At 68.0% G+C, this 92,175-nt stretch carries 100 protein-coding genes and 1 tRNA gene; 72 read left to right on the top strand and 29 right to left on the bottom strand.

Going from position 1 to position 92,175, the window contains the following annotated elements; translation table 11 throughout:
* The 3 genes from AX709_RS03665 to AX709_RS03675 form a co-directional block, all read right to left on the bottom strand.
* A partial coding sequence (locus AX709_RS03665; protein WP_269453972.1) for a thiamine pyrophosphate-binding protein occupies positions 1 to 704 on the bottom strand: 704 nt, incomplete at its 3' end.
* Between the two features lie 10 nt (positions 705 to 714).
* Entirely contained in the window at positions 715 to 1,131 is a 417-nt protein-coding gene (locus AX709_RS03670) for a hypothetical protein (RefSeq protein WP_066482059.1), read from the bottom strand.
* Between the two features lie 47 nt (positions 1,132 to 1,178).
* The gene (locus AX709_RS03675; protein ID WP_066546934.1) at positions 1,179 to 2,618 is read right to left on the bottom strand and encodes an NAD-dependent succinate-semialdehyde dehydrogenase; all 1,440 of its coding nucleotides are present in this window, start codon (positions 2,616 to 2,618) and stop codon (positions 1,179 to 1,181) included.
* Positions 2,619 to 2,869: 251 nt separating this feature from the next.
* On the opposite strand from AX709_RS03675, the gene AX709_RS03680 reads away from it, so the two are divergent.
* The 25 genes from AX709_RS03680 to AX709_RS03795 all read left to right on the top strand — a co-directional run bounded on the left by AX709_RS03680 (position 2,870) and on the right by AX709_RS03795 (position 23,356).
* Positions 2,870 to 3,577 carry a CoA transferase subunit A gene (locus AX709_RS03680; RefSeq protein ID WP_066546936.1) on the top strand — a complete coding sequence of 236 codons (708 nt, stop codon included), beginning with the start codon at positions 2,870 to 2,872 and terminating at the stop codon, positions 3,575 to 3,577.
* Between the two features lie 39 nt (positions 3,578 to 3,616).
* On the top strand, positions 3,617 to 3,877 hold the full coding sequence (locus AX709_RS03685) for a type II toxin-antitoxin system Phd/YefM family antitoxin (protein ID WP_066546938.1): 261 nt from the start codon (positions 3,617 to 3,619) through the stop codon (positions 3,875 to 3,877).
* The gene (locus tag AX709_RS03690; protein ID WP_066546940.1) at positions 3,874 to 4,266 is read left to right on the top strand and encodes a type II toxin-antitoxin system VapC family toxin; all 393 of its coding nucleotides are present in this window, start codon (positions 3,874 to 3,876) and stop codon (positions 4,264 to 4,266) included. The genes AX709_RS03685 and AX709_RS03690 overlap by 4 nt, the downstream gene beginning before the upstream one ends.
* Positions 4,267 to 4,278: 12 nt before the next feature.
* Positions 4,279 to 4,947 carry a 3-oxoacid CoA-transferase subunit B gene (locus tag AX709_RS03695; protein ID WP_066546942.1) on the top strand — a complete coding sequence of 223 codons (669 nt, stop codon included), beginning with the start codon at positions 4,279 to 4,281 and terminating at the stop codon, positions 4,945 to 4,947.
* A gap of 87 nt (positions 4,948 to 5,034) precedes the next feature.
* Positions 5,035 to 6,375 (top strand): LysM peptidoglycan-binding domain-containing protein, encoded by a 1,341-nt coding sequence (locus tag AX709_RS03700; RefSeq protein WP_066546944.1) that lies wholly within the window; start codon positions 5,035 to 5,037, stop codon positions 6,373 to 6,375.
* Positions 6,376 to 6,430: 55 nt separating this feature from the next.
* Positions 6,431 to 6,856, top strand: a complete 426-nt coding sequence (locus AX709_RS03705) for a hypothetical protein (RefSeq protein ID WP_156454142.1) — start codon at positions 6,431 to 6,433, stop codon at positions 6,854 to 6,856.
* A gap of 75 nt (positions 6,857 to 6,931) precedes the next feature.
* Positions 6,932 to 7,900, top strand: a complete 969-nt coding sequence (locus AX709_RS03710; protein ID WP_066546951.1) for an NAD-dependent epimerase/dehydratase family protein — start codon at positions 6,932 to 6,934, stop codon at positions 7,898 to 7,900.
* 46 nt (positions 7,901 to 7,946) lie between these two features.
* The gene (leuC, locus tag AX709_RS03715) at positions 7,947 to 9,395 is read left to right on the top strand and encodes a 3-isopropylmalate dehydratase large subunit (RefSeq protein WP_066546953.1); all 1,449 of its coding nucleotides are present in this window, start codon (positions 7,947 to 7,949) and stop codon (positions 9,393 to 9,395) included.
* Positions 9,396 to 9,399: 4 nt separating this feature from the next.
* Entirely contained in the window at positions 9,400 to 9,540 is a 141-nt protein-coding gene (locus AX709_RS18500) for a hypothetical protein (protein ID WP_156454143.1), read from the top strand.
* Positions 9,541 to 9,865: 325 nt separating this feature from the next.
* On the top strand, positions 9,866 to 10,726 hold the full coding sequence (locus tag AX709_RS03720; RefSeq protein WP_443026163.1) for an N-acyl homoserine lactonase family protein: 861 nt from the start codon (positions 9,866 to 9,868) through the stop codon (positions 10,724 to 10,726).
* Positions 10,726 to 11,355 (top strand): 3-isopropylmalate dehydratase small subunit, encoded by a 630-nt coding sequence (leuD, locus tag AX709_RS03725; RefSeq protein ID WP_066546955.1) that lies wholly within the window; start codon positions 10,726 to 10,728, stop codon positions 11,353 to 11,355. The genes AX709_RS03720 and leuD overlap by 1 nt, the downstream gene beginning before the upstream one ends.
* On the top strand, positions 11,318 to 12,319 hold the full coding sequence (locus AX709_RS03730; RefSeq protein WP_197418957.1) for an NADPH:quinone oxidoreductase family protein: 1,002 nt from the start codon (positions 11,318 to 11,320) through the stop codon (positions 12,317 to 12,319). The genes leuD and AX709_RS03730 overlap by 38 nt, the downstream gene beginning before the upstream one ends.
* A gap of 222 nt (positions 12,320 to 12,541) precedes the next feature.
* A complete protein-coding gene (locus AX709_RS03735; RefSeq protein WP_066482085.1) occupies positions 12,542 to 12,865 on the top strand; it encodes a DUF1476 domain-containing protein in 324 nt (107 codons plus the stop codon).
* Between the two features lie 2 nt (positions 12,866 to 12,867).
* Positions 12,868 to 13,107 carry a BolA/IbaG family iron-sulfur metabolism protein gene (locus tag AX709_RS03740; protein WP_066482089.1) on the top strand — a complete coding sequence of 80 codons (240 nt, stop codon included), beginning with the start codon at positions 12,868 to 12,870 and terminating at the stop codon, positions 13,105 to 13,107.
* A 6-nt stretch (positions 13,108 to 13,113) separates the two neighbouring features.
* A complete protein-coding gene (gene grxD / locus AX709_RS03745; protein WP_066482097.1) occupies positions 13,114 to 13,437 on the top strand; it encodes a Grx4 family monothiol glutaredoxin in 324 nt (107 codons plus the stop codon).
* Positions 13,438 to 13,838: 401 nt separating this feature from the next.
* The gene (locus tag AX709_RS03750) at positions 13,839 to 14,210 is read left to right on the top strand and encodes a BlaI/MecI/CopY family transcriptional regulator (RefSeq protein ID WP_066482100.1); all 372 of its coding nucleotides are present in this window, start codon (positions 13,839 to 13,841) and stop codon (positions 14,208 to 14,210) included.
* Positions 14,207 to 15,886: a M56 family metallopeptidase gene (locus AX709_RS03755; protein ID WP_066546958.1), complete on the top strand. Its 1,680-nt coding sequence runs from the start codon at positions 14,207 to 14,209 to the stop codon at positions 15,884 to 15,886. The genes AX709_RS03750 and AX709_RS03755 overlap by 4 nt, the downstream gene beginning before the upstream one ends.
* A gap of 187 nt (positions 15,887 to 16,073) precedes the next feature.
* Positions 16,074 to 16,940: an MBL fold metallo-hydrolase gene (locus AX709_RS03760; RefSeq protein WP_066546961.1), complete on the top strand. Its 867-nt coding sequence runs from the start codon at positions 16,074 to 16,076 to the stop codon at positions 16,938 to 16,940.
* Entirely contained in the window at positions 16,922 to 17,629 is a 708-nt protein-coding gene (locus AX709_RS03765; RefSeq protein WP_066482108.1) for a DUF4230 domain-containing protein, read from the top strand. Before AX709_RS03760 ends, AX709_RS03765 begins: the two co-directional genes overlap by 19 nt.
* Positions 17,630 to 17,703: 74 nt before the next feature.
* Positions 17,704 to 18,483 (top strand): hypothetical protein, encoded by a 780-nt coding sequence (locus tag AX709_RS03770; protein ID WP_066546962.1) that lies wholly within the window; start codon positions 17,704 to 17,706, stop codon positions 18,481 to 18,483.
* A gap of 54 nt (positions 18,484 to 18,537) precedes the next feature.
* Complete coding sequence (gene nadA / locus AX709_RS03775) at positions 18,538 to 19,548, top strand: quinolinate synthase NadA (RefSeq protein WP_066546965.1); 1,011 nt, start codon at positions 18,538 to 18,540, stop codon at positions 19,546 to 19,548.
* Between the two features lie 112 nt (positions 19,549 to 19,660).
* Positions 19,661 to 21,325 (top strand): response regulator, encoded by a 1,665-nt coding sequence (locus AX709_RS03780; protein ID WP_066546967.1) that lies wholly within the window; start codon positions 19,661 to 19,663, stop codon positions 21,323 to 21,325.
* On the top strand, positions 21,294 to 22,139 hold the full coding sequence (gene nadC / locus AX709_RS03785) for a carboxylating nicotinate-nucleotide diphosphorylase (RefSeq protein WP_066546968.1): 846 nt from the start codon (positions 21,294 to 21,296) through the stop codon (positions 22,137 to 22,139). The genes AX709_RS03780 and nadC overlap by 32 nt, the downstream gene beginning before the upstream one ends.
* Positions 22,140 to 22,208: 69 nt before the next feature.
* Complete coding sequence (locus AX709_RS03790) at positions 22,209 to 22,643, top strand: hypothetical protein (protein ID WP_156437817.1); 435 nt, start codon at positions 22,209 to 22,211, stop codon at positions 22,641 to 22,643.
* The gene (locus AX709_RS03795) at positions 22,640 to 23,356 is read left to right on the top strand and encodes a ribonuclease T2 (RefSeq protein WP_066546976.1); all 717 of its coding nucleotides are present in this window, start codon (positions 22,640 to 22,642) and stop codon (positions 23,354 to 23,356) included. The genes AX709_RS03790 and AX709_RS03795 overlap by 4 nt, the downstream gene beginning before the upstream one ends.
* 27 nt (positions 23,357 to 23,383) lie before the next feature.
* On the opposite strand, the gene AX709_RS03800 is transcribed toward AX709_RS03795, so the two are convergent.
* On the bottom strand, positions 23,384 to 23,815 hold the full coding sequence (locus AX709_RS03800; protein ID WP_066546980.1) for a DUF4112 domain-containing protein: 432 nt from the start codon (positions 23,813 to 23,815) through the stop codon (positions 23,384 to 23,386).
* A gap of 5 nt (positions 23,816 to 23,820) precedes the next feature.
* On the bottom strand, positions 23,821 to 25,269 hold the full coding sequence (locus AX709_RS03805; protein ID WP_066546983.1) for an ABC transporter substrate-binding protein: 1,449 nt from the start codon (positions 25,267 to 25,269) through the stop codon (positions 23,821 to 23,823).
* A gap of 131 nt (positions 25,270 to 25,400) precedes the next feature.
* Here AX709_RS03805 and fumC point away from each other — a divergent pair, with 131 nt between their 5' ends.
* From fumC to gmk, 4 genes are all read left to right on the top strand, one after another.
* Entirely contained in the window at positions 25,401 to 26,792 is a 1,392-nt protein-coding gene (gene fumC, locus AX709_RS03810; protein ID WP_066546986.1) for a class II fumarate hydratase, read from the top strand.
* Between the two features lie 55 nt (positions 26,793 to 26,847).
* Positions 26,848 to 27,060, top strand: a complete 213-nt coding sequence (locus AX709_RS03815) for a hypothetical protein (RefSeq protein ID WP_066482128.1) — start codon at positions 26,848 to 26,850, stop codon at positions 27,058 to 27,060.
* On the top strand, positions 27,057 to 27,254 hold the full coding sequence (locus AX709_RS03820) for a hypothetical protein (protein ID WP_066482130.1): 198 nt from the start codon (positions 27,057 to 27,059) through the stop codon (positions 27,252 to 27,254). The genes AX709_RS03815 and AX709_RS03820 overlap by 4 nt, the downstream gene beginning before the upstream one ends.
* Positions 27,255 to 27,435: 181 nt before the next feature.
* Positions 27,436 to 28,086 (top strand): guanylate kinase, encoded by a 651-nt coding sequence (gene gmk, locus AX709_RS03825; protein WP_066482132.1) that lies wholly within the window; start codon positions 27,436 to 27,438, stop codon positions 28,084 to 28,086.
* A gap of 114 nt (positions 28,087 to 28,200) precedes the next feature.
* Here the strand turns inward: gmk and AX709_RS03830 are convergent, their stop codons facing one another.
* From AX709_RS03830 to AX709_RS03860, 7 genes are all read right to left on the bottom strand, one after another.
* Positions 28,201 to 28,902: an ATP12 family chaperone protein gene (locus AX709_RS03830; protein WP_066547106.1), complete on the bottom strand. Its 702-nt coding sequence runs from the start codon at positions 28,900 to 28,902 to the stop codon at positions 28,201 to 28,203.
* A complete protein-coding gene (locus tag AX709_RS03835) occupies positions 28,899 to 29,123 on the bottom strand; it encodes a hypothetical protein (RefSeq protein ID WP_066482136.1) in 225 nt (74 codons plus the stop codon). The genes AX709_RS03830 and AX709_RS03835 overlap by 4 nt, the downstream gene beginning before the upstream one ends.
* On the bottom strand, positions 29,120 to 29,779 hold the full coding sequence (locus tag AX709_RS03840) for an HAD-IA family hydrolase (protein ID WP_066546989.1): 660 nt from the start codon (positions 29,777 to 29,779) through the stop codon (positions 29,120 to 29,122). Before AX709_RS03840 ends, AX709_RS03835 begins: the two co-directional genes overlap by 4 nt.
* A complete protein-coding gene (locus tag AX709_RS03845) occupies positions 29,776 to 30,390 on the bottom strand; it encodes an FMN-binding negative transcriptional regulator (RefSeq protein ID WP_066546991.1) in 615 nt (204 codons plus the stop codon). The genes AX709_RS03840 and AX709_RS03845 overlap by 4 nt, the downstream gene beginning before the upstream one ends.
* Positions 30,390 to 31,496, bottom strand: a complete 1,107-nt coding sequence (locus AX709_RS03850) for an RluA family pseudouridine synthase (protein ID WP_066546994.1) — start codon at positions 31,494 to 31,496, stop codon at positions 30,390 to 30,392. Before AX709_RS03850 ends, AX709_RS03845 begins: the two co-directional genes overlap by 1 nt.
* Entirely contained in the window at positions 31,493 to 31,873 is a 381-nt protein-coding gene (crcB, locus tag AX709_RS03855) for a fluoride efflux transporter CrcB (RefSeq protein ID WP_082731220.1), read from the bottom strand. Before crcB ends, AX709_RS03850 begins: the two co-directional genes overlap by 4 nt.
* Before the next feature lie 69 nt (positions 31,874 to 31,942).
* Positions 31,943 to 32,545 (bottom strand): hypothetical protein, encoded by a 603-nt coding sequence (locus AX709_RS03860; protein WP_066546996.1) that lies wholly within the window; start codon positions 32,543 to 32,545, stop codon positions 31,943 to 31,945.
* A gap of 136 nt (positions 32,546 to 32,681) precedes the next feature.
* Here AX709_RS03860 and AX709_RS03865 point away from each other — a divergent pair, with 136 nt between their 5' ends.
* Positions 32,682 to 32,903 carry a hypothetical protein gene (locus AX709_RS03865; protein ID WP_066482145.1) on the top strand — a complete coding sequence of 74 codons (222 nt, stop codon included), beginning with the start codon at positions 32,682 to 32,684 and terminating at the stop codon, positions 32,901 to 32,903.
* A gap of 77 nt (positions 32,904 to 32,980) precedes the next feature.
* On the opposite strand, the gene AX709_RS03870 is transcribed toward AX709_RS03865, so the two are convergent.
* Positions 32,981 to 33,054 (bottom strand) — tRNA-Gln (locus tag AX709_RS03870).
* Positions 33,055 to 33,211: 157 nt separating this feature from the next.
* Between AX709_RS03870 and AX709_RS03875 the strand changes: the two genes are divergently transcribed.
* Both AX709_RS03875 and AX709_RS03880 read left to right on the top strand, forming a co-directional pair.
* The gene (locus AX709_RS03875) at positions 33,212 to 34,303 is read left to right on the top strand and encodes a Ppx/GppA phosphatase family protein (RefSeq protein ID WP_066546998.1); all 1,092 of its coding nucleotides are present in this window, start codon (positions 33,212 to 33,214) and stop codon (positions 34,301 to 34,303) included.
* Positions 34,300 to 34,983: an RlmE family RNA methyltransferase gene (locus tag AX709_RS03880; RefSeq protein ID WP_066482149.1), complete on the top strand. Its 684-nt coding sequence runs from the start codon at positions 34,300 to 34,302 to the stop codon at positions 34,981 to 34,983. The genes AX709_RS03875 and AX709_RS03880 overlap by 4 nt, the downstream gene beginning before the upstream one ends.
* Before the next feature lie 265 nt (positions 34,984 to 35,248).
* Here the strand turns inward: AX709_RS03880 and rpoZ are convergent, their stop codons facing one another.
* Positions 35,249 to 35,593 (bottom strand): DNA-directed RNA polymerase subunit omega, encoded by a 345-nt coding sequence (rpoZ, locus tag AX709_RS03885; RefSeq protein WP_066482264.1) that lies wholly within the window; start codon positions 35,591 to 35,593, stop codon positions 35,249 to 35,251.
* A 147-nt stretch (positions 35,594 to 35,740) separates the two neighbouring features.
* Here rpoZ and AX709_RS03890 point away from each other — a divergent pair, with 147 nt between their 5' ends.
* Positions 35,741 to 36,910: a phospholipase D-like domain-containing protein gene (locus AX709_RS03890; RefSeq protein WP_066547001.1), complete on the top strand. Its 1,170-nt coding sequence runs from the start codon at positions 35,741 to 35,743 to the stop codon at positions 36,908 to 36,910.
* A 381-nt stretch (positions 36,911 to 37,291) separates the two neighbouring features.
* Here the strand turns inward: AX709_RS03890 and ctrA are convergent, their stop codons facing one another.
* Positions 37,292 to 37,999 (bottom strand): response regulator transcription factor CtrA, encoded by a 708-nt coding sequence (gene ctrA, locus AX709_RS03895; RefSeq protein WP_066482152.1) that lies wholly within the window; start codon positions 37,997 to 37,999, stop codon positions 37,292 to 37,294.
* A 136-nt stretch (positions 38,000 to 38,135) separates the two neighbouring features.
* The gene (locus tag AX709_RS03900) at positions 38,136 to 39,071 is read right to left on the bottom strand and encodes a LysR family transcriptional regulator (RefSeq protein WP_066547108.1); all 936 of its coding nucleotides are present in this window, start codon (positions 39,069 to 39,071) and stop codon (positions 38,136 to 38,138) included.
* 90 nt (positions 39,072 to 39,161) lie between these two features.
* Between AX709_RS03900 and AX709_RS03905 the strand changes: the two genes are divergently transcribed.
* The 4 genes from AX709_RS03905 to arfB all read left to right on the top strand — a co-directional run bounded on the left by AX709_RS03905 (position 39,162) and on the right by arfB (position 41,688).
* Positions 39,162 to 39,860 carry a pirin family protein gene (locus AX709_RS03905; protein ID WP_066482154.1) on the top strand — a complete coding sequence of 233 codons (699 nt, stop codon included), beginning with the start codon at positions 39,162 to 39,164 and terminating at the stop codon, positions 39,858 to 39,860.
* A gap of 46 nt (positions 39,861 to 39,906) precedes the next feature.
* On the top strand, positions 39,907 to 40,509 hold the full coding sequence (gene wrbA / locus AX709_RS03910) for an NAD(P)H:quinone oxidoreductase (protein WP_066547004.1): 603 nt from the start codon (positions 39,907 to 39,909) through the stop codon (positions 40,507 to 40,509).
* A gap of 101 nt (positions 40,510 to 40,610) precedes the next feature.
* Entirely contained in the window at positions 40,611 to 41,288 is a 678-nt protein-coding gene (locus AX709_RS03915; RefSeq protein ID WP_066547007.1) for an RluA family pseudouridine synthase, read from the top strand.
* The gene (gene arfB / locus AX709_RS03920) at positions 41,284 to 41,688 is read left to right on the top strand and encodes an alternative ribosome rescue aminoacyl-tRNA hydrolase ArfB (RefSeq protein ID WP_197418959.1); all 405 of its coding nucleotides are present in this window, start codon (positions 41,284 to 41,286) and stop codon (positions 41,686 to 41,688) included. Before AX709_RS03915 ends, arfB begins: the two co-directional genes overlap by 5 nt.
* A gap of 6 nt (positions 41,689 to 41,694) precedes the next feature.
* On the opposite strand, the gene AX709_RS03925 is transcribed toward arfB, so the two are convergent.
* Positions 41,695 to 42,312, bottom strand: a complete 618-nt coding sequence (locus AX709_RS03925; RefSeq protein ID WP_231727408.1) for an NADPH-dependent FMN reductase — start codon at positions 42,310 to 42,312, stop codon at positions 41,695 to 41,697.
* A gap of 304 nt (positions 42,313 to 42,616) precedes the next feature.
* On the opposite strand from AX709_RS03925, the gene AX709_RS03930 reads away from it, so the two are divergent.
* Positions 42,617 to 43,579: a helix-turn-helix domain-containing protein gene (locus tag AX709_RS03930; protein ID WP_156454144.1), complete on the top strand. Its 963-nt coding sequence runs from the start codon at positions 42,617 to 42,619 to the stop codon at positions 43,577 to 43,579.
* On the opposite strand, the gene AX709_RS03935 is transcribed toward AX709_RS03930, so the two are convergent.
* The 3 genes from AX709_RS03935 to AX709_RS03945 all read right to left on the bottom strand — a co-directional run bounded on the left by AX709_RS03935 (position 43,567) and on the right by AX709_RS03945 (position 46,036).
* Positions 43,567 to 44,382 carry a hypothetical protein gene (locus AX709_RS03935; protein WP_066547010.1) on the bottom strand — a complete coding sequence of 272 codons (816 nt, stop codon included), beginning with the start codon at positions 44,380 to 44,382 and terminating at the stop codon, positions 43,567 to 43,569. The genes AX709_RS03930 and AX709_RS03935 overlap by 13 nt on opposite strands.
* A gap of 110 nt (positions 44,383 to 44,492) precedes the next feature.
* Entirely contained in the window at positions 44,493 to 45,416 is a 924-nt protein-coding gene (locus AX709_RS03940) for an AraC family transcriptional regulator (RefSeq protein ID WP_197418956.1), read from the bottom strand.
* Positions 45,417 to 45,571: 155 nt separating this feature from the next.
* Complete coding sequence (locus AX709_RS03945) at positions 45,572 to 46,036, bottom strand: hypothetical protein (protein ID WP_156454145.1); 465 nt, start codon at positions 46,034 to 46,036, stop codon at positions 45,572 to 45,574.
* A gap of 323 nt (positions 46,037 to 46,359) precedes the next feature.
* Between AX709_RS03945 and AX709_RS03950 the strand changes: the two genes are divergently transcribed.
* The 8 genes from AX709_RS03950 (at position 46,360) to AX709_RS03985 (ending at position 54,744) form a co-directional block, all read left to right on the top strand.
* Complete coding sequence (locus AX709_RS03950) at positions 46,360 to 47,379, top strand: hypothetical protein (RefSeq protein WP_066547026.1); 1,020 nt, start codon at positions 46,360 to 46,362, stop codon at positions 47,377 to 47,379.
* 75 nt (positions 47,380 to 47,454) lie between these two features.
* Positions 47,455 to 49,635: a TonB-dependent receptor gene (locus AX709_RS03955; RefSeq protein ID WP_066547029.1), complete on the top strand. Its 2,181-nt coding sequence runs from the start codon at positions 47,455 to 47,457 to the stop codon at positions 49,633 to 49,635.
* A gap of 22 nt (positions 49,636 to 49,657) precedes the next feature.
* Entirely contained in the window at positions 49,658 to 50,218 is a 561-nt protein-coding gene (locus AX709_RS03960) for a chlorite dismutase family protein (RefSeq protein ID WP_197418954.1), read from the top strand.
* Between the two features lie 100 nt (positions 50,219 to 50,318).
* Complete coding sequence (locus AX709_RS03965; protein ID WP_082731613.1) at positions 50,319 to 51,707, top strand: NAD(P)/FAD-dependent oxidoreductase; 1,389 nt, start codon at positions 50,319 to 50,321, stop codon at positions 51,705 to 51,707.
* A 51-nt stretch (positions 51,708 to 51,758) separates the two neighbouring features.
* Complete coding sequence (locus tag AX709_RS03970) at positions 51,759 to 52,643, top strand: GNAT family N-acetyltransferase (protein ID WP_231726154.1); 885 nt, start codon at positions 51,759 to 51,761, stop codon at positions 52,641 to 52,643.
* 138 nt (positions 52,644 to 52,781) lie between these two features.
* Entirely contained in the window at positions 52,782 to 53,249 is a 468-nt protein-coding gene (locus AX709_RS03975; protein ID WP_066482179.1) for a YHS domain-containing (seleno)protein, read from the top strand.
* 41 nt (positions 53,250 to 53,290) lie between these two features.
* Positions 53,291 to 53,779 (top strand): hypothetical protein, encoded by a 489-nt coding sequence (locus tag AX709_RS03980; RefSeq protein WP_066482180.1) that lies wholly within the window; start codon positions 53,291 to 53,293, stop codon positions 53,777 to 53,779.
* Entirely contained in the window at positions 53,776 to 54,744 is a 969-nt protein-coding gene (locus AX709_RS03985; protein ID WP_066482183.1) for a YeeE/YedE thiosulfate transporter family protein, read from the top strand. The genes AX709_RS03980 and AX709_RS03985 overlap by 4 nt, the downstream gene beginning before the upstream one ends.
* Here AX709_RS03985 and AX709_RS03990 read toward each other — a convergent pair.
* Positions 54,741 to 55,535: a lysophospholipid acyltransferase family protein gene (locus tag AX709_RS03990; RefSeq protein ID WP_197419003.1), complete on the bottom strand. Its 795-nt coding sequence runs from the start codon at positions 55,533 to 55,535 to the stop codon at positions 54,741 to 54,743. The genes AX709_RS03985 and AX709_RS03990 overlap by 4 nt on opposite strands.
* Before the next feature lie 134 nt (positions 55,536 to 55,669).
* Between AX709_RS03990 and AX709_RS03995 the strand changes: the two genes are divergently transcribed.
* A complete protein-coding gene (locus AX709_RS03995; protein ID WP_066482195.1) occupies positions 55,670 to 56,545 on the top strand; it encodes a LysR family transcriptional regulator in 876 nt (291 codons plus the stop codon).
* A 13-nt stretch (positions 56,546 to 56,558) separates the two neighbouring features.
* Here AX709_RS03995 and AX709_RS04000 read toward each other — a convergent pair whose 3' ends face one another.
* Positions 56,559 to 57,200: a peroxiredoxin-like family protein gene (locus tag AX709_RS04000; protein ID WP_066482197.1), complete on the bottom strand. Its 642-nt coding sequence runs from the start codon at positions 57,198 to 57,200 to the stop codon at positions 56,559 to 56,561.
* Positions 57,201 to 57,387: 187 nt separating this feature from the next.
* On the opposite strand from AX709_RS04000, the gene AX709_RS04005 reads away from it, so the two are divergent.
* The 9 genes from AX709_RS04005 (at position 57,388) to gyrB (ending at position 67,619) form a co-directional block, all read left to right on the top strand.
* Positions 57,388 to 57,993 carry a DedA family protein gene (locus AX709_RS04005; RefSeq protein ID WP_197419002.1) on the top strand — a complete coding sequence of 202 codons (606 nt, stop codon included), beginning with the start codon at positions 57,388 to 57,390 and terminating at the stop codon, positions 57,991 to 57,993.
* Entirely contained in the window at positions 57,990 to 58,826 is an 837-nt protein-coding gene (locus tag AX709_RS04010) for a helix-turn-helix transcriptional regulator (RefSeq protein ID WP_066547038.1), read from the top strand. Before AX709_RS04005 ends, AX709_RS04010 begins: the two co-directional genes overlap by 4 nt.
* Positions 58,827 to 58,843: 17 nt before the next feature.
* The gene (locus AX709_RS04015; protein ID WP_066547044.1) at positions 58,844 to 60,151 is read left to right on the top strand and encodes a hypothetical protein; all 1,308 of its coding nucleotides are present in this window, start codon (positions 58,844 to 58,846) and stop codon (positions 60,149 to 60,151) included.
* A complete protein-coding gene (locus tag AX709_RS04020) occupies positions 60,148 to 60,957 on the top strand; it encodes an alpha/beta fold hydrolase (RefSeq protein WP_066547047.1) in 810 nt (269 codons plus the stop codon). The genes AX709_RS04015 and AX709_RS04020 overlap by 4 nt, the downstream gene beginning before the upstream one ends.
* Positions 60,954 to 62,048, top strand: coding sequence for a hypothetical protein (locus AX709_RS04025; RefSeq protein WP_066547050.1), 1,095 nt, complete (start codon positions 60,954 to 60,956; stop codon positions 62,046 to 62,048). The genes AX709_RS04020 and AX709_RS04025 overlap by 4 nt, the downstream gene beginning before the upstream one ends.
* Positions 62,045 to 63,139: a serine hydrolase domain-containing protein gene (locus AX709_RS04030; protein WP_066547052.1), complete on the top strand. Its 1,095-nt coding sequence runs from the start codon at positions 62,045 to 62,047 to the stop codon at positions 63,137 to 63,139. Before AX709_RS04025 ends, AX709_RS04030 begins: the two co-directional genes overlap by 4 nt.
* Positions 63,140 to 63,192: 53 nt before the next feature.
* Positions 63,193 to 64,425, top strand: a complete 1,233-nt coding sequence (locus AX709_RS04035; RefSeq protein ID WP_066547055.1) for an NAD(P)/FAD-dependent oxidoreductase — start codon at positions 63,193 to 63,195, stop codon at positions 64,423 to 64,425.
* Positions 64,422 to 64,994: a uracil-DNA glycosylase family protein gene (locus tag AX709_RS04040; protein ID WP_066547057.1), complete on the top strand. Its 573-nt coding sequence runs from the start codon at positions 64,422 to 64,424 to the stop codon at positions 64,992 to 64,994. Before AX709_RS04035 ends, AX709_RS04040 begins: the two co-directional genes overlap by 4 nt.
* Positions 64,995 to 65,108: 114 nt before the next feature.
* A complete protein-coding gene (gyrB, locus tag AX709_RS04045; protein ID WP_066547059.1) occupies positions 65,109 to 67,619 on the top strand; it encodes a DNA topoisomerase (ATP-hydrolyzing) subunit B in 2,511 nt (836 codons plus the stop codon).
* A 42-nt stretch (positions 67,620 to 67,661) separates the two neighbouring features.
* Here the strand turns inward: gyrB and AX709_RS04050 are convergent, their stop codons facing one another.
* The gene (locus AX709_RS04050) at positions 67,662 to 68,666 is read right to left on the bottom strand and encodes a fumarylacetoacetate hydrolase family protein (RefSeq protein ID WP_066482224.1); all 1,005 of its coding nucleotides are present in this window, start codon (positions 68,664 to 68,666) and stop codon (positions 67,662 to 67,664) included.
* A 104-nt stretch (positions 68,667 to 68,770) separates the two neighbouring features.
* On the opposite strand from AX709_RS04050, the gene AX709_RS04055 reads away from it, so the two are divergent.
* From AX709_RS04055 to AX709_RS04105, 12 genes are all read left to right on the top strand, one after another.
* Positions 68,771 to 72,205, top strand: coding sequence for a PAS domain-containing protein (locus AX709_RS04055; protein ID WP_231727409.1), 3,435 nt, complete (start codon positions 68,771 to 68,773; stop codon positions 72,203 to 72,205).
* A gap of 49 nt (positions 72,206 to 72,254) precedes the next feature.
* A complete protein-coding gene (locus AX709_RS04060; protein ID WP_066547120.1) occupies positions 72,255 to 73,544 on the top strand; it encodes an adenylosuccinate synthase in 1,290 nt (429 codons plus the stop codon).
* A gap of 186 nt (positions 73,545 to 73,730) precedes the next feature.
* Positions 73,731 to 74,639 carry a heme o synthase gene (locus AX709_RS04065; protein ID WP_082731209.1) on the top strand — a complete coding sequence of 303 codons (909 nt, stop codon included), beginning with the start codon at positions 73,731 to 73,733 and terminating at the stop codon, positions 74,637 to 74,639.
* Positions 74,627 to 74,776: a hypothetical protein gene (locus AX709_RS18840; protein ID WP_197417189.1), complete on the top strand. Its 150-nt coding sequence runs from the start codon at positions 74,627 to 74,629 to the stop codon at positions 74,774 to 74,776. Before AX709_RS04065 ends, AX709_RS18840 begins: the two co-directional genes overlap by 13 nt.
* A complete protein-coding gene (locus AX709_RS04070; RefSeq protein WP_066482226.1) occupies positions 74,773 to 75,306 on the top strand; it encodes a cytochrome c oxidase assembly protein in 534 nt (177 codons plus the stop codon). Before AX709_RS18840 ends, AX709_RS04070 begins: the two co-directional genes overlap by 4 nt.
* Before the next feature lie 41 nt (positions 75,307 to 75,347).
* Positions 75,348 to 76,256, top strand: a complete 909-nt coding sequence (locus AX709_RS04075) for a cytochrome c oxidase subunit 3 (protein ID WP_066482229.1) — start codon at positions 75,348 to 75,350, stop codon at positions 76,254 to 76,256.
* Between the two features lies 1 nt (position 76,257).
* Positions 76,258 to 76,767 carry a DUF3291 domain-containing protein gene (locus AX709_RS04080; RefSeq protein WP_066547065.1) on the top strand — a complete coding sequence of 170 codons (510 nt, stop codon included), beginning with the start codon at positions 76,258 to 76,260 and terminating at the stop codon, positions 76,765 to 76,767.
* Positions 76,718 to 77,137, top strand: a complete 420-nt coding sequence (locus AX709_RS04085) for a DUF983 domain-containing protein (protein ID WP_082731616.1) — start codon at positions 76,718 to 76,720, stop codon at positions 77,135 to 77,137. Before AX709_RS04080 ends, AX709_RS04085 begins: the two co-directional genes overlap by 50 nt.
* Positions 77,134 to 77,781 carry an SURF1 family protein gene (locus AX709_RS04090; protein ID WP_066547071.1) on the top strand — a complete coding sequence of 216 codons (648 nt, stop codon included), beginning with the start codon at positions 77,134 to 77,136 and terminating at the stop codon, positions 77,779 to 77,781. The genes AX709_RS04085 and AX709_RS04090 overlap by 4 nt, the downstream gene beginning before the upstream one ends.
* A gap of 29 nt (positions 77,782 to 77,810) precedes the next feature.
* Positions 77,811 to 78,281: a DUF1203 domain-containing protein gene (locus AX709_RS04095; protein WP_066480247.1), complete on the top strand. Its 471-nt coding sequence runs from the start codon at positions 77,811 to 77,813 to the stop codon at positions 78,279 to 78,281.
* Positions 78,282 to 78,326: 45 nt separating this feature from the next.
* The gene (gene thrC / locus AX709_RS04100; protein WP_066547073.1) at positions 78,327 to 79,727 is read left to right on the top strand and encodes a threonine synthase; all 1,401 of its coding nucleotides are present in this window, start codon (positions 78,327 to 78,329) and stop codon (positions 79,725 to 79,727) included.
* A 7-nt stretch (positions 79,728 to 79,734) separates the two neighbouring features.
* Complete coding sequence (locus AX709_RS04105; protein WP_066547074.1) at positions 79,735 to 80,706, top strand: class I SAM-dependent methyltransferase; 972 nt, start codon at positions 79,735 to 79,737, stop codon at positions 80,704 to 80,706.
* A 138-nt stretch (positions 80,707 to 80,844) separates the two neighbouring features.
* Here the strand turns inward: AX709_RS04105 and AX709_RS04110 are convergent, their stop codons facing one another.
* Genes AX709_RS04110 through AX709_RS04120 form a run of 3 tightly spaced genes read right to left on the bottom strand, consistent with a single transcriptional unit; the run spans position 80,845 to position 82,480 of the window.
* Positions 80,845 to 81,489 (bottom strand): heme exporter protein CcmB, encoded by a 645-nt coding sequence (locus AX709_RS04110; protein ID WP_066547077.1) that lies wholly within the window; start codon positions 81,487 to 81,489, stop codon positions 80,845 to 80,847.
* Entirely contained in the window at positions 81,486 to 82,073 is a 588-nt protein-coding gene (gene ccmA / locus AX709_RS04115; protein WP_066547084.1) for a heme ABC exporter ATP-binding protein CcmA, read from the bottom strand. The genes AX709_RS04110 and ccmA overlap by 4 nt, the downstream gene beginning before the upstream one ends.
* Complete coding sequence (locus tag AX709_RS04120; protein WP_066480281.1) at positions 82,070 to 82,480, bottom strand: metallopeptidase family protein; 411 nt, start codon at positions 82,478 to 82,480, stop codon at positions 82,070 to 82,072. Before AX709_RS04120 ends, ccmA begins: the two co-directional genes overlap by 4 nt.
* 57 nt (positions 82,481 to 82,537) lie before the next feature.
* Between AX709_RS04120 and AX709_RS04125 the strand changes: the two genes are divergently transcribed.
* Together AX709_RS04125 and AX709_RS04130 are read left to right on the top strand one after the other, a co-directional pair.
* Entirely contained in the window at positions 82,538 to 82,828 is a 291-nt protein-coding gene (locus tag AX709_RS04125; RefSeq protein WP_066480282.1) for a 4a-hydroxytetrahydrobiopterin dehydratase, read from the top strand.
* Between the two features lie 63 nt (positions 82,829 to 82,891).
* Positions 82,892 to 83,536: a queuosine precursor transporter gene (locus AX709_RS04130; RefSeq protein WP_066547087.1), complete on the top strand. Its 645-nt coding sequence runs from the start codon at positions 82,892 to 82,894 to the stop codon at positions 83,534 to 83,536.
* 214 nt (positions 83,537 to 83,750) lie between these two features.
* Here the strand turns inward: AX709_RS04130 and AX709_RS04135 are convergent, their stop codons facing one another.
* Positions 83,751 to 84,068: a 2Fe-2S iron-sulfur cluster-binding protein gene (locus AX709_RS04135; protein WP_066480256.1), complete on the bottom strand. Its 318-nt coding sequence runs from the start codon at positions 84,066 to 84,068 to the stop codon at positions 83,751 to 83,753.
* 66 nt (positions 84,069 to 84,134) lie between these two features.
* Between AX709_RS04135 and AX709_RS04140 the strand changes: the two genes are divergently transcribed.
* Positions 84,135 to 84,779 (top strand): DNA-3-methyladenine glycosylase family protein, encoded by a 645-nt coding sequence (locus AX709_RS04140; RefSeq protein WP_066547088.1) that lies wholly within the window; start codon positions 84,135 to 84,137, stop codon positions 84,777 to 84,779.
* Between the two features lie 147 nt (positions 84,780 to 84,926).
* Here AX709_RS04140 and AX709_RS04145 read toward each other — a convergent pair whose 3' ends face one another.
* Both AX709_RS04145 and AX709_RS04150 read right to left on the bottom strand, forming a co-directional pair.
* A complete protein-coding gene (locus AX709_RS04145; RefSeq protein ID WP_066547094.1) occupies positions 84,927 to 87,143 on the bottom strand; it encodes a TonB-dependent receptor in 2,217 nt (738 codons plus the stop codon).
* 120 nt (positions 87,144 to 87,263) lie between these two features.
* Positions 87,264 to 89,393 carry an acylase gene (locus tag AX709_RS04150; RefSeq protein WP_066547097.1) on the bottom strand — a complete coding sequence of 710 codons (2,130 nt, stop codon included), beginning with the start codon at positions 89,391 to 89,393 and terminating at the stop codon, positions 87,264 to 87,266.
* A gap of 148 nt (positions 89,394 to 89,541) precedes the next feature.
* Here AX709_RS04150 and clpB point away from each other — a divergent pair, with 148 nt between their 5' ends.
* A complete protein-coding gene (clpB, locus tag AX709_RS04155; RefSeq protein WP_066547099.1) occupies positions 89,542 to 92,121 on the top strand; it encodes an ATP-dependent chaperone ClpB in 2,580 nt (859 codons plus the stop codon).
* Positions 92,122 to 92,175: the final 54 nt, after the last annotated feature.

Consider the following 92,175-nt stretch of genomic DNA (forward strand, 5'->3'; position numbering starts at 1 on the left):
GCCGCCGCCACCGGGATGCCCCAGCTGCGCGCGAAGCAGTCGAAGGCCGCGCCGGTCGCCGTGTCCCAGCCTGCCCCGCCGACGATCGCCACCGGACGCTCGGCCTTGCGCAACAGATCGAGCATTTCGGCGAAATTATCGGGGTCGGGGGCGATCGGATGCCGTTCGACTCGCGGCCGATCCACCGCCTCGACCACATCCTTCAGCATGTCTTCCGGCAGCGCGATCACCACCGGGCCGGGCCGGCCGCTGATCGCCACGCTGAACGCGCGCGCGACATATTCGGGGATGCGGCGCGCATCGTCGATCCTCAGCGCCAGCTTGGCCAGCGGGGCGAACATCGCAACGAAATCGACTTCCTGGAAGCCTTCGCGGTCGCGCATCCCGCGATCGACATCGCCGATGAACAGGATCATCGGCTGCGAATCCTGCATCGCGACATGGACGCCGATCGAGGCATTGGTCGCCCCCGGCCCGCGGGTGACGAAACACACGCCGGGCCGCCCGGTCAGCGCGCCGTCGGCGCACGCCATGAAGGCCGCCCCGCCCTCCTGCCGGCACGTCACGACATCGATCGCGGGCGCATCGACCAGTGCGTCGAGGACGGCCAGAAAGCTCTCGCCCGGCACCTGAAAGATGCGATCGCAGCCCTGCGCGACCAGATTGTCGACCAGGATGCGGCCGCCGCTGCGTGGTTCAGTCATGCCCGGCTTGTTAGCGGGCAGCGGCTTCCCTGCAAAGCGGCGCCGCATCCTCCGGATCGTCGTCGGCCATCAGCCACGCTTCGGCCTCTGCGATACTGGTGAAATAACGCGCATCGCGCCGCTCGGCCGCGCGCAGCAGCTGCATCCGTGCGAGCGAGGAGGAAAAGACGAAGGCCAGCTTGCGCGACTGCTGGCTGCGATCGGCGAGCACCGATCCGAACGCCTGCACCATTTCCTGCGGCTGGATCTTCATCTCGCGCACATCGGCCAGCGTGACATGCTGGTTGGGACCACAGGTCAGCCGGCGATGCGCGGCGTTACGGGCGGCGACGAACCGCGCAATATCGTCCGGGCCGAAAAAGCCGGCCAGCTTCTGACGGACAAGGTTGCGCGACGGGTCGACGTCGATTTCGAATCTTGCGTCCATCGCGACTTGATAGCAGCAATATTTTGCCAAATCGTAACCGACATGGCTCAGGCCTGATGGATCGCCTTGGTCACCTGATAGCTCGCCAGCCCCTCCGGCCCGCCTTCGCTGCCGAAGCCCGAATGCTTGATGCCCCCGAACGGCGCATCGGCGCTGCTGATCGCGAAATTGTTGATGCCCACCATGCCGGCCTCCAGCGCGTCGCCGAGCAGGTTGGCGCGCCGGCCATTTTCGGTGAAGGCGAAGGCGGCCAGGCCATAGGGCAGGCGGTTGGCCTGTTCGATCACCTCATCGAACGTTTCGAACGACCGGCTGACCGCGACCGGGCCGAACGGTTCGTTCGACATGATGTCGGCCTCGACCGGCACGTCGGCGAGCAGGGTCGGGCGGAAGAAGAAGCCGCCGTCACCGAACCGCTCCCCCCCGGCCAGAGTCCGCGCGCCCTTCGCCTGCGCATCCGCCACAAGCTTTTCCACGGCTTCCGGGCGGCGGATATTGGCGAGCGGCCCCATGCGATTGGCGGGGTCCGACCCGTCACCGACCGGCAGCCGCGCGGTGCGCTCCGCAAACCCCGCGAGGAACGCCTCGTAGATCGACGCCTCGACATAGAAGCGCGTCGGGCTGACGCACACCTGTCCGGCGTTCCTGAACTTTTGCGGGACGACCATGTCGAGCGTCTTTTCCAGGTCGCAATCGGCAAAGATTAGCACGGGCGCATGGCCGCCAAGCTCCATCGTCGTGCGCTTGACGCCGTCGGCGGCGAGCTTGAGCAGGTGCTGGCCGACCGGCACCGATCCGGTGAAGCTGACCTTGCGCACCACCGGCGAGGCGATCAGGTGGCGGCTGACCGTATCGGGCACCCCGAACACCAATTGCGCGGTGCCTTTGGGTAACCCCGCATCGTCGAGGCAGCGCAGGATCGCGCTGGTGCACGCCGGCGTTTCCTCCGGCGGCTTGGCAATCACCGAGCAACCGGCGGCGAGTGCCGGCGCGAGCTTTTTCGCCATCAGATAGACCGGGAAGTTCCATGGGCTGAGCGCCAAAGTCACGCCGACCGGCTGGGGAATGACGATCGACCGCTGGCCGGTCGGGCGCACCAGCACGCGGCCATAGGCGCGCTTGGCCTCCTCGGCATAGAAATCGAACATCTGCGCCGCGCCCATCACCTCGCCCTTCGCCTCGGCGATCGGCTTGCCCTGTTCGCGCGTCAGCAGTGCGGCGATTTGGTCGGCGCGCTCGCGCATCAGCGCCGCGGCCTTGTGCAAAATCGCGCCCCGCGCCTCGACATCGGTTGCCCGCCAGGGCGCGAACGCCCGGTCGGCGGCGTCGAGCGCCGCATCGAGGTCGCTGGACGAGGCGAGCGGCACCTCGGCGATCGCATCGCCAGTCGCCGGGTTCACGACTGGGCGCGTGTCGCGCCCCTCGCCCGCCTGCCATGCCCCCGCGACGAACAGCTTGAGGTCGGCGTCATAGGCTTGGTCGGGCATGGTGCGTCCTTCGGCAGGCGGTGGGCTAGGCACCCCAGATAGGTCACCCGCAATCGCGATGCGAGGGGGCGGATGGACAGCGCCGGTGCGTCGGCCGCACCCCACGCTGAAACGAGCGCATTCGGCCGATCGCCGGCCGCTCGCGCTCGCTTCGGCGCACCACCGCAAGGTTGCGGTAAAGCCGGACAGGCATCGCTTGACCGCGCGCGCCGGCCGCGCCTATCCGGCGGGCGCAATTGAGGGAGTCCGCGATGAACAAGCTCTATCCCGATGCCGAGGCCGCGCTCGCGGGGCTGTTGCGCGACGACATGCTGATCTGCGCCGGCGGCTTCGGACTTTGCGGCATTCCCGAACGGCTGATCGACGCGATCCAGGCGTCGGGGGTGAAGGGGCTGACCTTCGTCTCCAACAATGCCGGGATCGATGGCGAGGGGCTGGGCAAGCTGCTGCGCACGCGCCAGATCAAAAAGATGATCTCCAGCTATGTCGGCGAGAACAAGGAGTTCGAGCGGCAATATCTGTCGGGCGAGCTCGAGGTCGAATTCTGCCCCCAGGGCACGCTCGCCGAACGCTGCCGCGCGGGCGGCGCGGGCATCCCCGGCTTTTACACCCGCACCGGCGTCGGCACGAAAGTGGCCGAGGGCAAGGAAGTGAAGGTCTTCGACGGGCAGGAATATATCCTGGAGCGCGGCATCGTCGCCGACCTGTCGATCATCAAGGGGTGGAAGGCGGACGAAGCCGGCAACCTCGTCTTCCGCAAGACCGCGCGCAACTTCAACCAGCCGATGGCGACCGCCAGCCACATCTGCGTCGCCGAAGTCGAGGAAGTCGTGCCGGTCGGCGCGCTTGATCCCGACGCGATCCACCTGCCCGGCATCTATGTGAAGCGCATGATCGTCGGCGCCCCCTATGACAAGAAGATCGAGTTCCGCACCGTGCGCCAGCGCGAGGCGGCGTGAGCTTGTGAAACCTCGGGAGGTGGACTAAGTAACTTAGTCATGGCAACCGTCACTGTCCACGAAGCGAAAACGCACATGTCGCGCCTGCTCGCCCGCGTCGAAGCGGGCGAGGAGATCATCATTGCGCGCGGCCGGGTGGAGATCGCGAAGCTGGTGCCGCTCAACCCGCCGCCGCCCGCGCGGCGCACGCCCGGGCGCTTCGCCGACCCGGCCGTTAAGGGCATCCTCGATCACGGCTTTTGGGATCCGCTGCCCGAGGATCATCTCGGCATGGCGATGCGTGATCGCCACACACCATGAGCCGCGGCTTCCTGCTCGATACCCATGCGTTGATCTGGTGGCTTGGCGAAGCGGAGCTTCTGACCATGACGTCGTTCGACGTGATCGCCGACCGGACGATCGACGTCTATGTCTCGCCGGTGTCCGCGATGGAGATCGCGACCAAGTTCCGCATCGGCAAGCTGCCATCGGCGGCGCCCTATGCCGGTCGTGTGGCGGAGATCGCGGTCGAAGAAGGCTTCGCGCTGTTGCCCCTCACGGCGGACCACGCCGATCTGGCGGGCAGCTTCATCTCCTCGAACAACGACCCGTGGGACCGGCTCCTGGCGGCGCAGGCCCGGCTCGAAAACCTCGCATTGATCAGCAACGATTCGAAAATGGCCGAATTCGGTATTTCCCAATACTGGTAGGAGCGCGAGCAGATGAGCGAAGTGGCGACAAAGGGCTGGACCCGTGACGACATGGCGGCGCGCGCCGCGCGTGAGCTGGAGGACGGTTATTACGTCAATTTGGGCATCGGCATCCCGACGCTGGTCGCCAACCATATTCCCGAGGGCCTCGAAGTCACGCTTCAGTCGGAGAACGGGATGCTGGGCATCGGCCCCTTTCCCTATGAGGACGAGGTCGATCCCGACCTGATCAATGCGGGCAAGCAGACGATCAGCGAGCTCGATTCCTCCTCCTATTTCTCGAGCAGCGACAGCTTCGCGATGATCCGCGGCGGGCATATCGACCTGACCGTGCTCGGCGCGATGGAGGTGAGCCAGGGCGGCGACATCGCCAACTGGATGATCCCGGGCAAGATGATCAAGGGCATGGGCGGCGCGATGGACCTGGTCGCCGGCGTCAAGCGCATCATCGTGGTCATGGAGCACAATGCCAAGGACGGCGGCGCGAAGTTCATTCCCGAATGCACGCTGCCCCTGACCGGCCGGAACGTCGTCGATATGATCATCACCGACCTGGCGGTGTTCGAGCGCCCCGACCATCAATCGCCCTTCCGCCTGATCGAGCTGGCCCCGGGCGTCACCGCCGACGAAGTCGCGGCCAGGACCACCGCGCAGTACGAGGTCGCCCTCACCCCGGCATGACCGCGCCCGCGCCTAGTCGGTCCGACTAGAGACGGACACGAGACGATATGGGATGCCTGCCCCCCTCGCGTATCGAGGAGTGGGTCCATGGTCGGTGCGATCGCAGCGCGTGAAGGTCAGTCCCTGTCGGCGTCGGCACCGCCGCCACCGCCGGCCATCCACCGCATCGCCCCCGGCGAGACCCTGTCGGCCATCGCCGCGCGCCATGGCACCGATGTCGCGACGCTGGCGGCGATCAACGGCATCCGCGATCCCGACCGCATCCGCGCCGGCGACGATCTGGTCCTGCCGGACGGGGCGGGTCGCAACCATGTCGTGCAACAGGGGGACACGCTGGGCGCGATCGCGCGACGCGCGGGCGTCGGCATCGACGGCCTGCTTGCCGCCAACCCCCAGATCGCCAATCCCGACCGCATCTATCCGGGCGACGTGCTGCGCATCCCGGTTGCCGAGCGTCCTGCCACCGCCGGCCCCGCGCCCGCCAACCCCACGCCAACTGGCCCGGTCGCGCCGGTCGCCGGCACGACGCGCGTCGAAAACGGCACGCTGACGCTCAGCGCCGCCGATATCGTCGACCTCAAGAAGACGCTGCAGACCGAATGGGTGCAATCGGCGGGCGACGCGCAGGCGCACGGCATCATCGACACGATCCTCAATCGCACGGTGTCGGGGCGATGGGGCGACAGCGTCGCCGACGTCGTCAACGCCTATAACCAGTTTTCCGACATCAACGGGCCGGTGTCGCGCCGCGACGGTCGCAATTCGGTGGACGACATCCCGGCCAGCCGGATCAGCGCACGCGTCGACCAGCTGGTCGACAGCTATCTCGCCGAGCGCGCGGCGGGCCGCGCATCGTCGATCGGATCGCACCTCAACCACGCCAATCCCAATTATTCCAGCGCCAACAATTTGGGCTGGATCATGGCGCTGGACGGCCCGGTGCTGGGTCGTGGCGACGCGATCCACCGCCACGGCACGGTGCCCGAATTGCAGCGATACCGGCCTGGCGACTATGTGGTCGCCCTGCCCGGTGCCGCCGAACCCTCACCCCTTCGCGAGCCGCCCGGCGCGTTCGACGGCCGCCGCCTCGCCGCGGAGGCGGGTGTGGCGATCAAGGGACCGGGTGTCCGCATCGACCGGCTGGCATCCGAAATGGCACCGGCGATCCGTGCCGTGGCACAGGCCGCCGAACGGCTCGGCCTGCCGACGCCGGTCATCACCTCGGGCAATGACAGCCGCCACGGCACCGCATCGCTGCACTATTCAAACGAGGCGCTCGATTTCCGGGGCAACAATATCAGCGTGGCGCAGGGCAATGCCCTGCGTGACGAGGTGCAGCGGATCCTGGGCGACCGCTACGACGTTCTGTTTGAAACCTTTGCCAATGCGAGCAACAACCATCTGCATGTCGAATTCGACCCGGACTAGCCGCGTGATGGCACCTGGCCCCGTGCGGCCGATCGGATGGGTTGCGGCGCTGTGCATGGCAGCCACCGCCTGCTCGGCCAGCGACGACGCCGGCGCGGCCCAGGCGCGCAAGCCCGCGGGCGCGCCTCACACGACGCCCGCCGCGGCCAAGCCTCCGGCCCCGGCGGGAACGTCACGCATCCTCGGCAAGCGCGACTTCGTGCTGCGCGGCGCACCGGCGTGCGACATCCGCTATGTCTATGCCGGTCACGCGCCCGAAACCCTGTTCTGGGAAGAACCCTGCGCCTCGGTCACGGCGATGATGGTGACCCGGCCCGAGCTGGAAAAGCTCGGCCGATGGTCGCGGCTCGACAGTTTCGCACAGAAATTCGTGACAGCGCTGCCGGGTGGCCAGGTACTCTATGTCGAAGGCGGCTTCAGCGCGTCGGTCTATCCGATCGGCACCACCGGCCAAGCCTATGAGGTGTCGGTCGCCGACTGACCCGATACCAACGGCCACGCAATCGCGACATGTTCCCGCTTTTCGGCGCGGCGTCGCGCGGGTAGGGACGCGGCCATGAACATCCTGCTGACCGGATCGTCGGGCTGGCTCGGCCGTTTTCTTGCCCCCCTGCTGCGCGCCGCAGGGCATCATGTCGTCGGGCTCGACGTCGCCCCCGGGGCGGATACGCAGGTGATCGGATCGGTCGCCGACCGCGCCGTCATCGACCGCGCCTTTGCCGACCATGCGATCGAGGCGGTGATTCATGCCGGCGGGCTGCACAAGCCCGATATCCCCCGCTATCCGGCGCAGGCGTTCATCGACGTGAACGTGACCGGCACGCTCAACCTGCTGGAGGCCGCCCGGGCCGCCGGGCACGACCGCTTCGTCTTCACCTCGACCACGTCGCTGATGATCTCCCGCGCCATCCGCGACGAAGCGGGCGATGCGGCGGTGTGGCTCGACGAAAGCTCGGGGCCCATCGAACCGCGCAACATCTATGGCGTGACCAAATACGCCGCGGAGCAATTGTGCCGCCTTGCCCATCTCGAATATGGCCTCAACGTCGTCGTGCTGCGCACCGGGCGCTTCTTTCCGGAGGAAGACGACACGCATGGCGACCCGCCCGGCGAGAATTTGAAAGCCAACGAGTTCCTCAACCGCCGCCTGACCGTGGAGGATGCGGCACGCGCGCATGTCGCCGCGCTGGACGCCGCGCCGCGTGTCGGCTTTGGCACCTACATCGTCTCCGCGCCCACGCCTTTCGCGCGTGCCGATGCGACCGAATTGAAGCGCGACGCCGCCGCGGTCATCGCGCGGCATTTCCCTGACGCACCCGCGCTCTATGCCGCGCGCGGCTGGCGGCTGCCCGACACGATCGGCCGCGTCTATGATTCGGGTGCGATCCAGCGCGATCTCGGCTTTGGCTTCGACACCGATTTCGCCGCGGTGCTGGCGGCGCTGCGTAACGGGGCGCGACTGCCCTTCGCGCACGACCCGCGCTATGTCAGCCCCAAGGAGCGCCCGCTCGCCCCGCAAGAATGATGCGCCCACGCTTGCGCGCGCGCAGCAAATGGTTAAGGCGCGGCGCATGGCCAGCCGTCCGCTCACCCTTTACGAGAAAATCTGGGCCGATCATGTCGTCGAACGGCGCGATGACGGCACCTGCCTGATCTATATCGACCGGCATCTGGTGCACGAAGTCACCAGCCCCCAGGCGTTCGAGGGGTTGCGCAGCGCCGGACGGCCGGTCCGCCGCCCCGACCTGACGCTGGCGGTACCCGACCATAATCTGCCGACTACCGCGCGCGTCGATGCCGCGGGCCAGCCGATCCCGATCGCCGACGCGGCCAGCCGCGAGCAGCTCGCCGCGCTGCGCCGCAACGCGCCCGAATTCGGCATCCGCTATATTGACGCGACCGCGCGCGAGCAGGGCATCGTCCATGTCGTCGGCCCCGAACAGGGCTTCACGCTGCCCGGCACCACGCTTGTCTGCGGCGACAGCCACACCGCGGCACACGGGGCGCTGGGCGCGCTCGCCTTCGGCATCGGGACCAGCGAGGTCGAGCATGTGCTCGCCACCCAGACGCTGCTGCTCACCCCGTCGCGGACGATGGAAGTTCGCGTCGACGGCACGCTCGGCTTCGGCGTCACCGCCAAGGACGTCATCCTGACGATCATCGGCCGCATCGGGGCGGCGGGCGGCACCGGCCATGTCATCGAATATACCGGCGAGGTGATCCGCGACCTGTCGATCGAGGGGCGGCTGACCATCGCCAACATGTCGATCGAGGGGGGCGCGCGCGCCGGGCTGATCGCGCCCGATGACAAGACCTTCGCCTATCTGAAGGGCCGCCCGCTGGCGCCGACCGGCGATGACTGGGACCGCGCGGTCGCCTATTGGCGCACGCTGCCGACCGATGCGGGTGCGCGGTATGACCGCACGGTGCACATCGACGCGAGCGACATCGCGCCGGCGCTGACCTGGGGCACCAGTCCGGAGGATGTCGTGCCGATCACCGGCGCGGTGCCCGATCCCGACAGCTTCGCCGATCCCGCCAAGCGCGAGGCGGCGCGCAAGTCGCTCGCCTATATGGGGCTGACGCCGGGCACGCGGATGCAGGACATCGCGGTCGAGCACATCTTCATCGGCAGCTGCACCAACAGCCGGATCGAGGATCTGCGCGCCGCCGCCGCGGTGTTGCGCGGTCGCCGCATCGCCGACGGCATCCGCCAGGCGCTGGTCGTGCCGGGATCCGGGCTGGTCAAGCATCAGGCCGAGGCCGAGGGGCTCGATCGCATCTTTACCGATGCGGGCTTTGAATGGCGCGAGCCGGGATGTTCGATGTGCCTGGGCATGAACCCGGACAAGGTGCCGCCAGGCGAAAGATGCGCTTCCACCTCGAATCGCAATTTCGTAGGACGGCAGGGGCCGGGCGCGCGAACCCATCTGGTTTCGCCCGTGATGGCCGCGGCGGCGGCGGTGACAGGCCGGCTGACCGATGTGCGCGACCTGGTTCGCGCGGGTGAAGGGGAGTGAAGGCATGAAACGGGTCATGGTGCTGCTGTTCGCGGGCACGATCATCAGCGGGCTGGCGGCGGCCTATGCCGGCTATGCCGGGACGGTGAAGCGTGGCGAGGTGCGCCAAGCGGAGCGGGCGGAGGGTCAGCGCGCGGAGCTGTGAAGCGCTTTCCGCCCGCTTTCGGAAAGGCTGCATGTAGTCGCTGGTTTACGCAATTTCCCTACCCCCGCTCATCCTGAGAGACTGATTTGGAAAGTGCGTTTGATCGAGGAACGAGCTGCAATTTTCTCGTCACCCCGGCCTTGAGCCGGGGTCCCGCTGCCTGATCCGGCGCGAGAAGAAGCGGGACCCCGGGTCAAGCCCGGGGTGACGAAAAGTAAAGGGCTAGGTTTTGCAACGACGCCTATTCCCGGTCAGCCTCTGAGTAGGGGATGAGTGGGTGGGTTTGATTGAAACAAGGCCTGGCTTCCACCGGCACCCAAGGAGAATGACCATGCGGCATTTCGCGACTTCCACGCTCGGCGCCATTGCTGCACTCGCGCTTGCCGCGCCGCTGGTCGGCCAGTCGACGGCACCCGCCGCCGCCGCCCCGGTCAAATTGTGGCGGCTCGATTGCGGCAGCGTCGTCGCCAACAATCTCAACGTCTTTTCCGATACCCAGGCCTATACCGGCCAGTCGAAGCGGCTGACGTCGAGCTGCTATCTGATCCAGCATGGCGCCGACTATCTGCTGTGGGACACCGGCCTGCCCGCGGCGCTCAAGGGCGCGGCGATCGACCCCAAGGCACCGATCGCCGCCACCGTGACCAAAACGGTGGTCGAGCAGCTCGCCGAGCTTGGCGTGCAGCCGGACGCGGTGAAGATGGTCGGCATCAGCCATTATCACTATGACCATATCGGCCAGGCGGGCAGCTTCCCCGCCGCGACGCTGCTGATCGGCAAGGGCGATTTCGATGCGCTGAAGGCCGGTGCGCCCGGCACCAACCCCGCCCCCGTCGCCAACTGGATCACCGGCACCGGCAAGGCCGAGCCGATCAGCGGCGACAAGGACGTATTCGGCGACGGCAGCGTCGTCATGCTCAACCTACCGGGCCACACGCCGGGCCATCACGGATTGCTGGTGCGCCTCGCCGGCGGCAAGCGGTTCCTGCTGACCGGCGACCTCAGCCATTTCCAGGAAAATTACGACAGCGACGGCGTGCCCACCTTCAACACCGACCGCGCCGATACGCTCGCCTCGATCCACCGGTTCAAGGCGATGGCGAAGAACCTGAAGGCCACCGTCATCATCCAGCACGAGCCCGCCGACATCGCCAAGCTGCCCGCCTTCCCCCGGGCGGCCGAGTGATGGAGCCGGTCCGCACCGTCGCCGGGCGCGCCTATCCCTGGGGCGCGAGCAATGTCGACACCGACGTCATCATCCCCGCCGAATGGCTGAAGACGATTACCCGGTCGGGCCTGGCCAGGGGCGCGTTCCAGACCGTGCGCGCCGAGCCCGGCAACGTGTTCGACGATCCCGAATATGCCGGCGCGCCGATCCTGATCGCGGGCGACAATTTCGGCTGCGGCTCCAGCCGCGAGCACGCCGCCTGGGCATTGAACGACATGGGCGTGCGCGCGGTGATCGCGCCCAGCTTTTCCGACATCTTTGCCGGCAACGCCTTCAAGAACGGCATCGTCACCGTCGCCTTGCCTCAGGAAGCGATCGACCGGCTGATCGAGGTCGCCCGTACTCAGCCGATCACTGTCGATCTGGAGACGATGACCGTCACCACGCCCTTTCAGGACCGCTTCGCCTTCACCCTCGACCCGTTTCGCCGCCAATGCCTGATGGAAGGGCTGGACGAAATCGCGCTGACCCTGTCAAAGGATACCGCGATTTCGAAATATGAATCCGCGGTCGCCGATGCACGCCCGTGGATCGGCAGGAGAGGCGGACATGCGGGCATTGTTGTCGAAGGAACCGGGCGGACCTGAAACCCTGGAACTGGCCGAGCTGCCCGATCCGGTCGCGGGCGCGGGGCAAGTGGTGGTCGATGTCCGCGCCTGTGCGATCAACTATCCCGACGTCCTGATCATCGAGGACAAATATCAGTTCAAGCCGCCCCGCCCCTTTGCACCGGGCAGCGAGATTGCGGGCGTCGTCTCGGCGGTGGGCGAGGGCGTCACCGGCTGGGCGGTCGGCGACCGGGTGATCTCAACCGTCGGCCATGGCGGGCTGGTCGAACGCATGGCGATCGACGCAAGCCGCCTCTATCGCTTGCCCGATAATCGCAGTTTCGAGGACGGGGCGGCGCTGCTCCTCACCTATGCGACCACCATCCACGCGCTGCTCGACCGCGGGCATCTGAAAACCGGCGACACGTTGCTGGTGCTCGGCGCGGCGGGGGGCGTCGGGCTGGCGGCGGTGGAGCTTGGCAAGGCGTTCGGCGCACGCGTCGTCGCGGCGGTGTCGAGCGAGGCCAAGGCCGAGGCCGCGCGCGCGGCCGGCGCGGACGGGGTCATCGTCTATGCCCGCGCGCCGTTCGACAAGGACCAGTCCAAGGCGCTTGCCGATCAGTTCAAGGCCGCGACCGGCCCCGGCGGCGCGAACGTCATCTATGACCCGGTCGGCGGCGACTATGCCGAACCCGCGCTGCGTTCGATCGCGTGGGAGGGACGCTATCTGGTCATCGGCTTCCCCGCCGGCATCCCGCGACTGCCGCTCAACCTGACGCTGCTCAAGAGCTGCGATGTCTGCGGCGTGTTCTGGGGCGCGTTCGCTGCGCGCGATCCCGCCGGCAACCAGGCGCATGTCGATCATCTGTTCCGGCTTTGGGCGGAAGGGCGGATCAGTCCGCGCGTGACCGAGGTGTTCGACTTCGCCGAGGGCGGCCGGGCGATCGCGAAGATGGCGTCGCGCGACGCGATCGGCAAGCTGGTGGTCCGCGTCGGCGGCTGAGGCGTGGTCTAAAGTCCTCGCCATTTCAATGATTTTACCGTCACCCCGGCCTTGCGCCGGGGTCCCGCTGCCTGATCCGGCGCGAGAAACAGCGGGACCCCGGCTCAGGCCCGGGGTGACGAAAAGCGCGGGTCACCCTCTAACCACCCACGCGCCGTTGCGCTTCTCCGGCACGGTGCCTATTTCCGGGGCGGAACATCCATCATGGGGCGCTGCTGACCGATGACCACTTTTGACGACCGCGAACGGGCTTTCGAGGCGAAATTCGCCCGCGACGAGGAGATGCTGTTCCGCGTGCACGCGCGGCGCAACCGCCTGGTCGGGCAATGGGCCGCGCAGCAGATGAAGCTGACGCGCGAGGAAGCCGAAGCCTATGCGACCGCGGTCGTCCAGGCCGATTTCGAGGAAGCAGGCGACGAGGATGTGGTGCGCAAGCTGATCGCCGACCTGACCGCCGCCGGCGTCGCGATCGACGATGCGACGGTGCGCGCGGCGCTGGCCGACATGGAGGTCGAAGCCCGCCGCCAGCTGATGGAAGCCAAATAGCCATGCCGATGGCGGCCGCAGAGATCGAGGCGCTGATCGTCGCGGGCATTCCCGATGCTCGGGTCGAGATCACCGACCTTGCCGGCGACGGCGATCATTATGCCGCGCGCGTCGTCAGCGAAACCTTTCGGGGGCTGCCCCGGATCAAGCAGCACCAGGCCGTCTATGCGGCGCTGGGCGGGCGGATGGGCGGCGTGCTGCACGCGCTGCAACTGACCACCGCCGCGCCGGTACAGGAGTGAAGTGACATGACCGACGACGCACAGGCCCGGATCGACGGGATCGTGAAGACCAATGACGTAGTGCTGTTCATGAAGGGCAGCCCGCTATTTCCCCAGTGCGGCTTTTCCAGCCGCGCGGTCGCCATCCTCCAGCATCTCGACACGCCCTTCGAAAGCGTCGACGTGCTCCAGGATCAGGGCATCCGCCAGGGGATCAAGGAATATTCCGACTGGCCGACCATCCCCCAGCTCTATGTGAAGGGCGAGTTCGTCGGCGGCTCCGACATCATGATGGAAATGTACGAATCGGGCGAGCTCGCCGAGCTGCTCGGCGCGAAGGCGCAGGGCTGAACGTACCCGCCTGCTCCGGCGGGCGCTTGATCGTCGAATGAAGCGGGATGGCGGGCCGATACGGAGATCGGGGGGGCATCGGCCCGCCGGATTGAAGCCGTCCTTGCGCTCGGCTGTCCTCCTGTCCCGCACCATCCGTGCCAACTGGCACGAATGACGGCCAGATGCGGCTTGCGATCGTTAACGCCCCGCCCGGCCGTGCCCCGGCTGTAAAACCCACCGACAGCGCCTCCCGAACCGCCGCGACTGACCCCCGGCCCTGCCGTTCGTCGCCATCCGGTCATTTCCCGACCGTTTCGTTCATTCGCGGTTCAGCCGGTTGACTACAGATGTAATCAAGACGATTACGGCTGTGGTCGACAGGCCGCGAGTCGATTGGCCGGATGGGGTAAAACGAACAGATGACGCAGGAACGGATCAGCGACGCCGAACATAGCGTGATGGAGGTGTTGTGGGACGAAAGTCCGCTCACCGCCCAGGATGTCGTCGACCGCGTCGCGCCGGCGCGCGACTGGACCGCCAACACGGTGAAGACGCTGCTCGGCCGGCTGTTGTCCAAGGGCGTGATCGCGCATGAGGCCGACGGTCGCCGCTACCTCTATCGCCCGCTGGTTGCGCGGGAGGATTATGTCGAGGGCGAATCGCGCCGCTTCATTGACCGGCTGTTCGGCGGCCGGCTGACCCCGCTGGTCGCGCACCTCGCCGAGCGCGACGCGCTGACCGACCAGGACATTGCCGAGATCGAGGCCCTGCTGAAGGAGCTGAAACAATGATCGCGTGGATCGTCGAGGCGCTGATCGCCTCCAGCCTGCTGATGCTGCTCGTCCTCGTGCTGCGCGATCCGGTGCGCCGCGCCTTCGGCCCTTCGGTCGCCTATGCGCTGTGGGCGCTGCCGGTGCTGCGGCTGTTCCTGCCGCCCCTGCCCGGCGACTGGCGGCTCAGCCAGCTGATCGCGCCGGCGGTCAGCGGCATGAGCGACAGCGGCGTCGCGGTCGGCGTGCTCAATCCCGCGCATCTGTCGCTGGAGCTCGCCCGCCAGTCGATCCTGGACGCGAAGATCGCGATGGCCCACGGCCCAGTCGAGATCGCGGTGCTGCCCCCCGTCGCCACGCCGCACGGGCCGAGCATCGCAGTCCTGGTCGGTGCGCTCTGGCTGGTCGGCGCAGTCGCGTTTCTCGCCTATCATCTCGTCTCGCACAGCCGCTTCTGCGCGCGGGTCCATGCCCAGGCACGGCGCAAGCGCCTGGTCGCCGACGGACGGGTGACGGTGATCGAGACCGCGGCGACCAGCGGCCCGCTCGCCTTCGGCATCTGGCGCAAATATGTCGCCTTTCCGCGCGACTTCGCCGAGCGTTACGATCCGGTCGAGCGCAACCTGGCGCTGGCGCACGAGCTGACCCACCACCAGCGCGGCGACCTCGTCGCCAACTGGGTGGCGCTGGCGATGCTCGCGCTCCACTGGTTCAACCCGCTGGCCTGGCGCGCGTTCAAGGCGTTCCGCGCCGATCAGGAAATGGCCTGCGACGCCTATGTCCTGGCCGGCCGCGCGCCCGACCTGCGCCACGCCTATGGCCGCGCGATCGTCAAATCAGCGCATGGCGGCGCGGTGTCGGCTGCCTGCCACCTCCATACCATAAACGACATCAAAGGGAGACTGAAGATGCTGACAAAGCACAGGAAGATGACTCGCGGCCAGCTGGTGGGCGGCACGCTCAGCCTGACGACACTGGCGATGGCCGGACTGTTCGTCACCGCGTCCGGCACCGCCGCGGCCGAGCGGGTCCGCGAGCGGGTGAGCGCCACGATCGGCGCCGATCTGACGCGGCTGTCGGCGGTCGCGCTGCAGTCCGCCCCGCCGGCTCCGCCCGCCCCGGCGGCCGCGCCCGAAGCGACTGAGGCACCCGAAGCGCCCGAGGCCCCGGAAGCCCCGGAGAAGATCAAGAAGATCGAGCGCCGCTTCGTCGTGGTCCGCACGCCCGAGGGCGAGGAGCATACGACGTTCATGACCATGGACGGGAAGGACATCGCCGAACTGCGCAAGCTGGCGGACTCGGCGGCGCTGAAGGCCGTCGATGCCGAACGGCTCGCCCGGGAAGTGGAACGGAACCTGCCCGAGATCGTCGAACGCGATTGCGGCAAGGGCAAGGCCCCGGTCATCCACCTGCAAACCGGCGAGGGCGGCGCCAAGAAGCCCGCGACGATCATCTGCAAGGATCGGATCGAGTGGATGGCGAAGGATGCCGCCGGCAAGGCCGAGCGCACCCGCGTCTTCGCGCTTAATTCGGCGCGCATGGGCATCCAGAGCGCGATGTGGGGCCTGAAGCATGCGCGCAACACCATCGAACATCAGTCCGAGCTCAGCGAGGAACAGCGGCGCGAGGCGCTGGCCGGCATCGATCAGGCACTGAAGGAGCTTCAGGCCGAGAAGATCGACGGCGACGAGAACTGATCGACACGCTTTCCGCCTCCCCTGGGGAGGGGACAGCGCGGCGGCGGGGCACCCCATGGCCCGCCGTCGTCGCAACCGGGGCCGGCTCCATCTTCCTTCGTGCGCGGAGCCGGCCCCGTCCTTTTTCGCGCGCGCGGCGCGCGGCGCGCCCTTGCCAGCCGCCGGCCGAACGGCCATCTCCATTGATATGAGCGAGCCCCCCTTTGGCATCGCGGTGCAGGTCGAGCCGCTGGTCGCGCGCGTGCTGGCGCCCAATCCGTCGCCCTACACCTATTGGGGTACCCAGACCTATGTCGTCGGCGCCACCGGTGCCGCCGACGTCGCGGTGATCGATCCGGGTCCTGACGACGCCGCGCACGTCGACGCGATCGTGGCGGCGGCGGGTTCGCGCCGGATCGCGGCCATCCTGTGCACCCACACCCACCGCGACCACAGCCCCGCCGCCGCCCCGCTGCGCGCGCGGACCGGGGCCGCCATCGTCGGCTGCGCACCGCTGTCGCTCGACGATGCCGGGCCGCGCGCCGACGCCGCGTTCGACCCGGCCTATGCGCCGGATCGCGTGCTGGCGGATGGCGAGGAGGTGGCGGGCGACGGCTGGACGCTGCGCGCGGTCGCGACGCCGGGGCACACATCCAACCATCTCTGCTACGCGCTGATCGAAAGCGGCGCGCTGTTCACCGGCGATCACGTCATGGCGTGGTCGACCAGCGTCGTCTCGCCGCCGGACGGCGACATGGCGGCCTACATGGCCAGCCTGGAGCGGCTGATGACGCGCGACGACCGCATCTATTACCCCGCGCATGGCGACGCGATCGACCGGCCGCAGCGGCTGGTGCGCGGCATGATCGGACACCGCAAGCAGCGCGAGGGCCAGATCCTGCGCCTGTTGCGCGACGCGCCCCGCGCCATCCCGGACATGGTGGCGCAGATGTATGCCGGACTCGATCCCCGGTTGCACGGCGCGGCGGGGCGATCGGTGCTCGCCCACCTGATCGACCTGGAAAATCGCGGGTTGGTGGTCGGACAGGAGGATCGATGGCGGGGGGTCGCGTAAGCCGCGCGCTGGTCGGCGCCGCCGGCCTGCTGGTCCTGATCGCGCTGGCCGGCGCAGCTGCGGTCTGGCTGGTCGGGCGAAGCGTCGAGCAGCGGCTCGATCCCGATCCGGTGACGATCGCCAGCGCCAGCCTGCAGGGGCTGCGCGAACAGAACCGGCTGTCGGCCTTTGCCGCGCGCTATGTCGCGGTGGTGACGTCGCGTCAGACCCGGCTGGGCCTGTCCGCCGAACGCACGCTGATCCTGCCGGGGCTGGTCCGGTACGAGATCGACATGGCCGAGCTCGGCCCGGACGATATCGCCTGGGACGCGCCCACGCGGACGATGCGCGTGCGCCTGCCCCCTGTCGCCATCGTCGGCCCGCAGATCGACCTGACCCAGATCCGCGAATATGACGGCGGCGGCATCCTGCTGGCGATCACCGATGCGGAGGCGCGGCTCGATGCCGCCAATCGCCGCGCCGGCCAGGCGGAACTGGTCCGCCAGGCGGGCGAGCCGGTGCCGATGAAGCTGGCGCGCGATGCCACCCGCCGCGCGGTCGAGCGCAGCTTTGCCCTGCCGCTGCGCGCCGCCGGCGTCGATGCGCGCGTCGAGGCGTTCTTTCCCGACGAACCTGTGCCCGGCGACGACGAACGCTGGGACGTGACGCGATCGATCCAGCAGGTGCTGGCCGACCGCCAGGCGCGCTAAGCGCGCACGCGGACGACTGTCGCCCGGCCCGCGATTGCGCTATAGGCGCGCGCAGTCATTCGGGGGGATGCAAAATGGTCACAGCCTTCTCCGCGTCACCGGTCGCCGTACCGCGCGACGCGCGCTTCTTCGTCACGATGGCGCTGCTGATGGCGCTGGTGCTGGTGGCGGGGTTCGCCACGCAATATCTCGCCGGGCGATCGAGCTTCGACGCGCCCGTGCTCACCCACGCACATGGCATGATCTTCTTCGGCTGGGTCGCGCTGCTCGTCACCCAGACGCTGCTCGCGTCGCGCGGATCGATCGCGCTGCATCGCGCGCTCGGCTGGATCGGCGCGGGATGGGTGATCGCGATGCTGATCGCGGGGGTCGGCGTCATCATCGTGAAGACGCAGGCGGGTCTCACGCCCTTCTTCTTCCAGCCGCAATATTTCCTGATCGTCAATCCGATGACGATCTTCGCCTTTGCCGGGCTCACCGCAGCCGCGATCGTCAACCGCCACCGTACCGACTGGCACGCGCGGCTGCACCTGGGGGCGATGACGATGATCCTGGGGCCGGGCTTCGGGCGCTTGCTGCCGATGCCGCTGATGATCCCCTGGGCATTCCAGATCGCGGCGCTGGTCGCGCTCGTCTTCCCGATCGCGGGCATGATCCGCGACCGGCGGGTCGAGGGACGGGTGCACCCGGCATGGTGGTGGAGCGTGGCGGTGCTGCTCGGCACGCTGGGGGTCGGCGAGCTGATCGTGCGCAGCCCGGTCGGCGACGCGATCTTCGCAGCCGTCACCGCCGGGCATCCCGGCGCGTCGGCCGCCCCGCTCGCCTTTGCCCCGCCTCCGCCCGCGCGCCCTTGATTAGCGCGCGCCGGGCGGCCATGTGGGCCGTTCTGGCAATGCGGGGTACGGGACATGGACGCACGCAACGGCATGGGCGGATCGCTGGGCGGGCTCGACCTGCTGGCGGAGATCGACCGACTGCGCCATGCGCGCAACGCCGTCATCCTGGCGCATTACTACCAGCGTCCCGAATTGCAGGACATCGCCGATTTCGTCGGCGACAGCCTGGAACTGTCGCGCCGCGCGGCGGAGACCGACGCCGACGTCATTGCATTTTGCGGCGTGCGCTTCATGGCGGAAACCGCCAAGATTCTGAGCCCGCAGAAGATCGTGGTGCTGCCCGACATGGACGCCGGCTGCAGCCTTGAGGACAGTTGCCCGCCCGAACAGTTCGCCGCGTTCCGCGCCCAGCATCCTGATCACATCGCGCTCACCTACATCAACTGCTCGGCTGCGGTGAAGGCGCTGTCGGACGTGATCGTCACCAGTTCATCGGCGGAAAAGATCCTGAGCCAGATCCCGCCGGAGCAGAAGATCATCTTCGGCCCCGACAAGCATCTCGGCGGCTACCTGAAGCGCAAGACCGGGCGCGACATGCTGTTGTGGCCGGGGGTGTGCATCGTCCACGAAGCGTTCAGCGAAACCGAGCTGCTGAAGCTGAAGGCGCAGCACCCCGGCGCGCCCGTTGCCGCGCACCCGGAATGCCCGGCCCACATCCTGGATCACGCCGATTATGTCGGATCGACCAGCGGCATTCTGGAGTACGCCAAGACGATGCCCGGCGACACGCTGATCGTCGCCACCGAACCGCACATCATCCACCAGATGGAAAAGGCGGTGCCGGAAAAGACCTTCATCGGCGCGCCGGGTGCCGACGGCAACTGCAACTGCAACATCTGTCCGTACATGGCGCTCAACACGATCGAGAAGCTCTATGTCGCGCTGCGCGACCTCGAGCCGCGGATCGAGATCGAGGAAGAGCTGCGCCTCAAGGCCAAGACCTCGCTCGACCGGATGCTGGCCATGGCCAGCGGCACGGTCGGGCTCGGTGACCTGGGGCCGGTCAGGATCAGCGGCGACTGACGGCTTCGACTACGTTAAGCTCATGTTTTGAATTAGCTTCTAGCTTGTTGTCCCGACCCATGTGATGCTGGCGCCGGGGGCCGCTTTGGCCTGATGGGGCTGGGGACAAGCCATGCAGAATTATGTCGACCGACTGTTAGCCGGCGAATTCGCGCCGCACGGCTACTGCCTGTTGTGGCAGCCGGAACTGGTCTGGACCCATGTCATCTCCGACGGTCTGATCGCGGCGTCCTATTTCTCGATCCCCGTCGCCCTGGTCAGCTTCGTCCGGCGCCGCCGCGACCTTCAGTTCGGCGCGATCTTCTGGCTGTTCGCGATGTTCATTCTCGCCTGCGGGACATCGCATCTGATCGCGATCTGGAACCTGTGGCACGGCGATTACGGGCTGGAAGCGCTGATCAAGCTGGTGACCGCGGCGGCATCGGTGCCGACCGCCATCCTGTTGTGGATGCTCATCCCCCGGCTGCTCGCCATCCCGTCGTCCCAGCAGCTGCAGTTGGCCAACCAGGAGCTGGCCAGCATGGTCGAGCAGCGCGACACGGCGCTTGCCGAGCTCAAGGCACAGATCGGCGAGCGCGAACGTGCCGAAGAGGCTCTGGTCCAGGCGCAGAAGATCGACGCGATCGGCCAGCTGACTGGCGGAATCGCGCATGACTTCAACAATCTGCTTCAGGCAGTCGCCGGAAATCTGGATCTCATCCGCCAGCAGCCGGACCGGCTCGACGCGGTCAAGCGCTGGACGCAGAGCGCGATCGGTGCGGTCGAGCGGGGCGCCCGTCTGACTCACCAGCTGCTCGCCTTTTCGCGCGTCCAGCGGATGGAGCTGCGCCCGGTCGAAGTGAACGCGCTGATCGGCGGCATGCATGATCTGATCCAGCGCAGCCTGACGCCGACGATCCGGCTGGAAACCCGGCTGGAGGGTCAGGAAAGCACGGTGCTGGCGGATCGTACCCAGCTCGAGCTCGCGATCCTCAATCTCGCGATCAATTCGCGCGACGCGATGCCCGACGGCGGCACGCTGGCCATTTCGACCCAACGTACCCGGATCCGGTTCGGCGAGGCACCCGGGGTCGAGCCGGGCGAATATGTGGCGATCCGCGTCACCGATCAGGGCTCGGGCATGGTTCCCGAAGTCGCACGGCGCGCGCTCGACCCGTTCTTCACGACCAAAGGGGTCGGCAAGGGCACGGGCCTAGGCCTCAGCATGGTCTATGGCGTCGCCAAGCAGTCGGGCGGTGCGCTTCACATCGACACCCGGCCTGGACAGGGCACGACCGTCACCATCCTGCTGCGACGCGACCAGGAGACCGAACTGCTTGACGTCCCGAGCCTCAACCTCGCCAGCGAGACACCCGCGCCGCGCGCGCCGCACGATGATGTGCGGGTGATGGTGATCGACGACGATGATGGCGTGCGCCAGGTGATCGCAGACACGCTGGACCAGCTTGGCTATCGGGTCGAGGCCTTTGACGGCGGCGCACCGGGGCTGGCCGCGCTGCGCGACAGCGACCCGGCGCTGATGGTCGTCGACTTCGCGATGCCCGAGATGAACGGGGCCGAGGTGGTGCGCCGGGTGCGCCAGACCGCACCGAACCTGCCGATCATCCTGGTCAGCGGGTTTTCGGACAGCGCCGCGCTGGACGCGGTGATGGATGCCGACACCCATTTGCTGCGCAAGCCGTTTCAGGCTGGCGATCTGGCGCAACTTGCCTATCAGGGCGCGGTTCGCGGACTGGGGACGCAGCATGAAAGCATCGATGACTCTGGCGGGGTTTGACCGCGACGCGTTCGTCGCCGCGACGCTGGCCGAGGATCTGGGCGCGATCGGCGACATCACGTCGGCCGCGGTCATTCCCGCCGACGCGCGCTTCGACGGCGTGATGTCCAGCCGCGACGCGATCGTCGTCGCGGGACTTGAACTCGCTGAGGCGTTCTTCCGCGCGATCCAGCCCGACATGGCGATCACGCGCCTGGTCGCCGACGGCGATGCGGTTCCGGCCGGCACGCACCTGATGCGCCTGTCGGGCAATGCGCGCGCGATGCTGACCGCCGAACGCAGCGCGCTCAACACCGTCCAGCATCTGTCGGGCGTCGCGACGCTGGCGCGCGCCTATGTCGATGCGATCGCGGGCACGGGCGCGACCCTGCTCGACACGCGCAAGACGCTGCCGGGGCTGCGCGTGCTGGAGAAATATGCGACCCGCATGGGCGGCGCGACCAATCATCGCATGGGCCTGTGGGACGCCGCGATGATCAAGGACAATCATGTCGCCGTCGCCGGATCGGTGGGCGAGGCGGTGCGCCGCGCCGTCACGGCGGGGATCACACGCATCATCGTCGAGGTCGACCGGACCGAACAGATCGCGCCCGCGATCGATGCAGGCGCAACCCACCTGCTGCTCGACAATATGGACCTGGCGACGCTGCGCCGCGCCGTCGACCTGGTCGCGGGCCGCGTGCCGACCGAGGCATCGGGCGGGGTACGACTGGACACGATCCGCGCGATCGCCGAAACGGGCGTCACCTATGTCAGCGTCGGGCGGCTGACTCAGTCCGCGCCGGCCGCCGATGTCGGACTCGACTTCAATTAGGTTTGCGGCTTGCCGCGCAACGCGGTGAAGTTAGTATTCATGTTACCGTCACGCTATGGGGAGTCGCGCGTGTCCCGTCCCAAGTCGATCATCCTGTTCGAACGCCTGTTCTGGATCAGCGTCCTGCTCGGCATCGTGGCGACGCTGCTGGCCTGGGGTCCCGTGCGCGAACAGCTCAGCGCCGATCCCAACATCGCCGCGCTGGCGACGCCGTTGCTGATCATCGGCATCGTCATCAATCTCGGCCTGTCGTTCCTGCTGTGGCTGCTGATCGCGCGGCGCGGCAACAACACCGCGCGCTGGGTGATGGCGGTGCTGTATTTCATCAGCGCCGGCCTGTTCCTGAATACCGCGCTGTCCGACATGTTCGTGTTCGGGCCGTCGACCGTGGTCAACATCATCTCATGGGTATTCGCGGTCGCGTCGCTGCTGTGCCTGTTCCGCCGCGACACTGTCACCTGGTTCGCGTCCGACGCGCAGCCGGATGTCGAGCCGCGGACGTGATCCGGCGCGCCGCGATCGCGGCGATGGCCGCATGCGTGCTCCTTGCGCCGGGGAGCGCACTGGCCCAGGCCTATCGCTGCGCGATCCCTGCCGATCTGCCGCGTCCGCGCCCCGACGGGCCCGATGCGCAGACGCCGCGCCGGGTCGTCCCGATCGGCGGCTACACGCTCGCGCTCAGCTGGGCGCCGCAATATTGCCGCGAGAATGCACGCGACAGGAACGACCGGTTCCAGTGCGGCGCGGGCAACCGCTTCGGCTTCACGCTCCACGGGCTGTGGCCCGACGGTCGCGACCGGGTATGGCCGCAATATTGCCGGGCCGTGCCGCTGCTGAGCGAGCCGGTCGTGCGCGCCAATCTGTGCGCGACCCCTTCGGTCCAGCTGCTCCAGCACGAATGGGCCAAACATGGGAGCTGCATGGACGGTGGCGCGGCGGCCTATTTCGGGCGGGCGACGCGGCTCTACGCACGGCTGCGCTATCCCGACATGGACGCGCTGTCGCGGCGTCGAGACCTGACCGTCGCGCAATTCGCCACCGCGGTCGCGCGCGCCAATCCGGGGCTGCGGGCCGACATGATGCGGGTGACGACCGCGAAAGGCGGGTGGCTCGACGAGCTGTGGGTATGCCTCGACACGCGCTTTCGCTATCGCGCCTGTCCCGCGCACCAACGCCAGCCGACGGGCGGACGGCTGCGCATCTGGCGCAGCCGCTGATCCGTTCCGCGCGTCAGTGAACGCGCGCTAGCCCTGGATCGTGACCGTCGCCGGATGATGCTTGTCCAGATGACGGCGGATGATCTTCAGGTTGCGGCTGTTGGATCGAAAGAACAGGTCGGGCACCGCGCCGACGACCGGGATCAGGCCCAGCAACCAGTCGAAACCGACATTGCCCGCCATCCGCGCCATCTGAAGCCGGCTGAGCCCCAGATTGCGCGCTTCCCAAAGGATATAGCTGCCCATCGCGGCGGCGATGAAGCTGCCGCCGACGGGCAACAGGCTGAGCAGCGCGTCGAGCCCGAACTGCTGCTGCGTGCCCGGGATGGTGAAGGCGCGTTCGAGCACGCGCTCGATCGCCTCGACCCGGCGCCGGACCGATGCGGGGTCGGTGCCGACCTGCAATGCGGCGGCGATGCGGTCCAGGGTAGCGGGGTCGACGGAGTTGGGTTTGGCCATAGCCTCTAATTGGGGTCGGCGCGCAATCGATTCAACGGATGCCACCCGCGCGCATTGCCCTGCCACTGGCGCAGCCGCGGCGCGACCAGCGACCAACGCAGCGGTCGCGCGATCGGGATGAAGGCGGCATCCGCAGTCAGCGCCGCGTCCGCTTCCGCCAGGCGCTGGCGCTTGGCGTCGGTCGTCGTCGCGTCGCGTGCCGCATCGATCAGCGTCGCCGCGTCGTCGGCACAGCGCACGCACGCCGACGTCAGATACCAGCGCGCGGTGTCGGTCGGCGCAACCACGTCGATCAGGATCAGGTCGGCGGCGGCACGCATCCCGACGCGCTGGGGTCGCATCCCCGCCGCGCGTAGGTCCGCGGCAACCGCACCCCAGACCAGGTTGGCACCCGGCCCGTCGGGCAGCGCGATGCGGATCGCCGGCGCGCCTTGATCGGCCGCCCAGTTGTTTACCCGAGTGCGCGCCAGTGCCAGCCGGATATCGTAATTGAGCGACCGCCAGCTCGGCTCGGCGGGCGGCGCGGCGGAATCGAGCGGCTCGGGCAGGATCGTCTCCGCCGGGGCCCAGTCCTGGCGGAACTGGGCGAGCAGCCGCGGCCGGTCGATCGCCATCGCCACCGCCTCGCGCGCGGTGCTGGACGCCAGGAAACCCTGGCGACCGATGACGGCAAAGCCGAACAGCCCGGCGGCGGGATCGGTGCGCACGCTGCGCGGCGGCAGCTCGGCCAGGCCGAGCAGCGGCCAGTCGAGATAGCTGCCGCCCAGCACGAGGTCGGAGGCGAGCGCGGCGAAGCGGGCGATCGCCAGCGCCGCGCGCTCGCCACGCAGGCGCACCAGGTCCTCGGGCTGCGGCTCGGCCGCATCGGGATTGGCGACCGGGTCGAACACCGGGCTGAGCACCAGGCTGCCGCCCTCGCGCTCGGCCACGCGGAACGGCCCGCTGCCGGTCAGCCCGCGCGCGCGGATGATCGCCAGCTCGGGCTGGGCGAGCAGCTGCAACAAATTGGGCACCGGCCGCCTCAGGCGCAGCTCGACGATCTGCGGCGTCATTTCGACCGCTTCGTTGATGTTGGCGAGGAAGGGCTGGAGCCGGTTGGCCGATCCTTCGGCGATCGCGCGGTTGAGCACCGCGACCACGTCGCCCGCCGTCACGCGGCTGCCGTCGGCCCATTCAGCCTCGCCCAGCCGGAAGATGTAGCTGGTGCCGTCGTCGATCATGATCCAGCGTTCGGCCAGCCCCGGCTCGACCTGGCCATTGGCGTCGAAGCGGACCAGCCCCTGCGCGGTCGCGCCGACCAGGACGCGCTGCGGCTCGGTCATGTCGCGCTGCGACGGTTCGACCAGGCCGGCGCGCCCGCCGACGACGCTGACCACCACCGGCACATTGTCGGGGCGGCGCTCGCAGCCGACCGTGATCAGCAGGACCAGCAGGGTGAGCATCGCGCGCGCCATGACCGCCGTCCTATGCCGCGTGCCGCGCGCGGGCAACACGCGATCGGCGCGGCAAACAATCGCAAGCCCGCGCCTTGGCGAAGCCGGCGCGCGACCCCAGCTTGGGCGCGGGCCAGCCACGGGAGAATGCCATGAGCGCGACGCGTACCGAGAGCGACTCGATCGGATCGATCGAGGTTCCGGCCGACGCCTATTGGGGCGCGCAGACGCAGCGGTCGATCGGCAATTTTCCCTTCCCTGCTCACGAACGCATGCCGATCGGCATCATCCACGCGCTCGCCCGCATCAAGCAGGCGGCGGCACGCGTGAACCGTGCGCACGGGCTCGACCCCGCCGTCGCCGACGCGATCGAGGCGGCAGCCGTCGAAGTCGCGGACGGGGTGCTCGACGACCAGTTTCCGCTGGTCATCTGGCAGACGGGCAGCGGGACCCAGAGCAACATGAACGTCAACGAGGTGATCGCCGGCCGCGCGAACGAGGCGCTGACCGGCAGGCGCGGGGGCAAGTCACCCGTGCACCCCAACGACCATGTCAACATGAGCCAGTCGTCGAACGACAGCTTTCCCACCGCCCTCCACATCGCCGCCGCGATCGCCGCGACGCGCGACCTGATGCCCGCACTCGACCGGCTGCACGACGCACTCGCTGTGAAGGCGAAGGCGTGGGCGGGCCTCATCAAGATCGGCCGCACGCATCTTCAGGATGCGACCCCGGTCACGCTGGGGCAGGAATTTTCAGGCTATGTCCACCAGCTCTATCGCTGTCGCGCGCGGATCGAACCGGCGGTGATGCACGGCATGACCGCGCTGGCGCAGGGCGGCACCGCGGTCGGCACGGGGCTCAACGCGCCGCCGGGCTTCGACACCGCCGTCGCGGCGGAAATCGCCGCGCTGACCGGGCTGCCCTTCCGCACCGCCGACAACAAGTTCGAGGCACTCGCCTCCAACGACCCGCTCGTCCATCTGTCATCGACGCTCGCGACCCTTGCGGTCGCGCTGACGAAGATCGCCAACGACATCCGGCTGCTCGGCTCGGGCCCGCGATCGGGGCTGGGCGAGATCGACCTGCCCGCCAACGAACCCGGCAGCTCGATCATGCCGGGCAAGGTCAATCCAACCCAGTGCGAAATGCTGACGATGGTCGCAGCGCAAGTGATCGGCAATCATCAGGCGGTGACGGTCGGCGGTCTGCAGGGCCATCTGGAGCTCAATGTGTTCAAGCCGATGATCGGCGCGGCGGTGCTGCGCTCGATCGAGCTGCTGGCGATCGGGATGCGCAGCTTCGCCGATCACTGCGTCGACGGCCTCGTCGCCAATGAAGCGCGCATCGCCGAGCTGCGCGACCGGTCGCTGATGCTGGTCACCGCGCTCGCGCCCGAGATCGGCTATGACAATGCGGCCAAGATCGCCAAGCATGCCCATGCGCATGGCCTGACGCTCAAGGAGGCGGGGCTGGCGCTCGGCCTGGTCGACGCGGCGACCTTCGACCGCGTGGTGCGCCCCGAGACGATGGTCGGCGATTGAACCCGCCGACGGCTGGCGCGTTGACGGCGGGACCAGCAATTCAAGGAGACCGGTTTTGGGTGCAACCACCATTGGCGCGCTGATCGGCGGCGCGATCGACGGGATGAGCGGCGAGGACGGCGTCGCCGACGGCGCGATCATCGGCGCCGTCACTGCCAACGTCCTCAAGGTGGCGATTCCGGTCGCGGTCACCTATTTTGTCGGCTGGGCGGTGCTGCGTGGCATCGGACAGGCCGGCGACCGGCTGTTTGGCGGAGGTGAAGGATGATCAGGCATGTGATCGGCGCGCTTGTCGGACGCGAGATCGATCGACGCGACGGCAGCGGCGGCGTCAAGGGCGCGGCGCTGGGCTGGGCGGCGGCGGGGTTGCTGCGCCGCATGGGGCCGCTGGGCATGGTGATCGGCGGCGGCTATGTCGCGAAAAAGGCCTATGACCGCCACAAGGCGCGCCGACGCCGCTGATCCGCGCGGTCGCCCCGGCGCAACCCACACGTCGCCCCGGCTAAACCCTTACGTCGCCCCGGCGTAGGTCGGGGCCTCTGGCAAATGTTGCGCGACAGTGGATGGAGGCCCCGGCCTGCGCCGGGGCGACGCATCGTGCTGGCAGCTTGACGAGCGGCCCCTGCACACGGCAAGGGCGCGCATGGCCTTCGTCCCCGAACCCGATCCGCACGGCTTTCATCGCCGCGGCGTGCTGTTCGTCCTGTCCTCGCCATCGGGCGCGGGCAAGTCGACGATCGCGCGCAAGCTCCTCGACGCCGAACCGGGACTCGGCATGTCGGTGTCCGCGACGACCCGCCCGATACGGCCGGGCGAAGTCGACGGCCAGGATTATCATTTCATCGAGACCGACCGCTTCAAGCAGATGGTGGCGGAACACGCCTTTCTCGAATGGGCGCATGTCTTCGGCCACCGTTACGGCACGCCGCGCGCGCAGGTCGAAGCGATGCTCACGCTCGGGCAGGACGTGCTGTTCGACATTGACTGGCAGGGGGCGCAGCAGCTGTTCCAGCTGAAGGGCGGCGACGTCGTGCGCGTCTTCATCCTGCCGCCGTCGATGGCGGAGCTGCGCCGCCGGTTGACCGCGCGCGCCACCGACAGCGCGGAGGTCATCGACGCGCGCATGGCACGTGCCGCGGCCGAGGTCAGCCATTGGGACGGCTATGACTATGTGCTCGTCAACGACGATGTCGATCGCTGCTTTGAAAAGGTCCGCCAGATCCTGGTCACCGAACGCATGAAGCGGTCGCGCCAGCCCGGCCTGATCGGCTTCATCCGCGAATTGATGAAGTAACCGGCCCAAGTCGTGAGACATGGGTCTCCGGCCGCGGTGCAATCATCCTTGCTTTGGCACTGACCCAGATCGCCCTCACCCCGGCCTCGTGTCGGGGTGACGGGCGAATGCGCCTCATCCCCGATCGTCGAGCAGCGCCAGGAACCGCACCGCCGCATCAAAATCCATCCGCCGCCCCGCCCGCGCCTCGGCGGCCAGGCTGTCTTCGCCCCATTGCTCGGTCTGCCAGTCCTCGTCGACCTGCGCCGCGGCCCAGCCGGTCGCCGCATCCACCGCGCCCTCGGCGAGCGCCAGCCCGATCACCAGCGATCCGCTCAGCCGCACCAGCGAAGACAGCGGCGCCAGCACGAATGCCGGCCGTGCCGCAACCGCATCGCTCAACCGCACCAGGGTCGCGGCCGGCTGATCGACATGCATCACGCCGGTGGTGACGACGAAATGCACGTCGTAACGCCGGCGCGCCCAGTCGAGCAGCGGGTCCCACACCGCCTGCTGGCGCGCGACCAGCGGCGGCGGCGCATCGGCGCGATAGCAGAGCAGGTCGCTCGCCGCATAGGCCGCGATGCCCGCCGCGAACCCGGCGGGATCAGGCGCGATCCGGTCGATCGCCGCGTTGGCGAGGCCGGTAAGCCGCATGGCGGCGGGATCGATCCGATCGCCGACCGCGTCCCATTCGCGCGCGACGGCATCGGCCAGTCGTTCGGTCGGCAGCGCCAGCGGCACGCGCCCCGGCGTGTTGACCGTGCGGTCGTCGAGCCGCACCTGCCAGCCCGCCCCGGCATCCGCGACCGTGACCGATCGCCAGAAGCGCTTCATGCGCCCGGCGGCGTGCGCCACCGCCGCGCCAGGCTGCGCGGGACGACCGCCATGACATAGACCGCCGCGAGCAGGATCGCCGCGCCCAGCAACCGCGTCTCGAACGCGGCGGCACGGCCGACGATGACCAGCCCGAACACCGCGCCCGCAGTCGCCGCCAGGTGCACGCCGACCAAGGTGAAGTATCGGTTGCGGGCCCGTTCCTCGTCGTCGCTGCTCATGCGTGCTCCAGATAACGGGTGAGGTCGCGGGCGTGATCGGCGACAAAGCGCGCGCCGGCCGCGACCAGCTCGTCGCGGTCGTGATAGCCCCAGTCGACCCCGACCGGATGCACGCCCGCCGCGACCGCCATCGCCATGTCATAGCTGGTGTCGCCGATCATGATCGTCGTCTCGGGCTTCGCGTCCGCCTGGGCCATGGCGGCATGGATCATCGCGGGGTGCGGCTTCGACGGGTGCCGGTCGGCGGTCTGCAGCGTGACGAAATGGTCGGCGAGCCCGTGATGTTCGAGCACGAGGCGCAGGCCGCGATCCGACTTGCCCGTCGCGACCCCCAGCACCCAGCCCGCCGACGCCAGCCCGGCGAGCAGCTCGCGAATCCCCTCGTACAGCGGTTCCGCCTGGAACAGCGCGGAGGTGCGCAGCGCCTGGAAATGGGCCTTGAATGCCTCCGCGAGCCGCAGGTGCGCGGCGGCGTCGAGCGCGGGGGACAGCACCGCGACGGCATCCTGCACGCTCAGCCCGACGATGCGACGAATGGCGTGGCGGTCGGGCGGTGTCAGGCCGTCGCCGTCATATGCCCGCTCCATCGCGATGCAGATGTTCGCCTGGCCATCGACCAGCGTGCCGTCGCAATCGAAGACCACCAGTCGAGTCATCGCAGCACCGGCGGGTTACGCATCGCGCGCGCAATCGCGGTCTGACCGGCTTGTTCAAGCGCGGCGGCGGCGGCGAACCGCGCCGCCTCGGGCTTGTTCTGATTGAGTTTGGCGGTTCCGTGCCATTTCGTTTCGCGAAGCTCGAACCCCAGGATCGCGTCGGCCATCCGCTCGATTCTAGCCGGATCGGCCTTTGCGCGGCGCCACGCCGGCTTGGGTGCCAGACGCGGCTCGTTCGCGTCGGCTAGCGCGTCAACCTGCTCCATCATCGCGGCGCGCGGCATCGCCACGATGCGCCCGGTGATCTCGACCGCCAGATAATTCCATGTCGGCACTTCGTCCGGGCCCATGCCGTACCAGTCCGGGCTGACATAACCGTCGGGGCCGTCCACGACGATCATCGCGCCTGCCCCCTCCAGATACCGGGTAATCCGGTTGCCGCGCGCGACGTGAAACGCGATTGCATCCGGCGTCCCGGCCAGCGTCACGGGCAAATGTGCGACCATGGGGCCCTCCGGGGTCGCGGCGAACAAACGGGCAAAGCCGCGATCGGCGACATAGGCGCGCATCGCGCCCATATCCTCCCACCGAAACGCAGGATTGGGGTGCATCAGGCGCCGCTCCCCCGGCTGCGCCGTTCGCCGCGCCGTTCCTTGCGCACCGTCTTGGCATGCGCCTTCGCCTTGGCCTTCAGCTGCGCCCGGCTCGGCGGCGGCGGCGCGTCGTCGATCATCATCGCATCGCCCTGCGCCACGTCGAAGCCCAGCGTCGCCATCGATTCGGCGATGTGATCGGGCAAGCCGGCGGTGACGTCGATCCGCCCACCATCGGGGTGGTCGATGCGGATGCGGCGTGCGTGCAGGTGCATCTTGCGGCTGATCCGCCCGCTCAGGAACGCCTCCGGCCCGCCATATTTGCCGTCGCCGACGATCGGGTGGCCGATCGCCGCCATGTGCACGCGCAACTGGTGGGTGCGCCCGGTCAGCGGCTGCAGCTCGACCCAGGCGGCACGGTTGCCCGCGCGTTCGATCACGCGATAGCGGGTGCGCGCCGCCTGCCCCTCCGCCTCGTCGACATGCATCTTCTCGCCGCCCGTCCCCGGCTGCTTGGCGATCGGCAGGTCGATATAGCCGTCCTCGATCTGCGGCACGCCGACGACCAGCGCCCAATAGACCTTGCGGGCGCTGCGCCCCGAAAAATGCTTGGAGAAGAACGCCGCCGCCCGCGCGGTGCGCGCGAGCAGCAGCGCGCCCGACGTGTCCTTGTCCAGCCGGTGGACGAGCTTGGGCCGCGCCTCGAGCTCGAAGGTCAGCGCGTCGAGCAGCCCGTCGACATGCGACGTCGTCTTGGTGCCCCCCTGCGTCGCGAGGCCCGGCGGCTTGTTGAGCACGATCGCCTGCGCGTCGCGATGGATGACCATCGCCTGCGCCAGCTCGACCTCCTCGGCCGATAGCGGCTTGCGCGCCGGCTTGGCCCGCGCCGCGGTGTCGGGCTTTTCGGGCTCGGCGGGCGGCACGCGCAGCACCTGGCCCGCGGCCAGCCGGTCGCCCGGCGTCGCGCGCGCGCCGTCGACGCGCAACTGGCCGGTGCGCGCCCAGCGCGACACGGTGTTGAAGCTCGCTTCGGGCAGGTGCCGCTTGAACCAGCGGTCGAGCCGGATGCCGTCGTCATCGGCGGCGACGGTGAACTGGCGGACCTCGCGCGCGCCCTCGCTCATGCCAGCCCCCTGACGATCGACAGGCCCGCGAACAGCGCCAGCACCGATCCCACCACCGACACCAGCGCATAGCCGATCGCCGGTCCCCATGCGCCGCGCTCGATCAGGGTCACGACGTCGAGCGAAAAGGCCGAGAAGGTAGTGAAGCCCCCCAGCACGCCGACCGCGATCAGCAGCCGTGCCGGCTCGCCCGCGGTCGCCGGCCCGCGCGCCAGCCACGCCGCCACCGCGCCCATCGCCAGCCCGCCGCCCAGATTGACGATCAGCGTCCCCCACGGAAGCGCGGGCCCGAACGAAGCGAGCGCGGCGCGGCCGACCAGGTAGCGTGCGGCCGACCCGATCGCGCCGCCGATCATTACAAGAACGAGATTAGGCATCTGGCGCTGCCGTAGCGCGTATCGGCCTTCAGGGAAATGGCCGCGCGCCGCGACGGCGACGCGACGCGCTCACGCCCCGCGATTGGCGACCAGGTCGATTTCGGTGCCGCCTTCGCGCCGCGCGCTCAGGAACACGACATAGGCCGCGCCGTCGCGCTCGCGCACGCCGCCCAGCACGTGCTGCGCGCCGTCGCGCTGACGCTCGGCACTGTAGCCCGCCTTGGTCGCGCGCGCCTGATACCAGTCGATCGCCTTCTCCACCGGCAGCGCGGTCGTGAAATTGACGACGCGCAGCGCGCAATCGCCCTTGGCATTGCCCGCCGCCTCGATCAGCCGCGCATCGGGCGTCATCGGCAGGTCGCGGGGCAGCTTTTCGGCCCATTGCGGCGAATAGTCGACTTCGGTCGCGCAGGCGGCGGCGTTCTTTCGTCCCTTCGCGAGTGCGCCGGGCGTCGCCGCCGGCGCATTGTCGGTCGCCGCGCCGGCGACGCGCGGGTCGACGACGATTCCCGCATCGGTCGCATTGGCGGCGGCTGGCGCCGCGGTGCGGTTGTCCCCTTCCAGCAGGGCATCGTCGAGCGCGACCAGCGCATTGTCCGGTTCGGACTGGCACGCGGCCAGCCCCAGTACGAGCAGCGCCGCGCCCGTCGCGCGCAAAAGGGAATGCGTCATCCAAACAGCTCCTGCATCATCGCACGAGCCTTGAGTCGCGAAGGTTAAGAAAGTCTGTGCAAAGACAGTTAATTGATAAAATTTCTGTTAACGCCCGCAGCCAGGCCCTAAGGGTCGGCCGTACGGAGGAACCGCCATGCTGAACCTGATCTCGATTCTCATCGGCATCGTCGCGCTCGCCTTGGTCGCGGTCGCGTTCTTCCCGCTGCTCGGCTGGGCCAACTGGCTAATCCTGCCCTTCGCGGTGGTCGGCGCGGGTATCGGCGCGCTGTCGAGCTCGAATTCCGGGCGCAACCTCAACCTCGTCGTGCTGGTGATCGGCACGCTGCGCCTGATCCTCGGCGGCGGTATCTTCTGATCCCGCGCGGCACGTGGCCGCGAGGCATACGAGCCTTTCTTGGTGGACGGCGTTGCATGATGGCTGGCAAAGGTGGCTGGATGCCCCGTGAGGATTCGAACCTCAATTAACGGAGTCAGAGTCCGTGGTCTTACCTTTAGACGACGGGGCAATCGCGGGCGGCTCTAAAGCGCGCGTCGGGAGGGGTCAAGGGGGCGGCGATGTGGCCGTGGCGGCGCCGCTTGCCCGCGCGTCGACATTGCGATAGCCTTTGTCCCAAGCGCCGAGCAGCGACTTCGCTGTGACGGAAGAACCGAAGTGAGTATGCAATGGGGGAAAGTCCCGCCCATCTGCCGCCATCGCGGCGACCGGGCCCCCGTAACCCCGGGGGCCAGCAGCGGCCACGCACCGCCGAACCACGTCCGCCCGAACCCCGCGCCCCGCGGCATCATCCCGGCCTCTACGCCGCGCTGGATCTGGGCACCAACAATTGCCGGCTGCTGATCGCGCGGCCGCAGCGCGAGGGCTTCGCGGTCGTCGACGCCTTTTCGCGCATCGTCCGGCTGGGCGAGGGGCTGGCGTCGAGCGGCCGGCTCAGCGATGCGGCGATCGAGCGGACGATCGCGGCCTTGCGCATCTGTGCCGACAAGCTGCGCCGCCGCCAGGTCACGCTCGCCCGCTCGGTCGCGACCGAGGCATGCCGGCGCGCCGCCAATGGCGCGGCCTTCATCGCGCGGGTGCAGGAGGAAACCGGCATCCGGCTCGACATCATCAGCGCGGAGGAAGAAGCGCGGCTTGCGGTCCTGGGCTGCCACAATCTTCTCGAAGCCGGCGACGGCCCGGCGCTGGTGTTCGACATCGGCGGCGGGTCGACCGAACTGGTGCTGATCGACGGCCATGCCGACCGCTTCCGCGTGCTCGACTGGCACAGCGCGCCATGGGGCGTCGTGTCGCTGACGGAGGCGCATGGTGGCGGCGACGGCACCGATGGCGCCGCCCGCGCGGCCGCCTATCGCCGAATGCGCGAAGTGGCGAGCGCGGCCTTCGCGCCCTTTGCGGCGCGGCTCGACGCGCGCGGGATCGCCGACGGGCCGCCGCTGCGCATGCTCGGCACCAGCGGCACGGTGACGACGCTGGCCAGCGTCCACCTGGCGCTCGCCAGCTATGACCGCGCCCAGGTCGACGGGCTGACCGTGAGCGCCGATGCCATGCGCGCGATCAGCACGCGGCTGGCCGGCCTCGACCTCAACGATCGCGCCGCCATCCCGTGCATCGGCCAGGAGCGCGCCGACCTGGTCGTCGCGGGCTGCGCCATCCTCGAATCGATCCTCGATCTGTGGCCGGCCGAACGGCTGGGCGTCGCCGATCGCGGCATCCGCGAAGGCATTTTGCGCCGGTTGATGCAGGGCGGCACCGCGTGAGCCGCAACATCGGCCGCCCCGGCCATCAGCGGGTGCGCACCGCGCGCGGACGCAGCGCCCAGTCGACGCGATGGCTGGAACGCCAATTGAACGACCCCTATGTCCGCCGCGCCAAGGCGGAGGGCTATCGCAGCCGCGCCGCCTACAAGCTGATCGAGCTCGACGAACGCTTCGGCTTGCTGAAGGGCGCGCGCCGCGTCGTCGACCTGGGCATCGCGCCGGGCGGCTGGGCACAGGTGGTGCGCAAACAGGTACCCCAGGCGGCGATCGTCGGCATCGACCTGTTGCCCGTCGACCCGATCGACGGCGTGACGATCCTGCAGATGGATTTCCTGTCCGATCGTGCGGTCGAGCTGCTGGTCGAGGCGCTGGGCGGCCCCGCCGACATCGTGCTGTCCGACATGGCGGCGAACACCGTCGGCCACCCCCAGACCGACCATCTGCGCACCATGGCGCTGGTCGAGGCAGGTTCGGATTTCGCCTGCGACGTCCTGCGCCCCGGCGGCGCGTTCGTCGCCAAGGTGCTGGCGGGCGGGGCGGACAACACGCTCGTCGCCGGGCTGAAGCGCAATTTCGCGACCGTCAAGCACGCCAAGCCACCGGCGAGCCGCAAGGATTCATCCGAATGGTATGTGATCGCCCAAGGCTTCAAGGGCCGGTCGACTGCAAGCGACAGCTAGCATCGCCCCGGCCGAGGGGCTGCCGGCACAAAGCGTGCGTCCGAAGAAAGCGTCACCCGCGCACCACCGCCCCGCTGTCGTCACCCCGGCACGAGGTCGGGTGACGGCTCACCGCGTGCATGGCCAAGACGCGTCGCCCCGGCGCAGGCCGGGGCCGCTGGCAAATGTTGCGCTACAGTGGATAGCGGTCCCGGCCTGCGCGGTTCCCCGCAAAGTAATGGTTTGCGGGAGCCCCTGCGCCGGGGCGACGTTCTAAATCAGCGACTCAACCGTCGTAGTCGCCACCCAGATTCTGGTTGCGCGGCGGCGCGGCCGCGGTGAGGCGCAGCGCCTCCGCCGACGCGGCGAGCGAGCCGACATCGTCGGGCGCTTCCTCGTCATCGACCTGGACGCGCTGCAGGCTGGAGACGACCGCTTCCTCGAGATGGTCGGGACGGATCGTTTCCTCGGCAATCTCGCGCAGCGCCACCACCGGGTTCTTGTCGCGATCGCGGTCGATCGTCAGCTCCGCACCGCCCGAAATCTGCCGGGCGCGCTGCGCCGCCAGCAGGACGAGATCGAACCGGTTGGGAACCTTGTCGACGCAATCTTCGACTGTCACGCGCGCCATGCCACGCTTCCTTCGCTTACGGAATTCGGGAAAGGCGAGCAGGTAGATCGATGGGCGCGCAATGTCAACGTCATGCCCCCGCCCGCGCCGCGCGCCGCCCGCCACCCTCGACTTGCGTCGCCGGCCGATCGACCCCACAGCATCGCCATGGACGACACCGTGCGCCCCGATCCTGTCTTCACGGTCGCGGGCAACCGGCTGCGCCTGCTCGAAACCGGCGAGGCGCGGCTGGCGGCGCTGCTGGAGCTGATCGACGGGGCACAGACCTCGCTCGACCTGCTCTATTACATCTTCGAGGACGATCCGGTGGCGACGCGCATCCGCGATGCGATTGCCGCCGCCGCCCGGCGCGGCGTCGCGGTCGCGCTGATCATCGACGGGCTGGGCAGCGCGGCGGCCGACCGCGCGGGCTTCTTTGCGCCGCTCGAACAGGCCGGGGTCGACCTGACCCGCTTCCTGCCCAAATTCGGTCGCCGCTACCTGCTGCGCAATCACCAGAAGCTCGCGCTCGCCGATCGCAGCCGCGCGATCATCGGCGGGTTCAACATCGGGGAGGATTATTTCGGCGCCGCGGCCGGCCTCAACTGGCGCGACCTGGGCCTGTGGGTCGAAGGCGACGCGGCGGCGCGGCTGGCGGGCTATTTCGATGCGCTGCAACGCTGGGCGCGGCGTCCCCGCGCACCCGTGCGCGCGCTGACCCGGCTGCTGCGCGCGTGGAGCGAACCCGAAGGCGTCACCCGCTGGCTGATGGGCGGGCCGACGCGACGCCTGTCGCCCTGGGCGCGCGTCGTCCGCCGCGAACTGACCCACGCGCGGCGCATCGACCTGATCGCCGCCTATTTCGCGCCAAGCCCGTCGATGCTGCGCCGCCTGGGCCGCGCGGCGGCACGCGGATCGCGCGTGCGCATCGTCCTGCCGTCGGTCACCGACAATTATCCGGCGATCTGGGCATCGCGCTTCACCTATCGCGGGCTGGTGCGCCGCGGCGTCGCCATTCACGAATATCTGCCGACCAAACTGCATACCAAGCTGCTGCTGATCGACGATGTCGTGCATATCGGCTCGGCCAATTTCGATATCCGCAGCCTCTTCCTCAACCTCGAGCTGATGCTGCGGATCGAGGATCCCGTCTTCGCGGCGCATGTCCGCGCCTACGTCGACGGCGAAGTCGCGATGTCCGAGCCGATCACGCCCGACTGGCTGGCCGCACGCGGATCGTGGCTGGAGCGCGTCAAGCAGCTCGCCGCCTATTTCGTGATGGCCGTGCTCGACCCGACCGTGGCGCGGCGGCTCAACATCGGTCGGCGCGATCCATGATGCGGGGCCCCAGGCACGCACCCGCCTGACCCGCACGCCCGCCTTGATCCGGCGCCCGGCAGCACCGCTGGCAGGCGCGCACCCGCCTGCAACCTCGCGCGCGGCATCCGGATGCACCGGCAGCCACACCGCGCACCGCCCGCCGGCGCTGTCCTGCACCGCCGGTCGCCCTAGGCCGCCGCGATGCCCGATTGCTTCCCCGTCGCATCCACGCCCGCCGGCCGATGCACGGATGGGCGTACAACCTCGCACAGCCCGCAACTTCGCAACAATATTGCGCGCCAGCCCGCGGCCGATCCGCGCCGCAGACGAACCGGGGCGCGGTTCCCCCCGAAACCGCGCCCCGCACGCTGGCCCGACAGGGCCGATAAATTTTCGGGTTCAGGCGACCTTGGTGTCGGTGGCCACGCCTTCGTCGGTGTCGCGCAGCACATAGCCGCGGCCCCACACCGTCTCGATGTAATTCTCGCCGTCGGTCGCCATGCTCAGCTTCTTGCGCAGCTTGCAGATGAAGACGTCGATGATCTTGAGCTCGGGCTCGTCCATCCCACCATACAGGTGGTTGAGGAACATTTCCTTGGTCAGCGTGGTGCCCTTGCGCAGCGAAAGCAGCTCGAGCATCGCATATTCCTTGCCGGTCAGGTGGACGCGCGCGCCGTCGACTTCGACCGTCTTGGCGTCCAGGTTGACCGCGAGCTTGCCGGTGCGGATCACCGACTGCGAATGGCCCTTGGACCGGCGGACGACCGCGTGGATGCGGGCGACGAGTTCCTCGCGGTGGAACGGCTTGGTGACATAATCGTCCGCGCCGAAGCCGAACGATCGCACCTTAGAATCCATTTCGTTGATGCCCGACAGGATCAGCACCGGCGTCTGCACCCGCGCCACCCGCAGCTTCTTCAGCACGTCATAGCCGTGCATGTCGGGCAGGTTCAGGTCGAGCAGGATGATGTCGTAATCATAGAGCTTGCCGAGGTCCAAGCCCTCTTCGCCCAGGTCGGTCGTATAGACGTTCAGGCCCTCGGTGGTGAGCATCAGCTCGATGGCCTTGGCGGTGGTCGGCTCGTCCTCGATCAACAACACACGCATGGTTGTCCCCTTGCCCCGTGAAACGAGCCCGGCGCCGTTCGACGGCCCCGACCACGCATTAAGGTCATGCATTAACCTAACCCGATTTGAAGGCAAAAGGTTAATTTGGTCCTAATTGGCTGGAAACCACGAGTCGTTACGAATCCGTCAGCATCGGCGACGCGGTGTTGGCGCTCAGGCAGAGCTGGCGGAACCGCTGCGCGAAAAAGGCGATCAGCAGTTCGACCCGCGCCGGGCGCAGGGTGCCGGGGGGCGTGAGCAGATGGAGCGCGATGCCACTGCCCGCCCAGTCGGGCAGGATCGATTCGAGTGTGCCGCGGCGCAGGTCGTCGTCGACGATGAAGTCGGGCAGGCGCGCGATGCCCAGCCCCGCCCGCAGCGCCGGCAGCATCGCGTCGCCACTGTCCGCGCGCAGCGGTCCGGCCGGGCGCACCGCGGCTTCCTCGGTGCCGCGGCGGAAGTGCCAGACGCTGGGATTGGCTATGTTGGTATAGGCGATACAGGCATGGCGGGCGAGCTCGGCGGGATGCGCGGGACGCCCGTTGCGGTCGAGATAGTCGGGGGAAGCGACGATATGCGTGGTCACCGGCGCGAGGCGGCGTGCGCGCAGCGAGCTGTCGGGCAGGTCGGCGATGCGCAGCGCGATGTCGAATCCCGCTTCGACAATGTCGATGCGCGCATCCGACAGGCTGAGGTCGATCGAGATTCCCGGATGGGCGACAAGGAAGTCGGCGACCGCGGGCGCAACATAGCGAAGGCCGAAGGTCATGGGCGCGGCGACCCGCACCAGCCCGCTCGGCGCAGTCGCGGATTCGCGGGCGGCTTCCTCGGCGGCCTCCCCCATCGCCAGGATCTGCGCCGCGCGTTCGGCGAGATCGCGGCCATTGTCGGTCAGCGTCAGCTTGCGCGAGGTGCGGTGGAACAGCGTCGTGCCCAGCCGCGTCTCCAGCCGCGACACCGCCTTGGAGATCGTCGCCTTGGAAACGCCCAGTGCCTGCGCAGCGCCGCTGAACGAACGGTGCTCCACCACCTTGGCGAACATGGCCCAGGATTCGAAATCGGGCAGCGCCATCATCATCTCCCGAAACGATGCGTTTCGATCGTTTCCATTTACGTCGCGATCCTGGTCCCTAACTAGGCACCACGCAATGGAGAAATCGCCATGATTGACCAGAGACCCTTTGAAACCCTCGGCCATGCCGACCATGGCTGGCTGAATGCACGGCATCACTTCTCGTTCGCCAGCTATTATGACCCCGCCCGCATGGGCTGGGGCGCGATCCGGGTGTGGAACGATGACGAAATCGCCGCCAACAGCGGCTTTCCGCCCCACCCCCATCGCGACATGGAAATCATCACCTATGTCCGCTCGGGCGCGATCACCCATCAGGATTCGATGGGCAACCAGGGCCGCACCGGGGCGGGAGATGTCCAGGTGATGTCGGCGGGCACCGGGGTACGCCACGCGGAGTATAATCTGGAAGCGGAGACCACCCGGATCTTTCAGATCTGGATCGAGCCCGATGCGCCCGGCGGTTCGCCGAGCTGGGGCGCCAAGCCGTTTCCGAAGGACGAACGCTCGGGCCGCTTCGTGACGCTGGCGTCGGGCTTTGCCGAGGATGGCGACGCGCTGCCCATTCGCGCCAACGCGCGGGTGCTTGGCGCAACGCTGAAGGCGGGCGACCAGGTGACCCATCAGGTCGGCGCGGGCCGCCACGCCTATCTGGTCCCCGCCACCGGAGCGATCGACATCGACGGCGTGCGGACCAACGCCCGCGACGGCGTCGCGCTGTCGGGCGGCCAGAAGGTGACGATCACCGCCATCGAGGACGCCGAAATCGTCCTGGTCGACGCCCGGTAAACTGCGTGAACCGGCCCGTGCCGCGGGCCCATCAAGGAGAATGACAATGGCCAAGGTTCTGGTGCTCTACTACTCGTCCTACGGACATATCGAGAAGATGGCCGACGCGATCGCCGACGGTGCGCGCGGTGCGGGCGCCCAGGTCGACGTGCTGCGCGTGCCCGAAACCGCGCCCGCCGAGGTCGTCGCGGCGGCGCATTTCAAGACCGAAAGCGCGCATGGCGTGATCGGCAGCGTCGAGGAACTGGCCAATTACGACGCGATCGTTATCGGCGCCCCGACCCGTTTCGGACGGATGCCGAGCCAGATGGCGTCGTTCCTCGACCAGGCCGGCGGCCTGTGGTTCCGCGGCGCGCTCAACGGCAAGGTCGGTGGTGCCTTCACCTCGTCCGCGAGCCAGCATGGCGGACAGGAAGTAACCCTGTTCTCGATCCTGACGAACCTGATGCACTTCGGCATGACGATCGTCGGTCTTGATTATGGCTTTCAGGGCCAGCTGGGCGTCGATGAAGTGAAGGGCGGATCGCCATATGGCGCGACCACCATCGCCGACGGCGACGGCAGCCGACAGCCGTCCGCGGTCGAGCTGGACGGGGCGCGCTATCAAGGCCGCCGCATCGCCGAAGTGGCCGTGAAGCTGCACGGCTGACGCGCGGCCGGCGCCGCTGCACGCCCCCGGGTCCCCCTCCCCGACCGGCGGCAGCGGCGCCAACCCTTTTCCAATCCCGGCAAACCTGCGAAGGGAGCGCGATGCTGACCGATCGCGTTCTCTTCATCGACGGCGAGGCGCTGGTGCTGGACAAGCCCGCCGGCCTGCCGGTCGATCGCCCCCGCGATCGCAGCGCCAGTGTCGAGGCGATGCTGGACGAGCTCACCTTCGGCTTCCAGCGCGCGCCGCACCCGGTCCACCGGCTCGACCGCGACACCAGCGGCTGCCTGTTGCTGGCGCGCAACCCAAAGGCGCACAAGCGCTTCCAGCAGGCGTTCGAGGGCGGCGCGGTCGTGAAACATTATCTGGCCGTCCTGGACGGCGTACCGGATGCCGATACAGGCACCGTCGACCTGCCGCTCGCCAAGGTGAGCACGCGCGAGGCCGGGTGGCGCATGGTCGGTTCCGCCGACGGCAAGCCCGCGCGCACGCACTGGCGGCGCATCGCGGCAGTCGACGGCCGCGCGCTCGTCGCGTTCCGGCCCGAGACCGGGCGCACGCATCAGATTCGCGTCCACGCCGCCGAGGGGATCGGGATCGCGGTCGCCGGCGACCCCATCTATGGCCGGCCGATCGCGCAGACACTGACCTTGCTCCACGCGCACCGCCTGGTCGTGCCGCGCGCCGGCAAGCCTGCGGTCGCCGCGCACGCGCCGCTGCCCGCCCGGTTCACCGCGCTCGGCTTTGCCGAGCCCGCTGCGGAGGACGACGGTGATTGACGCGGCTGCGCTGGAGTCCGCGGTGGTCGAGGAACGCTTTCTCGCGGCGACCGGACCCGGCGGGCAGAATGTCAACAAGGTCGCGACCGCGGTTCAGCTGCGCATCGACGCGTTCCGTCTGGGCCTGCCGCCGCACGCCTGGCAGCAGCTGAAGCAGCTGGCGGGCGGCAAGCTGACCGCGGCGGGCGAACTGCTGATCGTCGCGCGGCGGTTCCGCACGCAGGAGGCCAACCGCGCCGATGCCCGCGAACGCGCGCTGGCGCTGCTGGCGCAGGCGCATGTGCGTCAGGCCCGCCGCGTCGCAACCAAGCCGAGCCGCGCGGCCAAGGCGCGGCGCGTCGACGCGAAAAAGGGGCGCGCGCAGATCAAGGCCGGACGGGCGCGCGTGCGCGACGAATAAGCCGGGTCAGTAGGGCGGCGCCTGGACCGCACGCTGGCTGCGCGCGGCATTGGCCCACCATTCAAGGTCATCGGCGAAGCGCGGAAATGTTGCTTCGAGCGCGGCGCCGCCGTCGCCCATCGGCTTGCCCGCGGCATCGAGCGCCCCGGTGATCCCGCCCACCGTCACCGTGCTGGAAATCACCACCATACCCATTTCGGACAGGGTGCCGTGCCAGACGAGTCCGGCACGTGCACCCGCCAGTCGTCCCGCCGAATAGCTGATGATCGCGGCGGGTCGCCAGAACCATTCCTCGAGGAAATGGTCGGTCAGGTTCTTCAATCCGGGCTGGACACCCCAATTATATTCTCCAACGACGAAAACAAAACCATCGGCATCGCGGATCTGTCCGGCCAGTTCGGCCATCGCCGGCGGGGCGGTGCCGGGCGCATATTCCTTGTGCATCCGGTCGAGCATCGGCAGGCCGACCGCCTGCGCGTCGACCAGCCGGCTGTCATGGCCACGCGCCGCAAAGCGGTCGACCGCATAGCGCGCGAGGCGGATGCCCGCGCGATCCGATCGATAGGAACCGTAGAAAGTCAGTAGCTTGAGCGGTTTCATCGTCGCGGTGCCCCCGGGGTTCATCAGGCGGGTCGATCGGTCGGGTGTCCTCCCCTGTCCGTCCCAACCCGCCTGCCATCGGATCGATCCCGACCGATGTCTTGCAGCAAACTGCCACGGCGACCGAGACCGAAAACCGACGATGGCGGAGCTGCGGCGATCGTCCCGCATTCGCACGACTCGGCGCTCGGAGTCGCTCGGGCGGCCGCCTCGCGCAATTTGATACCATACAGCCGCGGGGCCAGTCGGTTTAGACATGGGCCATGGGGTATGCAGCCATCGCTTCGCCGCTTCGGGACACCACCGGCGCATCCCCGGGGGAACAGATTTGGCGACGTCGCGCAGTCAGTTAGGCGGTGGCCACCTCAATCCGTTGCAATGGCGCGGGTTCGAGGCGAGCACGGGCGTCATCGATTTCGGTCCGCATCACCTCGACCGCGCCATCATCCAGCAATGGACCGGCAGCGATGCGGAGATGCGCCAGCCCGCGCTCGACCATCACCTGTTCGTGCTCCATCAGGGCGGGCCCAAACGCGTGGTGCGAAAGGGGGCCGGCCAGACCCGGGACGAGATCGTCGCGCTGAACAGCTGCACCACCGTCGAAAGCGGCAGCAGCTATCACTGGAACACCGAGGGCCCGATCGCCTTTGCCCATATCTATGTGCGCCCCGACCGGTTCGGCGAGATGGTCGGGGAAGCGTTCAATCGCGATCCGGCAAATGTCCGGCTCGCCGAACGCATCGGCCAATATGACCCGCTGACCGCCAACCTGTTCAACGCGGTGCTGGCGGCCCGCGATCAGCCGGACTGGAGTGCGCTGGCGGAACCCTATCTGGACGCGCTGATCGTGCGGCTCGCCTCGCTCGCCACCCAGGGCGGCAGCTTCGTGCCGCCGCCCCGGCTGACGCTGGCCCCGCACACGGTGCGCCGCGTGCGCGAATATATCATGGCCAACCTGGCCAACCGGATCACGCTGGATGATCTGGCGATGGTGGCTGGCTATAGCCGTTATCATTTCGTCCGGGCGTTCCGGATCAGCGCCGGCTACCCGCCCTATGCGTATCTGATCCGGCAGCGCATCGAACATGCCTGTGCACTGCTTGCCGGCGGCGACCTGCCGATCGCGGAGGTCGCGGTGCAATCGGGCTTTTCGTCGCACGCACAGTTTTCGACGCGGTTCAGGGAGGTGATGGGCATCTCCCCGGTCGAATATCGACGCCACCGGGGCTGGCGTGCGCCAGACCCCGGCGACCCGGCCGCTGATGTCGCTGTGGACGATCAGAAGCCCTGAACGAGCTGGAAGATGAAGCGTTCGCGGAAGGAATTGTCCGGATCGGTCAGCGGGATCTCGATCCCCGCCAGCGCGAACAGGTTGCCGCCCAGATGCGTGCGCACGCCGGGGGTGATGCTGACATAACTGCCCGGGCCGCTGAGCGATTCACGCCAATTGCCCGAGATGTACCAGGTCAGATCGCCGAGTGGTGCCTTGTCATGATCGGTAAAGGTCTGGCCGATCGCGAAGTTGAGCGCGAAGCTCTCATCCACGCCCGAATCCGGAAATGCGTACGACACGCGGCCGCGGAGCGCGAAACCGCTCCCGACGTCGGTCCAGAAATTGAGCTGGGGTTCGGCCGCGAAGACACCGCCACCGACGTCGCGCGACCCGACCGGGATACGCCAGCCGACGCCGGCATTGACGGAGAGGTTACGGTTTTCGAGCAACATCACCTGGGTGGTGATCGTCGCGTCGCCGACATCGGATTCCCCCCCAACGTCGCGATAGAAGGGCAGTTCGGTGCCGATCCAAAACCGCCGCGACAGCGGATAGTTGAAGCGCGCCAGCACCTCGTGCGTTTCCGCGGTCGCGTCGGTGTAGGAATAAGCGAGATGCGCTTCACGCGTGAAAAAGCCGTCCGCGGTCGCCAGCCAGCCCTGCCGGGGCGCACCGCTGTCACCATTGGGCACCGGAATCCACGGCGCGGTCAGTTCGCCGAAAAAGTCCTTCGTCAGCGGCGTCCATTCCTCCGACTGGGCGAATGCGGGTGTCGCACCCCCCAGGCCGGCGATGACGGCGGCCATTGCAAGATATTTCATTGTTGAGCTCCCGATAAACTGGGTGACCCAACCGATTTATGCTGCGCAGCAAACCATGTATTTCGTGCAATGTCGCAATTATCAAAATCGTGCGTCGGCCGGTCTCCGCGTCAGGAGAGCACGACCCGCCGGTAGCGACCGGGCGGCATTCCCATCGCCTTGCTGAACGCAGCGGTGAAATGCGCCTGGCTGGAAAAGCCGCACGACAGGGCAAGTTGTGCAAGCGGCACTTCGCCGGCGGCGAGCATCCGGCAGGCCTCGCTCAACCGGCGATGGCAGACGAACTGATAGGGCGTCTGGCCGGTTGCGCGCTTGAACACCCGCGCAAAATGGAAGATCGAAAGCCCGGCGACGCGCGCCAGGTCGGTCAGCGCGATGTCGCGTGACAGGTTCGCCTCGATAAACTCGATCACCCGGTTGAGCCGGAGCGGCGTCAGGTAGATGCGATCGGCCTCCGCAACGCGATGCGCCGCATCCTGACGGATCATCGTCGCCGCGATCGCGCGCACGATGCCGTCGAGCATGACATCGGCCGCGAAACCCGGCGTTCGTACCTCCCCGACCAGGAAACGCACGAGCTGCGCGAGCCGCGCATTGGGCTCGGTGTGGATCGGCTCGAGTTCCGTCGTGCCCATTTCGGCAGCCGCGCTGCCCAGCAGGCTGCTCGGAAACGAGATCAGCAACGCCGCCTGTTCAGGCGGGCATTCGACGATCGATTCATAGCCGTGCGGGATGAAACTGATGTCGTCGCGGCGCAGCGGCGCGCGCACCCATTTGCCGCCTTCAAAGCGATCATACTGACCGCTTCCGTTCAGGTTCATCGCGAGCAGATCATAGTCGTCGCGCTTCATCACGGCGCGAGCCCGCGCCTCCCCTTCGACGTTGACGGCGATGTGGCGCACCACCGTGATCGTCGATGAAGAAGCACTCAGCAATTCCGCCTTCGGCGGCCCCGAAAAGCGGATTGAATCATAACATGTCTTACCGGTCGCGCCGCCGTAACGCAGCACGTTGCCAGGATCCGCGCGTTCCATGCGGTCCTCCATTCAACGGCGCAGAACCGGGCAACCCTCACCCGTTACGCCGTGGAAACAAGATATCCTGACGACGCCGACGCTTCAACGCGGCAGCGATGCCGGTGCCCAGAAAAGGGCAAAATGGCAAAACCGTGAAAAGGTCGTGCCCGCGATCAATTCATCTTTGCGGGGATCACGGCGGGCGATAGTCGAAGGAGCATCATCGGCCGCAGATGAAAGGTCGACAGCCCTGCGACGACGAACGGCATCGACATGACGAGCGCGTGCGTCGTGTCCCGGTCCGATGGGCAAAGCAATTCCAGTTCGGTCCCCGCCGTATTGCATAAAGCCAAGATAAACTGGCCTCTCCGGCACCAGTCGAGCAACGTCGCCCGCTCTGCCTCGTCGTAGAAGGCGACCTCGTCCGGCGAAGGATTCTCGATCAGCCGCAAGGTCACGAGGGTCAGGTCCGGGGGGATTTCCACCGGCTGCGGGTGCTCCAGGTCCTGAAAGAACAGCCGTCGCCAGGGCATCGCGCGCACCTTCCAAAGCAAGAACATACCGGCGTGGCGACCACCCGGCCTTTCGCGATATTGCGTCGTCCGGCTTGGTTTTAGCGGAATTTGCTGCGCGATCACGCGGCAAGTTCGCGCAAAAGCGGTGCCAATGCGAAAGCCCCGCGGTCGCCGGCTCTCTAATCATGCGTCAGTGGCACCGATCGAGTCGGGCCGCGAACCAACGAATCGATCGAAGGATAGGGACATCATGCCAAGAGTTTTCACCCGTCAGCTGTGTGCGTTTGCCAGCGTCGGTGCCGTCGCCTTGGGCGCGATCAGCCCCGCCGCCGCCGAAGTCGTGGTCCGTGGCAAGGAAGGCAAGCCGCTCGACGAAATCCGTCAGGCGCCGGGCTCGATCTACCCCGATCTGCGCACCATCGTCGCGCAGCCCTCCCCCCTCGGAGGTGAAGCCCGAATATCTGGGCCCGGTGGTGATGCTGAAGTCAGCGCATATCGACCTGGAAAAGGGCACGGCCACCCTTCCGCTGCGCAAGGGCAAGCTGAAGAACGGCACCCCGGTGTGGTTCATCATCACCGACACGACCGACGAAAACCTCTCGAACCTGCACGGCGTCAACTATGCGCCGAAGATGGCCTATGGCCTGACGGGTCGCGGCGCTCGCCGCGCGACCATCGAAAAGGACGGGTCGTTCACCTTTGAAAGCGGCAGCGTCGATTTCAAGCCGGTGCTGGGCGTCACGCCCGGACCCGCCAACGCCCCGTTCCCGCCGGCCAAATTCCAGCCGGGATCGGTCGGTGACGCGACCTATACGCCGATGGTCTATGTCGAAAACTCGGCCAAATCGGTGATCCTGAACGCGCCGGTGGTCAGCCAGGCCAGCGAAGCCGAACTGAACGCGATGTGCGCAGGCAATGTCGATCACAGCAAGGTGCACGACAAGGTCGTCGCCATCTGTCCGCGTGACGAGACCGTGACGCTGTCGATGACGCTGGGTTTCACCTTCGACAAGCCGATCCAGTATCTCTCGACCGAAGCCAACAACCCGCTGGTCGCCGCGCTGGAGAATGCGACGTTCGCGCCTGCACTCGAAGACCTGCCCTTCGCGCTCGAGGACGCATCGCCCGGCGAGTCGGCCGAGCGCATCGTCGTCGTCGTCAACGGCCCGACCGGCCTCGACAACCCGCATCGCCAGGGCCTGGTCAGCGCCCTGACCGACGGTCGGGGACCGCTCAACATTCTGGGCGGCATCCCGACGATCAATCTCGACTATTCGCCGATGTGGCGGCTGTTCCCCGCCGTCTGGACCGACGAAGCGATCAAGAAGGGCTATCGCTATCGCATGACGAGCGCGCTGCAGGCGGCCGAAATGTCGACGCGCGGCTACCTCAAGAGCCTTGACGGCGGTGATTTCCGCGCGGTCGGCTTCGTCGTCAACTGCCCCGTCGTGTACCGCATCAACTAACCCGGACACGACACTCCCAGCGGGGCGGCTTTCCCCCGGGCCGCCCCGCACCCCCCCTTTTTGTAGCGAGTACCGATGCCTGCACCCGCCACGTTGCGTCTCAGCGCGGCGCTTATCGTCGCGGGCATCTCCGCTCCGACGGTCGCGCTTGCCCGGCCCGGACAGGATGTCGTGCCGCCCCCGCCACCTGCCGAGGCGGCGGTGCCGACCGAGGACGCGGCACCGCCACAAGTCACAGACATGGACGACATGATGTCGACCGATGCACTGGAGACGATGGCGATCGACGAGGTGCCGCCCGACATCATCGTCACCGGCATGCGCACCAAGTCGCGCCGCGCCGATGTCGCGTCCGGGTCGACGCTGACGGCGGACGCGCTGGCGCGCAACGTCCGCGCGACGATCGGCGAGACGCTGGCACGGCTGCCCGGCGTGTCGTCCGCTTCCTTCGGCCCCGGCGCGTCGCGACCAACGTTGCGCGGCTTCAATGGCGAGCGCGCGCGACTGCTGATCGACGGGATCGGCAGCCTGGACGTGTCCAACACCAGCCCCGACCACGCGGTGGCGATCAATCCGATCGTCTCGGAACGCATCGAAATCCTGCGCGGGCCGACCGCGCTGCTCTATGCGTCGGGATCGACCGGCGGCGTGGTCAACAGCGTCACCAACCGCATTCCCCGCCGCCTGCCCGAGGGCGTCGACGGCGTGGTCAAGGCCGGCTTCGCCAGCGCGGCCAATGAACGCAGCATTGCGGCGGCGGTGAATGTCGGGGTCGGATCGAACATCGTGCTCCATGCCGATGGCCAGTTCCTGCGATCCGGGTTGCTCGAAACCGGCGGCTTCATCCTGGGTCCGACCCAGCGGGCCCAGGCGCTTGCGTCACCCGACCCGGCGGTGCGCGCGCTGGCCGATCTGGCCGGCGACCTGCCCAGTTCGGCCGCACGCACCTTCGAGATCGCGGGCGGCGCCTCGATCATCCTGCCGACGGGCCAGGTCGGCATTTCATTCGGCACGTTCGAAAGCGAATATGGCCTGCCCACCCGATTCTCGCTCGAGCCCGATGGCGCAGTGCTGGATTCGCGGATCGAGCTGGACCAGCAGCGCTTCGACCTGCGCTTCGAGTTCGACGGGCCGGCGGGGATCGAGACGATCCGCGGCCGCTTCGGCTATGCCGACTATGCGCATGACGAGATCCTGACCGACGACACGGTAACCGCCACCTTCCTGAACACGGCGTATGAGGGCCGGGTCGAAGCGGCCCTGGCCCCGATCGGCGCCTGGCAACCGACCTTCGGGGCCGTCCTATACCAGCGAAATTTCAGCGTCGTCGGCCCCGCACCACTGCTGCCGCCAAACCGGACATCGCAATTTGCTGCATTCATGCTGCACAGCATTTCGCTCGGCGAATGGCGGCTGGAGGGCTCCGCCCGCTACGAGCGGATCGAGGTCGAGGCCGACCGGGACGACATCCTGCGCAACCCCGTTTTCGATCGCGGCTATGACGCGGTTTCCTTTGCTGCGGGCGTCAATCGCCGCTTCGGCGTCTGGAACGTCGCGTTCAACGCCAATTACAGCCAACGCGCACCGGTGGTCGAGGAACTGCTGACCCAGGGCATCGACCCCGGCACTCAAGGCACGCTGCTCGGCAACACCGCGCTCGACCTGGAACGCAGCTATGGCGGCGAACTGATCGTGCGGCACGAGACCCCGAACTGGGCGCTGGGCGGCACGCTCCATTACACCGACTTTTCGAGCGCCATCTTCGCACGCGAGACGGGTGAGATCATCGACAACCTGCCCGTATTCAGCTTTGACCAGGTCGGCGCGACCTTCTGGGGCTTCGAGCTTGAGGGGCGCGTGCGCCTCGCCCGGTTCGCCGACTGGACGCTGATGCTCGATGGGCTGGCCGACTACAACCGCGCCACCCTGGCCGATGGCTCACCCTTTCCGCGCATCCCGCCCTTTCGCGCGCTGGGTGCGATCGGCGGCGAGAGCGGTACGCTCAGCCTGCGCGCCGAGCTCGAATATGTCGCGGCGCAGCGACGGCTGTCGCCGTTCGAGACGCCGACCGACGACTATGCGACCGTCAACCTGACCATGACGTGGCGGCCGGTTCCGACACGGCCCGAGCTCGCCTTTCAGCTCAGCGCCGACAATCTGTTCGATGCGACCGGGCGGCGCCACGCGAGCCTGCTCAAGGACTTCGCCCCAATCGCGGGCCGCGATATCCGGGCGAGCGTACGTTTCGGGTTCTGAAGATGACTGCGCGGAGATTGCAATGAGCGAGCCGAACGGAGCCACGCCGATGCGGCGGCAATTCTATGGCAGCGACGACGGGGCGTGGCGTGTATCGCGCCAGGTCGCCATCGTGGGGAGCGATGTCGACCGGGTGAGCCATATCGCGCAGCATCCGCCCGCCGCCTGGACGTGGATGCTTGCCGGGACGACCAGCAACCTGCGCTATACCACGCGCGAGGAACGTTCGGCGCTCGCCGCGCCGTTCGCGGGGCAGGAACCCGCGCCGAGCGACCGTGCGGTGCTGATCCCCATCCGCAAGTCCGCCGAATGGTGGGCGCTGGCGCAGGACGAGCGGCTCGCCATCTATCGTCGTGGACGCCACACGCCGATCGGGCTCGACCACCTGCCGCGCGTGCGCCGAACGCTGTTCCATTGCCGCGAACTGGGGGGCCCGTTCGATTTCCTGACCTGGTTCGAATTCGACCAGGGGTATGATGCCGGCTTTCAGGGGCTGCTCGACGCGTTGCGCGCGAGCGAGGAATGGGCGTTTGTCGAACGCGAGGTCGAATTCTGGCTGGAGCCCGAGCCGCGTTATGCATGATGTTGATGCGTGATCGGCATTTCCGTTCGCAGGTGCGGTAGAAGAAGCTTCACCGCGCGCGGCGTTGCCACGCACATCAAGCGGTCGGGAACCCCTAGCCATGCAGCGTCAGGTCATCGAACACACCAGCGTCGCCCCCGCACCGGCAGGCGAAACCGTCATCGCCGACCGGAAAGGTCCGGACCGCCGACCCCACATCGTCATCGTCGGCGCGGGCTTTGGCGGTCTGTCGCTGGTACGCAGCCTGCGCCGGACCGATGCGCGGATCACCGTGATCGACCGCCAGAACTACCACCTGTTCCAGCCCTTGCTCTATCAGGTCGCCACCGCCGGCCTGTCCCCCGCCGACATCGCCGCGCCGATCCGCAGCATCCTGTCCGACCAGCCCAATGCGCGTGTGTTGCTCGACGAGGTCACGGGCGTCGACAAGTCCGCCCGGCACGTCCTGCTGCGCCAGGGCGCACCGGTCAGCTATGACTATCTGGTCATCGGCACCGGCGCGCGCCACAGCTATTTCGGCCGCGACGAATGGGGCGATCTCGCGCCCGGGCTCAAGACCATCGACGACGCCACCCGGTTGCGACGATCGATCCTGCTGGCGCTGGAGCGCGCTGAGAACCTGCCCCCCGGCCCCGATCGCGACCGTGAGCTGACCTTTGTCATGATCGGCGGGGGGCCGACCGGCGTCGAAATGGCTGGCGCAGTCGCCGAGCTGACCCGCCACGCGCTGGGCAACGATTTCCGTGCGGTGATGCAGTCGAAGCCACGCATCCTGCTCATCGAAAGCGGCCCGCGGGTGCTCGGCACCTTTCCGGAGGCGCTGTCGGACTGCGCGCGCCGTTCGCTAGAGGGACTGGGCGTCGAGCTGCGCTTCGGCGCACCGGTGACCCGGATCGACGCGCAGGGGGTCGAGGTGGGCGGCGAGCGGATCGATTCGGCCTGTGTGATCTGGTGTGCCGGAGTGATGGCATCGCCCGCCGCGCAATGGCTGGGCGCCGAGACCGCCGACCGATCGGGCCGGGTCAAGGTCGAACCCGACCTGAGCCTGGCCGGGCATGACGACATCTTTCTGATCGGCGACGTCGCTGCGTGCCCCCAGGCCGACGGACGTCCGCAGCCGGGCGTCGCGCCCGCCGCCAAGCAGATGGGCGAGCATGTCGCCCGCACGCTCGCCGCCCGCATCGCGGGCCGGACAGACCAGCTGCCGCCGCCCTTCGCGTACCGGAATCTGGGCAACCTCGCCACGATCGGCCGGCACCGCGCGGTCGCCGATTTCGGCCGTTTCCAGCTGCGCGGTACGATCGCCTGGCTGTTCTGGTGCATCGCGCACATTTATTTCCTGGTCGGGTTTCGCAACCGCATCGTCGTCGGCGCGAACTGGCTGTGGCACTATGTCACGTTCAACCGCGGGGCGCGGCTGATCACCGGCGGCGATCCAGCGGCATCGCCGCCCCGCCCGGCCCCGCGCGGGGAGGATGCGGTCGCGTGACGCGCACCAGATGCAGCAATATCCTACCAGACTGAGGCGGGCGGCGAATCGATGCTGAGGGGAATGGGCACGATGGGCGGAACATGGCCGGGCAGCTGCCCGCGGATCGAGGACGCCGAGATCGATCCGGCGCAGCTGACTCACCACGCGGGCACGCTGGAGGTGCGGCTCGCGGCGGGGGTCGACATCGTCCGTGCCCAGGCGCTGCGCCACGCGATCTTCGTCGAGGAGATGGGCGCACGGCCGACGGGCGGGTCGTCGGCGGGCGGCGCATCGCTCGACCGCGATCATTATGACGAGTTTTGCGACCATCTGGTCGTGATCGACCATGCGCTGCCCGGATTGCCGGTGGTCGGCACCTATCGGCTGCTGCGCGAGCGGGTGGCGATGCAGGTCGGCGGCTTCTATTCGGCGGGCGAATACGACCTCGAACCGCTGCTGCGGCACGGGCTGGCGGCAGGAATGGGCACGCAGCTGCTCGAACTCGGCCGATCGTGCGTCGCGCCGGCCTATCGCAACCACGCGACGATCAGCCTGTTGTGGCGCGCGATCGCCGCCTATCTGGAGGCGCACCGGATCGGCTTCCTGTTCGGATGTGCCTCCTTTGGCGGCACTGATCCGCGCGTGCACGCCGACAGCCTCGCCTATCTGAAACGCTTTCACCTGGCCGCCGCGGAGATCCGCGTGCGCACGCTGGCGCACCATCATGTCGAAATGGACGAGGGCGCGGTGACCGGCGACCTGACCGGGCGGGAATTGCCGCCGCTGATCAAGGGCTATCTGCGCGTCGGTGCCAAGGTTGGCGACGGCGCGTTCATCGACCATGACTTCAACACGGTCGACGTGTTCATGGTCATGCCCGTCGAGCATATCGTTGGCCGCTATGGGCGCCGCTTCGGCCTGGTCCAGCCGCCACGGCCCCCGCATGGCGGCTGAGCGCCCCGACCGGTTACATGCCGATTGCGCATCGAAAGCATAGGAACCCGGCATTTCCGTCATCGTCCCATCAGGTCCAAATGACGGATGCCGAAGGCGTGCCGCACGCCTTCCCCGAATTGGATGATGGAGATTGTTATGCGCCGTTTCACCCGCTCGCTCGTCATGATCGCCGGCAGCCTGGCGTTCACCGCCGGCCTGCCCGCCGCGGCCTGGGCAAAGACCGAGCCCGTCTATACCGGCCTGCTCGATAACGTCGCCGTGTCGGGCTACGACCCCGTCGCCTATTTCACCGCAGGCAAGCCGGTGAAGGGCGATGCCAAGTTCAAGACCAGCTACAAGGGTGCCGAGTTCCGCTTTGCCAGTGCCGAGAATCTGGCGAAGTTCAAGGCGAACCCCGCCGCCTATGCCCCGCAATATGGCGGCTACTGCGCCTGGGCGGTGAGCCAGGGCTATACCGCGTCGGGTGACCCGAAGGTGTGGAAGGTCGTCAACGGCAAGCTCTATCTGAACTACAACGCCGAGGTCGGCGAGCGCTGGTCGAAGAATATCCCCGGCCACATCAAGGCCGCCGACGGCAACTGGCCGAAACTGCTCGCCAAGTAACCGCTGGCGTCACGCTCACCGCATTTTGAGGGAAATGTCCGATGTCGATCCTTCGCCGCATTCAGCCGATCTTCGTGCTGTTCATCGCCTTCGTGTTCATCCAGTCGCTGTTCTTCAAGTTCACCAACTCGCCTGAGACGGTGCACATCTTCGGGACGCTGGATGCATGGGCCACGGGCCTCGGCTTTCCCGGCCTGTTCGCGCCGTCGGGCATCTTCTCCCAATATGTGATCGGTTCGGCCGAACTGGTCGCGAGCCTGATCCTGCTCGCCAGCCTGATCCCGGCGCTGCGCGGCCTGCGTCCCTTCGGGGCGCTGATGGCGATGGGCGTGATTTCCGGCGCAATCGTCTTTCACCTGTTCACCCCGCTCGGCGTGTCGGTCCCCAATGCCGACGGGACGCAGGATGGCGGGCTGCTGTTCGGGCTGGCTTGCCTGGTGTGGATTTCGTCCGCGATCCTCATCCTGGTCAACCGCGACCGGCTTCTCGCACTGGTCGGCGGCGGCAAGGGCAAGACCAGCTTCGCGTGAACGGGGCGTCGCCGGTCATCCTGGCACTTTCGGCGGCGAGCGGCCTGGCCTTTGGCTATGCCGCTCGCCGTGGCAGCATCTGCATCGTCCGCGGGATCGAGGGCGTCTTCGATGGACGGTCGCCGCGCCTGTTCCTCTCCTTCTTCCGCTGCAGCCTGTGGGTCATCGCGATCAGCGTTCCGATCCTGTGGCTTGATCCCGATGCACATCTTTCCGCCATCTATTTCCCGACGCTGACCGCCGCGCTGGCCGGGATGGCGTTCGGCGCGGGCGCCGCGATCAACGGCGGCTGCTCGTTCGGGACCATCATCCGGCTCGGCGCCGGCGATTTCAGCTATCTTGCGACGTTGCTCGGCATGCTCGGCGGCTTTCAGGCGGCCGCGTTCACGCACGGCGTCGTCTCGGCACCCCGACCGATGGGGCGCAGCCTGCTCGAGACGATGGGCACGACGGCGGTCATCGTCCTGGTCATCGCCTGGGTCTTCGTCGTGCATGAGCTGGTGCGCGGGCGGACGCGGCGCGGCGACGGGGGCGACTGGTCGCCCGAGGGCGCAGCAGCGGTGATGGGCGTGACCGGCGGCCTGCTTTATGCGCTCCACGGCAGCTGGGCCTACACGATCGTCCTGCAACGCGGGGCGGAGACGATGCGCGCCGGCGGCATCGCCGATTTCGACCTGTTGCTGATCTCGCTTGCGAGCGTCGGCGGCGCGATGTTCGCGGCGTGGCGCACCGATGCGTTCGTTCCGCGGCTCAACGGTCGTGAGTTGCCCCAGCGACTGGTTGGCGGGTTCGTCATGGGCATCGGCACCGCCTGGATCCCCGGCGGCAACGATGCGCTCGTCCTGCACGGCTTTCCCGGCCTGTCGCCGCACGCGCCGGTCGCCTATCTGGCGCTGATCGCGGGCGCCAGCCTGATGCTCGCCCTGCCGCGCTGGATCGAGCGGCGAATGGCGGCGATGCGCTAGGATTGCTGGCCGAGATGGTGGTTGAGCGTGGCGGCGATGACCGTCCGGCAACGATCGGCCAGCCGCTTGCGATCACCGTCGGCGGGCTCGGGCGGATGCAGCACGATCCGGCAGTGCAACCGTCCGCGCGCGATCATCATCAGGAAATGCGGCAGGAATTCCTTGTCGCCGTCCCACGCCACCGCTTCCAGCTCGCCCGGTTCCCAGGCGCGCGGCGGACCAGGCGAGTAACACAGCGTCACCGGCTGCACCGCGCCGCCCGCCGCGGCGAACAGCGTCGACCGAAACGGCAGGACTCGGCGGCCGTTCGACGTCGTCCCCTCGGGAAACAACACGACCGGCCCGCGGCGCAGCGCCGCCGCGAGCTGTGCGATCTGGTCGCGCGCCGCGCCGCGCGCGCCACGCGCCACGAACAGGGTCGGGTTGAGCGCGGCGAGCCATCCCAGCAGCGGCCAGCCTCGGACGTCCGATTTGGCGACGAAGGTCGCATCGATCGTCGCGCCGAGCACGAGGATGTCGGTCCACGACATATGGTTGGCGACCACCAGCGGTGCTGCACCCGCTGCCGACAAACGCCCGACCACGTCGCGACGGATGCCGAGCGCGGCGCACAGCATCCGGTGGAACAGCCGCGCGATCGGCGACGGTCGTCCCCGCGTTGCGGCGAGCCACAGCAGCTGGGGTACCAGCAGCATGGCGATGCCGACGAGGACGGTGACGACGAAGCGCACGATCCGCAACGCGGCGACGATCCGGCGGACGGCCCCGGCGCCCGGCACGCCCGCGTTCACGATTTCGCATTCGCGCGCAGTTTTTGATCCTTGCTCAATCCGCCCCCGCATCGCCACAAACGAATCGCAATCGCGTCCAATGCGTGGCACCGAGAGGCGGAGAGTGGCCGTTGCCGCACTGGGTGATTCTGAACATGGAGATGCATCAGGTCCGCTATTTCCTTGCCGTCGCGCGCACCCTCAATTTCACGCGCGCGGCGGACGAATGCAATGTGACGCAGCCGTCGCTGACCCGTGCGGTGCAAAAGCTTGAAGACGAGCTCGGCGGACTGCTGTTCCGTCGCGAACGATCGCTGACTCATCTGACCGATCTGGGCCGCATGATGCTGCCGCATCTGGAACGGACGTTCGAGGCCGCACAGGCCGCCAAGGCGCTGGCGCAGGGGCTCAACAAGGCGCAGGTCGCGCCGCTGTCGCTGGGGGTGGCGCATTCCGCATCCTGCCCGGCGCTGAGCGAAGTCATCCGGTCGGTCGCCGACAGCCTGCCCGGTTTCGAGCTGAGCATGACCACGGGCCATTCCGGCGACCTGATCGATCAGGCGATGAAGGGCGAGCTTGACCTGCTGCTCGTCGAAGCGCCCGATGGCGGGCCGGAACGGCTGGAGGCATGGCGGCTGTTCATCCAGACCTATCGCATGATCACCGCCCCCGACCACCGGCTGGCGCGCAGCCATGAGGTGCCGATCGGTGAGCTTGCGTCGGAGATCTGGGTGGATTGCGGCGGTGACGGCGCGGCCCGGCTGCGCGCGCAGGCCGCGCTCGCCGGCTTTACCCCTGATTTTCGCCATCGCACGAACCATTACGACCAGACGCTGGTGATGGTGCGCGGTGGGCTGGGCAGCGCTTTGATGGTCACCCCCGGGGTGGACGAGCGGCTGGGCGTGCTGTCCATCCTGGATGCCGACATGATGGCGCCGGTGGTGCTGGCGGGGATTGCCGGACGCAAGCGATCGCCCGCGGCCGATGCGTTCGTGCGTGCCGCGCGCGCACGGGCATGGCCCGACCGCTGACTTGCGCCGGCGCCTAGAGCGCCGCCAGGACGGAAAGCACGTCCGACGGATCGGCCCGCTTGCGGAAATCGGGATCGAGAAACGCATAGCGCACGATCTTGTCCGGGGTCAGCACGAAGGTCGCGGGGACCGGCAGAAGCCCATTGTCGGTGCCGTAGATTTCCGAAAGATCGAGGCCGCAGTCGAGGTAGCGGCGGCGAAGATCGGCCTCGCAGTGAAAGGCGAGCCCGGCCATGAGCGCAAGGCCGTGATCGATGTCGCACAACACGAGCGCCCCAGGTCCCAGAATGTCGCCGAGCACCTTTGCGCGCCCGCCCACTTCCGCCGCGATCGAAACGAAGCGCGCGCCAAGCCCGGCGAGATCGGCCTCGTGCGTGCGCCACGTCGCAAGCTCGCTGCGGCAATAGGGACACCAGCCGCCGCGATTGAAGCTGAGCACCAGCGGGCCATTGGCGACCATCGTGTCGAGCGAGTGAAAGCGGCCGTTGATGTCGGGCAGGACAAAATCGACGAATCGATCGCCCGGCCTGGGCGCCAGCTCGCCGACGCCCAGGCCCCGCAATCGCGCGACGAAGGCGTCATAGATCGGCATCCAGTCCTCAAGGGTCTGGCTGCATTCGACCAGCTTGTCGCGAAGAGTCGGGGGCTGAGCCATGTCGGCCCTATGCCCGCGAAACCGGGTCCGACGGAAGGGGGCAGCGCGCATCAGTTCGATAGGCGGCGCGTATCGCCGCCGGGGATGCAATGCACACCGGCTATCGAACCAATCGCAACCAGGCATTTCTCGCGGCTCGCGCGCTCCGCCACAAGGATGTGCCGATCCGGCCATGTGGAGCGAGACGATGGAACCGAGCTACGCGCTTGCCGATATGCTGACCGCGGTCGCGACGCAGCCGGTTCCGCTGGTCGTGACCATCCTGATCGCGACCTTCCTGCTCGAGGACGTCGCGGTCGTCACCGTCGCGCTGCTCGCATCCCAGATGGTGCTGGACCCCGGCATCGCTATTGCGGCGCTGCTGGCCGGAACGATCCTGGGCGACGTGGTCCTTTATGTCGCCGCACGCTGGTTCGGAGGCTTTGGGCCGATCGCGCGCCTGCTCGCCCAGCCGCTCGTCCAGTCGGCGCTCGCCTGGATCAGCCGAAACGCCCTGCCGATCGTCATCCTCGCGCGCTTTGCGCCGGGTTTTCGCCTGCCGGTCTATCTCGCCGCCGGCGCGGTCCGCATGCCGATCAAGCCCTTCCTTGCCGCGGTGATCGGCACTGCCCTGCTGTGGACGCCGCTACTCTTCGTGATCTCCTCCAAGCTTGGGATGCAGGGCGTCGGCCGCTTCGGCGGGCTCGGCTGGGGCATCGCGATCGGCGTCGTCGTGCTGATCGCCGCGTCGCCCGCACTCCTGCGTCGCTGGCTTCGCCCGGCGGCTGCGCTGCCGACCGATGCCGCATCATGAAGGGCGAATATGCGATCTTCCGCTTCGACGCCGACCTTGCCGTCGAGCATGTCCACGCCTTTTACCGCAAGCACCGCTTCCCGCCGCACAGCCACGCCGATTACCTGGTCGGGCTGACCACCGAAGGCACCGAGGACTTTGTCCAGGCCGGCCAGCCCGGCAGGTCGGTGGCAGGCAGCCTGCGCACGATCAACCCCGGGGTCGTGCACGAAGGCGGCAGCCTGCCCGGAAAGGGGTGGGGCTATCGCGCGCTGTTCCTCCCGCCCGAGCGGATGCGCCGGGCAATCGCCGCGGCGGGGCAAAGCGGCCTGCCGATCCTGGCCGGCCCGGTAATCACCAACGACGATGTCGCGCGCGCCTTCACCCGGCTCTCCGAGACATTGGTGTCGACCGCCGATGCGGCCGACCGCGAAGCCGCGCTGACTGATTTTCTTGCGCTGCTGGTCGAACATGCCATCCTGGGTGCCGGTGCCACGGCGCAGAGCGTCGAACGCGAGGCCGTGCGCCGCGTGCGCGAGCATTTGATGACGGAGGCGAACAAGCGCGTGACCCTGGAGCAACTCGTCGAGATCGCCGGGATCAGCAAATTCCACCTGATCCGGGTCTTTCGCGCGGAAACCGGCCTGACGCCGTGGCAATTCCAGACCCAGGCGCGGATCGACATGGCCAGGCGGCTGCTCGCGATCGGCGAGCCGGCGAGCCAGGTCGCCGCCGCGTGCGGCTTCGTTGATCAAAGCCACCTTACGCGACGCTTCCGGCGTATTGTCGGCACGACGCCCGCCGCCTACCGCGGGGGCATCCGCAGCGGCCTGAACAATCAGGTCGTGGCGTGAGCGACGGCGGGACTGCTATGACCGGAACAAGATTCAGCACACCGCGCGGGCTGGCCGTATCGACGCACGATCCCGAGGTCGCTGCCCTGCTGCACGCCTTTGAAGAAGAACTGCTCGGCTATGGTCAGGGCGCGGCGATCGTCTTCACCGCGATCGCGCGTGACCCTGAATGCGCGATCGCCCAGGCCTATGGCGCGGCCGCGCACCTGTTCGCGCTGACCCGGGCGGCGATTGCGCGCGCCCGGCCCTATCTGGACGGTGCCCGGGCCGGCCGGGCGGACAGCGCACGCGAACGTGGCGTCATCGCCGCCATCCTGGCATGGGGCAACGGGCAGCCGCAGCTGGCGATTGCCCGGCTGACCGTGGTGCTCGACGACGAGCCGCGCGATCTGTTCGCCGCCAAGCTGCTGCAATATCTGCAATTCGCCAGCGGTCGTTCCGCCGATATGCTGCGCACCGCGACGATGCTGGTGCGTCACCACGAACTCGACGGCCGCGTCCACGCGATGCACGCCTTCGCGCTCGGCGAGACCGGCGATGCGCGCGGCGCCGAGCGCGCGGCCCGGCGCGGCATCGCCCTCACTGACGATCCATGGGCGCACCATGCGCTGGCCCATGCCTTCGATGCCATGGGCCGTGCGCGTGACGGCGTCGACTGGCTCGAGAGCCATGCGGCCGCCTGGGCGGACTGCTCGTCCTTTCTCTACACCCACAATTGGTGGCACGCCGCGCTGTTTCACCTCGAGCTGGGCGACATGGCGCGCGCGATCGAGCTGTACGATGCGCGCGTGTGGGCGCGACGGCACGATTACTGTCAGGACCAGATCAACGCGGTTGCGCTGCTTGCGCGGCTCGAGCTGGCCGGCGGCGACGTCGGCGACCGCTGGGCGGAGCTGGCGCGCGAAATCGCACCGTTTGCGGGCGACGCGGTCGATGGCTTCCTGGACCTCCATTACGCCTATGCGCTGGCACGCAGCGACGCAGGCGACGCCCTCGGCGATCTGATCGCGGCGGCCGATGCCCATGCGGGACGGGCCGAAGCGCCGTGGCGCATGATGATGCCCGACGCGCTGGCCGGGATGATCGCGCACGCGACCGGCGACTATCCGCGCGCGGCGAGGCGCCTGGGCCATGTGCACGACCAGCTGCACCTGGCGGGCGGCAGCGTCGTCCAGCGCGACCTGTTCGCACGCATCGCTGTCGACGCGCTGTTGCGCAGCGGGGACATAGCGGGCGCGCGCGCGCTGGCCCGGCGCGCCGCACCGGCCGTACGGCGATGCCATGCCCGGCTGATCGTGGACACGGCCGACACGCTGGCGGCATGAAAGCGCGCGCCGTACCGCTGGCACTCGCCGCGGTCGGGCTGGCGGGCAGCGCGGACAAGCCGGCCGGGCCCGCCGCCGTGACGCGCGAAAGCTATATCACCGCCGCGCCGCCGGGTTGGCGGATCAGCATGTTGCGCGGCGGCACGCCGGGCGGACGGCGGGTGATCTTCATCCACGGCACCCCGGGCGATGCGGCGGGCTGGCGCGCGACCGTCGAAAGCGCGCCGGCGGGGTTCGAATATCTGGCGATCGACCGGCCCGGCTTTGGTCAGTCGCAGCCAGCGGATGCGGTCGTCACGCTCGCCGCGCATGCCGATGCGATCGCCCCGCTGCTCGTGGCGCGCAACGGCCATTGGCCAATCCTGGTCGGCCATTCCTATGGCGGGCCCGTTGCGGCCGCGGCGGCGGCGCGAATGCCGGAACGCGTCGGCGGGGTGATCCTGCTCGCCGCCGCGCTCGATCCGAGACAGGAAAAGGTGCACCCCGCACAATGGGTCGGCGAATGGCTGACGCTCAAGGGATTGCTGCCGCGCATGCTGGCCAATGCCAATCGCGAGCTGCTGGCGCTGAAGCACGAGCTGATCGCGCTGGCCCCGCGACTGGACGAAGTACGCCAGCCGGTGACGATCATTCACGGCACCGCCGATGTACAGGTGCCCTATGCCAACGTGCCCTACATGACCGCGCGCTTCACCGCCGCGCACCCGTTGCGCGTCATCCGCCTCGACCGCCAGGACCATTTCCTGCCCTGGAAGCACCCCCGCGTCATCGCGCGCGAAATCGCGATCATGGCGCGCGCGACATGATGACGGGCAGCCCCGCCATGCCGCCGCTCGATCCGGCGCCGGTGGTTTCGCGCTTCGAGTTCTGGCCGGCGTGGCGTTTCTATCCGCCGGTCTGGGCGTGGCTGGTCCTGCTGGCGATCCGGCACCGCGGGCTGCGCCTACCGCTGCTCGCCAATCCGAGCTTTCCGGCGGGCGGGCTGGTCGGCGAATCGAAGAGCCAAATCCTCGACCTCGTCGGTGGCGACGCGCGGCAATGGGTCGCGCCCTATATCGCGTTCGACCGGGGCGAAGACGATGCCGCGACGGCGGCCGCACGTGCCCGCGCGGCCATGACTGCGGCGGGCCTCAGCCTGCCGGTCGTCGCCAAGCCCGATCTGGGCTGCCGCGGCGCAGGCGTGCGGCCGGTGCGCGATGTCGATCAACTGGTCGCCTATCTCGCCGCGTTTCCCGCCGGGCACCGGCTGCTCTTGCAGCAGATGGTCGATGTCGAGGGCGAAGCCGGCGTATTCTACGTCCGTCCGCCGGGTGCGGCGCAGGGGCACATTTTCTCGCTGACGCTCAAGCATTTTCCGCATGTCGTCGGCGACGGGCGGTCGACGCTGCGCGCGCTGATCCTTGCCGATCCACGCGCCGGCCCGCTCCACCACCTCTATTTCCACCGCCATCCCGATCGCCTCGACCTGGTCGTCGCGGCGGGCGAGCGCGTGCGGCTGGCCTTTGCCGGCAGCCACAGCCGCGGCGCGATCTTTCGCGATGGCGCGCGCCATATCACGCCCGAGCTCACTGCACGCTTCGACCAGATCGCGCGCGCCATTCCCGAATTCCATTTCGGCCGCTTCGACGTGCGCTTCGGCGATTTCGCGGCATTCCAGCGCGGCGAAGGGTTCCGCATCGTCGAGGTCAACGGCGCGGGGGCGGAGGCGACGCACATCTGGGACAGCCGGATGCGGCTGCGCGACGCCTATCGCGTGCTGTTCACCCAGTTCCGGTGGCTGTTCGCGATCGGCGCAGCGAACCGGCGGCGGGGTTTCCGGCCCGACCGGTGGCGCGACTTCATCCGGCTGTGGCAACTGGAACGGCGGCTCGTCCGGCTCTATCCACCGACCGCATGATCCGTCCCGAGCCACCGCCCGCCGGTTTCGACCCGACCGACTGGAAGGCGCCCGCGACGCAAGCCTGGGCATTTCGCCACACCGACGCGTTCCTGCCGCATCGCATCGTGCCCGCCGCCGTCCGGCCGCGTGCGCTGCCGCGGGCGATCCGGCCCGATCCGCCCGGCTGGGCCACAATGATCGCGCCCGCCGATGCCAGCGCGGTGATCGCGGTGACCGACGGTGTCGTCCATCACGAGGAATATCGTCCGCCGATGCGTGTCGACGACCGGCATATGCTGTTTTCGGTCACGAAGTCGGTTTTCGGCCTGATCGCCCGCATCCTGATCGACCAGGGCGCGGTTACGGAGGCGCGTCGGGTGGTCGACTATCTGCCCGACTTTCGCGGCACCGCCTTTGCCGACGCGACGCTGGGCGCTTTGCTGGCGATGCGCGACGGGGTCGCGTTCGACGAAAGCTATGCCGATCCGCGCGGCGAGATTCATCGCTACTCCAGCCATTACTGGCGCGATGCCCCCGGCGGCACGCGCGCGGCGCTGAAAACGATCGGGCGGCGTGCCCCGATCGACGGATTCGCCTATCGCACCCCGGTCGCCGACATGATCGGCTGGGTGCTGCGCGCGGCGACGGGGGCGCGGCTCGGCGATCTGCTCGGCGAGCTGTTATGGGTGCCGATCGGCGCGGCGCATCCCGCCCACCTCATCCTCGACACCGCAGGCGACGAGATCGCCGGCACCGGGCTGAACGCCGTGCCCGAGGATCTGGCGCGCCTTGCCGCGATGCTGAGCGCGGGCGGTGGCGTCGGCACCCGCCAGGTGATGGCGGAGGCGAGCGTCGCCCGGATGTTCGGCCCCGTCCAGGCGATCGGCGACGACGCCGAGCGGCGCGGCTGGGGCTATCGCGACCTGTGGTGGCAGCAGGGCGACGGCGTGATCGGCGCGATCGGCGTGCACGGCCAGAGACTGCTGATCGACGCGCGGACCGGCACGGCGATGGTCAAGACCGCGTGGCGGCCGTCCCCGTCGAACGACGGCACCCACGCGCTTCACCGGGAGATGCTGCGCATGCTTGGCAGCGCAGTTACGGGATAGACCGTCGCACGGGGGTCCGCCAAAGGACCGCGAGCAGGAATGAGGATGACGGGATGGCGGACAGGTTCGACGTGGTGATCGTCGGCGCGGGGCATGGCGGGGCACAGGCCGCGATCGTCCTGCGCCAGCGCGGCTTTGCCGGGACGATCGCGCTGGTCGGCGACGAGCCCGAGCTGCCCTATGAACGCCCCCCGCTCAGCAAGGACTATCTGGCGGGCGACAAGCCGTTCGAGCGCATGCTGATCCGCCCGGCCGGCTTTTGGGCCGAGCGCGCGGTCATGCTGCTGCCCGGTACCGAGGTGACCGCGGTCGATCCGGATGCGCGGCGGCTGGACACCGCGGGCGGCGCGACGATCGGTTATGGCGACCTGATCTGGGCGACCGGCGGTCGGGCGCGACGCATCGCATGCCCCGGCCACGCGCTGAGCGGCGTCCATTGCGTGCGCGACCGCGCCGATGCCGACCGGATGATCGCGGAACTGCCCGGGGTACGCGACGTGGTGGTGATCGGCGGCGGCTATATCGGGCTGGAGGCGGCAGCCGTGCTGACCAAGCTCGGGCGGGCGGTGACCGTGGTCGAGGCACAGGACCGCGTGCTGGCCCGCGTCGCCGGCCCCGACCTGTCGCGCTTTTACGAGGCCGAACACCGCGCGCACGGCGTCGACATCCGCCTGTCGAGCGCGGTCGCGGCGATCGAGGGCGATGAAGGCCGGGTCAGCGGCGTGCGGCTGACCGACGGCACGGTGCTGCCCGCGCAGATGGTGATCGTCGGCATCGGCATCGTCCCCGCCGTCGCGCCGTTGCTGGCGGCGGGCGCGGCGGGGGGCAACGGCGTCGATGTCGACGCCCAATGCCGCACCTCGCTGCCCCACATCTATGCGATCGGAGATTGCGCACACCATGCCAATCCCTATGCCGGCGGGGCGATGATCCGGCTGGAATCGGTCCAGAACGCGCACGACCAGGCCAATGTCGCGGTCCAGTCGATCCTGGGCGAGCCCGCGCATTACGATGCGGTACCGTGGTTCTGGTCCAACCAGTACGACCTCAAGCTCCAGACCGTCGGATTGTCGGCGGGACATGACGCGACCGTGCTGCGCGGCGACCCCGCGGCGCGGCAGTTCGCAGTCCTCTATCTGCGCGAGGGCCGGGTGATCGCGCTCGACTGCGTCAATGCGACGCGCGACTATGTCCAGGGCCGCGCGCTGGTGACGACGCGCGCGCGGATCGACCCCGAGCGGCTCGCCGACACGACCGTGCCGCTGAAGGAACTCATCCGGGAATGAGCGGCGAACTGGCGGCGCGGATTGCCGGGTGCACGCACTGTGCCCGGCATCTGCCGCATCCGCCGCGCCCGGTGGTCCGCTTCAGCCCGACCGCGCGGTTGCTGATCATCGGCCAGGCCCCCGGGGCCCGCGTCCACGCGAGCGGCGTGCCCTGGGACGATGCGAGCGGCGAACGGCTGTGCGAATGGACCGGGCTGGAACCGGCCACGCTGCGGGATCCGGCACGCGTCGCGCTGGTGCCGATGGGCTTCTGCTATCCCGGCAAGGGCGCGGGGGCCGATCTGCCGCCGCGCCCCGAATGCGCGCCGCTGTGGCACGATGCGGTGCTCGCGGTGCTGCCCGCGGACCGGCTGACTTTGCTGGTCGGCAGCCATGCGCAGGCGCGCTATCTGCCGCGCAGCCCGGGAATGTCGATGACGGACCGTGTGCGGGAGGCCCACCGCTGGGGCCCGGACGTGATCGCGCTACCACATCCATCCTGGCGGAGCGCCGGCTGGATGGCGCGCAATCCCTGGTTTGCCGAGAGGGTACTGCCTCGACTGCAAGCACGCGTCCGCCAATTCGTCTGAGGCGCCGCGGCAGTCGGGAAGACGGCCCCGGGGTGCGCACGCACCCATCCTCGGGCCGGCCTGCGACGGTGCATTTTGCTTTCCCTGACCCCCGCCACTCCCTATATCCTCGCTATGGCAACCGACCCCAATTCCAATGATTATGGCGCAGATTCGATCAAGGTCCTTAAAGGCCTCGACGCGGTGCGCAAACGCCCCGGCATGTATATCGGCGACACCGATGACGGCTCCGGCCTGCACCACATGGTGTTCGAGGTTTCCGACAACGCGATCGACGAAGCGCTGGCCGGTCATTGCGACCGCATCGACATCACGCTGAACCCCGACGGATCAGTCAGCGTCGAGGATAATGGCCGCGGCATCCCGACCGGCATCCACCCGGAGGAAGGCGTGTCGGCGGCAGAGGTCATCATGACCCAGCTGCACGCAGGCGGAAAGTTCGAGAACACGTCGGACACCAACGCATACAAAGTATCGGGCGGGCTGCACGGCGTCGGCGTCAGCGTCGTCAACGCGCTGTCCGAATGGCTCGACCTCACCATCTGGCGCGACGGCCAGGAACATTACATGCGGTTCGCGTTCGGCGATGCGGTGGCGCCGCTCAAGGTGGTCGGCCCGGCGCCCGCCGGAAAGAAGGGCACGCGCGTCACCTTCCTGCCCAGCCCCGCCACCTTCAAGATCACCGAGTTCGATTTCGACAAGCTCGAGCACCGCTATCGCGAGCTCGCCTTCCTCAATTCGGGCGTGCGGCTGTTCCTCAACGACGCCCGGCACGAGGAGCGCCGGCAGATCGAGCTGTTCTATGAGGGCGGGATCGCCGCGTTCGTCAAATATCTCGATCGCAACAAGCAGCCCCTGATGCCCGAGCCGGTGGCGATCAACGGCCATCGCGACGATGTCGGCATCGACGTCGCGCTCGAATGGAACGACAGCTATTACGAAAATGTCCTAGCCTTCACCAACAACATCCCCCAGCGCGACGGCGGCACGCATCTGGCGGCATTCCGCGCGGCGCTGACCCGCACGCTCAACAATTATGCCGACAAGTCGGGGATGCTGAAGAAGGAAAAGGTCAGCCTGACCGGCGACGACATGCGCGAGGGGCTGACCGCGATCGTTTCGGTCAAGCTGCCGGATCCGAAGTTTTCCAGCCAGACCAAGGACAAGCTGGTCTCCTCCGAAGTCCGGCAGCCGCTCGAAAGCCTGATGGCCGACAAGCTCGCCGAATGGCTGGAGGAAAACCCCGCCCATGCCCGTGCGATCATCCAGAAGGTGATCGACGCCGCCGCCGCGCGCGAAGCCGCCAAGCGGGCACGCGAACTGACCCGGCGCAAGGGCGCGATGGATATCGCCAGCCTGCCCGGCAAGCTGGCCGATTGCCAAGAGCGCGATCCCGCCAAGTCGGAACTGTTCCTGGTCGAGGGCGATTCGGCGGGCGGCAGCGCCAAACAGGGCCGCGACCGGCATTTCCAGGCGATCCTGCCGCTCAGGGGCAAGATCCTGAACGTCGAGCGCGCGCGCTTTGACCGGATGCTGTCGAGCCGCGAGATCGGCACGCTGATCCAGGCAATGGGCACCGGCATCGGCCGCGACGATTTCAACATCGCCAAGCTGCGCTATCACAAGATCGTGATCATGACCGACGCCGATGTCGACGGCGCGCATATCCGCACGCTGCTGCTCACCTTCTTCTATCGCCAGATGCCCGAGATCATCGAGAACGGGCACCTCTTCATCGCGCAGCCGCCATTGTACAAGGCCACGAAAGGCCGCTCCGAAGTCTATCTGAAGGACGATGCCGCGCTCGACGCCTATCTGGTCGAAGCAGGCGTGGCGGCCAACGCGCTCGATACCGCCGCGGGCGCGCGCCGCACCGGCGCCGATCTGCGCGCGCTGGTCGATCATGCACGACGGATGCGCACGCTGATGCGCTATGTCCCGCGTCGCTATGATCCGGTGATCGTCGAGACGCTGGCGCTGACCGGCGCGCTCGACCCCGAAGCGCCGCGCGCCGAACGCGCGTCACGCGCCGATCCGGTGGCGCGCGCGCTCGAGCTGAGCGATCGCGAGGCGCGCTGGTCGGTCGAAGTCACCGGCGAAGGCGGCTATCATTTCCGCCGGCTGTGGCGCGGCGTCACCGATCATCACATCATCGAGCCCGCCTTCGTCGCCTCCGCCGAAGCGCGCAAGCTGCACGCGCTGGCGAGCGAGGAAGTCGCCAGCTACCAGGGTCTGGCGCGGCTGGTGCCGCTGAAGAACGCCGCCGTCGACGCCGCCGCGTCGGGCGAGGCGGAGGCCGGTGGCGCGGACGAGAATGGCGACGAACCCGCCGCGTTGGGCAAGGGCGAATCGCTCGTGTCGCGCCCCTCCGAACTGCTCGCCGCGATCTTGGCGGCGGGGCGCAAGGGACTGTCGATCCAGCGCTACAAGGGACTGGGCGAAATGAACGCCGAGCAGTTGTGGGAAACCACGCTCGATCCCCAGAACCGCGCGATGCTGCGCGTGACCGTCGACCAGGCCGATGTCGCGGACGAGATTTTCACCCGCCTGATGGGCGATGTGGTCGAACCGCGCCGCGAATTCATCCAGGAAAACGCACTGAGCGTCGCTAATCTAGACGTGTGAGCCGGGTCCGGGACGGGATGCGCGATCCCGCCCGGACCGTCCTCATCCGACAACCGTCTGCTCGATCGCGCCGAAGATCGGGTGGTGGCGATCATCCTCCATCCAGATGCGCACCCGGTCGCCGGCCTTCAGGAACGGCGTCGATGGCGTGCCGTCGCGGATCGTCTCGATCATGCGGATTTCGGCGATGCAGCTGTAGCCGACCCCGCCTTCGGCCACCGGCTTGCCCGGTCCGCCATCGGCGTCGCGGTTGGACACCGTGCCCGAACCGATGATCGTCCCCGCCCCCAGCGTCCGCGTGCGCGCGGCGTGCGCGATCAGCGTGCCGAAGTCGAAGGTCATGTCCTCGGCAGCATTGGCGCGCCCGAAGGGCCTGCCGTTCAGATCGACCATCAGCTTGCGATGGAGCTTGCCGTCGCGCCACCAGTCTCCAAGCGCGTCGGGCGTCACGAACACCGGCGAAAAGGCGCTGGCCGGCTTGGACTGGAAAAAGCCGAAGCCCTTGGCCAGTTCGCCGGGAATGAGGTTGCGCAGCGACACGTCGTTGGTCAGCCCGACCAGGCGGACCGCCGCCAGCGCTTCGTCGCGGCTCGCCCCCATCGGCACGTCACCGGTCACGACGACGACCTCGCCCTCCAGATCGCAGCCCCAGCTTTCGTCCTTGAGCGGGATCGGGTCGCGCGGCGCCAGGAACGCGTCGGACCCGCCCTGATACATCAGCGGGTCGTGCCAGAAGCTGTCGGGAAGCTCTGCGCCGCGGGCCTGCCGGACCAGTGCGACATGGTTCACATAGGCCGATCCGTCGGCCCATTGATAGGCGCGCGGCAGCGGCGAGGCGGCCTCGCGCTCGTGGAAGCGCTCGCGCGGGATCGCCTCGTGCTCAAGGTCGACGGCGAGGTTGCGCAGCGCGGGTGCCAGCCTGTCCCAATCGTCCAGCGCCGCCTGCAATGTCGGCGCGATGTTCGTCGCATCGGCGCACCACGCCAGATCGCCGGACACGACCACCAGGCGACCGTCGCGGCCATGTTTGAGACTGGCTAATTTCATGTTCTCTCCCAATGGGTTGCAGCACCGCCCGGAATTCCGTGCTGGCAGACGGAGGACAGGTCGGGGTTGTTGACACCGGCGTTGCCTGCCACCATCCGGTGGCGATGACCAGTTCCTTCGGCTTTCTCGATCATCCTGGCGAGATGGCGGCGCGTATTCGCGCGATCGACTGGTCGGCGCACCCGCTCGGCGTGCCGGAAAGCTGGCCGCAGGCCCTGCGCTTCGCGCTCGATCTCTGCCTGGCGTCGAGCTATCCGACCGCGATCTACTGGGGCGAGCCGCTCTGGCTGCTCTACAACGACGCCTGGGCTCCGATTCCGGCGGATCGCCACCCAGGCGCGCTCGCCCGCCCCGCGCGCGAGGTGTGGCACGACATCTGGGACGTCGTCGGTCCCCAGTTCGAAAGCGTGATGGCGAGCGGGATCGGCCACGCTTCCTATGATCAGTTGTTGCGCATGGAGCGCGACGGCGTGCCCCGGGAAACCTACTGGACCTACAGCTTCACGCCGATCCGCGACGAACACGGCCGGATTGCGGGCGTGCTCAACCATGGCAACGAAACCACAAGGCTGGTCCTGGCGGAGCGGGTGCAGACAGCGGAGATCACTCGTCTGCGCGAGCTGTTCGCACAGACGCCTGCGGCGGCCGCGCTGGTGATCGGGCCGGAGCATGTCCACGAACTGGCCAATCCCGGTTATCGCGAGCTGGTCGGGCGCGACCAGCTGGAGGGGCGACCGGTCGCCGAGGTGATGCCCGAGCTCGTCGAGCAGGGCTATGTCGAACTGCTCGACCGGGTGTGGGCGACCGGCCAGGCCTATCGCGGCGAGGGGCGCAGTGTCTGGGTGCATCGCGCCGGCCAGGATACACCCGAGGAACGGCTGGTCGATTTCGCGTTCCAGCCGTTCCGCGACGCGGGGGGCACGATGGTGGGGGTCCTGATCCAGGTCGTCGACATCACCGAGCGTGCACGCGCGGAAATGGCGCTGCGCGCGAGCGAGGACCGACTGAAGCTGGCGCTCGATTCATCGAGCGGCCTGGGCACCTGGGACTGGGACCTCACCACCGGGCTGGTGGTCAGCGACGCACGCTTCGCCCAACTTTACGGCATGTCGGGCGCCGAGTCGGCACGCGGGATCGACGTCAACGCCTTTTTTCCCGCAATCCATCCCGACGACCTGCCGCGCGTCTCGGCGGCGATCGAGGAAAGCCTGACCACCGGCGCGCCGTATGACGTCGAGTATCGCGTCGTCCGGGACGCGGGCGACGTGCGCTGGATCGCGGTGCAGGGCCGGGTCACCTATGCGCCCGACGGGTCGCCGCTGCGCTTTGCCGGCATCAGTTTCGACATCACGCGCCGCTACGAAGCCGAGGAACGCGCGCGCGCCGCGGTCGAAACGCTGCATGCCACGACCGAGACCCAGTCCTTCATCTACCGGCTTGCCGACCGTCAGCGGCGGCTGGAGACCCCGGAAGCCGTGATGCGCGAGACCGCGGAGGCGCTGGCGGCCCAGCTCGGCCTCGACCGTGCCGGGTTTTTTCAGGTGCGCGAAAACCGGATGGTGTTCGGCCCCTGCTGGACGTCGGGCGCATTGCCACCGACGCAGGGCAGCGTGCCGGTCGATCGGCTCGGGGAGACGATCCTGAACCGCTATCGATCGGGGCAGACGATCCTGTCGCGCGATGCGCGCGAGGACCCGGATTTTCAGGGGACGATCGGGTCGTGGACCGTCGTGTCGGGCATCGGCGTGCCGCTCCTGCGCGCGGGCGAATGGGTCGCGAGCCTGCATGTCGGCAGCGCCACGCCGCGCGACTGGAGCGCGGATGAAATCGCGCTGGTCGAGGCCGTGGCGGAAATCACCTGGGACGCGGTCGGTCGGCTGGCCGCACTCAGCGCGCTCAGGGAAAGCGAGGCAAAGTTCCGCGCGATCACCAATTCGGTCGACCAGATGATCTGGTCGACGCGCCCCGACGGCTATCATGATTATTTCAACGACCGCTGGTATGAATATACCGGCGTTCCTTATGGCTCGACCGACGGCGAACTTTGGAACGGCATCTTTCACCCCGAAGACCAGGCGCGTTCGATCGCCGCATGGTCGCACAGCCTGGCGACGGGCGAGCCCTATCACATCGAATATCGCCTGCGCCATGTGAGCGGCGTCTATCGCTGGGTGCTGGGGCGCGCCCAGCCGGTGCGCGACGATCAAGGACGGATCACCCGTTGGTTCGGCACATGCACCGACATCCAGGAGATCGTCGACGCGCGCGAAGTGCTCAGCCGATCGCGCGTCGAGCTGGAGCACGCGGTCGAGGCGCGCACGCGCGAGCTGCTGGCGGCGCAGGACCAGTTGCGCCAGGCCCAGAAGATGGAGGCGGTCGGCCAGCTGACCGGCGGCATTGCGCACGATTTCAACAACATGCTCGCCGTCGTCATCGGCGCGCTCGACCTGCTCGAGCGGCGGATGGCGCGCGGCGAGCGGGACATCACCCGTTACGTCGTCGCCGCGCGCGACGGGGCCGAGCGGGCGGCGGCATTGGTGCGCCGGCTGCTCGCCTTTTCCCGCCGGTCGACGCTGGAGCCGCGCACGATCGACGTGAACGCGATGGTGCGCGGGATGATCGACCTGCTCAACCGGACGCTGGGCGAGAGCGTGCAGGTCGAAACCTGGCTCGCCGCCGATCTGGGCAATGCGCGGGTCGATCCCGGCCAGCTCGAAAATGCGATCCTCAATCTGGGCGTCAACGCGCGCGATGCGATGCCGCGCGGCGGCCGGTTGACGATCGCCACGGTCAACCGCCAGCTGAGCCAGGACCAGGCCGCGCGGCTGGGGGTGGATGCCGGCGACTATGTCGAGATCGCGGTATCCGATTCGGGCATGGGCATGCCCCCCGCGGTGCTGGAGCGCGCGTTCGACCCGTTCTTCACCACCAAGGATGTGGGCAAGGGCACCGGGCTGGGGCTGAGCCAGGTGTTCGGATTCGTCCGGCAATCGGGGGGGCACGTGACGATCGACAGTGCCGAGAATCAGGGGACGACGGTGCGGATGCTGCTGCCGCTCGATCGGGGCAACGCGGATCCGGGCATCGACCTGGTCAAATCGGAAGACACGCCGGTCGGCCGGGGCGAGCATATCCTGGTCGTCGAGGATGAGGCGAGGGTTCGCGCCTATTCGTGCGAGGCGCTGCGCGAACTGGGTTATGTCGTCCACGAAGCCGCGTCGGCCGACGCCGCGCTTGCGTTGCTCGGCCAGGGCCAGCCGGTCGACCTGCTGTTCACCGACGTGGTGATGCCGGGGATGCTGGGCACCGAGCTCGCCGCCGCCGCGCGCCGGCATCGCCCCGGGCTGGCGGTGCTCTTTACCAGCGGCCATGTCCGCGACGCGGCCGCCGCCGACCTGCCCGGCATCCCCGGCGTCACCACGACCGAGCTGCTGGTCAAGCCGTTTACCGTCGATGCGCTGGCCCGGCGGGTGCGCGCGGCGCTGGATTCACCCTCGCCGCGCGTCATGGCGGTGGACGACCGCGCCGCATCGCACTAGGGCGTCCGGTCGCCGGGACCGCAAAACCGGCGGCAGCGAAGGAAGCAATGTGGCCAATGTGGCAGTGATCGGCGCCCAATGGGGCGACGAGGGCAAGGGCAAGATCGTCGACTGGCTGGCCGAACGCGCCGACATCGTCGTGCGGTTTCAGGGCGGACACAATGCCGGTCATACGCTGGTGGTCGGCGAACAGGTCTATAAACTGTCGCTGCTGCCGTCGGGCATCGTGCGCGGCACGCCCAGCGTCATCGGCAACGGCGTTGTGCTGGACCCCTGGGCGCTGCGCGACGAGGTCGAACGGCTGCGCGGCCAGGGCGTCGCGGTGACTCCCGAGACACTGATGATCGCGGACAATTGCGCGCTGATCCTGCCCTTTCACCGCGACCTCGACGCGCTGCGCGAGGATGCGAGTGGTGCCGGCAAGATCGGCACGACGCGGCGTGGCATCGGTCCCGCCTATGAGGACAAGGTCGGGCGGCGCGCGATCCGGGTGTGCGACCTCGCCCATCTCGACACGCTCGATCCCCAGCTCGACCGGCTGACCGCGCATCACGACGCGCTGCGCGCCGGTTTCGGCGTCGCGGCGATCGACCGCGCCGAGCTGCTGGCGCAGTTGCGCGAGATCGCCGGCTTCGTCCTGCCCTACGCGCGCCCGGTGTGGCGCGAACTGAACGAGGCGCGCGCGCGGGGCCGCCGCATCCTGTTCGAAGGCGCGCAGGGCGTGCTGCTCGACATCGACCACGGCACCTATCCCTTCGTCACCTCGTCCAACACCATCGCGGGCACCGCGGCGGGCGGGTCGGGACTGGGGCCGGGCGCGGTCGGCTTCGTGCTCGGCATCGCCAAGGCCTATACGACGCGAGTCGGTTCGGGCCCCTTCCCCACCGAGCTGGCGGACGCGACCGGTGAGCGGCTAGGCGAACGCGGCCGCGAATTCGGCACCGTCACGGGGCGCAAGCGCCGCTGTGGCTGGTTCGACGCGGTGCTGGTGCGTCAGTCGGTCGCGGTGTCGGGCGTGACCGGCATTGCGCTCACCAAGCTGGACGTGCTCGACGGGTTCGACGAGATCCGCATCTGCACCGGCTATCGCCTGGCCGGCGCGACGCTGGACCATTTCCCGGCCCATGCCGGGGACCAGGCAGCGGTCGAGCCGATCTATGAAACGATGGCGGGCTGGCACGAATCGACCGCGGGCGCGCGCAGCTGGGCCGATCTGCCCGCGCAGGCGATCAAATATGTCCGCCGGATCGAGGAGCTGATCCAGTGCCCGGTGGCGCTCGTGTCGACCAGCCCCGAGCGCCAGGACACCATTCTGGTCCGTGATCCCTTCGCGGATTGAAGGGTGCGCAGATAGAATCATATTTCTTTTCCGCCCGCTCATCCTGAGTAGCCGCTGAGCTTGCCGAAGCGGCGTATCGAAGGACGCACGCGACCTCTGCGTCCTTCGATACGGGCCTTCGCCAGGCTCAGTCCCTACTGAGGATGAGCGGGGTTTGGGGTTGATAAAGAGGCTTTCAAAGCAGACATGACCATCGTGACCCCTGCCCAACCCGTGACGCTGCCGGCCGATTGGCGCGATTTCCTCGCGCTGACCAAGCCGCGCGTGATGACGCTGGTCGTTTATTCGGGGCTGGCCGGGATGCTCGCCGCGCCCGGCGGCATCGATCCGGTCCTGGGCTTCACCGCGATCCTGTGCATCGCGCTCGGCGCGGGCGCGGCGGCGGCGCTCAACCAATGGTATGAAAGCGACATCGACGCGCTGATGAAGCGGACGGCCGGACGGCCGCTGCCCGCAGGCCGGATGGACCGCCAGACCGCGCTGCACTTCGGTGTCGGCACCGGGGTGCTGTCGGTCGTGCTGATGGGCCTCGCGCTCAACTATGTCGCGGCGGGAATCCTGGCGCTATCGATCCTCTATTATGTTTTGATCTATACCGTTTGGCTGAAGCGCCGCACCCCCCAGAACATCGTGATCGGCGGGGCGGCGGGCGCGTTTCCGCCGCTGATCGGCTGGGCGGCGGCGACCGGCGACGTCTCTGCGCTGCCGATTCTCATGTTCCTCATCATCTTTTTGTGGACCCCGCCGCACAGCTGGGCGCTCGCGCTGTTCGTGCGCACCGATTATGCCAATGCCGGCGTGCCGATGATGCCGGTGGTTGCCGGCGAACGCTCGACCCGGCGACAGGTCGGGCTCTACACCATCCCGATGGTGGCAGCTGCGATCGCGCCGTGGCCGCTGGGGCTGGCCGGCGGGCTCTACGGTATAACGGCGATCGTGACGGGCGTGATCTTCGGCTGGTATGCGGCGATCGTCGCGATGCGCGTGCCGGCCGCGGACGATAAAATGAAGCCGGAAAAGAAGCTCTTCGCCTTTTCCATCCTCTACCTCTTCATCCTCTTTGGCGTATTGGTGATCGACAAATGGATCCTTTGACCCCCCTCCAGAAAAGCGAGGCGATCCGCGCCCGCCAGCGCGCCCGCGCACGCGTGATGGCGTTGATGCTGGGCGGCTTCTGCATCCTGATGTTCGCGATCACCATCGCCAAGATTCGCGCGGGGATGGGCGGATGACCCGCAATCTGCGCACCGCATTGCTCGCGGCGGCCGGCGTCGTCGGCATGGGCGGGCTGGGCTATGCTAGCGTCCCGCTCTACCGGATATTCTGCCAGGTCACGGGATTGAACGGAACGACCCAGCGTGGCCAGGCGGCACCGGGCGCGATCGACCGTCAGGTGACGGTGCGGTTCGACAGCAACACCGCACAGTCGCTCGCCTGGGACTTCAAGCCGTCAGTGCGCGCCGAGCAGGTGACGGTCGGCGCACGCGAGATGACCTATTTCATCGCGCGCAACCGTTCGGACAGGACCGTCACGGGCACCGCCAGCTTCAACGTCACCCCGGCGATTGCGGGCCAGTATTTCACCAAGATCCAATGCTTCTGCTTCAGCGAACAGACGCTCAAGCCCGGCGAGGAAGTGCGGATGCCGGTGATCTACTATGTCGATCCGCGCATCGCCGACGACCCGGACGCCAAGGACGTTACCGCAATTACGCTGTCCTACACATTTTACCCGGTAGATTCTGGCAAAAGCGCAAGCTAGAGCACGACCGGATCAACGAACCCACGGACCAAGGACGGATCATGGCCGGCGCCAAGAACCACGATTATCACATTCTTCCCCCCAGCATCTGGCCGATGATGTGCTCGCTCGCCGCGTTCGGCGCGGCGGCTGGAGGCATCATGTGGATGCGCGACGCGGCCGGCGGCCCGGCGATCTTTGGCGTGGCGATGATCGCGCTGCTGTTCTTCATGGGATCGTGGTGGGCGGATGTGGTGCGCGAGGCGCATGCCGGCGACCATACCCCCGTCGTCCAGCTGCACCTGCGCTATGGCATGATCCTGTTCATCGCGTCGGAAGTGATGTTCTTCGTCGGCTGGTTCTGGTCGTGGTTCGATTTCTCGCTGTTCCCGGTGCCGCTCGAAATCACCGAAAGCGGCGTCGCCAACCTGATCGGCCAGGACGGCGCGAACGCGCTGCTGAGCTGGCCGCCCAAGGGGCTGGAGGTCATCGACCCCTTCCACTTCCCGCTGCTCAACACCTTCATCCTCCTGCTGTCCGGCACCACGGTAACCTGGGCGCATCATGCCCTGATCCACGGCGAGCGCGGCGGCGAGATGAAGGGGCTGTGGGGCCTGATCGGCGTCGGCGAGCATGACGGCCTGAAAAAGGGCCTGTGGCTGACGATCATCCTCGGCCTGATCTTCAGCGCCGTCCAGGCATATGAATATGCCCACGCGCCCTTCCCGTTCGGCCAGTCCAACTACAGCTCGGCCTTCTACATGGCGACCGGCTTTCACGGCTTCCACGTCATCATCGGCACGCTGTTCCTGATGGTTTGCCTTTATCGCGCCTATGCCGGCCACTTTACCCCGCGCCAGCATTTCGGGTTCGAAGCCGCCGCCTGGTATTGGCATTTCGTCGACGTCGTGTGGCTGTTCCTGTTCGTCGTCGTCTATGTCTGGGGCGGCTGGGGCGCCGAAATCCACTAGGATGGATGCCGGCGACTGGCAGCTTGCACAGGTCAATATCGGGCGGCTCGTCGCGCCGTCCGACGACCGCCAAGTCGCCGGTTTTTTCGCCGAGCTCGACCGCATCAATGCCATTGCCGATGCATCGCCCGGCTTTGTGTGGCGGCTGCAGGACAATGGCGGCAACGCCACCGCCTATCAGCCGACGCCGGACCCGCGGCTGATCGTGAACCTGTCGATCTGGAAGGATGCGGACGCGCTGTTCGCCTTCGTCTATCGCAGCGCGCATACCCCCGTGATGGCGCAACGCCGCAGCTGGTTCGAGCGTTTCGACGGCGCTTATCAGGCGTTGTGGTGGGTTCCGGCCGGCACGCGCCCGACTATCGACGATGCGCTGGCACGACTTTGGCTGCTCGATCGTTATGGGCCGCATGAGCGGGCCTTCACCTTCAAATCGATCCACCCCCGCCCCGGCACCGGACATGGGCCGGTCGACATGGGTCCCGACCCCTGGTGCGTCGGCCACGCCTGACGCCCAGCCCGGACTGGCCGAGATGGCGGTGAAGGGCCTGTGCCCGCGATGCCGCGCGCCGACCCTGTTCGCCGGAACCGTGCGCTTCGCGCAACACTGCCGCGCTTGCGGCCTTGATTTCGGCGCGTTCAACGTCGGTGACGGCCCCGCGGCTTTTCTGACGCTGATCCTCGGCACGCTGATTACCGTGCTCGCGGTCATGGTCGAGCTGGCGTTCAGCCCGGCCTGGTGGGTGCACCTGCTTCTGTGGCTGCCGCTCGGGCTCGTCACGATCGTCGCGGCGCTGCGGCTGACCAAGGCGGCACTGATCGCGCTCGAATATCGCAACGCCGCCCGCGAGGGGCGAATCGTCGACGGGGATGGCGAATGACGCGCTGGCCGGTCATTCCCACCGCGATCGTTGCCATGGCCATCGCCGCGATGATCGGGCTGGGCATCTGGCAGCTCGACCGACGCGGCGAGAAGGCGGCGCTGATCGCGCAATATCGCGCCAACCTGACCAAACCGGTGATGGCGTTCCCGCGCTTCGGCGGCGATGCCCATCTGTTCCGCCGGGCGAGCGCGTTGTGCCTCGAGGTGATCGACTGGCGTACGGAGGGCGCGGGCAGCCTGGGCTGGCGTCACATCGCCGATTGCCGCACCGGCGCGGAGGGCCCGCTGCTCAGCATCGACATGGGCGTGTCAAAGACGCCCGATCGCAAGCCCGACTGGCGCGGTGGCGAAGTAACGGGCACGATCACGACGACGCGCGCAGAGGGGTCGGGACTTTGGCGGGCGCTGACCGGCGGCGGCCAGCCGGTCACGCTGATGCTCGTCGCCGAAACCCCCGCCCCCGGCTTTGCCGCCAGTCGCCGCCCCGACCCGTCCGCAGTGCCCAACAACCACCTCGCCTATGCCGTGCAGTGGTTCCTGTTCGCAGCGATCGCAGGCGCCATTTACGTCCTGGCGCTGCGTCGGCGGGGACAGCATTTTGATGACAAGCCGCGGGATGCCGGGGCGCCCCCGGCCCCCTAACCAATCCGGGTTCCCGATGGAGACCCGTCATGCCGTTCCGGATTATCGCGCTCGATCCCGCGCCTTTCGCCGCGCTCCACCACTTGTCGGACACCGAGCTGACAAAGCGCAACGCGCGGCGCGTCGTTGCCACGTCAGACCCCGGCTTTCCCTGCCGCGTCAGCCTGGTCGATGCGGCGGTCGGACAAACGCTGATCCTGACCCACTTTACCCATCAGCCCGCCGCCACGCCCTTCCACGCCAGCCACGCTGTCTATGTCCGTGCCGGCGCGGTGCGCGCGACGCCCGCGGTGGACGAGGTCCCCGCCCTGTTCGCGCACCGGATGATGTCGCTGCGCGCCTTTGACTGCGAGGGCATGATGGTCGACGCGACGGTCGTGCCGGGTGCCGACATCGCCCCGGCGATCGACGCGATGCTGGCGACGGACGCGGTCGACGAGCTTCATCTCCATTATGCCGGACCGGGATGTTATGCGGCGCGGGCGGTGCGCGCGGCCTGACCCGATGCTTGCCGGGCTGCGCCCTGCCCGCTAAGCCGCGCGGCGATGAAGTATCGCAGCACGCGCGGGGCAGCCCCCATCCTGGATTTTCGAGGCGCGACGCTGGCCGGGCTGGCGACTGACGGCGGGCTCTATGTCCCGGAAACGTGGCCCAGCCTGAGCCGTGAAGAGATCGCGGCGCTGCGCGGCCTGAGTTATGCGGAAACCGCATTCCGGGTGATGCGCCCGTTCGTGGCGGGATCGCTCGACGATGCCGCGCTGCGCGGACTGTGCGATCAGGCCTATGCGCGCTTCTCGCATGCTGCGGTCACCCCGCTGGTCCAGCTCGATGCGCGGCACTGGCTGCTCGAGCTGTTCCACGGCCCGACACTCGCCTTCAAGGATGTGGCGCTCCAGTTTCTGGGCCTGTTGTTCGAGCATTTCCTTACCGGCAGCGACCAGCATCTGACGGTGATCGGCGCGACCAGCGGCGACACCGGGTCGGCGGCGATCGACGCACTGGCGGGGCGCGAGCATGTCGACATCTTCATGCTCCATCCCAAGGGCCGGGTATCCGATGTCCAGCGCCGCCAGATGACGACGGTGCGCGCGCCCAACGTCTACAATATCGCGATCGAGGGCAGTTTCGACGACGCGCAGGCACTGGTGAAGGCGATGTTCAACGCCCCCGGTTTCGCCGCGCGCTTCACGCTGTCGGCGGTCAATTCGATCAACTGGGCGCGGCTGATGGCGCAGGTGGTCTATTATTTCCATGCCGCCGTCCGGCTGGGCGCGCCCGAACGTGCCGTCGCCTTCGCCGTGCCGACCGGCAATTTCGGCGATGTGTTCGCGGGCTATGTCGCCGCGCAGATGGGGCTGCCCGTCGCGAAGCTGATCGTCGCGACCAACGTCAACGACATCCTGCACCGCGCGCTGACCAGCGGCGACTATTCGGCCGGCACGGTCACCCCCACCGTCGCGCCGTCGATGGACATCCAGGTGAGTTCGAACTTCGAACGCCTGCTGTTCGACCTGAACGGTGGCGACGGCGCGGCGATGGCGTCGCAGATGCGTGGATTCGAGACTTCACGCGCGATGCAACTGACCAACGCGCAGCGCGAGGCCGCGGCGGCGCTGTTCACCAGCGCGCGCATCGATGGCGCGGGGATCGCCGAGACGATCCGCCGCACCGCGTCGGAAAGCGGCGAAGTGCTTGATCCGCACACAGCGATCGGTCTGGCAGCGGCGCGCGCCGCCGACCTGCCCGCGGAGGTGCCCGTCGTCACGCTGGCGACCGCGCACCCGGCCAAGTTCCGCGACGCGGTCGAGCGCGCCTGTGGCGTTCGCCCCACCTTGCCGGCACGGGTCGGCGACCTGTTCGAGCGCGAGGAGCGGTACGACACGCTGCCCGCGACGTTCGACGCAGTGACCGCCTATATCGCGGAACGCGCGGTCGCGGCGCGGTGAGCGCGGCATGAGCGGCCTGCCCCCGCTGGTCACGATGATCGGCGAACCCTGGGCGGACTATGGCCTGGTCGACAGCGGGCATGGCCGCAAGCTGGAACGCTATGGCCCGCATCGCTTCATTCGCCCCGAACCGCAGGCGATGTGGGCGCCGGCATCGGCCGAATGGTCGGCGGACGCCGAGTTTCTGCCCGGCGCGGACGAGGATGGCGGCGGGCGCTGGCAATTCGACCGCCCGGTGCCGCGCGACGGGTGGACGCTGGGCTGGGAAGACGTGCGCTTCAACGCGCAGCCGACGCCGTTTCGACATCTCGGCTTCTTTCCCGACATGGCGCCGGTGTGGACGTGGATGCGGGGGCAGCTTTTGGCGAACGGTGCCGGCCCGCTCCCCCACTCGGCCACCCATCAGGATACTCAAGTGAGTGGCCGGGTGGGGGAGCGGGCCGGCACCGCGCTTGCGCAGCAACCAGAATGCCTGAACCTGTTCGGCTATACCGGCGTCGGCACGCTCGCCCTGTCCGCCGCAGGCGCACGGATGGTGCATGTGGATGCGTCGAAGAAATCGGTCGATGCAGCACGCGGCAATGCGGCGCTGTCGGGCCTGGCGGACAAGCCGATCCGCTGGCTAGTCGAGGACGCGGGCAAGTTCACCGCGCGCGAGGTGCGGCGCGGACGCCGTTATGACGGCATCATCCTCGACCCGCCCAAATGGGGCCGCGGGCCCAATGGCGAGGTGTGGAAGCTGGAGGAGCACCTGGCCGGCATGATCGGCGACGTCGCCAGGCTGGTCGATGCGGAGTCGCGCTTCATCTTCCTGACCGTCTATGCGGTGCGCATGTCGGCGCTGGCGATCGGCGAGCTGCTCGCGCAGGCGACCGCGCATCTGGGCGGTACGGTCGAAGCCGGCGAGCTGGGCGTGCGCGAGGAAGCGCGCGGGCTGGTGCTGCCGACTGCGATCTTTGCGCGGTGGTCGCGGGGGTGAGCGGGCGGCAGCAAGGACGTTCCCGCTCAATCCTGTCCGTTCGCTTCGAGCGAAGTCGAGAAGCGCAGCGCGACATTTGACGTTTCTCGACTACGCTCGAAACGAACGGATAGACGTGAATGGGTGGACCATGCAGACTTACCCTCGCCCCATCCGGATCGCCGCGCCCGCCAGAAACGGCGCGCCGCCGGTCAGTGCCAGGCTGACCGCGCCCAGGAGCTTGAGCGACGCCACGCCGCCATCGACCGCACCCGCGCCGAAGATCAGGAGCGGCACCGCGAGCGGCAGCATGACCAGGCCGGCAATCCCGCCGCCGCCGCGCAGCCCCGCGACCAATGCCGCGGTCGCCACCCCCAGTGCCGCCAGCCCCGGCGTACCAATTAACAGCCCGAGCATGGCCCTCGCCAGCACATCGGCTGGCATGTTGAGCAACCCCGCGGCGATCAGCGTCGCCGCCAGCAAGGGCGGCGCAAAGCCCAGCCAGTGCCCGAGGATCTTGGCCAGCGCGACCAGCGACGGCGACAGGCCGCGCACCGTGAACTGATCGATCACCCCCGACTCCAGGTCGGGCGCGACCAGTCGCTCAACCGGCATCAACGCGGCAAGCAGCGCGGCTGCCCACACCACGCCGCCCGAAATCCGTGCCAGCAGCCGCGCGTCCGGCCCGATCGCGAAGGGGAACATGATGGTCGCGAGCAGGAAGAAGGCGACCGGCAGCACCAGCCCGCCGCTGGTCCACGCCCGGCGCAGTTCCCGCGCGGCGATGGCGACGAACGCGCTCATGCGTCGAGTGCCGCCAACGTGACCGGGATCGTGCCGCCCAGGCCCAAGTCGAAATGAGTCGCGATCAGCGCGATGCCGCCCGCGGCTCGGTGCGCCTCGATCACTGCCGCCAGTCGCGCGACCGATGCGGTGTCGAGACCATTGGCGGGTTCGTCGAGCAGCCAGATCGCGGCGCCGCTCGCGATCACGCGTGCCATCGCGGCGCGGCGGCGCTGGCCAGTCGACAGGAAGCGGACCGGCACGTCGGCGAGCGGAGCGAGATCGACTGCGGCCAGCGCGTCCGCCACCGCATCCCCTCGCCCGTCGATTGCCGCCCAGAAGCCGAGTGCGCGCGCGAGCGGGAGCTCCGGGTCGAGCGCTGCGGCTTCACTCAGCAGCGCCCGTGCGCCGCCATGCGCGATCCGCCCGGCAAAGGGGGGCAGCAGCCCGGCGATCATCGCGATCAGGCTCGACTTGCCGATGCCGTTGGGGCCGGTGACGACGCCCGCATCGCCGGGGCCGAAGGCACAGCTGAGCCCGGCGAACAGTACCCGCCCGCCGCGCGCGCACGCCACGCCGTCCAGGGTGAGCGACGCGGCGTTCACGGACCGGCGGCGTCCTCCAGCGCATGCATGTCGTCGTCGGACAGCCCGAAATGATGCCCGACCTCGTGAATGACGACATGGCGAATCAGCGCGTCGAGCGCGACGCCGGTGTCGACCCACTCGTCGAGCAGCGGCCGACGATAAAGGTGGATGCGGTCGGGCAGCGTCACCCCATCGAAGGCAGATTTTTCGCCCACCGGCCGGCCATGATAGAGCCCGGTCAGTTCGAACGGATCCTCGATCCCCATCGCGTCGAGCGTCGCGTCGTCGGCAAACTCCTCGACCAGCAGCACGACGTCGCTGAGGTGGGCGGCGAACGGCTCGGGGATCGTCGCAAGCACGGCGCGCGCCATCGCCTCGATTCGCTCGGCATCGGGGGCCAGCATCAAAGGCGCTTGCTCGGTCATCGCGACGGTCATAGGCGTCGTCGGGTGGACGCCGCAAGCAGGGCAGAGGACGCGCCGATGATCGAGCAGCTAAGCGAAACCGAACGGGCCGAGGCGCTCGATGGCCTGCCCGACTGGGATTATGACGATGCCCGCGCCGCGATCGTCCGCCAGTTCACCTTCGACAATTTTTCCGAAGCCTTCGCGTTCATGACGCAGGTCGCGCTGCTCGCCGAAAAAGCCGATCATCATCCTGAATGGTCGAACGTCTGGAACCGGGTCGAGATTGCGCTGACCACGCACGACGCGGGCGGGCTGTCGCCGCGCGACATCGAGCTCGCCCAGGCGATCGACGCACTGGTCGACTGACACCGGCACCGACGCCGGAAAGATTGTTTCGCCGCCCGGAAATTCCGGCTAGCGTCATGGGCAATGACCACGCCCCCGCCCGCGATCTCGCGCTCGCTCTTCATCATTTCGATCCTTTACGGCGGCATGGTCTGCATCGCCGGCGTGCTCGGGGTGAAACAGGTGATGCTGGGGCCGCTGGTCGTGGAGGCCGGGATCTTCCCGTTCCTGCTGCTGGTGGTGATGTCGAGCGCGGTCGCCGAGCTGCATGGCCAGAAGACCGCAACGATGCTGGTCCGGTTGGGCTTCGTGCCGCTGCTCGTCTCCGCACTGCTGATCCAGGTCGTCATCCACCTGCCGAACGATCCGGCAATGTACCCCCCCGCGATCACCGCCTTTCCGATCGTGGTCGGACAGAGCGTGCGACTGATGCTGGCGGGCTTCATTTCCTATGGCACGTCACAGACGCTCAACGTCTATGTCTTCAACCGCCTGATCGGCGGCACCGGCAAGATGCTGTGGCTGCGCGGCATGATTGCCAGCATCGTGTCGCAGGTCGTCGACACAATCCTGTTCATCACCATTTCCTTCTACGGCGAACGACCGATCCTGGAACTGATGGCCGGCCAGATGCTGACCAAGGTGGTGCTGTCGATCGTGCTGGTGCCGTTCCTGATTACCGGCTTCGTCGCGGTTGCCCGCCGACTGGATCGGGCCGAGCCGGCGTAGATTACGCCAAAACCAGATGTCTTGCCGTCACCCCGGCCTCGTGCCGGGGTCCACCGAGCAATATTCACGGGGCCGGTCATTCAAAGTCGAGCCGGTGCGGTCGGCAAGGTATCGCGCGATGGGTCGAGCGGTTACGCGTGCTTGGCGTTGGACCCCGGCACGAGGCCGGGGTGACGACATGCCTTTGCTGCCGCGGCGTCGCCCGCGCCCGGGCTCAATCCTCCGCCGCGATCCGCACGCGCAGGCCGTCGAGCGCGCTGGTGAACTGGATTTGACACGACAGGCGCGAGGTTTCGTCGCGGTCCGACGAGCTGTCGAGCAAATCGTCTTCATCGGGGCTCATCTTCGGCAGTTTGGCCGCAAATTCCGGATCGACATGGACGTGGCATGTGGCGCACGAACAGCTGCCGCCGCAAAGCGCCAGCAATTCGTCGAACCCGTTGTCGCGGATCACTTCCATGACGCTCAGGCCGGCCTCGCCGGCGACGACGCGCTCTGTTCCGTCACGGGTAACCACGATAAGGTTGGGCATGATCGATCCTCTTCCGTTTCGCGCTTGCCATGCCGCCGCCGCGCCGGCTTTTCAAGGATTGCCGACATGGGGCTGAGCGCCGAGCAGATTCGTCACGCGCTCGACGCGATATCGGCGCTCGAACCGCGCATGGGCGAAGCGATCGGGCGGGTCGGCTATCCGCCGCCGCGCCTGCGCCCGCGCGGTTATGCGACGCTGTTGCGGACGATCATCGGCCAGCAGGTCAGCACCCGCGCGGCGGACGCGGTGTGGCGCAAGCTCGACGCGGCGCTGGGCGATGCCACCGATCCCGCGCGGCTGACCGCCGCGTCGGACGAGGCGCTGCGCGGCGCGGGCCTGTCGCGCCAGAAGATGGGCTATGCGCGCAGCCTGGCGGGCATGGTCACGTCGGGCACGCTCGACTTCAACCGCCTGCCTGCCGATGACGAGGATGCGATCGCCGCGCTGGTCGCGATCAAGGGCATCGGGCGCTGGTCGGCGGAAATCTATCTGCTGTTCGCCGAAGGGCGGCCGGACATCTGGCCCGCTGGCGACCTGGCGGTGCAGATCGAGATGGGGCACATATTGGGCCTGGACGAACGACCCACGGAAAGGCTCACGCGCGAACTCGCCGAAGCTTGGCGACCGCATCGGGGGGCCGCCGCCATCATGACCTGGCACCATTATGGCGAGCGGCTGAGCGCAGGGAAGACCGCGGCCGCGCCGGTGTAAGCGGGCGCGGGGCTGGGTTGGATTTCCACGCGCGCGCTTCCATTCTCACATCCCGTCACCCCGGCACGAGGCCGGGGTGACGACGAGACGATGGATGAATGGCCGACTGCGCGGTGGCGGATCGGCAGATTGCCGCCCGCGCGCCCCTTAGAAGCTGAACCGGGCCGCCACGCGGATGTCGCGGCCGGGCAGCGGCACGAAGTCCTTGGTGAACGACGCGTGGCGGCGCGCATCGACGTCGAAGATGTTGTTCGCGGACACGATGAGCGTGGTCTCGCTCGCATCGCCGAACGGGTGCCAGGACAGCGACGCGTTGACTAGCGTGAAGTCATCGGTCGGGTTTTCGAAGGTGGCGACGCGATCCTGCTCGAACACATGCTCGACCTCGATGCGGCCACCGAAGGAACCCGCCGCCCCCTCGAGCCCGCCACGCACGCGCAGCGGCGGGATGCGCGGCACCGGGCCGCCGCCATCGGTCAGGCGGGCATTGACATAATCGCCGATCAGGTCGCCCTTCAGGCTGAACCCGCCGCGATCGAGCAGGGTGGCATTCACCTCTGCTTCGAAACCGACGTAGCGCGCGTCCGACTGGGCATATTGGAACAGCGGTAGTTCGTCCTGCTCCAGGCCGGTGTCGAACTCGAAGATGAAATCGTCGAACCAGGTGGCATAACCGTTCAGCTTGAAGTTCAACGGACCGAGCTGGCCACTGGCAAAGGCTTCGATTCCCCAACTCTTTTCGGTGTCAAAACCGGGATTGCCGACCTCGAATGCCTGGGTCGCGACGTGCGGACCGTTGGAGAAGAGTTCCTCCGCCGACGGCGCACGCTCGGCGCGCGAGCCGGTCAAGCCAAATCGGATGGTGTCGCTTGCCTGATAGGTCAGACCGAGGGCGGCCGAAAAGGTATCGAAACCGCGATCGACGGAAACCAGCGGCGCGTCCTCTTCCAGACCGACCCGGACGCTGTTCGAGCGGACGTCGGTACGCTCGTAACGGCCGGCGATCTCCACGCCCACGGCACCGAAATCGAATTCCTGAACGGTGAACAGACCGAACTGGTCAGTCTGGTTCGGCGGCACAAAGGCTTCGGCGCCAATCGCGACGAAATCGCGGGTGAACCCTTGGATCCCGGTCACGCCGCGCCAATCGCCACCGTCCGACTGGACCAGTTCAACCCGGCCCTCGAATGCGTCGGTGAAGAAGCGCGTCCCGACTTCGCGGCCCTCAAACTCGGTATGTTCGTAATCGGCATAGCCGACCCGGGCGCGGATGCGATCGATAAAGCCGTTCTCGACCAAGATTTCGCCACGCATGTCCGCGCGGAACTGCTTGAGGTCGATGGTGACGGGGCCCTCTTCCTCCCCGCCTTCGCCCTCGTCGCCCGCTTCACCTTCATGGGCGTGCTCCGCGCCCGGGCGTGCGGGAACGCCGTAGTTGGTGTCGTAATAGCCCGCGGAAAAGCCCAGGCTGCCACGGTCGTTGATCAGTGCGATGCCGCCGCCCAGCGTGTAGGTTTCGGTCGCGCTGTTCGGAATCGCGCCACGCAGGCCGGCAAGTTCGGTGGCCTCGTCGGCGGCATCGAGCTCGCCCTCCGCGCGCTCTTCGGCCGCCAGATCAAGCTGCTCGGCGCGCAGTTGCGGCGAGAGCACGAAGCCACCCACTTCCAGGTCATTCGAGCGGCGATAGCTGCCATCGGCATGAACGACGATATTAGGGGTCACGGCCACATCAAACGCACCGCCGATGCTGCGTTCTTCCGCCGCCGAGCCGTAGGTCCCGAGCGCATCGACGTGAAAGCCCTTAACTGGCACCGCGCGGGGGATGCGGCGGTCGATCACGTTGACCGCGCCGCCGATCGCCTGGCTGCCGAACAGCAGCACGGCGGGCCCCCGCAGCACCTCGATCCGCTCGGCGGTCAGCGGATCGATGGTGACGCCATGATCGGTCGACGTGTTCGAAACGTCGAGCGAGCCGAGCCCGTCGGTCAGTACGCGCACGCGTTCCCCCTGGAAACCGCGCAATACGGGCCGCGATGCGCCAGGGGCGAATGACGTCGCCGACACCCCGGGCAAACGGGTCAACGTCTCGCCGATCGTCGGACGGATGTCCTGCACCAGACGGTCGCCGGTCAGCACCGACTTGTTGGCCAGCACATCGAGCTCGCGCACGAACGGCGCGGTGATGATGATGTCGGTGGCGCGTTCGCCATGCACCGAATCCGCGGGGGCGCTGGACGACTGCGACGCGCCGTCATCGGCGGTTGCCGCGACCGGTGTGGGCGGCACCGGATCAGCGCGCGTCTCCGCGAGCGCGGCGGGCGCGACGAACATGGTGGTAGCGAGCAAGGCAAGGGGACGGATCATGCACAACTCCTGAAGACTGGCGCGCCGTCTAATTGCAATGTTACATCATCACAAGAGGCAATGGGCACGATCCTGGCCAAGTTCGCCACACGTTGCATCTTTGCCGCAGGGGCGGCTGTCTCAGGGGCGATAGATGCGCACGATGTTGGGCTTGAGTTCAGCCGGATCGAACCAAACCGGCTTGGTCTTGCGGCTCACGAACAGCGGTGCCTGGTCGACATAATGTGGAGAAGCGGGCCGGGTGGTCGCGGCCCCGAAAGGCTGGATCGACTCCGACCTGACTTTGCCGTCTGGCGCCCATTCGGTGAACATCAGGAAGCTGTCGCCGTGGCGCACCGCCAGCCGGCCATCATCGGCGACGTCCCACAGCGCCATCGCGCGCAGCACGTCGGGCCCGCCGTCGAGCGGCAGGTCGACATTTCCCTGGCGTAGCCGGAGCACTTCGCCCAGCGGCGGATCGAGCCGGCCGAAATGCGTGTCGAGGTGCACCGCCGCGTCACGCAACACCTGGCGCGCATCGGCGGGCGGCTTGCGCGGATAGTGCCAGCGATTGCCCTCGCGCGCGATCAGCACCGCCAGCGCGTCCGCCGCGCCGACCCCGTCGAAATTCCAGTCCCATTGCCGCAGGATTGCGCGCGCGCGGGCGATCAGCGGGTCAGCGCCCGGATCGACCGCCATCACGCGTTCGAACCACGGCCCCAGCCAGCTCGCCCGGCTGACGCGCGTATCGTATTTGATCGCCTCCAGCTCGGCACGGGTGATCGACGCGTCGGCCGCCAGCAGTTCGATCGAGCGCGTGCCGCGGTTGGTCACGTCGGCCTCGATGCCCAACAGGTCGGGATAGGCGGCGCGATCGAGTTCCGATCCCGGGCCGGCGGCGATGAAGGGCGTGTGATTGGCATTGATGATGAAGCCCGACGCCGGGTTGACGTTGCGCGGTACCGCCGTCCACGCGACCGTCCCGCCCGCCAGCGCGCGCGACGTGTCGCCGGGCAGCACGCCGCGATAATCGAAACCGGGCTTTCGGTTGGGAAAGGCAGCGTTGTAGAACAGCGCGACATTGCCCGCACGGTCGGCATAGACGAAATTGGTCGCCGGCACCGCCTGCATCGCCATCACCCGCTGCCACTCGGCAAAGTCGCGCGCCTTGTTGAGGCGATAATATTGCTCGACCATCCGCAGCTGGTCGGCCCCGGCATAGCGGATCGCGAATGCGCCATCCTTGTTGCGCAGCACCGGGCCATGGATCGAGCGCTCGACCAAGCGCGGCACCGGCAGCACGAACGGCCCGATCTTGACGCGCAGCCACACGCGCTTGCGCTCCAGCGGTCGCCACTGCCCGTCGAAACGATAGCGATTGCCGCTGTCGTCCAGCACCAGCTTGTAGACGTCGATCAGGTCGGGGCGGTTGACCGTGTTGGTCCAGCCCAGCGTCCGGTTGTGGCCGAGCAGCGGATAGGGCGCACCGGGAAAGGTCGCGCCGGCAAAGTGCCAGCCCTGGCGCGAATGGACGCGCAGCTCGTACCAGGCGACCGCGCCGCGCCACGGCTGGTGCGAGTTCGAGATCAACCGGGTGAACCCGTCCGCCGACCGCCTGGGGGCGACGGCAAAGGCGTTGGAGCCTTTCTCGATCTCGGCAGGCCCCGCAGGCGTGACTTCAGGGGCCTCCGGCAGCGCATGTTCGCGCGGCAGCGGCTCGCCCCCCGCCAGCGCGCCCAGCACCGAATCGAGCCCGAAGAAAAAGGGCGATCGCAGCACGAAGCCCGTCGCGACGTCCGCGCCGTCGACAGGGAAGAGCCCGCGCAGCCTCACTTCGCCCGGATGGCGCGCGGCATAGAGGTTCAAACCCGCCGCATAGCCGTCGAGCAGCGCGCGGACGTCGGCGGGCTGCGCGTCATAGTCACGCGCGACGGTGCTGCGCGCGCCCAGCAGGTGGAGGACATAATCGGTCTCCGCCCCGTCCTGCCCGGTGATCGCACCCAGACGCCCGCGCGTCATCGCCAGCACCTGCTGCAACGTATCGAAATCATCCTCGGCATGGGCATAGCCGATACCGTGCGCGACATCGGCGTCGGTCGCGCCGAAGATGTGCGGCACGCCATAGCGATCGCGCGCGATCTTCACGTCGTAGCGGCGCGAGGCCGGTGCGACGCGCTGACTTGCCGTCAGCGGCTCCCATACCGCGAGGCCGATCGCCGCCACGACGGCGAGCACCACGAATGCCAGTACGGCCCGCCTGATCCACCGCATTTGCGCCTCCCCAGTGACCGCAATCTGTTGGTCACACCCTTTGCGCGCCTATACAAAGCCGGACAACGGGGTCACGTCCAGCCACGCGCCCCTTGTGTGATAAAATTACAACATTACCTGTGGTGTCTCAGGAACGGAAACCAGGGCCATGAACCTCGAAAAATTCACCGACCGCGCCAAAGGTTTTTTGCAATCGGCGCAGACCGTCGCGATCCGAATGAGCCATCAGCGGATTTCGCCCGAACATCTGCTGAAGGCGCTGCTCGAGGATACGGAAGGCATGGCGTCCGGCCTGATCCGCGCAGCCGGCGGCGATCCGGCGCGCGCGTTGACCGAAACCGATGCGGCGCTGGCCAAGATTCCCGCCGTGTCCGGCTCCGGCGCACAGACGACGCCGGGCGTCGATAACGACCTGGTCCGCGTGCTGGACCAGGCCGAGCAGGTCGCGGCCAAGGCGGGCGACAGCTTCGTCACCGTCGAACGGATGCTGCTCGCGCTGGTGCTCTCGCCAGCCACCGCTGCCGGCAAGGCGCTGACGACCGCAGGCGTGAAGGCCGACGCGCTCAATACGGCGATCAACAGCCTGCGTGGGGGCCGCACCGCCGACACCGCATCGGCCGAGGACCGCTATGACGCGCTCAAGAAATTCGCGCGCGACCTCACGCAAGCCGCACGCGACGGCAAGCTCGATCCCGTCATCGGCCGTGACGAGGAAATCCGCCGCACCATCCAGATCCTGGCGCGCCGGACCAAGAACAATCCCGTCCTGATCGGCGAGCCCGGCGTCGGCAAGACCGCGATCGCCGAGGGGCTGGCGCTGCGCATCATCAATGGCGACGTGCCCGATGGCCTGAAGGACCGCACGCTGATGGCGCTCGACATGGGCTCGCTGATCGCCGGGGCCAAATATCGCGGCGAGTTCGAGGAGCGGCTGAAGGGCGTGCTCGACGAAGTCAAGGCCGGCGAAGGCGACATCATCCTGTTCATCGACGAGATGCACACGCTGATCGGCGCGGGCAAATCCGAAGGTGCGATGGATGCGGGCAATCTGCTCAAGCCCGCATTGGCGCGCGGCGAGCTGCACTGCATCGGCGCGACCACGCTCGATGAATATCGCAAATATGTCGAGAAGGACGCCGCCCTCCAGCGCCGCTTCCAGCCGGTATTCGTCGGCGAGCCGACCGTCGAGGACACGGTGTCGATCCTGCGCGGCCTGAAGGAAAAATACGAGCTGCACCACGGGGTGCGCATCACCGACGCGGCGTTGGTCGCGGCGGCGACGCTGTCCAACCGCTACATCACCGACCGCTTCCTGCCCGACAAGGCGATCGACCTGATGGACGAAGCCGCGAGCCGCATCCGCATGGAGGTGGAATCGAAGCCCGAGGAGATCGAGACGCTCGACCGGCGCATCATCCAGCTCAAGATCGAGCGCGAGGCGCTGAAGCGCGAAACCGACGCGGCGTCGCGCGACCGGCTGGCGACGCTGGAGGGCGAGCTTGCCAACCTGGAAGAGCAGTCCGCCGGGCTGACCCAGCGGTGGCACGCCGAAAAGGACAAGATCCAGTCCGAAGCCCGGCTCAAGGAACAGCTCGACGCCGCGCGCGTCGAACTCGATCAGGCGCAGCGCCAGGGCGACCTCGCGCGCGCGGGCGAGCTGAGCTACGGCGTCATCCCCCAGCTGACCCGCCAGCTGGAGGAGGCGCAGGGCGCGACCGCCGGCGCGATGCTGCGCGAGGAAGTGACCGCCGACGACATCGCCGCGATCGTCAGCCGCTGGACCGGCATTCCGATGGACAAGATGCTGGAGGGCGAGCGCGAGAAGCTGATCCACATGGAGGCGCAACTGGCCAAGCGCGTGATCGGCCAAGCCGATGCCGTGCGCGCGGTCGCCACTGCCGTGCGCCGCAGCCGCGCCGGGCTACAGGATCCCAACCGCCCGCTCGGCTCGTTCCTGTTCCTGGGGCCCACCGGCGTCGGCAAGACCGAGCTGACCAAGGCGCTTGCCGAGTTCCTGTTCGACGATGCCAATGCGATGGTCCGCATCGACATGAGCGAATTCATGGAAAAGCACTCGGTCGCCCGCCTGATCGGCGCGCCGCCGGGCTATGTCGGCTATGAGGAAGGCGGCGTGCTGACCGAAGCGGTCCGCCGCCGGCCCTATCAGGTCATCCTGTTCGATGAGGTCGAGAAGGCGCATGGCGACGTGTTCAACGTGCTGCTGCAGCTGCTCGACGACGGGCGGCTGACCGATGGCCAGGGGCGCACGGTGGATTTCAGCAACACCATCGTCATCCTGACCTCGAACCTGGGCAGCCAGCTCCTGACCAACTTGGCCGACGGCCAGTCGGTCAGCGATGTCGAGCCGCAGGTGATGGAAATCGTTCGCGGGCATTTCCGCCCCGAATTCCTCAACCGGCTGGACGAGATCATCCTGTTCCACCGGTTGGGTGAGGAGCATATGGCACCGATCGTCGACATTCAGGTCGGCCGGGTCCAGCGGCTGCTCGCCGATCGCAAGGTGACGCTCAACCTGACCGATGGCGCGCGCGCGTGGCTTGGGCGCGTCGGCTATGATCCGGTCTATGGCGCGCGGCCGTTGAAGCGGGCGGTGCAGCGTTACCTGCAGGATCCGCTCGCCGACCTGATCCTGCGTGGGCAGGTCAAGGACGGGTCAACGGTGACGATCGAAGATGGCGACGGCGCGCTGACGCTGCGGGTGGCTTAGAGAGGTTTTCGATCGGCCTGGTTCACCCGTCCCCTGAAGGGGAGGGGCTGGGGC

The organism is Sphingomonas sp. CCH15-F11, assembly GCF_001557005.1.
Classification (GTDB): domain Bacteria; phylum Pseudomonadota; class Alphaproteobacteria; order Sphingomonadales; family Sphingomonadaceae; genus Sphingomonas.

Coding starts and splice junctions, on each gene's coding strand:
- AX709_RS04025 (WP_066547050.1), top strand. CDS start 60,954: ATGATGACGGGCAGCCCCGCCATGCCGCCGCTCGATCCGGCGCCGGTG.
- AX709_RS03965 (WP_082731613.1), top strand. CDS start 50,319: ATGCAGCGTCAGGTCATCGAACACACCAGCGTCGCCCCCGCACCGGCA.
- AX709_RS04085 (WP_082731616.1), top strand. CDS start 76,718: ATGGGCCGGTCGACATGGGTCCCGACCCCTGGTGCGTCGGCCACGCCT.
- clpB (WP_066547099.1), top strand. CDS start 89,542: ATGAACCTCGAAAAATTCACCGACCGCGCCAAAGGTTTTTTGCAATCG.
- gyrB (WP_066547059.1), top strand. CDS start 65,109: ATGGCAACCGACCCCAATTCCAATGATTATGGCGCAGATTCGATCAAG.
- AX709_RS03940 (WP_197418956.1), bottom strand. CDS start 45,416: ATGGAACGCGCGGATCCTGGCAACGTGCTGCGTTACGGCGGCGCGACC.
- AX709_RS03670 (WP_066482059.1), bottom strand. CDS start 1,131: ATGGACGCAAGATTCGAAATCGACGTCGACCCGTCGCGCAACCTTGTC.
- AX709_RS03740 (WP_066482089.1), top strand. CDS start 12,868: ATGCCGATGGCGGCCGCAGAGATCGAGGCGCTGATCGTCGCGGGCATT.
- AX709_RS03730 (WP_197418957.1), top strand. CDS start 11,318: ATGCGGGCATTGTTGTCGAAGGAACCGGGCGGACCTGAAACCCTGGAA.
- AX709_RS04145 (WP_066547094.1), bottom strand. CDS start 87,143: ATGATCCGTCCCCTTGCCTTGCTCGCTACCACCATGTTCGTCGCGCCC.
- AX709_RS04150 (WP_066547097.1), bottom strand. CDS start 89,393: ATGCGGTGGATCAGGCGGGCCGTACTGGCATTCGTGGTGCTCGCCGTC.
- thrC (WP_066547073.1), top strand. CDS start 78,327: ATGAAGTATCGCAGCACGCGCGGGGCAGCCCCCATCCTGGATTTTCGA.
- AX709_RS03835 (WP_066482136.1), bottom strand. CDS start 29,123: ATGAGCAGCGACGACGAGGAACGGGCCCGCAACCGATACTTCACCTTG.
- AX709_RS04140 (WP_066547088.1), top strand. CDS start 84,135: ATGGGGCTGAGCGCCGAGCAGATTCGTCACGCGCTCGACGCGATATCG.
- AX709_RS03830 (WP_066547106.1), bottom strand. CDS start 28,902: ATGAAGCGCTTCTGGCGATCGGTCACGGTCGCGGATGCCGGGGCGGGC.
- AX709_RS03960 (WP_197418954.1), top strand. CDS start 49,658: ATGAGCGAGCCGAACGGAGCCACGCCGATGCGGCGGCAATTCTATGGC.
- AX709_RS04125 (WP_066480282.1), top strand. CDS start 82,538: ATGATCGAGCAGCTAAGCGAAACCGAACGGGCCGAGGCGCTCGATGGC.
- AX709_RS03820 (WP_066482130.1), top strand. CDS start 27,057: ATGATCAGGCATGTGATCGGCGCGCTTGTCGGACGCGAGATCGATCGA.
- nadA (WP_066546965.1), top strand. CDS start 18,538: ATGGACGCACGCAACGGCATGGGCGGATCGCTGGGCGGGCTCGACCTG.
- AX709_RS03690 (WP_066546940.1), top strand. CDS start 3,874: ATGAGCCGCGGCTTCCTGCTCGATACCCATGCGTTGATCTGGTGGCTT.
- AX709_RS03710 (WP_066546951.1), top strand. CDS start 6,932: ATGAACATCCTGCTGACCGGATCGTCGGGCTGGCTCGGCCGTTTTCTT.
- AX709_RS03840 (WP_066546989.1), bottom strand. CDS start 29,779: ATGACTCGACTGGTGGTCTTCGATTGCGACGGCACGCTGGTCGATGGC.
- AX709_RS03805 (WP_066546983.1), bottom strand. CDS start 25,269: ATGGCGCGCGCGATGCTCACCCTGCTGGTCCTGCTGATCACGGTCGGC.
- AX709_RS03900 (WP_066547108.1), bottom strand. CDS start 39,071: ATGGCGCTGCCCGATTTCGAATCCTGGGCCATGTTCGCCAAGGTGGTG.
- gmk (WP_066482132.1), top strand. CDS start 27,436: ATGGCCTTCGTCCCCGAACCCGATCCGCACGGCTTTCATCGCCGCGGC.
- AX709_RS03980 (WP_066482180.1), top strand. CDS start 53,291: ATGTCGATCCTTCGCCGCATTCAGCCGATCTTCGTGCTGTTCATCGCC.
- grxD (WP_066482097.1), top strand. CDS start 13,114: ATGACCGACGACGCACAGGCCCGGATCGACGGGATCGTGAAGACCAAT.
- AX709_RS04065 (WP_082731209.1), top strand. CDS start 73,731: ATGACCATCGTGACCCCTGCCCAACCCGTGACGCTGCCGGCCGATTGG.
- AX709_RS03675 (WP_066546934.1), bottom strand. CDS start 2,618: ATGCCCGACCAAGCCTATGACGCCGACCTCAAGCTGTTCGTCGCGGGG.
- AX709_RS04040 (WP_066547057.1), top strand. CDS start 64,422: ATGAGCGGCGAACTGGCGGCGCGGATTGCCGGGTGCACGCACTGTGCC.
- AX709_RS04090 (WP_066547071.1), top strand. CDS start 77,134: ATGACGCGCTGGCCGGTCATTCCCACCGCGATCGTTGCCATGGCCATC.
- AX709_RS03875 (WP_066546998.1), top strand. CDS start 33,212: ATGGGGGAAAGTCCCGCCCATCTGCCGCCATCGCGGCGACCGGGCCCC.
- crcB (WP_082731220.1), bottom strand. CDS start 31,873: ATGCCTAATCTCGTTCTTGTAATGATCGGCGGCGCGATCGGGTCGGCC.
- AX709_RS03905 (WP_066482154.1), top strand. CDS start 39,162: ATGATTGACCAGAGACCCTTTGAAACCCTCGGCCATGCCGACCATGGC.
- AX709_RS03850 (WP_066546994.1), bottom strand. CDS start 31,496: ATGAGCGAGGGCGCGCGCGAGGTCCGCCAGTTCACCGTCGCCGCCGAT.
- ctrA (WP_066482152.1), bottom strand. CDS start 37,999: ATGCGTGTGTTGTTGATCGAGGACGAGCCGACCACCGCCAAGGCCATC.
- AX709_RS03915 (WP_066547007.1), top strand. CDS start 40,611: ATGCTGACCGATCGCGTTCTCTTCATCGACGGCGAGGCGCTGGTGCTG.
- AX709_RS03890 (WP_066547001.1), top strand. CDS start 35,741: ATGGACGACACCGTGCGCCCCGATCCTGTCTTCACGGTCGCGGGCAAC.
- AX709_RS03765 (WP_066482108.1), top strand. CDS start 16,922: ATGGCGGGGGGTCGCGTAAGCCGCGCGCTGGTCGGCGCCGCCGGCCTG.
- AX709_RS18500 (WP_156454143.1), top strand. CDS start 9,400: ATGAAACGGGTCATGGTGCTGCTGTTCGCGGGCACGATCATCAGCGGG.
- AX709_RS04050 (WP_066482224.1), bottom strand. CDS start 68,666: ATGAAATTAGCCAGTCTCAAACATGGCCGCGACGGTCGCCTGGTGGTC.
- AX709_RS04010 (WP_066547038.1), top strand. CDS start 57,990: ATGAAGGGCGAATATGCGATCTTCCGCTTCGACGCCGACCTTGCCGTC.
- AX709_RS03770 (WP_066546962.1), top strand. CDS start 17,704: ATGGTCACAGCCTTCTCCGCGTCACCGGTCGCCGTACCGCGCGACGCG.
- AX709_RS04105 (WP_066547074.1), top strand. CDS start 79,735: ATGAGCGGCCTGCCCCCGCTGGTCACGATGATCGGCGAACCCTGGGCG.
- AX709_RS03685 (WP_066546938.1), top strand. CDS start 3,617: ATGGCAACCGTCACTGTCCACGAAGCGAAAACGCACATGTCGCGCCTG.
- AX709_RS03925 (WP_231727408.1), bottom strand. CDS start 42,312: ATGAACCCCGGGGGCACCGCGACGATGAAACCGCTCAAGCTACTGACT.
- AX709_RS04075 (WP_066482229.1), top strand. CDS start 75,348: ATGGCCGGCGCCAAGAACCACGATTATCACATTCTTCCCCCCAGCATC.
- AX709_RS04005 (WP_197419002.1), top strand. CDS start 57,388: ATGGAACCGAGCTACGCGCTTGCCGATATGCTGACCGCGGTCGCGACG.
- AX709_RS18840 (WP_197417189.1), top strand. CDS start 74,627: ATGGATCCTTTGACCCCCCTCCAGAAAAGCGAGGCGATCCGCGCCCGC.
- AX709_RS03970 (WP_231726154.1), top strand. CDS start 51,759: ATGCTGAGGGGAATGGGCACGATGGGCGGAACATGGCCGGGCAGCTGC.
- AX709_RS04080 (WP_066547065.1), top strand. CDS start 76,258: ATGGATGCCGGCGACTGGCAGCTTGCACAGGTCAATATCGGGCGGCTC.
- nadC (WP_066546968.1), top strand. CDS start 21,294: ATGAAAGCATCGATGACTCTGGCGGGGTTTGACCGCGACGCGTTCGTC.
- AX709_RS03705 (WP_156454142.1), top strand. CDS start 6,431: ATGGCAGCCACCGCCTGCTCGGCCAGCGACGACGCCGGCGCGGCCCAG.
- AX709_RS03800 (WP_066546980.1), bottom strand. CDS start 23,815: ATGGCCAAACCCAACTCCGTCGACCCCGCTACCCTGGACCGCATCGCC.
- leuD (WP_066546955.1), top strand. CDS start 10,726: ATGGAGCCGGTCCGCACCGTCGCCGGGCGCGCCTATCCCTGGGGCGCG.
- AX709_RS04030 (WP_066547052.1), top strand. CDS start 62,045: ATGATCCGTCCCGAGCCACCGCCCGCCGGTTTCGACCCGACCGACTGG.
- AX709_RS03680 (WP_066546936.1), top strand. CDS start 2,870: ATGAACAAGCTCTATCCCGATGCCGAGGCCGCGCTCGCGGGGCTGTTG.
- AX709_RS03720 (WP_443026163.1), top strand. CDS start 9,866: ATGACCATGCGGCATTTCGCGACTTCCACGCTCGGCGCCATTGCTGCA.
- AX709_RS03735 (WP_066482085.1), top strand. CDS start 12,542: ATGACCACTTTTGACGACCGCGAACGGGCTTTCGAGGCGAAATTCGCC.
- rpoZ (WP_066482264.1), bottom strand. CDS start 35,593: ATGGCGCGCGTGACAGTCGAAGATTGCGTCGACAAGGTTCCCAACCGG.
- AX709_RS03975 (WP_066482179.1), top strand. CDS start 52,782: ATGCGCCGTTTCACCCGCTCGCTCGTCATGATCGCCGGCAGCCTGGCG.
- AX709_RS03695 (WP_066546942.1), top strand. CDS start 4,279: ATGAGCGAAGTGGCGACAAAGGGCTGGACCCGTGACGACATGGCGGCG.
- leuC (WP_066546953.1), top strand. CDS start 7,947: ATGGCCAGCCGTCCGCTCACCCTTTACGAGAAAATCTGGGCCGATCAT.
- AX709_RS04015 (WP_066547044.1), top strand. CDS start 58,844: ATGACCGGAACAAGATTCAGCACACCGCGCGGGCTGGCCGTATCGACG.
- AX709_RS04070 (WP_066482226.1), top strand. CDS start 74,773: ATGACCCGCAATCTGCGCACCGCATTGCTCGCGGCGGCCGGCGTCGTC.
- AX709_RS04055 (WP_231727409.1), top strand. CDS start 68,771: ATGACCAGTTCCTTCGGCTTTCTCGATCATCCTGGCGAGATGGCGGCG.
- AX709_RS03700 (WP_066546944.1), top strand. CDS start 5,035: ATGGTCGGTGCGATCGCAGCGCGTGAAGGTCAGTCCCTGTCGGCGTCG.
- AX709_RS03845 (WP_066546991.1), bottom strand. CDS start 30,390: ATGCACCCCAATCCTGCGTTTCGGTGGGAGGATATGGGCGCGATGCGC.
- AX709_RS04035 (WP_066547055.1), top strand. CDS start 63,193: ATGGCGGACAGGTTCGACGTGGTGATCGTCGGCGCGGGGCATGGCGGG.
- fumC (WP_066546986.1), top strand. CDS start 25,401: ATGAGCGCGACGCGTACCGAGAGCGACTCGATCGGATCGATCGAGGTT.
- AX709_RS04135 (WP_066480256.1), bottom strand. CDS start 84,068: ATGCCCAACCTTATCGTGGTTACCCGTGACGGAACAGAGCGCGTCGTC.
- AX709_RS03865 (WP_066482145.1), top strand. CDS start 32,682: ATGCTGAACCTGATCTCGATTCTCATCGGCATCGTCGCGCTCGCCTTG.
- AX709_RS03955 (WP_066547029.1), top strand. CDS start 47,455: ATGCCTGCACCCGCCACGTTGCGTCTCAGCGCGGCGCTTATCGTCGCG.
- AX709_RS04000 (WP_066482197.1), bottom strand. CDS start 57,200: ATGGCTCAGCCCCCGACTCTTCGCGACAAGCTGGTCGAATGCAGCCAG.
- AX709_RS03755 (WP_066546958.1), top strand. CDS start 14,207: ATGATCGCGTGGATCGTCGAGGCGCTGATCGCCTCCAGCCTGCTGATG.
- AX709_RS03750 (WP_066482100.1), top strand. CDS start 13,839: ATGACGCAGGAACGGATCAGCGACGCCGAACATAGCGTGATGGAGGTG.
- AX709_RS03935 (WP_066547010.1), bottom strand. CDS start 44,382: ATGAAATATCTTGCAATGGCCGCCGTCATCGCCGGCCTGGGGGGTGCG.
- AX709_RS04130 (WP_066547087.1), top strand. CDS start 82,892: ATGACCACGCCCCCGCCCGCGATCTCGCGCTCGCTCTTCATCATTTCG.
- AX709_RS03860 (WP_066546996.1), bottom strand. CDS start 32,545: ATGACGCATTCCCTTTTGCGCGCGACGGGCGCGGCGCTGCTCGTACTG.
- AX709_RS03780 (WP_066546967.1), top strand. CDS start 19,661: ATGCAGAATTATGTCGACCGACTGTTAGCCGGCGAATTCGCGCCGCAC.
- AX709_RS04095 (WP_066480247.1), top strand. CDS start 77,811: ATGCCGTTCCGGATTATCGCGCTCGATCCCGCGCCTTTCGCCGCGCTC.
- AX709_RS03760 (WP_066546961.1), top strand. CDS start 16,074: ATGAGCGAGCCCCCCTTTGGCATCGCGGTGCAGGTCGAGCCGCTGGTC.
- AX709_RS04110 (WP_066547077.1), bottom strand. CDS start 81,489: ATGAGCGCGTTCGTCGCCATCGCCGCGCGGGAACTGCGCCGGGCGTGG.
- AX709_RS04020 (WP_066547047.1), top strand. CDS start 60,148: ATGAAAGCGCGCGCCGTACCGCTGGCACTCGCCGCGGTCGGGCTGGCG.
- AX709_RS04120 (WP_066480281.1), bottom strand. CDS start 82,480: ATGACCGAGCAAGCGCCTTTGATGCTGGCCCCCGATGCCGAGCGAATC.
- AX709_RS03995 (WP_066482195.1), top strand. CDS start 55,670: ATGGAGATGCATCAGGTCCGCTATTTCCTTGCCGTCGCGCGCACCCTC.
- wrbA (WP_066547004.1), top strand. CDS start 39,907: ATGGCCAAGGTTCTGGTGCTCTACTACTCGTCCTACGGACATATCGAG.